General features: G+C 69.1%; 106 protein-coding genes, 1 tRNA gene and 1 pseudogene (2 of these 108 running past the window's edge). 47 read left to right on the top strand and 61 right to left on the bottom strand.

Annotated elements, in window-relative coordinates; genetic code table 11:
* Together V5F66_RS09075 and V5F66_RS09070 are read left to right on the top strand one after the other, a co-directional pair.
* Positions 1–718, top strand: partial view of an ABC transporter substrate-binding protein gene (locus V5F66_RS09075; RefSeq protein ID WP_394051527.1) — the 3' portion only. 521 nt of this gene lie to the left of the window's left edge; the window shows 718 of its 1239 coding nt (coding positions 522–1239); its start codon lies beyond the left edge, outside the window; its stop codon occupies positions 716–718.
* A gap of 162 nt (positions 719–880) precedes the next feature.
* Positions 881–1957, top strand: a complete 1077-nt coding sequence (locus tag V5F66_RS09070) for a DUF3616 domain-containing protein (protein WP_394051529.1) — start codon at positions 881–883, stop codon at positions 1955–1957.
* Between the two features lie 127 nt (positions 1958–2084).
* Here V5F66_RS09070 and V5F66_RS09065 read toward each other — a convergent pair whose 3' ends face one another.
* A complete protein-coding gene (locus V5F66_RS09065) occupies positions 2085–3521 on the bottom strand; it encodes a class II 3-deoxy-7-phosphoheptulonate synthase (RefSeq protein WP_012115203.1) in 1437 nt (478 codons plus the stop codon).
* 291 nt (positions 3522–3812) lie between these two features.
* Here V5F66_RS09065 and V5F66_RS09060 point away from each other — a divergent pair, with 291 nt between their 5' ends.
* Both V5F66_RS09060 and V5F66_RS09055 read left to right on the top strand, forming a co-directional pair.
* The gene (locus tag V5F66_RS09060; protein ID WP_157048119.1) at positions 3813–5084 is read left to right on the top strand and encodes a multidrug effflux MFS transporter; all 1272 of its coding nucleotides are present in this window, start codon (positions 3813–3815) and stop codon (positions 5082–5084) included.
* A gap of 173 nt (positions 5085–5257) precedes the next feature.
* On the top strand, positions 5258–6148 hold the full coding sequence (locus tag V5F66_RS09055) for an SHOCT domain-containing protein (RefSeq protein WP_393998989.1): 891 nt from the start codon (positions 5258–5260) through the stop codon (positions 6146–6148).
* Positions 6149–6425: 277 nt separating this feature from the next.
* On the opposite strand, the gene gor is transcribed toward V5F66_RS09055, so the two are convergent.
* Positions 6426–7793 (bottom strand): glutathione-disulfide reductase, encoded by a 1368-nt coding sequence (gene gor, locus V5F66_RS09050; protein ID WP_012115200.1) that lies wholly within the window; start codon positions 7791–7793, stop codon positions 6426–6428.
* A 163-nt stretch (positions 7794–7956) separates the two neighbouring features.
* Between gor and V5F66_RS09045 the strand changes: the two genes are divergently transcribed.
* Complete coding sequence (locus V5F66_RS09045; RefSeq protein WP_394093683.1) at positions 7957–10146, top strand: glycosyltransferase family 2 protein; 2190 nt, start codon at positions 7957–7959, stop codon at positions 10144–10146.
* Between the two features lie 71 nt (positions 10147–10217).
* Here the strand turns inward: V5F66_RS09045 and V5F66_RS09040 are convergent, their stop codons facing one another.
* From V5F66_RS09040 to V5F66_RS09030, 3 genes are all read right to left on the bottom strand, one after another.
* Positions 10218–10763, bottom strand: a complete 546-nt coding sequence (locus V5F66_RS09040) for a DUF2059 domain-containing protein (protein ID WP_393998993.1) — start codon at positions 10761–10763, stop codon at positions 10218–10220.
* A 23-nt stretch (positions 10764–10786) separates the two neighbouring features.
* On the bottom strand, positions 10787–11494 hold the full coding sequence (gene rpiA, locus V5F66_RS09035; RefSeq protein ID WP_394008052.1) for a ribose-5-phosphate isomerase RpiA: 708 nt from the start codon (positions 11492–11494) through the stop codon (positions 10787–10789).
* Between the two features lie 156 nt (positions 11495–11650).
* Entirely contained in the window at positions 11651–12133 is a 483-nt protein-coding gene (locus V5F66_RS09030; protein ID WP_394093682.1) for a hypothetical protein, read from the bottom strand.
* 192 nt (positions 12134–12325) lie between these two features.
* On the opposite strand from V5F66_RS09030, the gene gph reads away from it, so the two are divergent.
* Positions 12326–13024 (top strand): phosphoglycolate phosphatase, encoded by a 699-nt coding sequence (gene gph / locus V5F66_RS09025; RefSeq protein WP_394051539.1) that lies wholly within the window; start codon positions 12326–12328, stop codon positions 13022–13024.
* A gap of 193 nt (positions 13025–13217) precedes the next feature.
* Positions 13218–13292, top strand: a tRNA-Val gene (locus V5F66_RS09020).
* A gap of 197 nt (positions 13293–13489) precedes the next feature.
* On the opposite strand, the gene V5F66_RS09015 is transcribed toward V5F66_RS09020, so the two are convergent.
* From V5F66_RS09015 to V5F66_RS09005, 3 genes are all read right to left on the bottom strand, one after another.
* The gene (locus tag V5F66_RS09015) at positions 13490–13993 is read right to left on the bottom strand and encodes a YciE/YciF ferroxidase family protein (RefSeq protein WP_394051541.1); all 504 of its coding nucleotides are present in this window, start codon (positions 13991–13993) and stop codon (positions 13490–13492) included.
* A gap of 77 nt (positions 13994–14070) precedes the next feature.
* Positions 14071–14313 (bottom strand): hypothetical protein, encoded by a 243-nt coding sequence (locus tag V5F66_RS09010; RefSeq protein WP_394093681.1) that lies wholly within the window; start codon positions 14311–14313, stop codon positions 14071–14073.
* 222 nt (positions 14314–14535) lie between these two features.
* Positions 14536–15822, bottom strand: coding sequence for a hypothetical protein (locus V5F66_RS09005; RefSeq protein ID WP_394093680.1), 1287 nt, complete (start codon positions 15820–15822; stop codon positions 14536–14538).
* Positions 15823–15987: 165 nt separating this feature from the next.
* Here V5F66_RS09005 and V5F66_RS09000 point away from each other — a divergent pair, with 165 nt between their 5' ends.
* Complete coding sequence (locus V5F66_RS09000) at positions 15988–16833, top strand: alpha/beta fold hydrolase (protein ID WP_394093679.1); 846 nt, start codon at positions 15988–15990, stop codon at positions 16831–16833.
* Between the two features lie 174 nt (positions 16834–17007).
* The gene (locus V5F66_RS08995; protein ID WP_012115191.1) at positions 17008–17601 is read left to right on the top strand and encodes a L,D-transpeptidase; all 594 of its coding nucleotides are present in this window, start codon (positions 17008–17010) and stop codon (positions 17599–17601) included.
* Between the two features lie 87 nt (positions 17602–17688).
* On the opposite strand, the gene V5F66_RS08990 is transcribed toward V5F66_RS08995, so the two are convergent.
* From V5F66_RS08990 to V5F66_RS08975, 4 genes are all read right to left on the bottom strand, one after another.
* Positions 17689–17895 (bottom strand): cold-shock protein, encoded by a 207-nt coding sequence (locus V5F66_RS08990; RefSeq protein ID WP_012115190.1) that lies wholly within the window; start codon positions 17893–17895, stop codon positions 17689–17691.
* Between the two features lie 378 nt (positions 17896–18273).
* Positions 18274–19290, bottom strand: a complete 1017-nt coding sequence (locus V5F66_RS08985) for an ABC transporter substrate-binding protein (protein WP_394093678.1) — start codon at positions 19288–19290, stop codon at positions 18274–18276.
* A 34-nt stretch (positions 19291–19324) separates the two neighbouring features.
* Positions 19325–20140, bottom strand: a complete 816-nt coding sequence (locus V5F66_RS08980) for an ABC transporter permease (protein ID WP_394093677.1) — start codon at positions 20138–20140, stop codon at positions 19325–19327.
* Positions 20137–20985, bottom strand: a complete 849-nt coding sequence (locus tag V5F66_RS08975) for an ABC transporter ATP-binding protein (RefSeq protein WP_394093676.1) — start codon at positions 20983–20985, stop codon at positions 20137–20139. The genes V5F66_RS08980 and V5F66_RS08975 overlap by 4 nt, the downstream gene beginning before the upstream one ends.
* A 191-nt stretch (positions 20986–21176) precedes the next feature.
* On the opposite strand from V5F66_RS08975, the gene V5F66_RS08970 reads away from it, so the two are divergent.
* The 4 genes from V5F66_RS08970 (at position 21177) to V5F66_RS08955 (ending at position 24497) form a co-directional block, all read left to right on the top strand.
* Positions 21177–22553, top strand: a complete 1377-nt coding sequence (locus V5F66_RS08970; protein WP_394093675.1) for a hypothetical protein — start codon at positions 21177–21179, stop codon at positions 22551–22553.
* Entirely contained in the window at positions 22481–23233 is a 753-nt protein-coding gene (locus V5F66_RS08965) for an alpha/beta fold hydrolase (protein WP_394093674.1), read from the top strand. Before V5F66_RS08970 ends, V5F66_RS08965 begins: the two co-directional genes overlap by 73 nt.
* Positions 23234–23312: 79 nt before the next feature.
* Positions 23313–24209, top strand: a complete 897-nt coding sequence (cysE, locus tag V5F66_RS08960; RefSeq protein WP_394093673.1) for a serine O-acetyltransferase — start codon at positions 23313–23315, stop codon at positions 24207–24209.
* A 78-nt stretch (positions 24210–24287) separates the two neighbouring features.
* The gene (locus V5F66_RS08955; RefSeq protein WP_012115183.1) at positions 24288–24497 is read left to right on the top strand and encodes a DUF3126 family protein; all 210 of its coding nucleotides are present in this window, start codon (positions 24288–24290) and stop codon (positions 24495–24497) included.
* A 92-nt stretch (positions 24498–24589) separates the two neighbouring features.
* On the opposite strand, the gene V5F66_RS08950 is transcribed toward V5F66_RS08955, so the two are convergent.
* The 3 genes from V5F66_RS08950 to V5F66_RS08940 all read right to left on the bottom strand — a co-directional run bounded on the left by V5F66_RS08950 (position 24590) and on the right by V5F66_RS08940 (position 27398).
* On the bottom strand, positions 24590–25111 hold the full coding sequence (locus tag V5F66_RS08950) for a DUF2165 family protein (RefSeq protein WP_394093672.1): 522 nt from the start codon (positions 25109–25111) through the stop codon (positions 24590–24592).
* A 226-nt stretch (positions 25112–25337) separates the two neighbouring features.
* The gene (gene infA, locus V5F66_RS08945; protein ID WP_012115181.1) at positions 25338–25613 is read right to left on the bottom strand and encodes a translation initiation factor IF-1; all 276 of its coding nucleotides are present in this window, start codon (positions 25611–25613) and stop codon (positions 25338–25340) included.
* A 138-nt stretch (positions 25614–25751) separates the two neighbouring features.
* Entirely contained in the window at positions 25752–27398 is a 1647-nt protein-coding gene (locus V5F66_RS08940) for a DEAD/DEAH box helicase (RefSeq protein WP_445329422.1), read from the bottom strand.
* A 298-nt stretch (positions 27399–27696) separates the two neighbouring features.
* Here V5F66_RS08940 and V5F66_RS08935 point away from each other — a divergent pair, with 298 nt between their 5' ends.
* The 4 genes from V5F66_RS08935 to modC all read left to right on the top strand — a co-directional run bounded on the left by V5F66_RS08935 (position 27697) and on the right by modC (position 31352).
* Positions 27697–28221 (top strand): DedA family protein, encoded by a 525-nt coding sequence (locus V5F66_RS08935; RefSeq protein ID WP_012115179.1) that lies wholly within the window; start codon positions 27697–27699, stop codon positions 28219–28221.
* Positions 28222–28447: 226 nt separating this feature from the next.
* Positions 28448–29260, top strand: a complete 813-nt coding sequence (gene modA, locus V5F66_RS08930) for a molybdate ABC transporter substrate-binding protein (protein WP_012115178.1) — start codon at positions 28448–28450, stop codon at positions 29258–29260.
* A gap of 200 nt (positions 29261–29460) precedes the next feature.
* On the top strand, positions 29461–30150 hold the full coding sequence (modB, locus tag V5F66_RS08925; RefSeq protein WP_012115177.1) for a molybdate ABC transporter permease subunit: 690 nt from the start codon (positions 29461–29463) through the stop codon (positions 30148–30150).
* Complete coding sequence (gene modC / locus V5F66_RS08920) at positions 30147–31352, top strand: molybdenum ABC transporter ATP-binding protein (protein ID WP_081437071.1); 1206 nt, start codon at positions 30147–30149, stop codon at positions 31350–31352. The genes modB and modC overlap by 4 nt, the downstream gene beginning before the upstream one ends.
* Here modC and V5F66_RS08915 read toward each other — a convergent pair.
* Both V5F66_RS08915 and V5F66_RS08910 read right to left on the bottom strand, forming a co-directional pair.
* Complete coding sequence (locus V5F66_RS08915) at positions 31252–31680, bottom strand: winged helix-turn-helix domain-containing protein (protein ID WP_041575698.1); 429 nt, start codon at positions 31678–31680, stop codon at positions 31252–31254. The genes modC and V5F66_RS08915 overlap by 101 nt on opposite strands.
* A 177-nt stretch (positions 31681–31857) precedes the next feature.
* Positions 31858–32700, bottom strand: coding sequence for an FTR1 family iron permease (locus V5F66_RS08910; RefSeq protein ID WP_012115175.1), 843 nt, complete (start codon positions 32698–32700; stop codon positions 31858–31860).
* A gap of 561 nt (positions 32701–33261) precedes the next feature.
* Between V5F66_RS08910 and V5F66_RS08905 the strand changes: the two genes are divergently transcribed.
* The 6 genes from V5F66_RS08905 (at position 33262) to V5F66_RS08880 (ending at position 40200) form a co-directional block, all read left to right on the top strand.
* Positions 33262–34548 carry an imelysin family protein gene (locus V5F66_RS08905; protein WP_394093670.1) on the top strand — a complete coding sequence of 429 codons (1287 nt, stop codon included), beginning with the start codon at positions 33262–33264 and terminating at the stop codon, positions 34546–34548.
* A gap of 7 nt (positions 34549–34555) precedes the next feature.
* Positions 34556–36028: a multicopper oxidase family protein gene (locus tag V5F66_RS08900; RefSeq protein WP_393999006.1), complete on the top strand. Its 1473-nt coding sequence runs from the start codon at positions 34556–34558 to the stop codon at positions 36026–36028.
* Between the two features lie 8 nt (positions 36029–36036).
* Positions 36037–37293 carry a di-heme oxidoredictase family protein gene (locus tag V5F66_RS08895; protein ID WP_394093669.1) on the top strand — a complete coding sequence of 419 codons (1257 nt, stop codon included), beginning with the start codon at positions 36037–36039 and terminating at the stop codon, positions 37291–37293.
* Positions 37294–37310: 17 nt separating this feature from the next.
* On the top strand, positions 37311–38417 hold the full coding sequence (locus V5F66_RS08890; RefSeq protein WP_394051565.1) for an imelysin family protein: 1107 nt from the start codon (positions 37311–37313) through the stop codon (positions 38415–38417).
* Positions 38418–38419: 2 nt separating this feature from the next.
* Positions 38420–39556 carry a DUF1513 domain-containing protein gene (locus V5F66_RS08885; RefSeq protein ID WP_394093668.1) on the top strand — a complete coding sequence of 379 codons (1137 nt, stop codon included), beginning with the start codon at positions 38420–38422 and terminating at the stop codon, positions 39554–39556.
* Between the two features lie 92 nt (positions 39557–39648).
* Entirely contained in the window at positions 39649–40200 is a 552-nt protein-coding gene (locus V5F66_RS08880) for an NADPH-dependent FMN reductase (RefSeq protein WP_012115169.1), read from the top strand.
* A gap of 6 nt (positions 40201–40206) precedes the next feature.
* Here V5F66_RS08880 and queD read toward each other — a convergent pair whose 3' ends face one another.
* From queD to V5F66_RS08865, 3 genes and pseudogenes are all read right to left on the bottom strand, one after another.
* The gene (gene queD, locus V5F66_RS08875; protein ID WP_012115168.1) at positions 40207–40596 is read right to left on the bottom strand and encodes a 6-carboxytetrahydropterin synthase QueD; all 390 of its coding nucleotides are present in this window, start codon (positions 40594–40596) and stop codon (positions 40207–40209) included.
* A complete protein-coding gene (gene queE / locus V5F66_RS08870) occupies positions 40593–41228 on the bottom strand; it encodes a 7-carboxy-7-deazaguanine synthase (protein WP_394093667.1) in 636 nt (211 codons plus the stop codon). Before queE ends, queD begins: the two co-directional genes overlap by 4 nt.
* A 436-nt stretch (positions 41229–41664) precedes the next feature.
* Positions 41665–42123, bottom strand: a pseudogene (locus tag V5F66_RS08865) (alpha/beta hydrolase); the annotation flags it as partial.
* Positions 42124–42839: 716 nt separating this feature from the next.
* Between V5F66_RS08865 and V5F66_RS08860 the strand changes: the two are divergent.
* Positions 42840–43781, top strand: a complete 942-nt coding sequence (locus V5F66_RS08860; protein ID WP_394093666.1) for a ring-cleaving dioxygenase — start codon at positions 42840–42842, stop codon at positions 43779–43781.
* Positions 43782–43828: 47 nt separating this feature from the next.
* Here V5F66_RS08860 and V5F66_RS08855 read toward each other — a convergent pair whose 3' ends face one another.
* Positions 43829–44959 carry an aminomethyltransferase family protein gene (locus V5F66_RS08855; RefSeq protein WP_012115164.1) on the bottom strand — a complete coding sequence of 377 codons (1131 nt, stop codon included), beginning with the start codon at positions 44957–44959 and terminating at the stop codon, positions 43829–43831.
* 385 nt (positions 44960–45344) lie between these two features.
* On the opposite strand from V5F66_RS08855, the gene V5F66_RS08850 reads away from it, so the two are divergent.
* From V5F66_RS08850 to V5F66_RS08815, 8 genes are all read left to right on the top strand, one after another.
* Positions 45345–46748, top strand: coding sequence for an acyl-CoA dehydrogenase family protein (locus V5F66_RS08850; RefSeq protein WP_041575696.1), 1404 nt, complete (start codon positions 45345–45347; stop codon positions 46746–46748).
* Between the two features lie 142 nt (positions 46749–46890).
* Positions 46891–47403 (top strand): flavin reductase family protein, encoded by a 513-nt coding sequence (locus V5F66_RS08845; RefSeq protein WP_394051574.1) that lies wholly within the window; start codon positions 46891–46893, stop codon positions 47401–47403.
* Between the two features lie 13 nt (positions 47404–47416).
* Positions 47417–49735, top strand: coding sequence for a DUF1989 domain-containing protein (locus V5F66_RS08840; RefSeq protein ID WP_394093665.1), 2319 nt, complete (start codon positions 47417–47419; stop codon positions 49733–49735).
* 240 nt (positions 49736–49975) lie between these two features.
* On the top strand, positions 49976–51658 hold the full coding sequence (locus tag V5F66_RS08835; protein WP_012115160.1) for an APC family permease: 1683 nt from the start codon (positions 49976–49978) through the stop codon (positions 51656–51658).
* Between the two features lie 11 nt (positions 51659–51669).
* A complete protein-coding gene (locus tag V5F66_RS08830) occupies positions 51670–52257 on the top strand; it encodes a dimethylamine monooxygenase subunit DmmA family protein (protein ID WP_012115159.1) in 588 nt (195 codons plus the stop codon).
* A complete protein-coding gene (locus tag V5F66_RS08825) occupies positions 52254–53210 on the top strand; it encodes a PDR/VanB family oxidoreductase (RefSeq protein ID WP_394093664.1) in 957 nt (318 codons plus the stop codon). The genes V5F66_RS08830 and V5F66_RS08825 overlap by 4 nt, the downstream gene beginning before the upstream one ends.
* 20 nt (positions 53211–53230) lie before the next feature.
* Entirely contained in the window at positions 53231–54292 is a 1062-nt protein-coding gene (locus V5F66_RS08820; RefSeq protein WP_394093663.1) for a heme-dependent oxidative N-demethylase family protein, read from the top strand.
* 101 nt (positions 54293–54393) lie between these two features.
* Entirely contained in the window at positions 54394–55233 is an 840-nt protein-coding gene (locus V5F66_RS08815; RefSeq protein WP_012115156.1) for a universal stress protein, read from the top strand.
* A 79-nt stretch (positions 55234–55312) separates the two neighbouring features.
* Here the strand turns inward: V5F66_RS08815 and V5F66_RS08810 are convergent, their stop codons facing one another.
* The 13 genes from V5F66_RS08810 to V5F66_RS08750 all read right to left on the bottom strand — a co-directional run bounded on the left by V5F66_RS08810 (position 55313) and on the right by V5F66_RS08750 (position 68284).
* Positions 55313–55750 (bottom strand): LipA a lipoprotein, encoded by a 438-nt coding sequence (locus tag V5F66_RS08810; protein ID WP_012115155.1) that lies wholly within the window; start codon positions 55748–55750, stop codon positions 55313–55315.
* A 156-nt stretch (positions 55751–55906) separates the two neighbouring features.
* Entirely contained in the window at positions 55907–57334 is a 1428-nt protein-coding gene (locus V5F66_RS08805) for a sensor histidine kinase (RefSeq protein WP_394093662.1), read from the bottom strand.
* Between the two features lie 14 nt (positions 57335–57348).
* Complete coding sequence (locus tag V5F66_RS08800; RefSeq protein ID WP_012115153.1) at positions 57349–58020, bottom strand: response regulator transcription factor; 672 nt, start codon at positions 58018–58020, stop codon at positions 57349–57351.
* A gap of 293 nt (positions 58021–58313) precedes the next feature.
* On the bottom strand, positions 58314–58622 hold the full coding sequence (locus V5F66_RS08795) for a hypothetical protein (protein WP_081437070.1): 309 nt from the start codon (positions 58620–58622) through the stop codon (positions 58314–58316).
* A complete protein-coding gene (locus tag V5F66_RS08790; protein WP_394093661.1) occupies positions 58619–59491 on the bottom strand; it encodes a glycoside hydrolase family 108 protein in 873 nt (290 codons plus the stop codon). Before V5F66_RS08790 ends, V5F66_RS08795 begins: the two co-directional genes overlap by 4 nt.
* Before the next feature lie 38 nt (positions 59492–59529).
* On the bottom strand, positions 59530–60780 hold the full coding sequence (locus tag V5F66_RS08785) for an SGNH/GDSL hydrolase family protein (RefSeq protein WP_394093660.1): 1251 nt from the start codon (positions 60778–60780) through the stop codon (positions 59530–59532).
* On the bottom strand, positions 60780–60938 hold the full coding sequence (locus V5F66_RS08780; RefSeq protein ID WP_393999024.1) for a hypothetical protein: 159 nt from the start codon (positions 60936–60938) through the stop codon (positions 60780–60782). Before V5F66_RS08780 ends, V5F66_RS08785 begins: the two co-directional genes overlap by 1 nt.
* A gap of 21 nt (positions 60939–60959) precedes the next feature.
* Positions 60960–61280, bottom strand: a complete 321-nt coding sequence (locus V5F66_RS08775) for a spike base protein, RCAP_Rcc01079 family (RefSeq protein ID WP_012115150.1) — start codon at positions 61278–61280, stop codon at positions 60960–60962.
* Positions 61281–61313: 33 nt separating this feature from the next.
* Positions 61314–62015, bottom strand: a complete 702-nt coding sequence (locus tag V5F66_RS08770) for a DUF2793 domain-containing protein (protein ID WP_394093659.1) — start codon at positions 62013–62015, stop codon at positions 61314–61316.
* A 362-nt stretch (positions 62016–62377) separates the two neighbouring features.
* Positions 62378–66277, bottom strand: a complete 3900-nt coding sequence (locus V5F66_RS08765) for a baseplate multidomain protein megatron (protein ID WP_394093658.1) — start codon at positions 66275–66277, stop codon at positions 62378–62380.
* A 31-nt stretch (positions 66278–66308) separates the two neighbouring features.
* On the bottom strand, positions 66309–66749 hold the full coding sequence (locus V5F66_RS08760; RefSeq protein WP_394093657.1) for an NlpC/P60 family protein: 441 nt from the start codon (positions 66747–66749) through the stop codon (positions 66309–66311).
* The gene (locus tag V5F66_RS08755) at positions 66746–67636 is read right to left on the bottom strand and encodes a DUF2163 domain-containing protein (protein WP_393999028.1); all 891 of its coding nucleotides are present in this window, start codon (positions 67634–67636) and stop codon (positions 66746–66748) included. Before V5F66_RS08755 ends, V5F66_RS08760 begins: the two co-directional genes overlap by 4 nt.
* A gap of 6 nt (positions 67637–67642) precedes the next feature.
* Positions 67643–68284, bottom strand: coding sequence for a phage distal tail protein, Rcc01695 family (locus V5F66_RS08750; protein ID WP_394093656.1), 642 nt, complete (start codon positions 68282–68284; stop codon positions 67643–67645).
* A gap of 109 nt (positions 68285–68393) precedes the next feature.
* Between V5F66_RS08750 and V5F66_RS08745 the strand changes: the two genes are divergently transcribed.
* Together V5F66_RS08745 and V5F66_RS08740 are read left to right on the top strand one after the other, a co-directional pair.
* Positions 68394–69086, top strand: a complete 693-nt coding sequence (locus tag V5F66_RS08745; RefSeq protein ID WP_394093655.1) for a hypothetical protein — start codon at positions 68394–68396, stop codon at positions 69084–69086.
* 781 nt (positions 69087–69867) lie between these two features.
* The gene (locus tag V5F66_RS08740; RefSeq protein WP_394093654.1) at positions 69868–70248 is read left to right on the top strand and encodes a hypothetical protein; all 381 of its coding nucleotides are present in this window, start codon (positions 69868–69870) and stop codon (positions 70246–70248) included.
* A 28-nt stretch (positions 70249–70276) separates the two neighbouring features.
* On the opposite strand, the gene V5F66_RS08735 is transcribed toward V5F66_RS08740, so the two are convergent.
* The 8 genes from V5F66_RS08735 to V5F66_RS08700 are packed head-to-tail and all read right to left on the bottom strand — an operon-like array spanning position 70277 to position 73468.
* Positions 70277–70849, bottom strand: coding sequence for a phage tail tape measure protein (locus V5F66_RS08735; protein ID WP_394093653.1), 573 nt, complete (start codon positions 70847–70849; stop codon positions 70277–70279).
* A 9-nt stretch (positions 70850–70858) separates the two neighbouring features.
* Entirely contained in the window at positions 70859–71068 is a 210-nt protein-coding gene (locus V5F66_RS08730) for a rcc01693 family protein (RefSeq protein ID WP_012115140.1), read from the bottom strand.
* Positions 71068–71424, bottom strand: a complete 357-nt coding sequence (locus tag V5F66_RS08725; protein ID WP_394008115.1) for a gene transfer agent family protein — start codon at positions 71422–71424, stop codon at positions 71068–71070. The genes V5F66_RS08730 and V5F66_RS08725 overlap by 1 nt, the downstream gene beginning before the upstream one ends.
* 28 nt (positions 71425–71452) lie before the next feature.
* A complete protein-coding gene (locus V5F66_RS08720) occupies positions 71453–71860 on the bottom strand; it encodes a phage major tail protein, TP901-1 family (RefSeq protein WP_012115138.1) in 408 nt (135 codons plus the stop codon).
* A gap of 15 nt (positions 71861–71875) precedes the next feature.
* The gene (locus tag V5F66_RS08715) at positions 71876–72295 is read right to left on the bottom strand and encodes a DUF3168 domain-containing protein (RefSeq protein ID WP_394008117.1); all 420 of its coding nucleotides are present in this window, start codon (positions 72293–72295) and stop codon (positions 71876–71878) included.
* On the bottom strand, positions 72292–72591 hold the full coding sequence (locus tag V5F66_RS08710; protein ID WP_394093652.1) for a hypothetical protein: 300 nt from the start codon (positions 72589–72591) through the stop codon (positions 72292–72294). Before V5F66_RS08710 ends, V5F66_RS08715 begins: the two co-directional genes overlap by 4 nt.
* On the bottom strand, positions 72588–72908 hold the full coding sequence (locus tag V5F66_RS08705) for a phage head closure protein (RefSeq protein ID WP_394093651.1): 321 nt from the start codon (positions 72906–72908) through the stop codon (positions 72588–72590). The genes V5F66_RS08710 and V5F66_RS08705 overlap by 4 nt, the downstream gene beginning before the upstream one ends.
* A complete protein-coding gene (locus tag V5F66_RS08700; protein WP_393999035.1) occupies positions 72905–73468 on the bottom strand; it encodes a head-tail connector protein in 564 nt (187 codons plus the stop codon). Before V5F66_RS08700 ends, V5F66_RS08705 begins: the two co-directional genes overlap by 4 nt.
* A gap of 263 nt (positions 73469–73731) precedes the next feature.
* Between V5F66_RS08700 and V5F66_RS08695 the strand changes: the two genes are divergently transcribed.
* Positions 73732–74481, top strand: coding sequence for a S1 family peptidase (locus tag V5F66_RS08695; protein WP_393999036.1), 750 nt, complete (start codon positions 73732–73734; stop codon positions 74479–74481).
* A 2-nt stretch (positions 74482–74483) separates the two neighbouring features.
* Positions 74484–75449: a lytic transglycosylase domain-containing protein gene (locus V5F66_RS08690; RefSeq protein WP_394093650.1), complete on the top strand. Its 966-nt coding sequence runs from the start codon at positions 74484–74486 to the stop codon at positions 75447–75449.
* Positions 75450–75736: 287 nt separating this feature from the next.
* On the opposite strand, the gene V5F66_RS08685 is transcribed toward V5F66_RS08690, so the two are convergent.
* From V5F66_RS08685 to V5F66_RS08655, 7 genes are all read right to left on the bottom strand, one after another.
* Positions 75737–77023: a phage major capsid protein gene (locus V5F66_RS08685; protein ID WP_394093649.1), complete on the bottom strand. Its 1287-nt coding sequence runs from the start codon at positions 77021–77023 to the stop codon at positions 75737–75739.
* Between the two features lie 27 nt (positions 77024–77050).
* Positions 77051–77530 carry an HK97 family phage prohead protease gene (locus tag V5F66_RS08680; RefSeq protein WP_012115131.1) on the bottom strand — a complete coding sequence of 160 codons (480 nt, stop codon included), beginning with the start codon at positions 77528–77530 and terminating at the stop codon, positions 77051–77053.
* A 3-nt stretch (positions 77531–77533) separates the two neighbouring features.
* Positions 77534–77731, bottom strand: a complete 198-nt coding sequence (locus tag V5F66_RS08675) for a hypothetical protein (RefSeq protein WP_012115130.1) — start codon at positions 77729–77731, stop codon at positions 77534–77536.
* Positions 77732–77755: 24 nt separating this feature from the next.
* A complete protein-coding gene (locus V5F66_RS08670) occupies positions 77756–77944 on the bottom strand; it encodes a hypothetical protein (protein WP_041575689.1) in 189 nt (62 codons plus the stop codon).
* Between the two features lie 251 nt (positions 77945–78195).
* Positions 78196–78486: a GIY-YIG nuclease family protein gene (locus V5F66_RS08665; protein WP_394093753.1), complete on the bottom strand. Its 291-nt coding sequence runs from the start codon at positions 78484–78486 to the stop codon at positions 78196–78198.
* 82 nt (positions 78487–78568) lie between these two features.
* The gene (locus V5F66_RS08660) at positions 78569–79750 is read right to left on the bottom strand and encodes a phage portal protein (protein WP_394093648.1); all 1182 of its coding nucleotides are present in this window, start codon (positions 79748–79750) and stop codon (positions 78569–78571) included.
* A gap of 73 nt (positions 79751–79823) precedes the next feature.
* Positions 79824–80321, bottom strand: a complete 498-nt coding sequence (locus V5F66_RS08655) for an HPP family protein (protein WP_394008123.1) — start codon at positions 80319–80321, stop codon at positions 79824–79826.
* A 418-nt stretch (positions 80322–80739) separates the two neighbouring features.
* Here V5F66_RS08655 and V5F66_RS08650 point away from each other — a divergent pair, with 418 nt between their 5' ends.
* Entirely contained in the window at positions 80740–81018 is a 279-nt protein-coding gene (locus V5F66_RS08650) for a hypothetical protein (protein WP_393999041.1), read from the top strand.
* Positions 81019–81306: 288 nt separating this feature from the next.
* On the opposite strand, the gene V5F66_RS08645 is transcribed toward V5F66_RS08650, so the two are convergent.
* The 3 genes from V5F66_RS08645 to V5F66_RS08635 all read right to left on the bottom strand — a co-directional run bounded on the left by V5F66_RS08645 (position 81307) and on the right by V5F66_RS08635 (position 84231).
* Positions 81307–82557 (bottom strand): DNA-packaging protein, encoded by a 1251-nt coding sequence (locus tag V5F66_RS08645; RefSeq protein WP_394093752.1) that lies wholly within the window; start codon positions 82555–82557, stop codon positions 81307–81309.
* A gap of 22 nt (positions 82558–82579) precedes the next feature.
* A complete protein-coding gene (locus V5F66_RS08640; protein WP_394093647.1) occupies positions 82580–83137 on the bottom strand; it encodes a helix-turn-helix domain-containing protein in 558 nt (185 codons plus the stop codon).
* Positions 83138–83304: 167 nt separating this feature from the next.
* Positions 83305–84231 carry a sensor domain-containing diguanylate cyclase gene (locus V5F66_RS08635; protein ID WP_394093646.1) on the bottom strand — a complete coding sequence of 309 codons (927 nt, stop codon included), beginning with the start codon at positions 84229–84231 and terminating at the stop codon, positions 83305–83307.
* A 194-nt stretch (positions 84232–84425) separates the two neighbouring features.
* Between V5F66_RS08635 and V5F66_RS08630 the strand changes: the two genes are divergently transcribed.
* On the top strand, positions 84426–85157 hold the full coding sequence (locus V5F66_RS08630; RefSeq protein WP_394093645.1) for a hypothetical protein: 732 nt from the start codon (positions 84426–84428) through the stop codon (positions 85155–85157).
* Between the two features lie 262 nt (positions 85158–85419).
* Here the strand turns inward: V5F66_RS08630 and V5F66_RS08625 are convergent, their stop codons facing one another.
* On the bottom strand, positions 85420–87702 hold the full coding sequence (locus tag V5F66_RS08625; RefSeq protein ID WP_012115120.1) for an NADP-dependent malic enzyme: 2283 nt from the start codon (positions 87700–87702) through the stop codon (positions 85420–85422).
* A 150-nt stretch (positions 87703–87852) separates the two neighbouring features.
* Between V5F66_RS08625 and V5F66_RS08620 the strand changes: the two genes are divergently transcribed.
* A complete protein-coding gene (locus tag V5F66_RS08620) occupies positions 87853–89916 on the top strand; it encodes a hypothetical protein (RefSeq protein ID WP_394093644.1) in 2064 nt (687 codons plus the stop codon).
* 164 nt (positions 89917–90080) lie between these two features.
* Here V5F66_RS08620 and V5F66_RS08615 read toward each other — a convergent pair whose 3' ends face one another.
* Both V5F66_RS08615 and aspS read right to left on the bottom strand, forming a co-directional pair.
* Entirely contained in the window at positions 90081–90509 is a 429-nt protein-coding gene (locus V5F66_RS08615; protein ID WP_394051617.1) for a DUF2059 domain-containing protein, read from the bottom strand.
* A 129-nt stretch (positions 90510–90638) separates the two neighbouring features.
* Complete coding sequence (gene aspS / locus V5F66_RS08610; RefSeq protein WP_394008135.1) at positions 90639–92411, bottom strand: aspartate--tRNA ligase; 1773 nt, start codon at positions 92409–92411, stop codon at positions 90639–90641.
* A 296-nt stretch (positions 92412–92707) separates the two neighbouring features.
* On the opposite strand from aspS, the gene V5F66_RS08605 reads away from it, so the two are divergent.
* Both V5F66_RS08605 and rnd read left to right on the top strand, forming a co-directional pair.
* On the top strand, positions 92708–95002 hold the full coding sequence (locus V5F66_RS08605) for a putative bifunctional diguanylate cyclase/phosphodiesterase (RefSeq protein ID WP_394093643.1): 2295 nt from the start codon (positions 92708–92710) through the stop codon (positions 95000–95002).
* Between the two features lie 55 nt (positions 95003–95057).
* Positions 95058–96206, top strand: coding sequence for a ribonuclease D (gene rnd / locus V5F66_RS08600; RefSeq protein ID WP_394093642.1), 1149 nt, complete (start codon positions 95058–95060; stop codon positions 96204–96206).
* Positions 96207–96289: 83 nt separating this feature from the next.
* Here rnd and V5F66_RS08595 read toward each other — a convergent pair whose 3' ends face one another.
* The 6 genes from V5F66_RS08595 to V5F66_RS08570 all read right to left on the bottom strand — a co-directional run bounded on the left by V5F66_RS08595 (position 96290) and on the right by V5F66_RS08570 (position 104675).
* Positions 96290–99313: a DNA translocase FtsK gene (locus tag V5F66_RS08595; protein ID WP_394093641.1), complete on the bottom strand. Its 3024-nt coding sequence runs from the start codon at positions 99311–99313 to the stop codon at positions 96290–96292.
* 373 nt (positions 99314–99686) lie between these two features.
* Positions 99687–100382 carry a guanylate kinase gene (gene gmk / locus V5F66_RS08590; RefSeq protein WP_012115113.1) on the bottom strand — a complete coding sequence of 232 codons (696 nt, stop codon included), beginning with the start codon at positions 100380–100382 and terminating at the stop codon, positions 99687–99689.
* Between the two features lie 11 nt (positions 100383–100393).
* Positions 100394–101326: a YicC/YloC family endoribonuclease gene (locus V5F66_RS08585; protein WP_012115112.1), complete on the bottom strand. Its 933-nt coding sequence runs from the start codon at positions 101324–101326 to the stop codon at positions 100394–100396.
* Positions 101327–101509: 183 nt separating this feature from the next.
* Positions 101510–102544: an endolytic transglycosylase MltG gene (gene mltG / locus V5F66_RS08580; RefSeq protein WP_394093640.1), complete on the bottom strand. Its 1035-nt coding sequence runs from the start codon at positions 102542–102544 to the stop codon at positions 101510–101512.
* Positions 102545–103066: 522 nt separating this feature from the next.
* Positions 103067–104329 carry a beta-ketoacyl-ACP synthase II gene (fabF, locus tag V5F66_RS08575; protein ID WP_012115110.1) on the bottom strand — a complete coding sequence of 421 codons (1263 nt, stop codon included), beginning with the start codon at positions 104327–104329 and terminating at the stop codon, positions 103067–103069.
* A 109-nt stretch (positions 104330–104438) separates the two neighbouring features.
* Positions 104439–104675 carry an acyl carrier protein gene (locus V5F66_RS08570; protein ID WP_012115109.1) on the bottom strand — a complete coding sequence of 79 codons (237 nt, stop codon included), beginning with the start codon at positions 104673–104675 and terminating at the stop codon, positions 104439–104441.
* A 716-nt stretch (positions 104676–105391) separates the two neighbouring features.
* Here V5F66_RS08570 and murA point away from each other — a divergent pair.
* The 6 genes from murA to ppx all read left to right on the top strand — a co-directional run.
* Positions 105392–106681, top strand: coding sequence for a UDP-N-acetylglucosamine 1-carboxyvinyltransferase (murA, locus tag V5F66_RS08565; protein WP_393999051.1), 1290 nt, complete (start codon positions 105392–105394; stop codon positions 106679–106681).
* Positions 106682–106782: 101 nt separating this feature from the next.
* The gene (locus V5F66_RS08560; protein ID WP_012115107.1) at positions 106783–107313 is read left to right on the top strand and encodes a CDP-alcohol phosphatidyltransferase family protein; all 531 of its coding nucleotides are present in this window, start codon (positions 106783–106785) and stop codon (positions 107311–107313) included.
* Between the two features lie 58 nt (positions 107314–107371).
* On the top strand, positions 107372–108628 hold the full coding sequence (locus tag V5F66_RS08555; RefSeq protein WP_012115106.1) for an AI-2E family transporter: 1257 nt from the start codon (positions 107372–107374) through the stop codon (positions 108626–108628).
* Between the two features lie 2 nt (positions 108629–108630).
* Positions 108631–109365, top strand: a complete 735-nt coding sequence (locus tag V5F66_RS08550; protein WP_012115105.1) for an HdaA/DnaA family protein — start codon at positions 108631–108633, stop codon at positions 109363–109365.
* A 75-nt stretch (positions 109366–109440) separates the two neighbouring features.
* Positions 109441–111621 carry an RNA degradosome polyphosphate kinase gene (locus V5F66_RS08545; RefSeq protein WP_012115104.1) on the top strand — a complete coding sequence of 727 codons (2181 nt, stop codon included), beginning with the start codon at positions 109441–109443 and terminating at the stop codon, positions 111619–111621.
* A gap of 10 nt (positions 111622–111631) precedes the next feature.
* Positions 111632–112536, top strand: the 5' portion of a protein-coding gene (gene ppx, locus V5F66_RS08540; RefSeq protein WP_394051627.1) for an exopolyphosphatase. Its footprint extends 607 nt past the window's final position; 905 of the gene's 1512 nt are visible here — the first part of the coding sequence; the start codon lies at positions 111632–111634; the stop codon falls past the right edge of the window.

Below are 112536 nucleotides of genomic sequence, written 5' to 3'. Positions count from 1 at the left end.
CTCGCCCTGGTTCTTCATCACCGCCGACTATGCCTTCGGCGCGGCGCTGGAGCGTGACGCGGCCGCCGCCGTGAAGGCCGCGGGCGGCAAGGTCGCCGGCAGCGTGAAGCACCCGCTCTCCGCCACCGACTTCTCGTCCTTCCTGGTGCAGGCGCAGTCCTCCGGCGCCAAGGTGATCGGCCTCGCCAATGCCGGCGGCGACCTCATCAACGCCATCAAGCAGGCTTCCGAGTTCGGCATCACCCAGGGCGGCCAGTCGCTGGCCGGGCTGCTGATCTTCTCCTCCGACGTGAAGGCGATGGGGCTGACCGCCGCGCAGGGCCTGCTGCTCACCGAGGCCTTCTACTGGGACCTCAACGACGACACCCGCGCCTTCTCCAAGCGGTTCGCCGAGAAGTTCGGCGGCAAGATGCCGACGAGCGCGCAGGCCGGCGTGTATTCCAGCGCGCTGCACTATCTCAACGCCATCAAGGACGCCAAGACCAAGGACGCGCCCAAGGTGATGGAGCAGATGCGCGCCACCCCCATCGACGACCCGCTGTTCGGCAAGGGCGAAGTGCGCATCGACGGCCGCGCCACCCACCCCATGTACCTCTTCAAGGTGAAGAAACCGGCCGACTCCAAGGGCCCGTGGGACCTCTACGAGGTAGTCGCCACCATCCCCGCCGCCGACGCCTTCCGCCCGCTCAAGGACGGCGGCTGCCCGCTGGTGAAGTGAGGCCGGGGCGCTCTTAAACCACCTACCGCGGGCCGCGCGCCGGCCCCTCGCGATGCAGATCGGCCCTCCCCACTGGGAGGGCCTTTCTTTTGGGCCGACGCTGGCGTGACCACACGATAAAGTATAGTTTATGTCTATGTTCTATTTATGCGGGAGGCCACCATGCGCTTCGCGGCATCGGTCGGGCTGTTGTTGTTCTCGACCCAGTTCGCCTCTGCGGACATCGTCAGCCCGCCGCAGCAGACATGGCAAGTCAAGCCGCCGCCCTTCCGCCAGGAAGACGGCAACGACAACACAGCCAACGAGGCCCTGAGCGGCGCGGCCTGCGTGCCCGACACCAACCGCTGCCTGGTGGTGAATGACGAGGGGCGCTTCGCCCAGTTCTTCGAGATCGACGGCACCACCATCGTCCCGAAGGAGGTCATCGGCCTGCTGCCATCGCGCGACGGCGACAAGAAGATGAAGGAACTGGACGCCGAGGGCGTCGCCTATGTGGCGCCACGCGCGGTAGGCGCCCCCGGCTATTTCTACATCACCGGCTCCCATGGACTGTCGCGCAAGGGCAAGCTTCAGCCCTCGCGTTACCATGTGCTGCGCTTTCCGGTGGATTCGGCCACCGGCCGGCCAACGTTCCCATTCGATGCCGAGACGGTGGCGCCGCAGATCGAGTCCGCGGCGACCCTTGGCCCGGCCATCGCTAACCTGCCGGACATCGGGCAGTTTGCCCCAAAGAAACTCGACGAGAACGGCGTGACGGTGGAGGGCCTCGCCATCCTCGACGACGAGGCCCTGTTCGGCCTGCGCGGGCCTTGCATCGCTGGCAACGCCTTCGTGGTCCGCGCAAAGGTGGAGGCGTTGTTCTCCGGGAAGCCCTTCACTGCGAAGGCAAGCCCGCTGGCCCTGGGCGACAATGTGGGCATCCGCGATCTGGCGCGGGTCAAGGACGGCGTGCTCGTTCTCAGCGGGCGGAGCAATGATGCCCGCGGGACGGCTGCCTACAATTGCGAGAAGCCCGGCCCCGCCCCGATCCCGGACGCGCAGGTGTGGCTGTGGAGCGGCAAGGACGGCGATACGGCCCGCCCGCTCGGCACCCTGCCCGGCGTTTCCAACAGCGAGAAAGCCGAAACCCTGCTGGTGCTGGCGGAAGACGACAACCACTACCGGGTGCTGGTCTGGTTCGACGGCAAGGCCGACGGCGGCGCCACGGAATTCGTCATCGACAAGCCGAAGCGCCAGTAAACCAGTAACAACGCAGAGGCCCGGCCAGGTCTCCCCCGCCACCCCACAAAAAAGCGCCCCCGGGAGATCCTCCCGGGGGCGCCGATCGTCATGGCCGTCGCCGGCCGCTACCTTGCAGTAAAGCGGATCACTCCGCCGCCACCACCTCCGGGCGGCCGCGGGCGAGGCGCTCGCGCTTCAGCAGCTCGGCCACCAGGAAGGCGGTCTCGATGGCCTGCTCGGCGTTGAGGCGCGGATCGCAATAGGTGTGGTAGCGATCGCGCAGGTCCTCGTCCGAGATGGCGCGGGCGCCGCCGGTGCACTCGGTGACGTTCTTGCCCGTCATCTCCAGGTGCACGCCGCCGGCGAAGGTGCCTTCGGCCGCATGGATGTCGAAGAACGAGCGGATCTCCGACTGGATGCGCTCGAACGGCCGGGTCTTGTAGCCCGACGCCGCCTTGATGGTGTTGCCGTGCATGGGATCGCACGACCACGCCACCACGCGCCCCTCCTTCTCCACCGCGCGGATCAGGCCCGGCAGGTAGTCGCCCACCTTGTCGGCGCCGAAGCGGCAGATGAGGGTGATGCGGCCCGGCTCATTGTCGGGCTGCAGCATGTCCAAGAGGCGGATGAGGCCGTCCCCGGTGATGGAGGGGCCGCACTTGATGCCGATCGGATTGCGGATGCCGCGGAAATACTCGACATGCGCATGGTCCGGCTGGCGGGTGCGGTCGCCGATCCACAACAGGTGGCCGGAGGTGGCGTACCAGTCGCCGGAGGTGGAATCCACCCGCGTCAGCGCCTGCTCGTAGCCGAGCAGCAGCGCCTCGTGGCTGGTGAAGAAGTCCGTGGTCCGCATTTCCGGGTGGCTCTGCGGATTGATCCCGCAGGCGCGCATGAAGTCGAGCGCCTCGGTGATGCGGTTCGCGAGTTCCTGGTAGCGCGAGGACTGGGGGCTGTCCTTCACGAAGCCCAGCATCCACTGGTGGGCGTTCTCAAGGTTGGCATAGCCGCCGTTGGCGAAGGCGCGCAGCAGGTTGAGGGTGGCCGCCGACTGGCGGTACGCCTCGATCTGCCGGCGCGGATCCGGCACGCGGGCCGCTTCCGTGAAGGCGATGTCGTTGACGATGTCGCCGCGGTAGCTGGGCAGGGTCACGCCATTCTCGGTCTCGGTATCCGAAGACCTCGGCTTGGCGAACTGGCCGGCGATGCGGCCCACCTTCACCACCGGCGAGCCGCCGGCGAACGTGAGCACCACCGCCATCTGCAGGAAGACGCGGAAGAAATCGCGGATGTTGTCGGCCGAATGCTCGTCGAAGCTCTCGGCGCAGTCGCCGCCCTGCAACAGGAAGGCTTCGCCGCGGGCGACCTTGGCGATCTCCGCCTTCAGGCGGCGCGCCTCGCCGGCGAAGACGAGGGGCGGGTAGGAGGCAAGCTTGGCTTCCACCTCGGCGAGTTCTGCCTTGTCCGGATAATTGGGCATCTGCACGCCGGGATAAAATCGCCAGCTATCCGGACGCCAGCCTTCGGCGCGGCGAGAAGCCTCGGCGCCAGGGACGGGAGCGGATTGCGGGCGGGTCACCATTTCACTCTCCATGTTCTCAAAAACCGGGCCGGCTCGTCCGACACCGGGTCCAGCCCTTGCGTTCCTCTTGTGTTCGCGGGGCCGGAAGGCGGGCTTATACACGAACCCGCGCCGCGCCGAAAGGACGCGCCGCAAACACGGTTCGGTGTCATCGGACGGCGGCCCTTCTCCTTGCCGGCGCCATCGCCTATGTGTCCTTGGCCCATCCGCCCCCTTGCCGGTCGCCCCTCCCCGCGCGCCGCGCCTCACAACCGTGTCTGTTGCGGGACACGTCCAATGCCAGAGCGTTCCATGTCCCATCCCGAGCGCGCCCCCGCGCCCCGCAACGCGTCCATCCCGGCGAAGGCGACGGCGCCCACCCGGCCGCCGTTCCTCGAATTCGTCGCCCTCATCGCCCTGCTCATCGGCATGACGGCCTTCTCCATCGACAACCTCTTGCCCGCCTTCGGCGCCATCCGGGAGGACTTCGCCCTCGCCAACGCCAATGACGTGCAGGTGATGGTCTATGCCTACCTGCTCGGCATCGGCTCCGCGCAGTTCCTTTACGGCCCCATCTCCGACGTGGTGGGCCGCCGGCCGATCCTGTTCGCGGGCCTCGCCATCTATGCGGTGGGCACGCTGATTGCCCTGTTCACACGGGATTTCAACGTGCTGATCGCCGCGCGCGTGATCCAGGGCGTGGGCGCGGCCTCGGGCCGGGTGCTGGCCATCGCCATCGTGCGCGACCGGTTCGAGGGGCGCGAGATGGCGCGCATCATGTCACTGGCCATGATGGTGTTCCTCACCGTGCCCATCCTGGCGCCGGCGCTGGGCAGCCTGATCCTGGCCTTCGGCTCCTGGCACCTCATCTTCATCGCCATGCTCACGCTGGCGGTGGCACTGCTGGTCTGGTTCGGCCTGCGCATGCCGGAGACGCTGCATCCGGAATATCGCATCCCCTTCTCGTTCCGGGCCATCGGCAAGGCCGTGGTGCTCACCCTCACCACCCGCCGCGCGGCGGGCTATGCGGTGGCCATCGGCCTGATGATGGGATCGCTGATGGCCTATGTGGGCTCCGCCTCCCAGGTGTTCCAGACCGATGTCTACAAGCTGGGCAACCTGTTCCCGGTGGCGTTCGCCGCGGTGGCGGGCATCATGGCGGTGGCCTCCTTCACCAACGCGGCGCTGGTGCGGCGGATCGGCATGCGGCGGCTGTCCCATGGCGGCATCTGCGGCTTCATCACCGTGGGGGCCCTGATGGTGGCAGCCAGCCTCGCCTATGGCGGCAAGCCGCCGCTGATCCTGTTCTGCGGCCTCGTCGGGGCGGGACAGTTCCTGTTCGCGCTCACGGTGCCGAACTTCAACTCCATGGCCATGGAGCCGCTGGGCGCGGTGGCCGGAACCGCCTCCTCCTTCATCGGCGGCTTCACCACCCTGATGGCGTCCGTGCTCGGCTATTTCGTGGGCCGCGCCTTCGACGGCACGGTGCTGCCGCTGAGCCTGGGCTACATGGTGCTCGGGGCCATCGCGCTGGTGTTCGTGCTGTGGGCCGAGAAGGGTCGGCTGTTCGGGCACAATCAATAGGCGGCTAATCATAGCGCCGGAGCGGTTCCCCGCTCCGTGCCTGCTGCATGGGTGCCCCGCCCGCCGTGGCGGATTCTGTCGGCGAACTGTCCGCAAGCCGTGGTAGAAGAAATGCTTGCGCCTACACGCTTGCGCGATCTTGCGCCCGCAGTTCGAACGACAACAGGAGCCTCATGCCTCAACTTTCGCCCGAAGGCCAGGCGGCCATCAACGCCATCTCCCAGCGCACCGGCTTCAGCCCGGATGCCGTCACCTCCATGCTGTTCTCGGTGATCGCCGGCAACGGTTCGATGGCCCAGTTCAGCCATCCCGAGTTCGGCGGATCCGGCCAGTGGATGCGCGGCGGGATGACCATGGTCTCGGACATGTTCAACAATTACCTGAAGGGCCGCGTGGACGGCCTGTGCAGCGAATTGTCGAACCTCGTCGCCAACCAGCCCGGCCTCACCCAGAGCGGCAGCTTCCAGTCCCAGAGTCAGGGCGGCGGCTATTCCGGGAGCGGGCAGTGGCAGTCGAGCGGCGGCGGGATGGGGATGGGAGGCAACCAGTCCAGCCTGTTCATTCCGGACGCCTCGGGCAATTTCAACTGGTGGCCGGCCGATCTTGGCCAGCCGGCCAGCACCGGCGCGCAGAACTCGGTGCGCTACGCCTATTTCCCGGAATCGCATCGCCTCGCCATCGACCTCAACGGTCAGGTGACGGTCTATGACAGCCTCGACCACCAGATCGGCGGCTTCTCCCAGCAGCAGGGCGGCTCGGGCTCCCTCACCTTCACCAGCCAGTACGGCACGGTGTTCGTCTCGAACCTGCCCATCGTGAGCGGCGCGCCCCAGGCCCCGGCTCAGGCCTACGCCCCGCCGCCGCCGGTCTACGATCCGCCGCCGCCACCCCCGCAGCAGCAGACCTATGCGCCGCAGCCCCAGACCTTCGGCAATCCCCTGCCGCCGCTGGGCCAGAACGAGGTGATCTCCGCCATCGAGAAGCTGGCCGACCTCCACGCCAAGGGCATCCTGAGCGACCAGGAGTTCAGCACCAAGAAGGCCGAGCTGCTCAGCCGGCTCTGAGCGCCCGTTTGGACATTCGAGAGGGCATCCCGCCATCACCCTCGTCATGCCCGGGCTTGACCCGGACATCCACGCCGAGCCGCTTGTGCTCCGCTCGGAGCTGAGTTCCCTGCCCGTCACCGTGGATGGCCGGGTTAAGTCCGGCCATGACGGTGGTAAAGCCCGGTGAGGGCTGCAAGCGCCAATTGGCGTGAATTTCAACCGGCTCTTAGCGCGCCGCACCACATCCGTTCCGGTCCCAGAGGGATCGGAACGGCGGCGACACCCCGATCCCCGGTCAGACGCTGCGCGTAGGCGTGCGCAGGGTCACCAGTTCCTCGGCGGAGGTGGGGTGCACGGCGACGGTGCGGTCGAAATCCGCCTTCTTCGCCTTCAGCCCCAGCGCCACGCCGGCGAGCTGGATCATCTCGGAGGCGGCATCGCCCATGATGTGGCAGCCGAGCACCACGTCGCTCTCCTTGTCCACCACCAGCTTCATGAAGGTGCGCGTCTCGCGGCCCGAGAGCGTCGCCTTCAGCGGGCGGAACGAGGTGCTGTAGATGTCGATGGGCCGGCCGAGGGCGCGGGCCGCCTCTTCCGAGAGGCCCACGGTGCCGATCTCCGGCTCGGAGAACACGGCGGTGGCCACCAGGGAGTGGTCCACGGTCCAGGGCTTGTTGCCGAACACCGTGTCGGCGAAGGCATGGCCCTCGCGGATGGCGACCGGGGTCAGGTTGATGCGGTTGGTCACGTCGCCCACCGCATAGATGGACGGCACGTTGGTCGCGCCCGTCTCATCCACCACCACGGCGCCCACCTCGTCGAGCTTCACCCCGACCGTGTCGAGGCCCAGATGGGCCGTGTTGGGAATGCGGCCGAGGGCGAGCATCACGTCGTCCACCTCGACCACCGAGCCATCCGACAGGGTGACCCGCTTGCCGCCGTTGATCACCTCGATGGAGGTCAGGGTTCGCCCCGGCTTGAGGTGGATGCCGGCGCGGGTCATCTCGGCTTCCAGATGGTCGCGGATCTCCCCGTCGAAGCCGCGCAGCACCTTGTCGGCGCGATAGACCAGGGTGACATCGGCCCCCAGCGCGCGGAACAGGCCGGCGAATTCCACCGCGATATAGCCGGCGCCCTGCACCAGGATGCGGTTGGGGAAATGGGTGAGGTTGAACGCCTCGTTGGAGGTGATGGCGAGCTCGCAGCCCGGAATGGCCGGGCCCAGCGCCGGCCGGGCGCCGGTGGCGAGAAGGATGTAGCGGGCCCCGATCTCCTCCCCGGTGGCGAGGAGACGGACCGAGTTGGGGCCCACCACCACGGCGCGGGAGGCCACCACCTCCACCCCGGCATTCTCCGCATTGCGGCGGTAGATGGCCTCGAGGCGGGCGATCTCCTTGTCCTTGTTGGCGACGAGGGTCAGCCAGTCGAACTCCGGCTCGGTCACCCGCCAGCCGAAGCCAGCCATGTCCTCGATATCGTGGGCGAAACGGCCGGCATAAACGAACAGCTTCTTGGGCACGCAGCCACGGATGACACAGGTGCCGCCGACGCGGTATTCCTCCGCCATCATCACCCGGGCGCCGTGCTGGGCCGCGATGCGCGCCGCGCGCACCCCGCCCGAGCCCGCGCCGATGACAAACAGGTCGACTTCTCGCCGTGACATTCCAAACCGTCCTTCGCGCCGCGCAACGGCCGCCACAAAACGGCCGGCGCTCCCATCCGTCAAGGGAAAGCCACGGTCGTGCCCCATGCGCCGGGGCCAAGGCCGGACGGATCGCCCGGCGGCCTGAGCCGGAACAAGCCGCGAAGGGGCGGGACCACATCCCATGCTGAACGACGTGATCCCGCCCCGGCCCCTGCGCGCCACGACCTCGGCACCGGGCACCGCGGCCTTTCTCCCGCCCCTCCTGCTGCGCCTGCCGGGTGCCGGGGGGGCGGTGGCGGTGCTGGTCGCCACGGGTGTCCCCGGTCCGCTGGTGGTGCGCATGGATGACGGGCGCGGGACGCCCCTCGCCAGCTTCCCGGCGGAGGCGGACACGCCGGTGGCGGCGGATCTGCCGGCCGGTACGGCGCGGATCGTCGTCACCGGAGCGGGCGTATCGGAAGGCGCGGTGGGGCTCGGCTACTATCCCGTGCGCGGGCAGTTTCCTGCCGGGCGGCTGCTGCTGAAGCTCCATGCCTTCCGGAACGGGTCCTTCTCCACCCCCGAAGGCGGGCTGAAGGGCCTTCAGAGCCGCTGGCGTCAGGCGGAGGGCGCGGCGCGCCATCTGGGCCTGAGCCTCATCGCCCTGAGCCAGACCGCACAGGCCCGCCTGTCCCTGAAGCGGGCGCAGTACCAGCGCTTCCGCGACGCCTTCGTGGAGGACTTCACCGAGGTTCCGGCAGAAGGGGCGGCGCCGGCCCTCGTGTTCCTGTCGGCGGCCGGGGACGGGCGCACACTCAAGGAGATCGCCGCCTGCGCGCTGGCCCTGACGGCGCAGACCGACCGGAACTTCAGCTGGATCATCGCCGCAAGCGCGGACCGCCTTGTCCGCGACGACGACAAGCTGGCGGAGGCGGTGGGCGATACCGGCCGCATCGTGCCCGCGCAGGGGACGGACGACGCCAGCTTGCTCAAGGCCGCCCTCGCCGCCAGCGCTGCGCCGGACGACGGCCTCATCTGCCTGCTGGACCTCGACGGCCGCCCCACGCGGGACGCCGTGGCCCTCATCCGCGCAGCGTTTGCGGCCCATCCCGACTGCCAGTTGCTCTATACCGACGAGGAGCGCTGCGACGCCTCCGGCACGCCACTGGCGGGCGTGTTCAAGCCGGCCTTCAATCGCCACCTGCTGGAAGCCTCGCCCTATATGGGCGCGCTCACCGTGCTGCGGGCGGGGCGGAGCCGAACGCTGGGGATCGATCCCGGCTTCGGCGCCGCCGCCCCCTATCACCTCATCGTGCGCACGGTGGCCGAGGTCAGCGCCGGTACGGTGCGGCACCTGCCGCGCATCGCCTATTCCGGCCCGGAGAAGGCGCCGGGCTTCGTCGCGCCTGAAACCGCCCGGCTGGCCGCGCAGGCGCTCGAAGGCGTGCTCAACGTGCCGGTCAGCGTGGTGCCGGAGGCCGGGACCCATTTCCTGCGGCCGGATTTCCCCCTGCCGGCGGTGCCGCCCAAGGTGTCCATCGTCATCCCCACCCGCGACCGCGCCGGCCTTCTGGGCATGGCGCTCGATTCGCTGATCGGGAAGACGGCCTATCGCAATTTCGAGATCATCATCGTGGACAACGGCTCGGTGGAGCCGGAGACCTTCGCCCTGTTCGCGGAGATGAAGGCCACATGGCCCGACACGACCATCGTGCGGGACGATGGCGACTTCAATTACCCGCGCATCTGCAACAACGGGGTCGCGGCCGCCACCGGCGACCTGATCCTGTTCCTCAACAACGACATCGAGGTGATCGAGGCGGGCTGGCTCGGCGAGATGGTGGCGCTCGCCTTACGGCCGGGCGTCGGCATCGTGGGGGCCAAGCTGCTCTATCCCGATCGTACCATCCAGCATGCGGGGGTGATGGTCGGCCTGTTCGGCTATGCCTCCCACTGGTTCGCCCATGCCCTGCCGGACACGCCCGGCCCCGAGGGCCGGCTGCTGGCGCGGCAGGACGTGTCGGCGGTCACCGGCGCCTGCCAGCTCATCCGCAGGGACGTGTGGGAGGCCATCGGCCCGCTGGACGCGGAGCGGTTCCAGGAGGATTGCAACGACATCGACCTGTGCCTGCGCGCCCGCCGCGCCGGCTACGAGGTGGTGACCACGCCTTACGCGCTGCTCATCCACCACGAATCGGCCTCGCGGGGGAAGGCCCGCAACAAGCTCCACCGCGAGCGGCTGAAGGCCCAGCACGCGCGTTTCGACGCGCTGTGGCACGCTACCACGCTGGTGGACCCTCACTCCAACCCCAACCTCGACCGCAAGAACCTGTTCGCCGCCTTGGCCGACGCGCCGCAGGGCTCGCGCGACGCCCGCACCGACGCGATCTGAGGCCGGCCCTCAACGAAAAAAGGCTCCCGGCATGGCGCCGGGAGCCTTTTGAGCCCGAGCCAGAGCGAAACCTACAGATCCACGCCGCGCTTGCGCATCTCGGCGCGCACCCGCTCCACCGCCTGGGCGTTCACCTGCGCGCCCCACGCCTGGATGCCCTGCACCGCCTCCTGGACGATGACCGGACGGTCCTGCACCAGCTTGGCGCCGGTGGGAGAGCGATAGAAGGTGATGGCCTCCTTCAGCTCGGCTTCCGTGAAGTGGCGGGCGTAGGAGCTGGCGAGAATGTCGATGATCTCGTTCTGCCGCGCCTCGAACTCCGGCCGCACGATGATGGCGACCTCGCGCAGCTGCTTGGCAAGATCGGGATTGGTCTGGAGGAACGACAGCGCCGCGCCATCGACGATGTTGGGGATGATCCCCTCGAAGGCGCGGGCCTCGCCGTTCACCGCCACCAGATCGCGGGCGAGCTGGAGATGAGGTGCGCTCACCTTCGCCGCCGGCTGGGCGGGCTGCGCCTGCTGGGCCAGGGCGAAGGGAACCGGAAGGGCCGGCACCGCAAAGGCGGCGGCGAGAAGGAGCCGCACGCCGAAGCGGCCGCTATGGGACATGAACATGGGTCTCTCTCCGGGAAGAGGAATCAGAAGCTGCCGGGCTCCAGCACGGTGATGCCGTCCGCGCCCGCGAGGACGACCCGGCGGGCGAGGCCGAGGAACAGCCCGTGCTCGACCACACCGGCGACTTCCTCCACCGCGCGGGCGAGCGCGGCCGGATCCGGGATGCGGCCGAGATGGGCGTCGAGGATGAGGTGGCCCTGATCGGTGACGAAAGGATGACCATCGCCGTCGCGGCGCAGCTTCACCGGGCCTTCGCAGCCGGCCTTGCGCACCGCCTCGGCCACATGGCGCTCGATGGAGGCGACGCCGAAATCCACCACCTCGATGGGCAGCGGGAAGCGGCCGAGCATCGCCACCTTCTTGCTCGAGTCGGCGATCACCACCATCTCGCGCGCGGCGCTGGCGACGATCTTCTCCCGCAGCAGCGCTCCGCCGCCGCCCTTGATCAGGGCAAGGCCGGGGCCGACCTCGTCCGCCCCGTCGATGCACAAGTCGAGCGGACCGGCCTCGTCGAGCGTCGCGATCGGAACGCCGAGGGAGACCGCCTGCGACAAAGTCTGCTCGGAAGTGGGCACGCCGAGAATGTTGAGGCCGGCATGGACCTTCTCGGCCAGCAGCTCCACGAAATGGCGGGCGGTGGAGCCGGTGCCGAGGCCGAGGCGCATGCCGTCGGTCACGTAGGTGAGGGCGTGAGCGGCCGCGCGGCGCTTCGGATCTTCGGCGTGCACCATGGGAGTTTCCGTTCCGGTGCCCCTCGCGCGGCCAACCGGCGCGGCGTGGGGCATTGGCGTTTCGTTGCTGCGGGACGGGTCGCCCCGCCGCGTTCCGGCTCTAGCCCCGATCCGGCCCGCCGACAAGCGGCGCGACGGCTCGATGGGCCCCAAGCCTCAACGCGCCGCCGGGGTACAGACCAGGCTGGAATCGGCTCCGCCCTGGGGCCGGGCGGTTTCGCGTACGTAGCAGATGCTCATCTCCCCGGTGTCGCGGTTGACCCGGAAGATGCCGGTCTCGCCCTCGTAATGGGTGGGGGCCAGAGCATAGCTGCCGGCCTTCTGGGGGCCGGCCCCCTCCCCTTGCGCAAAGCAATGGGTGATGCCCACGGCGCTGCCTTCGGGCCGCTCGAACTGGCACACGTTCATCTCACCGGTCTGGCGGTTGAGGCCATAGACGCGGTTTGCCTGGGCCGAGGGCGGGGCGGCGAACTCGTAAGCCCCCTGGGCGGGCGCGGCCGGCTGGGCCAGCACGCCGCCGGCGCCGGCGACGGTACCAAGGCCCGCGAAGGCCAGCGCCGCCAGCGTACTGCGCCCTCCCGGCATCAGATTCCGCAGGCGGGTCCGCGATCGCGCCACGGAAAGAACAATCCCCTGCATTCAAGTCTCCCTGGTGTTCCGGGCCCGCCAAGTTCACGTCCGATCCCGGCGGGTCCTGCGCCCGAGGCTGCGCCATGCCGCCGCAGCCGTGTGATCGACGCGGACGCTCGCGCGAAAAAGCGGCAGGATTTAAGGCAGGTGGTGGGGTCGGCGCCCCCCATCCCCGTCTGTCCCCGATGAAAAGGCCCGAACATGACTGCCCCACCCGCTTCCACCCGTCCCGTCGTCGCCTTCGATCTCGACGGCACCCTGGTCGATACCGCGCCCGATCTGCTGGACGCCCTCGACCTGGTCCTTGCCCCGCACAACATCCCGCCGGTGAACCGCGACGAGGCCCGCAACATGATCGGCGGCGGCGCGCGCCTGCTCATCGTCCGCGCCCTGAAGAGCGAGGGCGTCGCCCTGCCCGACGTGGAGGTGGAGGCGATGACCAAGCGCTTCATCGCCCATTATGCCGACAACATCGCCGTGGGCTCGCGCCCCTTCCCCGGCCTGCTCGAGGCCCTCGACCGCCTCTCGGCCAAGGGCGTGAGCCTCGCCGTGTGCACCAACAAGCTGGAGCACCTCGCCCGGCTGCTGCTGGACGCGCTGGACCTCACCGAGCGTTTTTCGGTGATCACCGGTGCCGACACCTATCCGCGCTCCAAGCCGGACCCGCTGCCGCTGGTATCCACCATCGCGGCGGCCGGCGGCTCGGCGGCGCAGGCGATCATGGTGGGCGACAGCATCACCGACGTGCTCACCGCCCGCGCCACCGGCGTGCCCGTGGTCGCCGTCTCCTTCGGCTATACGGAAACCCCGGCCGCGGAACTCGGCGCGGACGCGTTGATCCACCATTTCGACGAGCTGGAGCGGGCGGTGGATGCCCTTCTGGCGCGTCCTGCTGCGTAGAGCCCGCGCCGCCGGGATCGCACCGCGATCTGAGCGGATAGCGCGGCGTCCCGGCTCCAGGCGGAGCGTGACCGACCGGGCCGTTTGAGCCGATTTCCATGGGTCGTACCCCGGCGTCATCCACAGGCCGGAGCGACCGGCACTTGACAGGGAGGGGCGCGCCGGCCTAAACGGCGCTCCTCGCAAATGGCGCGGGCGATTAGCTCAGCGGGAGAGCACTCCCTTCACACGGGAGGGGTCGCAGGTTCAATCCCTGCATCGCCCACCATTCTCTTTTCCGCACCCTTCCAGATACTTGACCGGCTTCTTGGCCGCGCATTCAGCGCGTCGGTGCGTCGCATGCCGCCCCCTCAACGCAAAAAATGCCCCCGCCGCGGGTGCGACGGGGGCGAGTGGGATTCTCCCCGCGGGAGGGAGAGATGCGGTGCCTGCCCGGGGGGACGGAAGGCGCCGGCCGCGGTCTTGTCAGGCCGCGCGCATGTTGACCTGGGTCTCGGCGAGGCCGGTGAGCTTGGCGTCGGTCGCCTTCTCCTCGTCGAGGGTGCGCTGGAGCAGGGTGGCGCAGTCATTGCGGCCGAGACGCTTGGCCCAGGCGACGAGGGTGCCGTAGCGGGTGATCTCGTAATGCTCGACCGCCTGCGCCGCGGCAGCCAGCGCCGCATCCAGCACCTCGGGATCGGCCACCTCGGACGCCACCTCCTCGGCCTCGGCGATGATGCCGTCGATGGCCGGGCATTTCACCGGGCTGGCCTCGACGCCATGCATGCGGAACACCTCCTCCAGGCGCATCACATGCCCCTGGGTCTCGCCCAGGTGGGACTGGAATGCCTGGCGCAGGGTCGCGCTCGAGGCTTTCTCCACCATGGTGGGCAGCGCCTTCAGAATGCGCTTTTCGGCGTAATAGATGTCGCGCAGCGTGTGCACGAAGAGATCGTCGAGCGAATGGATGTCTTTGGAAAAGAAGCCCATGTCTGTCTCCTGATGTCTGTGGATGGCCGCGGACTTCAGGCGGCGCGCGCCGCCCGAATTCTCAACGCGGACAGGCGTCAGCGCGCGCCCGGCTTGCGGCCGGCATCCGACGGCTGACCACGATCCTGCGAAGGGGAGCGCTTCTCCTCCTGGCTGGCTTTGCGGCTGGCTTCGCGATCGCGTTCCGGGTCGCCGCCGCCCTGCTGGCCACGGCCATGATCCTGCTGGTGCTGCTGACGGTTTTCCGCCGCCTTGCGAGCCGCATCCTTGGCCTGATCCGTCTCGGGAGCGGTGAAACCGCCCTGCTGACGATTGGTCATGGGAATGTCTCCTCTTGTTTAGCCCCTGGTCATGCAACGGAGGGGAGAGAGGATGGTTCCTTCGATTTTTTGGAGCGCACAGCCACGCTCTATCTAAAATGAAAGCGCGGCCGCCACCGTATTTCCGGAGAAAATAAGGTGGCGGCCGCGCTGTTAACCGTTCGTGAAATCGGGCATTTCTGTGCCAAATCTACACCTGGCTCGGCCAGACCGGCTTCACCCTCAATTCTCGTCAGGGTGGCTCACGTCATCGATCGCGATGTTGGTGCAGGAGAGTGCGCCATCGGGCTCGTCGAACGCGGTCTGGGTGAGGAAGGCGCAGCGCGTGCCCTCGGCCGCGGCGATGAAGGAGACGATGCGCTGGGTGATGCCGGCCACCTGGCTGGAATCGTCCGCCGGGCGGAAGGCGGCGTCGGCGGGCGGCTGCGGACCTGCCTTCCGGGCGCTCTTCAGGTCGGTGACGGTGGGGATGAGCGAGAGGGTGTCGGCCGCATCGTCCGGCGTCACCACCGGCTCAAGGGTCAGGGTGAACTGGTCGACGCTGCCCTTGCCGAGGCGCGTCGCCTCCGCCTCCCCGGTCACGGTCGCCTTGAAGGCGGGGCCGGACACGCCGGGCACCACGGCGCCGGCGAGCTTGAACTTGCGCGGCCCAGCGGCCGACGCCTCCGGCGCCGCGCCGGACAAAAGGCGCGACAGCATGGCTTCGGCATAGGATTTCAGCTTCGCCTCGGACACCGTGCTCCCTTCCGCGACGCGGGCGCGGGGAATGGTGGCGAGGGCCATCTCGCCGCACAGCGCCGGCAGCGTCACGGCAGAGACCTGAGGCAGGCGGCGCAGGTCCTCGGCATGCTTCGCCTCGCTGCCCACCGGCACGGCGATGTCCACGGACACGTCGTCGCCGCCCCGCGCCGCAAGGCGCAGGCGGCTCCAGGCGTCCTTCAGCTTCTGCGTTGCCGTGCCGCCCTGCTGCGGCACCACCACGAGGTCGAGGTCGGCCACCGCTGCGGGCGCCTCGGCGGTCGCCGCCAGGTCCTTGGCGCGGAACTGGACGGAAAGCCCGCCGTAGACGCGTCCGCACCAGTCCTCCGGATCATGCTGCAGCGCCAGCGCCGGCTCGGAGAAGCCCGCCGGGGGGCGGAACAGGGTGACCGAATCGATGCCGGGGATGCTGGTCGTCTCCTCGAAGATGCGGTGGAGGCCCCGCTCGTTCTCGCTGAAGACGAAGCGGTAGGCCTCCGCCCCCTGCCCCGCGGTGAGGGTGAGCACCCCGTTGGCCAGCGTGCCGGAGAGCGGCAGCGCCGGGCGCGGATCGCCCGCGGGGGCGGCGAGGGTGCCCGTGACCTTGCCGTCGGCCACGTCGATGCTGGCGATGGCCACGTGGTAGGGATCGAAGAAGGGCAGCCCTGTCGCCATGTAGCGGTCGGCGGCTCGCGCGGTGGCGGGCGCAAGCAGCCCGAGGGTGGCAACGAGGGCGAGACGCCCGGCTCGGGACAAAGGAAGGTTGCGCATGATTCGCCGCCTCTGTGGCACTGCCGCGTTCGGCCCGCTCTATATCATCGGCAAAGCGGCGGACCCAAGGCGGCAGACCCAGGGGGCAATGCCTGGCGTGAACGGCTTCACGCTCCGGCCACGCCCGCGCTTAAAGCCGGCGCCCCGGAATGCTATTGAGGACCCATGAGCGCTCCCAAGCCCCCTGCCCGCCGCACCGCCCGCATCACCACCCCGGATGGCGTCGGCATCGCCGCCGAGGCCTTCGGCGCGGAAACCGGGCCGGGCGTCGTCTTCATCCACGGCTTTTCCCAGTCGAGCCTGTGCTGGTCGCGGCAGACCGCAAGCCCGCTTCTCTCCGACTTGCGAATGGTCACCTACGATTTCCGCGGCCACGGCGCCTCGGACAAGCCGGAAGACCCGGCGCGCTACAAGGGAGCGGAGCTGTGGGCCGGCGAGGTGGACGCGGTGGTCCACGCCCTCGGCCTGGAGCGGCCGGTGCTGGTGGGCTGGTCCTACGCCGGGCGCATCATCGGTGATTATGTCGCCACCTTCGGCACCAAAGGCATTTCCGGCATCGTGTTCGTGGATGCGGTGACCGCCAACGAGCGGCGCTTCTATGGCAGCTGCAACCGCCTCATGCGGCAGATGTGCAGCCCGGACGTGGCGGAGAACATCACCGCCACCCGCGCCTTCCTGCGCCGCTGCTTCGCCAATCCCGTCCCCCAGCCGCTGTTCGAGCTCATGTTCGGCGTGAACATGCTGGTGCCGCACCACATCCGCGCAGCCCTGTTCGACCGGGTGGCGGATTATGATGCCCTGAACCGCACCCTCGACGTGCCGGTCCTGGTGGTCCAGGGCGCCCTCGACGAGGTGGTGGCGCCGGCCATGGCGGAACATATTACCGAAATCGTGCCAAACGCCCGGCTGGATCTCTTTGAAGGCGTGGGCCACGCGCCGTTCCTGGAGGCGCCGGAGCGCTTCAATGCGGCGCTGGCGACCTTCGTCCGGGAGGTAACCGGCAAGGCTTGAGCGTTACCGCAAGGCCCCACCGTTGGAAAATCCGCATCACACTCCCGTGCGGGTGGAACCGCCGTGCCACAAAGCGGTTGCAGTCATGTCCATTTTACGGCGACAAAATGGACGGCCGGAGCACAATTCGCTCCCCGTGTGTCCCCTTCGTTCCTCAGCCGAGACGTAAGACCCATGACGCACTTCAGATCCCTCGCCCTGGCCGCCGTCGCGGCCGCGATCGTGGCGGCGGGGCCGGCGCGAGCCGACGACCGCTACGACATCTTCAACTTCAACAAGCTGTTCAGCGGCGCCAACGTCAATGACGGCTACGTGGGCACCTCCTCGCCCATTGGCCGGCAGATGGTCTCCATCGATCCGAAATATGCGCCGGGCACCATCGTGATCCGCACATCCGAGCGACGGCTTTATTACGTTACCTCCCGAGGCGAGGCCCTGCGCTACGGCGTCGGGGTGGGCCGCGAAGGCTTCCAGTGGTCCGGCGTGAAGACCGTGAGCGCGAAGAAGGAATGGCCGGGCTGGACGCCGCCCGCGCAGATGCTGAGGCGCCGGCCCGATCTGCCGCGCTACATGCCTGGGGGCATTGAAAATCCGCTGGGCGCCCGCGCCATGTATCTCGGCTCCAGCCTCTACCGCATCCACGGCTCCAACGAGCCGGAGACCATCGGCCAGGCGGTCTCTTCCGGCTGCTTCCGCATGACCAACGACGATGTGGTGGACCTCTACAACCGCGTCCGCGTGGGCACCACGGTCTACGTGCTGCGCTGAGCGCGGCGATCGATCGAGCCCGGCTCCAGACGCAAAAAACCCCGGCCACCTTGCGGTGACCGGGGTTTCTCAATTCAGAGCGTCAGCTCAGAGAGCGGCGAGGTTCGACGCCTTGCTCTTACCGCGGTTGTCCGCGACGATGTCGAAGGACACCTTCTGGCCATCGTTCAGGCCATAGAGGCCGGAGCGCTCCACGTCCGAGATGTGCACGAAGACGTCGGGGCCACCCTCATCCTGCTGGATGAAGCCGAAACCCTTCTGGGAATTGAAAAACTTGACGGTACCTGTGGCCATGGTGGCCTCCTGTGCGCGCAGGTCGCTTATCGCTGTGCCTGCGCCAGTCACCCCCGCGCACGACCAACGTCGCGGCGCAGCGGGGCGTAGTTCTAGACGAGTTCGAATTGGAAGGCTTTTGTGTCGCGGCCCGAAGGAAACGATGAAGCAGGCCGATGACGAACTGTCCGCTCAGCTCGCCCCTCCGCACATCCATGATCATGGAAAGCGGAGGAACGAACACCCAGTACCGCGGCGGGATCGGAGTACATCCGTCCGTCTCCCGAATGCGTTCGCGCTTTGGAGCGCGCCGCGTCCGGCGGCTTGGGTTGAGTGAGAGATAGGGACCAATAACGGCCTTTCAAGGGCAGGGCGCAAAATAATGCGCACCGCCTCCGCTTATTTTCCGCCCGCCGCCGCCTTCGCGACGAAACGATCGTCGAAGGTCTTCGGCAGATCGATGGTGGCAGCCTTCAGCTCCGGATCAAATTCGACCAGCATGGCGAGCGCGTTTTTCATGCCCTGGGCAGGAATGACGCCAGTGCGCGAATAGATGGGCAGGGAATTCTTCACTGCCGAGAGATAAAGCGCGCGATCCCCCAGCAGGTATTCTTCCGGCACCACGGCGGCCACGTCCTCGGGGGTGGCCGTCTTCAGCCACATCAGGGTGCGGTAGAAGGCATTCACCAGCTTCTGGGTGGTCACCGGGTTCGCCGCGACGAAATCGCGCTTCATGTAGAGCACGGCGGCCGGGTTGGCGCCGCCGAAGATCTTGTCGTTGCCCGCCTCGGTGCGGCTGTCGGCCAGCACCTTCACGTCGCCGTCGTCCTCCAGCTTGGTGATGACGGGGTCGAGGTTGGACATGGCATCGATCTCGCCGCGCTTCATCTGCGCCACGGCGGAGGCCCCGCCGCCGACGCCGATGAAGGCCACGTCCTCCGGCTTCAGCCCCTCCTTCGCCAGCAGGAAGTTGACGAAGAAATTGGTGGAGGAGCCCGGCGCGGTCACCCCGATCTTGGCGCCCTTCAGGTCCTTCACCGAAGTGATGGGCCGGTCCTTGCGCGCCACCAGCACGATGCCGGGAAAGCGCCCCAGCTCGATGACGGAGACGATGTCCTGCCCCTTGGCCTGCATGCGGATGGTATGCTCATAGGCGCCGGTGACCACGTCGATGGAGCCGCCGATCAGCGCCTGGAGCGATTTCGCCCCGCCGCCGAAATCGTTGATGGTGACGTCGAGCCCCTCGTCCTTGAAGAAGCCCTTCCGCTCGGCGATGGTCAGCGGCAGGTAATAGAGCAGCGGCTTGCCACCGACGCCCAGCGTCAGCTTGGGCTTTTCCGCCTGCTGGGCCGAAGCCGGCGAGACTGCGAGCATGAGGGCCGCGCCGAGCGCAGCCGCCAGCGTTCCGATGCGCATGGTGTCCTCCCTTTCGTTCTGTTTTTCTTCCAGTTCACCCCTGCCCCGCCGGCGACGGGCGCCAGACCAGGAGGCGGTTCTCGATGGCGCTGACGCCGGTGTCGATGACGATGACGAACAGGGCCAGCACCAGCATGCCGGAGAACACCCCGGTCACGTCGAAAACCCCTTCCGCCTGGTGGATGCGATAGCCGAGCCCGGCCGCCGAGCCGAGATATTCGCCCACCACCGCCCCCACCAGCGCGAAGCCCACCGCCGTATGCAGGGAGGAGAACATCCAGGTGAGGGCCGACGGCCAGAACACGTGCCGCATGAGCTGGCGCTCGCTCATGCCGAGCATGCGGGCGTTGGAAAGCAGCGTCGGGCTCACCTCCTTCACGCCCTGGTAGACGTTGAAGAAGACGATGAAAAACACCAGCGTCACCCCCAGCGCCACCTTCGACCAGATGCCGAGCCCCAGCCACAAGGCGAAGATGGGCGCCAGCACCACCCGCGGCAGCGCGTTCGCCATCTTCACATACGGGTCGAACACCGCCGCGAGCAGCGCCTTGCGGGCGAACCAGAAGCCCACCAGAACGCCACCGGCGGCGCCGATGATGAAGGCCAGCGTCGTCTCCAGCAGGGTGACGCCCAGGTGATACCAGATGACGCCGGTCGCGAAGTCGCGCCAGGTGCGCTCGAACACGGCCAGCGGCGTCGAGAAGAAGAAGGGATCGAGGGGATAGAAGGGTTTTGGCGAGAGCGCCGGAATGGACAGCTTCACCGTCGAGCCGAAATGCCAGAGGCCAATGATCAACATGGCCACCAGCACCTGCAAGGCCAGCAGCACGAGACGGGAGCGCACGATCATCCCACCGCCTCCGACTGGCGATAGCCTTTCACCACCTCGTCCTTGAGCATGGCCCAGATCTCGCGATGGAGCTGGTGGAAGGCCGGTTCCAGCCGCACATCCATGCCGCGCGGCCGGGCCAGCGACACCCGCCACTCGCCGATGATACGCGAGGCCGGCCCCGCCCCCATGATCACCACCCGGTCGGCGAGAGAGATGGCCTCTTCCAGGTCGTGGGTGACGAACAGCACCGCCTTGCGGTCGGCGCTCCACAGGTCCAGCAGCAGGTTGCCCATGATCTGGCGGGTCTGGGCGTCCAGCGGGCCGAACGGCTCGTCCATGAGCAGGATCTTGGGATCGCGGATCAGCACCTGCGCAAGGCCCACGCGCTTACGCTGCCCGCCGGAGAGCATGTGCGGATAGCGATCGGCGAAGGCGGAAAGACCCACCCGGCCGAGCCAGCGCCGGGCCTGCTCGCGCGCCTCGCCCTGCGGGGTGCCGGCGACTTCGAGGCCGATGGCCACGTTCTCCAGCGCGCTCTTCCAGGGAAACAGCGCCTCCGCCTGAAACAGGTAGCCGGCCTTGCGGTTGAGGCCCGCCAGCGGATCGCCGAAGATGGAGACGGTGCCGGTGGCCGGCTTCAGCAGCCCGGCGGTGGCATTGAGCAGGGTGGACTTGCCGCAGCCGGTGGGGCCGACGATGGCGACGAACTCGCCGTCCGCCACGTCCAGGTTCACCCCCTCGACGGCCACGAAAGGCGCCGCGCTGCCCGCCTGGGCGGGAAAGGCGATGGAGAGGCCGCGCAGGGCGACGGCGCGGCTCGCGGCATCGCGACCGCCCGCGACCACGCTGAAAGGTGGCGACACGCAACTCCTCCCGCTTCCTCGGCGCCCGTTCGAGGGCACCCGTCCGGTTGGCCGGATCACGGGCAAAGGTAGCGGCGGAGGCGAAAGAGGCAAGGCGAGAAAAGGCCCGGTGTGGCCCCGCGACGACGGCCGGCGCCCCGCCCCTTCACCTTCGCCATGATCGGATGCGAGAATGCCGTTCAGGAAACACCATGGCCCGCATTCTCGCCGCCCTCGCCTTGTTCGCTACGCTCCTCGCCGGCACGCCGTGGCTGCTGCCGGTGGCGAAGGAGAGCCTCAAGCTTGTCGCGGCGCGGGACGATCCCGCCGCCCTCGCCGACCTGGGCCTTGCCGGCTTCACGGCGGACGACGCCCGCCGCTCCATCGCGGCGGCGCTGGCCGAGGACGATGCCGCGCTCGCCGCCTCCTTCCTCGCGCTGGCCGATGCACGCGGCCTCCCCATCCCGCCGGAGCTGCGCGCGCAGGTGACGGAGGCCACCGGCGCCCTGTCCGAGACCCTGCGGTCGGCCAAGGCGTTCGGCCTCGGCTTCATCACCGGCGAGCCGCGCGACCTTTCGGGCCTTGCCGGCGCCGCCACCAGCGACCTCATGGTGTGGGGCGACATCCGCGACGCCGGCCGCGAGGGCCTGAAGCTGGCACGCGGCGAGGAGGCGGACGAGCTGATTTTAGGCCTCTCCGCCGTGGGCATCGCCGTCACCGCCGGCACCTATGCCACGGTGGGCGCGAGCCTGCCGGTGCGCATCGGCATCTCGCTGGTGAAGGTGGCCAAGCGCACCGGGCACCTCTCCGCCGCGCTCGCCCGCAGCCTGACCCGCGCGGTGCGCGAGAGCGTGGACTTTGCCACCCTGCGCCGGCTCGCGGCGGCGCCCGCAAGCGTGGATGCCGCCTCGGTAAAGGGCGCGGTGCGCACCCAGCGCCTCACCGATCTGACCCGCATGCTGGACGACGCCGCCCGCATCGAGGCGAAGGCCGGCACCCGGGCAGCCCTCGAAGGCCTGAAGGTGGCGGACAGCGGACGGGACCTCTCCCGCGTCGCCCGCCTCGCCGAGGCCAAGGGCGCCCAGACGCTGGCCATCGTCAAGACATTGGGGCGCGGGGCCATCGCCATCACCAGCGCGCTGTTCCACCTGATCTGGTGGGCGTTCGCGGCGGCGCTCTACGCCTTCGCCCTCGTCTCATCCTTCAACTCCCTCTGCGTCGCCTGTGCACGTCGCTGCTGGCGCGGCAAGCGTCCCAAGACGGCCCGCCACAGGCACAGGACGCCGGACCCGGCGCAGGCGTTGGCCCCGCCATCGGCGCCCGTTGCCGACTTGGACATTGCGGCCGCCCGCGTGATGGCGGCCATCGAGGCCGCTCGGGACCTCGCCCGAAATCCGTCGCCTCCACTCCAATCGCCTGAAGACTTGGCACAACGGGAGCGAGCTTCTAGTTTCCCGCCCCGTCATCCGCCGAGATCCGAGGCGCCCGCCGTGGCGGTGCCCCGCGAAGGTTCCCCATGCCCCATTTCTCTTCCGCAGGCGTCGATATCGCCTATTTCGACATCGGCGCCGGCGATCCGGTCCTCCTGATCCACGGCTTCGCCTCCTCCAAGGAGATCAACTGGGTCGGCCCATCCTGGACGAAAACCCTCACCGAGGCCGGCTACCGCGCCATCGGCTTCGACCATCGCGGCCACGGCGAGTCGGACAAGCTCTACGATCCCGCCCTCTACGACACCCGCATCATGGCGGAGGATGCCCAGCGCCTGCTTACCCATCTCGGGCTGGAGCGGGCCGACGTGGTGGGCTATTCCATGGGCGCGCGGGTGGGGGCGCAGATGGCGCTGCATTTCCCGCAGGCGGTGCGCTCGCTGATCCTGGGCGGGCTGGGCATCCATCTGGTGGACGGGGTGGGCCTGCCCCAGACGGTCGCCGATGCGTTGGAGGCGCCGAGCCTCGACGATGTCGCCGACCCCATGGGCCGCATGTTCCGCGCCTTCGCCGACGCCAACAAGGCTGACCTGAAGGCGCTGGCGGCCTGCATCCGCGGCTCGCGCCAGGTTCTCACCCGCGAGGAGGTGGGGCGCATCTTCCAGCCGGTGCTGGTGGCCATCGGCACCCGCGACCTCGTCTCCGGACCCGGCCAGCCTCTGGTGGATCTGCTGCCGGACGGTACCATGCTGGATATCCCCAACCGCGACCACAACCCCGCCGTGGGCGACAAGGTGTTCAAGGCCGGCGCTCTCGAATTCCTGAAACGCCGGCCCTGAAGCGACCGATGGGGAACCTCTCCCCTTCCCGCCGCTTGTGCTAGAACAGGCGCCAAGTTGCATCGTCGAGGAGGCAGGAATGCCCCAATCTCCCACGCCTGCCCCCATGCCCGCGCCCGTTGCCGACGCGTTCGCTCCGAAGCTCACCAAGGCAGGCACGGAACGCTGGCACGACGTGGTCGATCCGGTCTGGGCGCGCCTGCGCAACGAGGCGGAGGAAGCCGCCGAGCGCGAGCCGCTGCTCGCCGCCTTCCTCATCGGCGCCGTGCTGGGCCAGCCGAGCTTGGAGGCGGTGATTGGCGAACGCATCGCCGCCCGCCTCGACCATGCGGACGTTCCGGCCAGCGCCATCCGCGCCGCCTGGCTTGAGGCCGCCACCCGCGACAAGACCATTCCCCAGGCCCTGCGCGCCGACATCATGGCGGTGGTGGACCGCGACCCCGCAGCCACCCGCACGCTTGAGCCGGTGCTGTATTTCAAGGGCTTCCACGCCATCCAGACCCACCGCCTGTCCCACTTCCTGTGGGCCAGCGGCCAGCGCGACTTCGCCCTCTATCTCCAGAGCCGGGCCTCCTCCGTGTTCGCCGTGGATATCCACCCGCAGGTGCCCATGGGCCGGGGCATCTTCCTCGACCACGCCACCGGCGTCGTCATCGGCGCCACGGCGGTGATCGAGGACGACGTGTCCATCCTGCAGGGGGTGACGCTGGGCGGCACCGGCAAGGAGACCGGCGACCGCCATCCCAAGATCCGCCGGGGCGTGCTCATCGGCGCTGGCGCCAAGGTGCTCGGCAACATCGAGGTCGGCCGCTGCGCCCGCATCGCCGCCGGCTCGGTGGTGCTGAAGCCGGTGCCGCGCAATACCACGGTGGCGGGCATCCCGGCCAAGGTAGTGGGCGAAGCCGGCTGCGCCGAACCCTCGCGCTCCATGGACCAGATGTTCGAGGACAACATCTGGTCTGGCGCCGATATCTGAGGGCTGTTGCCCGCCGCGACTTGAACGCGCGCGCCTTGGCCGCCATAACGCGGCCACCCGTTCGCAAGGAGAACACCGTTGGAAAAAACCGAGCTCGAGCGCGTGCAGCGCTATTTGCGGACTCTGTTCGGCAACCCGCAGATCAAGGTGACTGCCCGCACGAAGAAGAAGGACTCGGCCGAGGTCTATCTGGGCGAGGAGTTCATCGGCGTCCTCTACCGGGACGACGAGGACGACGACCTCTCCTACAATTTCCAGATGGCGATCCTCGATTCCGACCTTGAGTGAGAGCGGGAAGGCGCGGGCCCTGAATGGGGCCTCTCGCCACTGCGAGGGGGGAGCGGCCTGCGCTCCCGCCCCTCAGGATCAGGCCCGATGGCTCAGCCCGGCGGCGGCGGGGGCTCAGTGTCCACGATCTCGCTGTCCGGCAGCGCCACCAGAATCAGCACCCCGAGGATAGTCATGGAGAAGCGGAAGGCCGCGGCCTGTCCGTTCCAGTCCTTGGACTGCCACATGGCGAAATACTCGCCAGCAACCACCATGAAGCCGAAGAACCAGACCAGGAAGGCCAGCGCGCCGCCCAGATAAACGAAGCGCTTGGCACGTTCGAAACGGGCGGCGGGTGCGCCCAGCCGCGCCAGCATGGCGACGGCCCCGAGGGCGAGGAACAGCCCGCTGGTCGCCTCGCCTGCGATGATGGCGGCATAGGCCATGCGCCATCCCCGCTCGTCGGTGATGGCGCGATGCATCAGGGCATTGCCGGGAAAGGTGGTGTCCATGCTCAGCACATGGCGCACGAACGCGTAATTGGTCTCATAGTCCACGAGATTGTCGTAGGCGACCAGGAGGCAGAAGGCCGCGAGGGCGGCCGTCATCATCGCTTTCGCCAGACGCAGCTCCATCCCGCCCTCCGCTTCTGCCCGACGCAGTCTTAAAGCGTTGGCAGGCGAAGTGAATACCGGCTCACGTCAAGAAAACGCGTCAACACCGCGTTTCCGGAGCGATCGCCGTAAGCTGCGGCGAGCCTCGAGCCAATCCGGACATAAACGCTCCGACCACCGCGCGACACTCCCCGCCGACGAGATCGGACGGAGCGCGCGGCGGGACAAGAGCGCTGCTGGCGCGCACTCAGCGGCGGCGGAAATTCTGCTGGCGGCGGGCGCCGGGCGGCGGGGCGTTGCCCTCGGCCTTGTGGCGGAAGTTGATGCGGCCGCGATCGAGGTCGTAAGGGGACATCTCCACCACCACGCGGTCACCCTCGATGGTGCGGATGCGGTTCTTCTTCATCTTGCCGGCCGCATAGGCCAGAATCTGATGATCGTTATCGAGCCGCACACGGAAGTTGCCGTCCGGGAGCACCTCGGTCACCGTTCCTTCGAACTCCAGCAGTTCTTCCTTCGCCATATAGTCGTCTCCAGATGCCCCGATGAGGGGGCGCAATTGCCGGGCTTATCTCACGAAATCACCCGTCCGCCCATAGGTAGATGCGCGCGGCGGCGTATTTTCGCCATCCGCGCGCATCCATGATCCAATCAATGCGTCTCAGCGCACCGGCCGCTTGGCCCCGCCCGGACGGGAGTCCGAGCGCTGGCCGCGGTTCGGCACCGACTGCATGAAGCCGAGGCCGCCGATGTCGCCGGCGGGACGCTGGCCCCGCTCGGTCCGCTGGCCACGACCCTCGGCCCGGGCCGGCTGGCCGGCGCGATGGCCCGCGCCCTGGGCGCCACCGGCATCGGGACGCCCTTCCGGACGGCCGCCGGCCGGACGACCCTCGCCGCGCGGCTGGTGGGCACGCGCCGCCTGGGGACGGCCCTCTTCCGAACGCGGCGCCCGCGACCGGCCTTCGCCGGACCGCTCGTCACCGTGGCGGGGACGCTGGCCGCGCGGGTTCTGCCGGCCGGAGCGGCCGATATAGTCCGAACGCTCGGAGGTCTCGTCCCGCTCGTCGAGGATGATGGGCTCAAGCTCCGGCACCGCGAAGCGGGTGCCCGCGCCACGGCGGTCGCTTGAGGGAAGCTGCATCTTGATGAGCTTCTCGATGGACCGCAGGAACGCGCGCTCCTCGTGATCGCAGAAGGAGATGGCGATGCCTTCCCGGCCGGCGCGCGCGGTGCGGCCGATGCGGTGGACGTAGCTCTCCGGCACGTTGGGCAGGTCGAAGTTGATGACGTGGCTCACCCCGGTCACGTCGATGCCGCGGGCGGCGATGTCGGTGGCGATGAGGGTGCGGATCTTGCCTTCGCGGAAGGCCGCGAGCACGCGGTCGCGCTGGTTCTGCGACTTGTTGCCGTGGATCGCCTCGGCGGCGATGCCGGCCTTGGCGAGCACGCGCACCACCTTGTCCGCGCCATGCTTGGTGCGGGAGAAGACGAGGGCGCGGTCGATGTCCTCGGTGGAGAGCACCTCGGCGAGGAGCTGGCCCTTGTTGGCCTTGTCCACCAGGATCACGCGCTGCTCGACCCGGTCGGCGGTCTTGGCGACCGGGGTCACCGCGACGCGCACCGGATCCCGCAGCATGGAGCCCGCGAGCTCGGCGATGGCGTGGGGCATGGTGGCGGAGAAGAACAGGGAATGGCGCTTGTGCGGCAGCCGGCGCACGATGGCGCGGATGGCATGCACGAAGCCCATGTCCAGCATCTGGTCGGCTTCGTCGAGGACGAGAACCTCGACCTGGTCGAGCTTCACCGCATGGTTCTCGACGAGGTCGATCAGGCGGCCGGGAGTGGCGACCAGCACGTCCACGCCGCGGGACAGCGCACGGATCTGCCGGCCCATGGGCACGCCACCGATGGCGAGCGACACCGAGATGTTGGCGTGACGGCCGAACTTCTCGAAGTTCTCGACGATCTGGCCGGACAGCTCACGGGTGGGAGAGAGCACCAGGGCCCGCACCGACTTGGGCTCGGGGCGGTGGGGATGACGGACCAGGCGGTCCAGGATGGGAAGGGCGAAGGCGGCGGTCTTGCCGGTGCCGGTCTGGGCGATGCCGATCAGATCGCGACCCGCGAGAATCTGCGGGATGGCTTCGGCCTGGATGGGGGTGGGAGTGACGTGCTGCGCTTCAGTAAGGGCGCGAACGATAGGCTCGGCGAGGCCGAGGTTCGTAAAAGAGGTCAAGCTCTGACTTTCATATGCGAACGACACCGGCGCACGCAGGGGCGCAGCGCGGTTCGCGGGGACATTCGACATCCCGCGTGGCCTGGGGTGTCCAAAGGCAATCATTGAAGTCGGGCAAAGCCGCTCGCGACGCTTCTCAAGATGGAAGCTCCGGCGGTCTCCGCTACGCGGCCCGAGCGCGCTGCAAGGGGGATTTGAAATCCCTCCGGGGCGCTACGGCAGGGTGTATGACCCATCCCCATGACAATTTCAAGGCGGGAGCAGCTTTTTCGCCCAAATCCTGCGCCATGACCATCCCACCGCAGGGTGACACCGGGACCGCCCCTTGCGCGAGGAGGCCGGCCTTCCGATCTCTGCGGCTGGAGGAGACATGATCGACGTTCAGGCCATTATTGCTGCGACCACCGCGTTTGTTCAGAACAACCACGCCCTCGCTGCTCCGATCGTGTTCGGCCTCGCCTTTGGCGAATCGCTCGCCCTCGTATCCTTCTTCATTCCGGCGACCGTGCTTCTGCTCGCCATCGGCGCGCTGATCGAGGCGAGCGGGCTGCACTTCTTCCCCATCTGGCTGGCCGCCGCCACCGGCGCGGCGCTGGGGGACGCCATCTCCTACTGGTTCGGTTTCCACTACAAGGAGCGGGCGAAGACCTTCTGGCCGCTGTCGAAACGGCCCGACCTGGTGGCCCGCGCGGAGGACTTCTTCCATCGCTTCGGCGTCTGGGGCGTGGCCATCGGCCGCTTCTTCGGGCCCGTGCGCGCGGTGGTGCCGCTGGTGGCCGGCGTGCTTGCCATGCGCCAGACCCATTTCCAGATGGCCAACGTCGCCAGCGCGGCGGTCTGGGCCTTCGCCATGCTTGCCCCTGGTGCGGCCGCCTTCAAGCTGTTCGGCTTCTGAGGTCGATCGGGTCGGGCCTTCGCGGCCTGGCCCGGCCGCCGGAAGATGCCTGAAGGGTTGACCGGACCGCCCGCCGGCAGCGCCGCGGCGCCATGCCGCAACGCAGCACAAAAGCAGCCTTTCTGATCCCTCGCGGCACTCGCCCCACCGCGCGGTACCTTCCCGTGCCTATTGTTTCCCTGCGGCATGCTGTATATGAACGAGCATACCAAAGGGGACCTTTTCCATGTCCAGCTTCATACTGCGCCGTGGCCTCATCGTCGGCCTTCTGCTTGCCACCGCGGGCCTTGCTCCCGTCCGAGCCGAGGAGCCGGCCAAGGCGTCCGCCACCGGGGCTGAGACCACGGTGACCGTGTTCGCCGCCGCCAGCCTCACCAACGCCTTCGAGGACATTGCCAAGGCCTATGCCGCCAAGGGTGAGAAGGCGCCGGTGAAGTTCTCCTTCGCCGCCTCCTCCGCGCTGGCCAAGCAGTTGGAAGCCGGCGCGCCGGCCAACATCTTCGCCTCCGCCGACCTCAAGTGGATGGATTATACCGACGGCAAGGGCCTCACCCTGCCCGCCACCCGCGCCACCGTGCTCGGCAATGCCCTCGTGCTGGTCGCGCCCGCCGACAAGGCGAAGCCCGTGACCATCACCAAGGGCATGGACATCGACGCCCTGCTCGGCGCCAACGGTCGCATCGCCACCGGCCTCGTGGATAGCGTGCCCGTGGGCGTCTACGCCAAGACCGCCTTCACCAACCTCGGCCTGTGGGACAAGGTGGCTCCGCGCATCGTCGGGTCCGAGAGCGTGCGCGCGGCGCTCGCCCTGGTGGAACGGGGCGAGGTGCCCTACGGCGTCGTCTATGCGACCGACGCCGCTGTCGCCAAGAACGTGAAGGTGGTCGCCATCTTCCCGGCCGACAGCCACCCCCCGGTGGAATATCCCTTCGCCCTGGTGAAGGGCCAGGACACGCCCGCGGCCAAGTCCTTCTTCGCCTTCCTGCAGGGGCCGGAAGCCAAGGAGATCTACAAGAAATACGGCTTCACGGTGAAGTGAGCCTGACCCGAGGCACCGTTCCCGCCCCCGCTGCGGCCGGGCGGGAACAAGACTTGCTTCGCGACTTGCGCGGCTTCGGCTTAAGCTCACGAGACGCGTGATTTTTGCCGAAACGAGAGGGCGATGAGCCGGGCGAATTTAACTAATTTGTCCGGATCGCGCTCCGAGCCCAGCACTGCCCCTATCCGGAAGACTGCCCCATGCTTACCCCTGAAGAATGGACGGCCGTCAGGCTCAGCCTGGAGGTCGCCTTCTGGGCCACCATCTGGAGCCTGCCACCCGCAATCCTCATCGGCTGGGTGCTGGCGCGCTTCGACTTTCCAGGCAAGGGCGTCTTCGACGGCATCGTCCACCTGCCCCTGGTGCTACCCAAGGTGGTGGTCGGCTATCTGCTGCTCATCACGTTGGGCAACCGGGGGTATCTCGGCCAATACCTCCACGATTGGTTCGGCATATCGCTGATCTTCTCCACCGCCGGCGCCACCGTGGCAGCCGCTGTGGTCAGCTTTCCCCTCACCGTCAACGCCATCCGCCTCGCCATCGGCGGCATCGACCAGGGCATCGAGACCGCGGCGCGCACCCTGGGCGCAACCAAGCTCGATGCCTTTTTTACGGTCACCCTGCCGCTGATGATGCCCGGCGTGCTGTCCGGCTGCCTCATCTCGCTGGCCTCGGCGCTGGGCGAATTCGGCGCCACGATCACCTTCGTCTCGAACGTCGAGGGGCAGACGCGGACCATTCCGCTGGCCATCTACAGCGCCACCCACATGCCGGACGGCGACGCCATGGCGCTGCGCCTCACGGTTGTGTCGGTGATCCTGGCCCTCGGCGCGCTCGTTCTCGCCGAGCTGGCGGACCGGCGCATCAAGCTGGCGCTGGGGCAGATATGATCGAGATCGACGTTTCCCTCGCCCGCAGCACGGGCTTCTGCCTGGAGGCCCATTTCGCGGCCCCGGACATGGGCGTCACCGCGCTTTTCGGCCGGTCGGGATCGGGCAAGACCACCATCATCCAGGTGGTCGCCGGCTCGGTGCGGCCCGATCGCGGGCGCATCCAGGTGGGCGACGAGGTGTATTTCGACAGCGAGAAGGGCATCGACCTGCCCATGGAACGGCGCGGCGCCGGCTATGTGTTCCAGGATGCACGCCTGTTCCCGCACATGAGCGTGGACAACAATTTGCGCTATGGCCAGCGCCGGGCCAAGCGGGAGATCACCATTCGCTTCGACGCGGTGGTGGAGATGCTGGGCATCGGCCACCTGCTGAAGCGCCGGCCCCACACCCTGTCCGGCGGCGAGAAGCAGCGCGTCGCCATCGGCCGCGCGCTGCTCTCCCAGCCGCGCCTGCTGCTCATGGACGAGCCGCTCGCCTCCCTCGACGAGATGCGCAAGGGCGAGATCCTGCCCTATCTCGAACGCCTGAGGGATGAGCTTCGGCTGCCCATCCTGTATGTGAGCCATTCGGTGGAGGAGGTGCTGCGCCTGTCGGACGCGGTGGCGGCCGTGGCCGACGGCAAGGTGATCGCCTGCGGCCCCCTCGCCGAGGTGCTGTCCCGGCCGGAGCTCCTGCCGGTGCTCGGCCGCTTCGACCTCGGCACCATCTTCGACTGCACCATTTCCGCGCATAATGAGGAATTCGGCCTCTCCACCGTATCCTTCCCCGACGGCGAGCTCCGGGTGCCACTGGTGGGCCGGCCGGTCGGCGCCCCGGCACGGGCCCGCGTGCGGTCGCGCGACGTGTCGCTGTCCCTATCGCGGCCCATCGACGTGTCAGTGACGAATCGCCTCTCCGGCACCATCGCCAGCATCACCCGGGCGGAAGGCCCGTTCGCGGACGTGGAGGTGGCGCTCGCCCATGGCAAGCTTCATTCGCTGGTGACGCAGGAGAGCGTGCAGCGCCTGGCGCTGGAACCAGGCATGGCGGTGTGGGCCATGATCAAGGCGGTGACCGTGGACAGCCGCCCGGCCGGCTTCAATTCGCCGGGTGCGGAGATCAGATCGCCTTCGCCGGTTTCCCAGCCGCGGCAGCCGTCTCCGGCTCCTCCGGCTCTGCGTGTGATTGCGGGCGGAACTCCGCCGAAAGCGCCTTCGTAAGCTCGTCCACGGAGGCGTTGGTCGCCTTCGCCGCCTGACGCTCCATGGCACGATAAAGGGCGATGATGCGCTCGCCGAAGGCGGTCACTTCCGTACCGGCGCCGCGGCGGCCGGGAAAGGTCACGATCACCCGCTGCTCGAACATGCGGTCCAGCTCATCCACCAGGAGCCAGGCCCGGCGGTAGCTCATGCCGATGGCCTTGGCGGCGGAGAGGATGGAGCGATGCTCGCGGATCGCCTCCAGCAGCATGATCTTGCCAGGACCAAGGCGGCGACCGTCGGGAAAATCCACACGCAGAAACAGGCGGGTACCGACCTTTTTTGTCACTACGTCCCTCCTCGCGCGCCCGGCGCGGCATGGCGGAGGGTGATCATACCGGAAGAGCACCCGGCCGGGAACGCTTTCCCGCGGGAAAGATGCGGTGCCCGGAGGGGCCGACGCCGCGCCGGATCAGTCCAGGCGAGCGGACCTGCCGTCCCGCCTGGACCCTCCAAAACCCGAGGGTCAGGCCCGCGCCTGGCGGGGGGCGCTGGCGGTGGGGGACATGCGGCCATTCACCACTGCCGACAGCAGGACGATGGTGGCCACCGTCCCGAGATAGGCGATCAACTGCATGCCCGTGGGCTCGGCGCGATAGCCGACGAGGGTCCGCAGCACACGCCCCAGGGCGCTGTCGTTGGCAAGCAGCCAGCTGGTGTTCCACAGCGGGTCCGCCAGGGACTGGATGAAGCCGGAATCCTGGAGAATGCCCACCACCTGCGCGGCAAGGCCCGCAGCCAGCAGGGTGATGATGATGGCCGTGACCTTGAACATGTGCTTGAGCGGAATGGCGACCAGCCCGCGATAGAGCACCAGCGAGACCACCGCACCACTGGCAAGGCCCGCGAGGCCGCCGAGGGCCACCGCGCCCGCCGTCTCGTCGCCGGTGGTGGCGATGCCATAGAGGAAGAGCACGATCTCCACGCCCTCGCGCAGCACCGCCATGCCCACCACGATGGCGAGCGCCGCCAGCGGCCGGCGGCCTTCCTTCACATCGCGGCCCACATTCTTCATCTCGACGACCATCTGCCGGCCGTGGCTCGCCATCCACACCACGGTCCACACCAGCATGACCACGGCGATGGACAGAATGGCGGCGTTGAGGATGTCCTGGCCCGAACCGTCGAAGGTGGAGGCGATCTGGTCCGCAAAAAGCGCCAGCAACGCGGAGCCGGACAGGCCGCCCAGGATGCCGAGGCAGATCCACAGGCCGCGATGTCGGATACCCTCCGAAGCCGCAAGAACAACGCCGGTGACGATGCCCGCCTCCAGCACTTCGCGGAAGACGATGAGCAGGGCGGCAATCATGGCAACCGGTCCTTCCTGGCCAGCAACTGAGCAAGCATCCGGCCGGCTTCCGACTTGCGGGCCGCAATGCCCGTTCGGATACGACGAAAGACGAAGGGACGCGAAGATTTGAACATTTCCAAAACCGTCAGAAGCGGACGTAACGTAAAGAGAAAATCTGCGAATGACTGGCGAGAGCTTACCACCTCCGTGACCGCACTGTCATCCAGGGCGCCCTTGTTTTGAATTGTTCAAATCACAAGAAGCAAATATCGCCACGCCGACTCGCTGCGTTGTCCGGAACAGCCGAAACGCGCGGCAGCTCAGGAGACGAGATCTCGGCGCGACATCACGCACTAACCGGGAGCATTGAGGGAGCGGGCGGATTGGCGTAGCGTCACTCTACTGCCATCCGCGTCATTTTGACTTGGGTCTTCAAGTCTTCGGGACACGGCGAAACAATGGAACAATTCCATTGTCTCGGCCGGCACTTGCCGCCCCATGGCCGGATCCCTAAGGTCGGACGGAAGGGAGCCATCCCCCATCCCTTTTGCGAACATTCATTTCAAGGAGAGAAGGTCGATGCGCGCGCATGTTCTTGGCGCAGTCGTCGCCGCAGTTGCAGCCTTCGCGAGCCCGGCCTTCGCCGAAGCTCCCAAGGATGCCCCCAAGCCGCGCGATGTGATCGTCCATTATGCCGACCTGGCGCAGGCGATGTACGGGTCCTCCGCCGCCACCGCCAAGGACATGCAGAAGGTCATCCTCTCCTTCCTCGATGCCCCTAGCGCCGACACGCTGGCGAAGGCCCGCGATGCCTGGAAGGCCGCCCGCGTGTTCTACATGCAGACCGAAGGCTTCCGCTTTGGCAACAAGGCGGTGGACAAGATCGAGGGCGACGTGAACGCTTGGCCGCTGGATGAAGGCCTCATCGATTACGTGGACAAGAAGAGCTACGGTGAGAAGTCGGACGAAAATCCGCTCTACACCGCCAATGTGATCAGCTCCAAGTCCATCCGCATCGGCAAGAAGACCATCGACACCACCAAGATCACGCCGGAGCTGCTGCACAGCCTCAACACCGCCGGCGGCGTCGAGGCCAATGTGGGCTCGGGCTGGCACGCCATCGAATTCCTGCTCTGGGGCCAGAACCTGCATGATCCCAAGATCAATGCCGGCAACCGTCCCTATACGGACTTCGACCTGAAGAATTGCACCAACGCCAATTGCGACCGCCGCGCCGAATATCTGAAGGTCGCCACCGCCACGCTGGTGGCGGACCTCGAAGACATGGCGGCGCTGTGGGGACCGCAGGGTGCCGGCCGCACCACCCTTCTCAAGATGAAGGACAAGCCGGCGCTGGCGGTCATCTTCACCGGCCTCGGCTCGCTGTCCTATGGCGAACTCGCCGGCGAGCGCATGAAGCTGGGCCTGATCCTGCACGACACCGAAGAGGCACAGGACTGCTTCTCCAACAATACCCACAACTCTCATTATTATGACGAAGTGGGCATCCGCGACATTTATTACGGGCGCTACACCAAGCCTGATGGCACCGTCTTCTCCGGCCCCTCGGTGGCGGATCTCATCCGCGCGGCGGACCCCAAGATCGCCGACGAGATCGACCAGAAGTCGGATGCGGCGCTGGCCGCCTTGAAAAAGATCAAGGACACGGCCGATTCCGGTGAGATCTACTACGACCAGATGCTCGCCGAAGGAAACGTGAAGGGTGGCCAGCTGATCCAGGATGGCGTGGATGCCCTCGTCGCCCAGGCCCATGCCATCGAGCGCGGGGTCTCGGCCCTCAAGCTGCAGATCAAGGTGGAAGGCTCGGCCAGTCTCGACAACCCGAAGGCCGTGAAGAAGAAATGAGGCTGAGGTGAAAATCTCGCGACGGGCGGTCCTGCTCGGTGCCACGGCGGCGGGGGCGGCAAGCTTTGCCCCCTCCGCCCTCGGGCGCATGCCCCTCTCGCGCGACACGCTCCCCAAGAGCGCGCCGGTGCGGCGCCTCACCCTCTCCGCAGCGGAGATGGAGGTGCCGCTCCTCGGCCCCGACAAGCCGAAGACGCCAGGCTTCTGCGCCTATAACGGCACGCCCTTTCTGACCTGGCGCGCGCCGGTGGGCACAAGGCTGCTGGTGGATTTCGAGAACCGCCTGCCGAACCCCACCACGGTGCACTGGCACGGCATCCGTGTGCCCTATCTCTCCGACGGCGTCGCGCCCCTCACCCAGCAGCCGATCCCGGCCGGCGGGCGCTTCAGCTACGACGTGCCCCTGCCCGATCCGGGCTTCTATTTCTTCCATCCCCATTGCGACGAAACCGGCCAGGTGGGACGTGGCCTCTTCGCCCTGCTGCTGGTGGACGATCCGGCCGAGGCCAGGCTCGGCTTCGACCTTGAGCATATCATCGCGGTCAAGGACTGGCGGCTGGATGCGGACGGCCGCTGGCTGCCCATCTTCACCGACGAAGGCGCCTCCACCGCCGGCACCTTCGGCACGGTGCGCGCCACCAACGGGTCGGTCACCCCGCCGCGGGTCGAGGCCCCGGCCTATGGCGACGTGCGGCTGCGGGTGATCGTCGCCGATTCCACCCGCACCATTGAATTCGGCTGCGAGACCGGCGACGCCGCCATCATTGCCGTGGACGGGCAGGCGCTCACCCCGCTCCCCCTGTCCAAGCTGCCGGATGAGGTCTGGCGCATGGGCCCGGCCATGCGGCTCGACGTGCATGTCCGCATGCCTGGCCCCGGCGAGGAGGTGAAGATCTTCGACTATCGCACCGCCGAGCCCTATCTGCTCACCACCCTGGTGGCGGTGGACAAGGGAAAGAAGCAGACGCCCTTCAAGCCCATCGCGCTGCCCGCCGCGAAGGTGCCGCTGCCCGACGTTCGCCGCGCGAAGAAACTCGATTTCATCGTGCAGACCTCCGCCGGCGCCACCGCCATCGCGCCGCCCCTGCCCCCGGACGATCCACTGGCGAAGGCGCTGATCGATTCCTTCTGCGTGGGCGACAAGACCTTCTGGGCCATCAACCGCACGTCGTGGGGCGCCGGCGCCGACCTGCGTCTGCCGCCGCCGCTCGATATATTGAAGGATGGCGACAGCTACCGGCTCACCATCACCAACGTCACCAAGCATGTGCATCCCATGCACCTGCACGGCCATGTCTTCCGCGTGCTGTCCTCCACCCGCAAGACCAGCATCCCGCCCTATCTCGCCGACACCGTGATGACCGAGCCCAACGAGACGGTGGAGATCGCCTTCAAGGCCAACAGCGGTGACTGGGTGTTCCATTGCCACATTCTGGAGCACATGGATGCCGGACTGATGGGCTGGTTCCGGGTGGCATGATGGGACGGATGGGACTTCGTGCGGTCCTCGCGCTTGCCCTGCTGGCGACACCGGTCGCGGCGCAGAACCCGCCGGCGCAGCCGCTGGACAAGCTCGACATCGCCATCGGCAAGGCGCTGTTCAAGCGGCCGTGGGTGCCGGCCCCCGCCTCCACCCGCGGCGACGACGGGCTCGGCCCTCTGTTCGACGCCCGCTCCTGCATCACCTGCCACCCGCGCGACGGTCGGGCCCCGGCGAAGATCGAGGACGGCACGGCGGGGCGCGGCTTCGTGCTCATGATCGCCCGGCCGGACGGGACCGGCGACCCGGTCTATGGCCGGCGCTTTCAGATCGACGCCGTGCCCGGCATTCCGCCGGAAGGGGTGATCGGGGTGAACGACACGGCGCTGCCCGACGGCCGCACCACCCGCGCACCCCATCCGCAGGCGCTGGGCTATGGCCCGCTCGATCCGGCGAGCGGTCTCTCCCTGCGGGTGGCGCCGGACCTGAAGGGGCGCGGAGCGCTGGCGCAGGTGCCGGACGCGGCCATCCTCGCCATCGAGAAGGAGCAGGCCGAAGCCAAGGACGGGATCTCCGGACGCGCCCGGCGCATCACCCGCCCGGACGGCACCACCGCCATCGGCCGCTTCGGCTGGAAGGCGGCACAACCGGACCTCGCCAGCCAGTCGGCGGACGCCTTCTTCCTCGATCTGGGCCTTTCCAACCCCTACCATCCCGAGCCGTGGGGCGACTGCACCCCCACCCAGGCCGCCTGCCGCGATGCCCCCCACGGCACCGCCAACCGCACCGAGGGCACGGCGGACGACGCGCTGGAAATCGGCCGGCCGCTGCTGGACCGGGTGGTGGCCTACGTGGCCTCCCTGCCGCCGCCGGAGCCCGAGCCCCTGCCGGAGCCGGAGCGCCGCGCGGGCGCGCGCCTGTTCGCCGCCACCGGGTGCGCCGCCTGCCACCGCCCGTCCCTGCCCACACGGGATGGCGGGCAGGCCGACATGTTCACCGATCTGTTGCTGCACGAGATGGGCCCCGGCCTCGGCGACACCATGCCGGAGCCCGGCGCCGGCGCGTCCCAATGGCGCACTGCGCCGCTGGCCGGCCTGTCGGAGGCGCTCGCGGACGACACGGGCTTGCTGCATGACGGGCGGGCGCGCACCATTAACGAGGCCATCGCCTGGCACGGCGGAGAGGCGGCGGAAGCCGCGCGGCGCTTCGACACCCTCTCCGCGCCGGACCAGACGGCCTTGGTGCGTTACGTGTCCTCGCTGTAGTTATGAGAGACGGTCGGATGTTTTACCGCTTTTCAGCCCCCAGCCGCCGTGCCGTTCTCGGCCTCGTGCGTGGCTTGGCGCTCGGCCTTGCACTTGCCCCGGTCGCTGCTCCGGTCCAAGCCGCCAGCCCCGCGCTCGACCCGGTGCCGCTCATCGAGACCTGGCTGTTGCCACGCTACGACGCCTTCGTCGGCGTCACCAAGGCGCAGGCCACCGCCTGGGCGACCTTCTGCGCCAAGCCGGACGCCGCTGGCGTGCCTGCGCTGAAGGAGGCCTACGGCAAGACGGCGGACGCCTGGAACGCGGTGGAATTCGTCACCTTCGGCCCCATCAGCCTGTCACTGCGGGCCGATCGCATCTCCTTCTTCCCGGACCGGCGTAACGCCATCACCCGCGGCCTGGCCGAGATCATTGGCGATTCCGACGCAGGCCGACTGGAACCAACCCGCTTCGCCCAGTCCAGCGCATCGGTGCAGGGCCTGCCGGCGCTGGAGCGCCTGCTGTATGAGGAGGGCGCCGCCGATGCCCTCCTCGCCGGCCCGGAAGCGGCGCGGCGCTGCGCCCTCGGTACTGCCATCGCCACCAATCTCGCCGCCATCGCCAGCGAGATCCGCACCGCCTGGGGCGACAAGGCCTCGGGCGTGCTCGGCGCCATCGTCTCCGGCAAGGGCGACCCGGCCCTGTTCCCGGACGTGGGCGCCCTGCCCGGCATGATCCTCACCGACCTGTCCGGCGCCTACCAGCGGGTGACCGACACCAAGATCCTGCCCGTGCTCGGCACCGGCCCCGCCGAGGCCAAGCCCACCCTCGCCGACAACTGGCGCTCGGGCCGTTCCGGGCGGGTGGCCGCGAACATGATCAGGAGCGCCGACGCCCTGTTGGTGGCGGTTGGCGCGCAGATGCCGAGCCGGCCGCAATATGTGGTCAACAAGGCCGCCACCGGCGCGGATGCCGCCGCCGACAAGCTGCCCGCCGATATCGGCGCCGCCGCTGGCACGGCCCCGGGCGCCAGCGCGCTGCAGGCCGCCATCAAGACGTTCAAGGTGGCGCAGGCGAGCGTCTACAAGCCTGTGGCCTCCTATTTCGGCATCTCGCTGGGCTTCAATGCCCTCGACGGGGACTGAGCATGCGCCTGCGCCTCGACCACGCCGGGATTTTGGACCGGCGGGGCTTCCTTATGGGCGCGGCGGCGCTGCTCGCTGCCGGTCCGCTGGGCGCCTCCAGCCTGCGCGCCGATCCCCTCGCCGAGGGATGGCTGGCAACGGCCGGCATGGGCGAGGGCTTCGCCGCCGTGGGCCTCGACAGCACCTTCGCGGCCACCACCCAAGCAGAAACCGCTACGCGCCTGCACGGCATCGAAGCGAGCCCCACCGGCCCGCTCGCGGTGGCGGTGGGCCGGCGGCCGGGGCAAATCGCCCTCGTCTTCGACCGGCGCAAGGGCGGCATCTTGGCCACCCTCGCCCCCGGCGCCGGCCGGGTGTTCTCCGGCCACGGCCGCTTCACGGCGGACGGCAAGTTCTTGCTCACCAACGAGATCGAGCGCCCCGGCGAGGGCGCCCATGTCATGGGGCGGGGCGTGGTGGCGGTGCGCGCCGTCGACGACGGCTTCGCCATCGTCTCGGAATGGCCGAGCGGCGGCGATGGCCCGCACGACCTGATGCAGTCGGGCGCGGCGCTTGTGGTGGCGAATGGCGGCATCGAGCCCAACACGCCAGAGGCCCGCGACGCCGAGGTCACCGGCTCGGGCATCGCCCTGCTCGACCCGACTTCCGGCGCCGTGCACGGCGCGGGGCGGCTGCCGCCGGACCTCGCCAGCCTGTCCCTGCGCCACCTCGCCCGTGACGGGAGGGGCGGCACGGTGGTGGCGGCGCAGGACCTGCTGAAGGATGGCGAGGCGCGCCCCCTGCTGTTCCGCATCGCCAGTGACGGAGCGCTCTCTGCCTTCGACGCGCCGGATGCGGAATGGCGGGCGCTGCGCGGCTATGTGGGCTCCGTGGCCTACGACCCCTCCGGCCGCTACGTGGCCTGCGCCTCGCCGCGCGGCAATCGCGTGGCGGTGTGGCAGGCGGACGGGCGCTTCGTGGGCGCTGTCCCCCTCACCGACGGCTGCGGCCTCGCGGCAGGACGGGAAGCTGGCACCTTCGTCGCCGCTTCCGGCTATGGCGAGGTGATCCTGGTTTCGGCAGGTCCCGAGGGCGTCGGCATCGCCGCACGGCACACCGGCGGGCCGCGCTTCGACAATCACATGGTGCGGATCGGGTAATACGTCAGCCCGACTTGTGAAACCCAAACGCGGGCTTCACCGTTGTCTTCTGTGATTCCGCCGCGGGCGGACAAGAGAAGAAGAGGCAAGCCATGAACTGGGTGGTCCTGGTGGGCAGCGTGCGCAAAGGCTCCCTCAACGCGGCGCTCGCCCGCGCGCTCCCCGATCTCGCCCCCGACGGGGTGAAGATCGATCTTTTGCCCTCGGTGGCGGACATGCCCATCTATGACGGCGACATCGAGACCGCCGGCTTCCCCGGCCAGGTCAGCGCCGTGGGCGACCGGGTGAAGGCAGCCGATGCCCTGGTCATCGTGACCCCGGAATACAATTACTCCGTCCCCGGCGGGCTCAAGAACGCGCTGGACTGGCTGTCCCGCCTGAAGACACAGCCGCTGAAGGGCAAGCCCACCCTCATCATGTCCGCCTCGCCCAGCACCATGGGCGGCGCGCGGGCGCAGTATCACCTGCGCCAGGTGCTGGTGGCGGTGGACGCCCATGTAATGAACGTGCCGGAGGTGATGGTGGCGCAGGCGCATACCAAGATCACCGACGGCGTGCTCACCGACCAGGGCACGCGCGACTTCGTCGGCAAGCAGCTCTCAGCCTTCCATGGCTTCGTGAAGCAGGCCCAGGCGACGGCCTGAGCCTCATCAATCCCCGTCGAATTCCGCAAAGGAGAACGGGGTCTCATAGACCCGCACGGACGACAGCAACGGCAGGACCGGCTTCACCCGGTCCCAGATCCAGGCGGCGATGATCTCGGCGGTGGGGTTTTCCAGCCCCTCCACCTCGTTGAGGCAGTAATGGTCGAGCTGCTTCAGCACCGGCCCGAAGGCGGCTTCCACGTCGAAGAAATCCACCACGAAGCCCGTCACGGCATCCACCGGGCCTTCCAGCGTCAGGTCCACGCGGTAGGAATGGCCGTGCATGCGCCGGCAGCGGTGGGTTTCCGGCACGTGCGGCAGGAAATGGGCGGCCTCGAAGGTGAAGCCCTGGGTGATGCGCGCGCGCCGCGGCACCGGGGTGGCGCTCGAACTCATGGAATACCAATCATCTTGTGGGTCTGGAGGGACAGCCGCCAGCGCGGGTGCGAGAGGCAATAGGCCACCGCCGCCTCGGTATTGCGCAGGCGGTCCGGTCCGTCCATGGGCTGCAGGAAGAAATGGGTGAAATCGAGCCCCGCCAGGGCCTCGGGGGCAAGTCCCGGCTGCGGGAAGACCAGCTTCAGCTCATGGCCGCGCGTGAGCTTGAGGTCTGTACCGGCCTTGGGGCTCATGCAGATCCAGTCGATGCCGTCCGGCGCGTCCACGGTGCCGTTGGTCTCCACCGCGATCTCGAAGCCGAGGGCGTGGACTGCATCCACCAGCGCCGTGTCGAGCTGGAGCAGCGGCTCGCCGCCGGTGAAGACCACGAAGCGGCGCTCGGGCGCGGCAGAACCCCAGGTGGCGGCGATGGCGGCGGCCAGCGTGGCGGCGTCAACGAAGCGGCCGCCGCCTTCCCCATCCATGCCGACGAAGTCGGTGTCGCAGAAGCGGCATTGGGCTTCCGCGCGGTCGTCCTCCCGGCCGGACCACAGATTGCAGCCCGCAAACCGGCAGAACACCGCCGCGCGCCCCGCCTGGGCGCCCTCGCCCTGGAGGGTGAGGAACATTTCTTTGACAGCATAGGCCATGGGCCGATGCCTTTAGCCCGAAGGCGCGCGGGGGGGAAGCCGCCGCGGCGCCCGGCAGGCCCGCGCCTATTGCGCGGCGGGAGCCGGCGCGGCCGCGTCGTCGTCCACCGCGACCGCCGCCTGCTGCGTCGTCGGCTGCTGCGTCGTCGGCTGCGGGCGCAGCCGGTCGAGTCCGGTGATGCGCACGCCGTCCATGGACAGCGAGGGCGCCGGCTTTCCGCCGGCCGCCTCCCCGCGCAACACCGAGCCGCGCAGCTGCGGCGCCATTTCCGCGAGCTGAGCGAACTTGCCGTGGTTGAAACTGTCGAGGGCCTTCACGTCGGTCATGTCGACCACCACCGCGCCGAGGTCCACCAGTTCCGCGTCGTTGGAATATTAGCCGCTGCTTCTTGCCGGCGAGGAATTCGGAGATGCCCAGCGCCTTGTCATCGCGCGAGACGATGACGACGAAGGGCTTCGCCGGCTTGCCGAAGCGCTTGAGCTGGCTCTTGAACACGTCCACGTCGATGTCCGGGGCGGCGAGGATGATGTTGCCCACCTTGTTCTGCGGCACCGGCTTGCCGGAAATCCGGATCTGCCGCAGGGCCTCCACCGTCACCCAGTTGCCCATGGAGTGGGCCATGATGCTCACCTCGTCCGCGCCGCTACCGAAGGCGAGGCGGATGGTCTCTTCCAGGTTGTCGCGGGCGGCGGTGGCGCTGTTGTTGTCGTAGACATAGGCCTCGGTGGTCGCCCGGGACGCCCAGGTGAACAGCACCGGCACCGCCGGCGCGTCGGCGTCATGCGCCATCTGGGCGAGGCGATAGAGCGCCTCGGAAAACTGCGTGTTGTAGCCGTGGACGAAGATGAACACCTTCTTCTGGCCCGCAGGACGGCGCGCCAGCTCGCTCTTCATGTCGCGCAGGAAGTCCTGCTCGGTATCGCGATAGATGGCCTCGTGCACCACCATGTCGGTGGCGGGATCGCCGGCGCCCTTCTTGGGCCATTCGATCTCGCCCGCCTTGTGGGCGGGGGGAACGGAGAGGTCCACCTTCGCGAAATTGAGGCTGGTGGAGCGCTCGCCGTTGAAGATGACGCCGGGGCGCGGGTCCCGCTCACGGGTCGAGGCGACGAGAATGACGTGCTCGCGGGCGCCGGGCGCCTTGGCGGTGGTGGGCGTCAGCGCCTCGGGGCCGGGGCGGTCGGAGCAGCCGGCGAGCAAAGTGAGGCACAAAGCCGTGGCGGCAAGGCGCATCCCGGCGCGCCGCATGCCGGCCACACCCATGCCGGATACCAACCCCACCCGCTCGAAAATCAGCACGTCGTCCCCTCCACGCGCACCTGTGGCTGAGTCTTCATGGCACATCAGACCGGAGGATGCGCGGTAATTTGGGTCCAATGCTGAACGCCAGCTTGGCGGGAGGTATCAAGTTGAGGCGTGCCGCAAAGTCAGATAGGGCCGCGCGAGAAGACATCATGCGCCGCAGCACACTCAGTACGCCATTTTCAGCCCCGTTACTTGCACTTTGGCAAACTGGCTTTGCGGCTTCGAGTCTCGCTTAACGGCGGCGGCGGTCCTATCTCCGACCCAACATCACGAACGGAGGCCTGTCCCTCCCCGGAGACACCGCCATGGACCTCACCGGTCTGCATCACGTCACCGCCGTCTCGGCGGACGCGCCCTACAACCACCGTTTCTACACCCAGACGCTGGGCATGCGCCTCGTGAAGAAGACGGTGAATCAGGACGACACCTCGGCCTATCACCTGTTCTATGCCGACGGCGAAGCCAGCCCCGGCACGGATCTCACCTTCTTCGACTGGCCGGTGCCCCGCGAGCAGCGCGGCAGCCACGCGGCGGTGCGCACTTTCCTGCGGGTACGGGATGACGCGGCGCTGGACTACTGGGCCGGCCGCCTCGCCGATTCCGGCGTTGCCCACAGCGGCATCGAAACCCGCGACGGCCGCGACATGCTGCCGTTGGAGGACCGGGAGGGCCAGCGCCTGGGCCTGATCGTGGATGGCGGCCGCGGTCCCGGCGTGCCCTGGGCCAGGAGCCCGGTGCCGACCGAGCACCAGATCCGCGGCCTTGGCCCTATCGTGCTGTCGGTGCCGGATCTTGCCCCCACGGCCGTGGTGTTGACGCAGGTGATGGGGATGCGGGAGGTGCGCACCTACGCCAGCGAGGAAGGCCGTGCCATCCACGTGTTCGAGATGGGAGAAGGCGGGCCCGCCGCCGAAGTGCATGTGAAGGTGGAGCCCGGCCTTGCCCCCGCCGTGCAGGGCGCGGGCGCGGTGCATCACGTGGCATTCCGCGTCACCACCTTCGATGAATATGACGAGTGGGCGCGGCGGCTGAAGGACCTGCGCATTCCCAACAGCGGCAAGGTGGACCGCTTCTATTTCCGCTCGCTCTATTTCCGCGAGCCCAACGGCATCCTGTTCGAGCTGGCCACCGACGGGCCGGGCTTCGCCGCGGACGAGGACGCCGCCCATCTGGGTGAGAAGCTGGCGCTGCCGCCATTCCTGGAAGGCCGGCGGGCCGCCATCGAGGCCGGCCTCGAGCCGCTCTGAACCGAGGACGCGAAAGGAAGGGGCCGGTTCTGCCGGCCCCTTCTGATTCAGGCCCGCTCGTCCAGCGGGTGCGTGCGCAGGCGCATGGGATCGTAGAAGGGCGTGCGGACCACATTGGCCTCGAAGCTCTCCTCGCCATCCACCACGCTCACGCCGGTACCGAGGGCGGTCACGTCCGGCCGCAGCGAGACCAGGGCCAGCGACTTCATGAGGTGTCGGCTGTAGGTGGTGGAATTCACCACGCCCACCTCTTCCCCATCCTTGAAGATCTTCGCGCCGGGGGTGATGGCCTTGGCGGCGAGCACTTCCAGCCCGGCCTGGTGGGTGCGCTCGGTGCCCTTGCGGGCGAGGAGGGCCGCCTTGCCGCGGAAGTCCGGCTTGGAGAGGTCCACCGACCAATCCATCAGCACCTCGAACGGGGTGGTGTCCTTGTGGGGCATGTCGAAGGGGAAGAACAGCAAGGCGCCTTCCACCCGCACGATGTCCAGGCAATCCCACGATACCGGCATGGCGCCGAACGGCTTGCCCGCCTCCAGGATCTTGTCCCACAGGGCGACGGCGTCCTTGGCGGCGCAGAACACCTCATAGCCCCGCTCGGCCGAATAGCCGCCGCGCGCCAGCGACACCGGCACGCCGAACAGGGTGGTCCTGCCGTGCCCGAAATAGGGCAGGCCTTTCAGGTCCATGGGGGTGTGGGGGGCGAGGATGTCGAGGGCCTTGGGGCCCTGCAGCGACAGGATGTGCACGTCGTTGTCACGGGAGAAGGTGACGTCGAAGCCCTCGGCCACGAGGGGCAGCGCGTCTTCCAGCGCGCCGCCGCCGTGGGAGAGGCGGAACGCGCCGTCACCATCCACATAGATCAGCACGTCATCGATCAGCCCGCCGTCGTCGCCCACGATGGAGGCGATCGCGGAGCGGCCGGCCGGCACCTTGGTGATGTCGGCGGTGACCAGTTGGTTCAGGAAGGCCAGCGCGTCCTTGCCGCCCACGTTGATGATCTTGAGGGCGGACACGTCGAACAGGCCCGCGCGGGTGCGCACCGCCTCCGTCTCCTCATAGGGATCGGTGGCGTAGTGCTGCGGGATCGCCATGTCGTTCCACGAGTCCTCGAGCTTCGACCCCAGTTCCCGGTGACGCTCGTTGAGGATCGATTGGCGCCAGATGGGTGCGCTCGTCATTCTGTCCCCTCTCTCTTTTCAGCTGTCGGACAGCATTGAATGGGAAGGCGACGGGGTGCGATGCGCCGCACGCCCGCCGCGACGGGGCGCATCCTGTGCGGCACGGCACTTCAGTGTCAATTGATTTTCCTGAGAAGAAATAATTTCTGCCCCATGCGCAATATCGAGGCAGGGCAAAGGCCCATCGCCGCTAAGCGCGGCCATATCCGGCTGAAAATTGAGCGCCATGACGCCTAACGAATGGGCTTGCACAAGCCGCAATCATCGGCACAGTGTTTCTACGGCGTCAAAAAAGTTCACTGAGGGGAACAGACTGCCGCCTTCGCGAAGATCGCAACTGCGGGACGGCCCGGTCGGGGCGCCGGCCCAGGCGGAGCTTGAAATCATGTCCGATGTGAAGATGTGGGGCAAGGAAGAATTCTGGGGTCTCGGCTTCGAGTGGGATCCCCAATGGCTGCTCACGCCGGCGCAGAAGGAACTGCAGAAGAAGCTCATCGCCCTGTGCGAGACCACGCTTCGCGCCAACGCCGTCGAGAGCGACGCCAACTACGTCTACCCCCGCAAGAATTTCGAGGCTCTCGCCTCCCTCGGCCTGCTCGCGCTGAACGTGCCGAAGGAGCTGGGCGGACTGGGCGAGAATCACCTGTGCGCCGCCATGGTGGTGGAGACCATCGCCCGCTACGGCTGCCCCTCCACCGCCATGTGCTACACCATGCACCTGGGTGCCACGGCGGCCGCGCTCCTGCGCCACCACGACAACCCCATCCTCACCGACATCCTCAAGCGGCTGGACAAGGACGTGCTGATCGGCACCCTGTCCTATTCGGACCCCGAGACCGGCTCCCATTTCTGGTATCCCATCTCGTCCAAGGCGGAAGCCTATGGCGACGGCTGGAAGGTGACCAAGAAGGCCTCCTGGACCACCTCCGGCGGCTTTGCCGACTGGTACATCGTGCAGACCACCAGCCCCGGCTTTGCCGGGGACTATTCGGACCTGTCCTGCTTCCTCGTCACCAAGGACGAGGTGAAGGCGAACCCCTCCGAATGGGATGGCCTGGGCCTGCGCGGCAACCAGTCCGGCCCGATCGTGGTGGAAAACGCCATCCTGCCGAAGGACGCCCTGGTCGGCCCCATCGGCGACGGCGCCAAGTCCAACGACGAGGTGGTGGACCCGTTCTTCCTCACCTGCTCGTCGGCCTGCTGGAACGGCATTTCGCTGGCGGTCATCGACATCGCCAAGCGCCACACCACCCGCAAGACCCACAATGACGTGGGCATGCGCGTCGCCGACTATCCCACCATCCAGGACTATGTGGGCGAGGCGATCATGGACACCAATGCCTGCCGGGCGCTGGACTTCCAGATGGCGCAGGCGCTCGACAGCGTGACCAACAATTGCGACTGGTCCATCCACGCCGACGTGGACGCCCTGCCCCGCTCCGCCTTGCTGCACTGGCTGTGGCAGGTGAAGTTCGAGGCGGCCAAGAACGTGGCCCATGTGGTGGACAAGATGCTGCACGCCACCGGCGGCACCGGCTTCCGCCCGGCGCTCCAGATCGAGCGCTACCTGCGCGACGGCAAGGCCGGCTGGGTGATGGGCCCCACCAACGAGGTACTGCGCCAGTTCGTGGGCAAGGCCTCGCTGCTCGGCTTCGGCTCGCTGGACTACTGGAACAAGTCCATCAACGAGCGCGTGCTCAACAACGAGATCAAGAAGATGGACGACGCCGAGAAGCGGGCGCTGGCCGAAAAGCTGCTGGCCGAGATCCAGCCCGCGAAGGTGGCGTGAACGAGAAGGCTTGAAAAAGCGGGAGGGCGGCACGCGCTCACCCTCCCGCACCCGTCCTGCGGCTTTGCGCCATCCCTCCGAGCGCCTGCCATCAAGAGGGATTATCATGGATGCAGTGACCCATTTCAGAGAGTTCCGTTCGATGACTGCCATTGATCTCGACGCCCGTCTCGATCCGCGCGAATTGCGCAATGCCCTCGGCCGCTTCGCCACCGGCATCGCCGTGGTGATGGCGAAGGATTCCGAAGGACCCATGGGCGTCACGGTGAATTCCTTTTCCGCCGTTTCGCTGGATCCGCCGCTGATCCTGTTCTGCATGGCGCGCTCGCTCCATTCGCTGGAGCGGCTGGAGAAGGCAAAGGCCTACTCGGTCAACATCCTGCTGGAGCACCAGAAGGAAATCTCCAACCGCTTCGCCCGCGCCGGCGAGGACAAGTTCGCGGACACGCCGTGCGCCGACGGGCGGCTCGGCGCGCCGCGGCTGGAATCCGCCCATGCGGTCTTCGAGTGCGTGCCCTATGCCCATTATGACGGGGGCGACCATGTGATCTTCGTCGGCCGGGTGGTGCACATGCACACCGACGGCGAGGGCGATCCTCTTCTTTATTACCGCGGCAGTTACCGGCTGCTCGCGAGCCTCATGCAAGACAGCTGAACCAGAGGGCTGAATGGACGCTTCCCTCCTCCCGCCCGGCCCGTCGCGCAGCGCGCCCGCCACCCGCCCCCGCGAATGCGTGGTGGTGCGCGGCGGCGGTGTGGCCGCGATCGTGCTCGGTGCCGGCGACGCCATCGCGATCCACGACGGCGAAGGGCTACAGCCGGCCCTCGTGTTCGCCATCGATGGCGAAGGGCGGGCGGACAGCACCGTGCTCGGCCTCGAAGGCCCGGCCGATGCGGGCCTCGCGGAGGTGTTGGCTCTGGGGGGAGAGGGGAGCGCGCAGGTGGCGCATGCGCTGGCGGCGCGGGGGATCGCGCCGGCGGCCGTGACCGGGCACATAGTGCTCGCCGGCGATCATTCGGCACAGACGCAGGTCGTGCTCACGGCGCGGCGCGAGGTTCTGGTGGTGGTGGCGGCCCCCGGCGGCCCCATGGCGCCCGATGGGCAGGACGCGCCGACCGACATCGAAGTCACCGTCACCCGCGCCCCCGGCAACGAACGCCCGCTGCCGGAGCCTTTGGCCGAGCCGACGCTCGACCTCAGGGTCCCGGCTGCAGAGGCCCGCGCCTTCCGGGTGAAGGCCGGTGACTATATCCAGATCATCGACGTGGACGGACGCCAGTGCTCGGATTTCCTCGCCTTCGACGCGGCGGCGCTGGAGCAGGGCGCGGAATTCGGCCTCGACGCCACCACCACCCGCACCCTCATGGGCGCCGCCTATCCGGGGCCGGGGCTGCACTCGAAATATTATGACGAGCGCCAGATCCCGCTGGTGGAGGTGATCCGCGACACGGTGGGCCGGCACGACACCTTCGCGCTCGCCTGCTCCGCCAAATATTACGAGGACATGGGCTATCCGGGTCACGCCAATTGCTCGGACAATTTCAACGCGGTGCTTGCGCCCTACGGCATCCGCACGCGCGCCGGCTGGCCGGCCATCAACTTCTTCTACAATACCGCCGTGGACCACACCAACGCGCTCACCATGGACGAGCCCTGGTCGCGGCCCGGCGACTATGTGCTGATGAAGGCGCTCACCGACCTCGTTTGCGCCACCTCGTCCTGCGCCGACGACATCGACCCGGCCAACGGCTGGGTGCCCACCGACATCCATGTGCGCGTCTATGACGGCGCCGAGAGCTTCTCCAAGGGGACCGCATTCCGCATGAATGCCGCAGCCGAGCCGCGCCTGACGCGCGAGAGCGCCTTTCATCCGCGCCTGGCGCAGATGACCCGCAGCTTCGTGGAGTATCGCGGCTTCTGGCTGCCCACCTGCTTCACCGGCGAGGGTCCCATCGCCGAATACTGGGCCTGCCGCGAGACGGCGGCGGTGATGGACCTCTCCCCTTTGCGCAAGTTCGAGGTGACCGGGCCGGACGCCGAGCTGCTGCTCCAGCGCACGGTGACGCGCGACATGCGCAAGCTGGCGGTGGGACAGGTGGTCTACACGGCGCTGACCTACGACCATGGCGGCATGATCGACGACGCCACCATCTTCCGCCTCGCGCCGTCCAACTTCCGGGTGGTGTGCGGGGAGGAATTCACCGGCGCCTGGCTGCGGGACAAGGCGAACGAATGGGGGCTGAACGCCTTCGTGCGCTCCTCCACCGACCAGTTGCACAATATCGCGGTGCAGGGGCCGCTCTCCCGCGAGATCCTCGCCGAGGTGATCTGGACCGGCCCGACGCAGCCCGCCATTGCCGAGCTGAAATGGTTCCGTTTCGCCGTGGCCCGGCTCAGCGGCCCCATGGGGCCGGCGCTGGTGGTCTCGCGCACCGGCTATACGGGGGAGCTCGGCTACGAGATCTGGTGCCACCCGAAGGATGCGGGCGCGGTCTTCGACGCCGTGTGGGCGGCGGGTGTGCCGAAAGGCATGAAGCCGCTGGGCCTTGCCGCCCTCGACATGCTGCGCATCGAGGCGGGGCTGGTGTTCGCCGGATATGATTTCTGCGACCAGACCGACCCGTTCGAGGCCGGCATCGGATTCGCAGTGGCGGAGAAGGAGGAGGATTTCGTGGGCAAGGCGGCGCTCATGCGGCGCAAGGCCAGTCCGGCCCGCAAGATGGTGGGCTTGAGGATCGAGGGCAATGACGCGGTCGGCCACGGCGACCCGCTCTACATGGGCCGCGCGCAGGTGGGTGTCGTCACCAGCGCCACCCATTCGCCCATCCTGAAAGGCCAGATCGCGCTGGCGCGGATCGATGTCGCCCATGGGGCCACGGGCACGCAGGTGGAGATCGGCAAGCTGGACGGCCTGAAAAAACGCATCGGCGCCGAGATCGTGCCCTTCCCGCACTTCGACCCGCAGAAGACCCGGGTGCGTGCCTGACGGGCGATGCACGGCGGCCGATCGAGCTTTCGGCCGCTAATGCCATGTATTGCTTTGAAGACCTCCAGACGACATTTCGTCTGGAGGTATTTTCGCGTGCGTAATTCGCAAGTTATTGAAATTCAAGCACAATCAAAATTCAAAAAACCACTCAAACTAACCTTGCGTCATCCGCACATCTTGATTGACAAATTTTTTTCTTGCCGAGAAACTCCCTCGCATAAAAATGAGGGGAACCACATGAGCATTGCAGCAACCACCGGGGCCGCCGCCCCCCCAGAGGCCGGCACACTTCAACGCAAGATCAGCTGGACCGGAGCGTTCTGGATCGCGAGCGGGGTGCCCGCGCTCGTGCTGTTCTCCATCGGCGCCATCGGCGCCACGGTGGGCGCGCCGGCCTGGTTCGTGTGGATCCTGTCCATCATCTTCGGCTTCATCCAGGCCTTCTCCTATGCGGAGATCGCCGGCCTGTTCCCGCACAAGTCAGGCGGCGCCTCGGTCTATGGCGCCATCGCCTGGGTGCGCTACGGCAAGCTGCTCGCACCCTTCTCGGTATGGTGCAACTGGCTGGCCTGGTCGCCGGTGCTATCCATCGGCTCCGGCCTCGCGGCGGGCTATGTGCTGTCCATCCTGTTCCCGGCGGATGCCGCCATCAACACCTGGCAGCTCACCCTCGTGGATCTCGGCTGGCTGAAGACGGGCCTTGCCCTGCGCCTCAACGCCACCTTCTTCCTCGGCGCCGCGCTGCTGCTCGTCGCCTTCGCCATCCAGCACCGCGGCATCAGCCAGACCGCGCGGGTGCAGGTGATCCTGGGCGTGGTGGCGCTGCTGCCGCTGGTGCTCATCGGCGTCGTGCCCCTCATCACCGGCGACGTGCTGGCGGCCCATCTCGGCCCGTTCGCGCCGCTCGCCAAGGACGAGGCGGGCAAGGTCATCGCCGGGTCGTGGGACATGGCCGGCATCACCCTAATGGCCGGCGGCCTGTTCATCGCCGCCTGGTCCACCTACGGCTTCGAGACCGCAGTCTGCTACACGCGCGAGTTCAAGGACCCCAAGACCGACACCTTCAAGGCCATCCTCTATTCGGGCCTCCTGTGCATCTTCGTCTTCACCATCGTGCCCATCTCGTTCCAGGGCGTGCTCGGCCTCGGCCAGCTGGTGACGCCGGCGGTGGTGGACGCCTCCGGCACGGTGACGACGCCTGCGGTCTATGACGGCATCCTGTCCGCCGACATCTATTCCGGCATGGGCGTCGCCAGTGCCATGGCGGACATGATCAAGGGCGGGCCCATCGTCCACCATGTCATCGTGGTGATGCTGATCCTCGCCCTCATGCTCGCCATCATCACCTCCATGGCAGGCTCCTCGCGCACCCTCTACCAGGCGTCCGTGGATGGCTGGCTGCCCAAGTACCTCAGCCACGTGAACGAGAATGGCGCGCCCACCAAGGCCATGTGGACCGACCTCGGCTTCAACCTCATCCTGCTGATGATGTCGGACTACGTGTTCATCCTCGCCATCTCCAACGTCTGCTACATCCTGTTCAACTTCCTCAACCTCAACGCCGCCTGGATGCATCGCATCGACCGGCCGAACTGGGAACGCCCGTTCAAGGCGCCCACCTGGCTCATCGCCATGGGCACGGTGCTGGCCTACGTGAACCTGTTCCTGCTCGGCATGGGCGCGGACATCTGGGGTGCCGGCACGCTGGTGACGGGGCTCGTGGTCTCGGCCGCCATCATCCCGGTCTTCCTGTTCCGCCATTATGTGACGGACAAGGGTCAGTTCCCGGCGGCGATGATGGAGGACATGCACCTGAAATCCGAAACCGGCGCCGGCACCAGGGCGGGCCTCCTGCCCTACCTCGCCCTCGCCTTGGGTGCCGGTGTGATCATCGTGGCGCGCACCCTCGCGGTCTACTGAGCGGAGACAAGATGAGCGATCAAGGCATCAAGAGCCGGCCCAAGTACCAGCCGATCGCGCCGGATCCGCAGGGCCGGCACCATCTGCTGGTCGTGGACGGACCCGACGTCCCGGTCGAGGCTTTGGCGGAGGGGGTCACCCCCTCCGCCTTCGAGGTGTGGACGGTGGCGCGCAAAAGCGCCGTGCCCGGCAGCGCGGCCATGGACGAGGAAGCCGGCGCGGTGCGCGTGTTCCGTGCCGTGCCCCACCTGTTCTCGGCGCTTGAGGAGCGGCTCGCCCGCGAGACCATGGGCCTGCGCCTCTACGCCGCCGGGACCGAGCCGTTCCTGTGGGACGCCAACGGCATCGGCGCGCGCGCCGGGCTCAGCCCGCAGGAAATGGCCTTCGCCCATGTGGGGACGCAGGCGCGGCGCATCTTCTGCGTCCATTGCCGCACGGTGATGGAAGGCGTCACCACCTCCATCACCACCTGCGCGGGATGCGGGGCGCCCCTGTTCGTGCGCGATCATTTCTCGCGGCGGCTCGCCGCCTTCATGGCCGTGCAGGTCGATGCGGAAGTGCCGGGCGAGGTGCCGCAGGCCGAGGAGCTGTATTCATGACCGCCGGAGATCCGTTGCAAGTGCGCGTGCGCGACATCGTCGAGCTGGCGCCGAGCCTCAAGCGCTTCTCGTTCGAGCCGGCCCATGGCGGCCTGTTCCCCACCCCGCCGGCGGGCGGCCATGTGATGCTCACCCTGCGCGACGGTGCCCGGGTGATGAAGAACGCCTATTCCCTGGTTTCGGCCCCCATGGACCGCGCGCGCTACGACATCATCGTGCGCCTCGTGGCCCAGTCGCGCGGCGGCTCTGCCTTCCTCCACCGCAAGGTTGCGCCCGGCGACGTGCTGGAGATGGCGCGCCCGGTGAGCCTGTTCCCGCTGGCCTCCAGCGCGAAGAAGCACCTGCTCATCGGCGGCGGCATCGGCATCACCCCCCTGCTCTCGTTTCTGCCGGAGCTGAAGGCGCGCGGCGCCCGCTTCGAGCTGCACCAGCTGTCCGGCGGCGAGGAGGCCCCCGTGTTCGAGCGCCTGCTCACGCCTTATGCCGCGGGCGAGGAAATCCGCGTCCATGGCGGCGGCCGCGCCGCCTTCGACCTCGCCGGCCTGCTGTCGCGCCAGCCTTTGGGCACCCATGTCTATGTCTGCGGGCCGCACGCCCTGATGGATGCGGTGACGACCACCGCCGCCGCCTTGGGCTGGCCCAAGGGCAAGGTCCACAAGGAGAGCTTCGGCGGCGGCGGTGGCGGCTTGCCGTTCCGCGCCCTCCTCAAGCGCTCCGGCATCGAGGTGGAGGTCGGCGAGAGCCAGAGCCTGCTGGAAGCCATCGAGGCGGCAGGCGTCGAGGCGCCCTGCCTGTGCCGGGGCGGCGCCTGCGGCGAATGCCGGACCGAGGTCATCGAGGGCGAGGTGGACCACCGCGACGACTTCCTCTCCGAACAGGAGAAGGCGAGCGGCAAGCTGGTCCTGACCTGCGTCTCCCGCGCCCGCGGCCCGCGCCTCGTGCTCGATCTCTAGAATCCCGGAAGGATCATCCCATGACCGTCCAGTTCAAGCCCGCCGAGACCTTCCGCGACACCTTCACCTACCGGAAGTCGCCGGAGGACATCCTGCGCTTTCCCTTCCCGTTCCCCGAAGACGAATACATGTATTCGGTGAACATCGAGCCCCATGTGAAGGGCGGCCCCTCGCCGGCGTTCCAGGCGACGTTCGACATCGACGAGCACTATATCGCCGAGTGCCGCGAGCGCGAGCGGGTGCTGAAGGAGGATCCCAAGCGCTGCCAGGTGCTGCCGCACATGCTGGCGGCGGAGTGGGACAGCCTGGAGCTCATCATGGAGAGCCTGGCGCAGGACTATCCCGAGCACTTCTCCCTGACCAAGGCCGGCGACCTGTGGACCTGGGTGAACCGGCCGCTCGGCATCCACCAGAGCTTCACCTTCGGCAAGGTTGAGACCCTGCCCTGCGGGCCGTTCGAATACATCACCCGGCAGGCGCAGGGCGACTTCACCCTGCAGGACCAGCGCGACGACAATTTGTTCGTGGACGGCGGCATGGTCACCACCCAGGCCGACTGGTCGCTTGAATTCGACATCGGCATGAGCTTCCACGAATGGCACGGCCCGGTGCCGGTGGCCCATGAGAAAGGCGTGTTCGACCGCGCCCTGAAATACCTGCTGCGCCTGCAATACGGCCAGCCGGTGCGCCGCCTCAACTGGACCATGACGGTCAATCCGCGCCTCGACACCTCGCCGGAGAATTATCCGGTGTGGGGGCCGGACAAGGCCAGCGTCACGCCGGAGAACGTGGCCGACAAGGTGCACCTGCGGGTGGAGTTGCAGACCCTCTATCGCCTGCCGCGCTCCAACGCGATCCTGTTCGGCATCCGCTGCTACCTCACCAGCGTGGCCGACATCGCCCGGGTACCGAAATGGCGCCGCCGCCTGCACCGGGTGCTGCGGGACCTCCACCCCGACATCGCCGCCTACAAGGGCCTGCCCCGCTTCCGCCAGATGGTAGTGGACCATCTCGCCCCGCTGGACGACGGCACCCCCACCTCCAAGGGCATCGCGCCGGACACGGACGCGCTGGCGGGGTGACGACGGGGCGCCGGCTTCAGACTGGAGCTTTGCGGCGGTTGACTTGACGCAACGACACCACGACCGTGCTAGGTAAGGTGTCGTGCGTGGAGGAAACCAAAATGCTCCAGAATATGAAGAGCGTTCTTATCGGGATGACGGAAGAAGGCATCGACGAGCCCTCTTCCGCCCTCGCCTACGGCCTGTCCCTGGCGCAGAAGGCCGGCGCCCATGCCACCATCCAGGCCGCCTCGCTGAAGGTGGTCATGGGCAATACCTTCGTGAGCAACGTGGCCTCCGGCCTCGTGGCTGCCCACAACCGCCGCCTGCGCCACCTCGCCGACGCCGTCGCAGAAAAGGCGCGGGGCGATGCGGCAGCGGCCGGGGTTGCCGCCTCGGTGGAAACGCCGCAGCTGTCCTACCCCCAGTTGGTGGAAACCTTCATCGCCCAGGCCCGCGTCCACGACATTTCGGTTCTGGACGCGGAAACCGCGACGGTGAACGCCGACCGGGGCCTGATCGAGGGCCTACTGTTCGAGAGCGGACGCCCGTTGCTCGTCGTCCCGCCCGGCTTCGACAGCTTCCGGCACCATCGCGTGCTGGTGGCATGGGATGCCAGCGCCCGCGCGGTGCGGGCGGTGAACGACGCCATGGACATCCTCAAGGCGGCCGCCTCGGTGGAGCTGCTCGCCATCGGCACGGAAAAGGAGCTGGCGCACGAAGTGCCCGGCGCCGAGCTTGCCCCCCACCTCGTCCGCCACGGCGTGAACGTGAGCGTGAAGAACCTGGTCGCGGGGCCGGAGGGCATCGCCGGCACGCTGCGCGAGCAGGCCTCCCTCATCGACGCGGACCTGATCGTCATGGGCGCGTTCAACCATTCCCGCGTGCGCGAATGGGTGCTGGGCGGGGTCACCCAGTCGCTGCTGGAGGACTGCAAGGTCCCCCTGTTCATGTCCTACTGATCGTCCCGCGCCGCTTAAAAGGAGCGCTCGCATCGCCTCAGGCGGCGGGCGCCTTCCCTGCCGGGCTTGGACCCTTACCTCAGCTCACCGGCTGCCAGTGCCCGTCCGCCGCGCGGCAGGCGGCACCGCGCGCGATCTGCGGGCGGTTGTCGATGTAGATGGTGTGGGAATAGTCGCGGCAGCTCTGGAAGCCTGCGCGATTATAGGGCGGCCCGGCCACGACCGTACCGTGGGTGCCGTTCTCGCCCTTCCAGCCGATGGGATAGCCGGGGCCGCCGGTTTCCAGGGCCGAGATTTCCGCGTCATAAGCGCGGCGCCGGTCGCCCTCGTCGAGGCCATTGCCGATGCCGCCGCTGATCAGCCCGCCCGAGACCGCCCCGCTCATGACCGGGGCCGTGGGCAGCGCCGCCTGGGCCGCGATGGAACGCCCCGGCCCGGTCTCCGTCGCACAGCCGCCCAGGGCGGCAGCGAGGACGGCGAGGGCACAGAAGCGGACGCAAACCATGCGGGCGGGCATCGGATGGGGTCTCACGCGCGGGGACAATGGGGCGACACCAAGGCTCCCCTTCCTCTTAAGCGGTCGCGGGCCGCCTGAAAACAGCCTTCGCGACACGGCCGCCACGGGCGCGTCACTGGAGCGCAGCGGGGCGCAGCTGTGGCGCGGCAGCACCCTTCACGAGGCGGCGGCCGGCGGTGGCGGCGCGGCGGCCGGCAGCACCAGTTCAGTGCGCAGGCCGCCGATGGGCGCGGAACTCAGCTCGAAGCGGCCGCCGTAGAGCAGCGCCAGTTCGTGCACGATGGACAGGCCGAGCCCGGAACCCGGCTTCGATTCGTCGAGCCGCCGCCCGCGCCGGCCCACGTCCACCCGACGCGCCGGGTCGAGCCCCGGCCCGTCGTCGTCGATGATGACGTGGAAGAACACCCGGTCGCCGGGGGACTTGGGCTGGCCGACGCAGACCTCCAGCTCGACCCGGGACGAGGCCCACTTGCAGGCATTGTCCACGAGGTTGCCCACCATCTCCTCCAGGTCCTGCTGCTCGCCGCGGAAGTGAACGTCGTCGCGGATGTGGACCTCGATGGCGAGGTCCTTGGTGCGGTGGATCTTCTCCATGGTGCGGGCCAGCGCGGTCATGACGGGGGTCACCTCGCACACGCTCGCCACCATGGAGACGCGGGCAGCCATGCGCGCGCGCTCCAGGTGGTGGGCCACCTGGTCGCGCATGACCCCGGCCTGGTCGCGCACCCGGACGGCGAGGGGATCGTCCCTGGTGCCGGCCTCGTTCATCAGCACCGAGAGCGGCGTCTTGAGGGCGTGGGCCAGGTTGCCCACATGGGTGCGGGCACGCTCCACGATCTCCTTGTTGGCATCGATGAGGGCGTTGACCTCCCGCACCAGCGGCACGATCTCGTCCGGATAGGGGCCATCCAGCCGCTCCGCCTTGCCGGAGCGCACGTCGGCGAGCACCTTCGAGATGCGTGTCAGCGGCATGAGGCCGAACCGCACCTGCACCATCACCACCAGCAGGAAGGCGCAGGCGAGCACCACCAGCGTGCCGGCCAGCGCCAGGTTGAAGGCGGAAATCTCCTCGTCCAGCTCGGAGGCCACCGCCGCCACCGACACCACGTAGCGCTCGTTGGCGCCGAGATCCACGTCGCGCTCGGCAAGGCGCAGCGCTTCCCCGCGCGGGCCCTTCACATAGCCCTGGCGCATGAGGCCGGGCCGGCCGGTGATGCCCTGGGCGGCGAGCAGCGGCAGCGTGCCCTGCACCAGCGAGCGCGAGCTGCGCCGCCGGGGCTCGCCATTGGAAACGAGGGTGATCTGCCAGTACCAGCCGGAATTGGGAAAGGCGAACAGGGGATCGCCGAGGGCCACCGGCTCGGGGAGCGCATCGTCGGTGGCGTTGGCGACCTCGGCCACGATGGTCTTGAGATACACGTCGAGCCGCCGGTCGAAGGCGCGCTCGGCGGCGGTGCGGTAGAGCGAGGACAGCACGAATCCCACCACCAGCAGCACCACCAAGGTGATGCCCATAGCCGACAGCACCAGCCGGAAGGCGAGTGAGCCGGGGGCGTATTCGGAAGGCCGCGACGCTGTTTCCATGATTGTTGCGCGCCTTAGCGCTGCCCCTCCGGCGCGGCCAGCAGATAGCCGAGGCCGCGCACGGTCTGGATCACGTCGCAGTCGAGCTTCTTCCGCAGGCGCCCGACGAACACCTCGATGGTGTTGGAATCGCGATCGAAATCCTGATCGTAGAGGTGCTCCACCAGCTCCCCGCGCGACACCACGCGCCCGGCATGGTGCATGAGATAGCTCAGCAGCCGGTATTCATGGGAGGTGAGCTTGACCGCAGTGCCCTCCACCGTGACCCGGCCGGAGCGGGTGTCGAGCCGCACCGGCCCGCAGGTCATCTCGCTGGAAGCGTGGCCGGAGGCGCGGCGCAGCAGGGCGCGGAGGCGGGCCAGAACCTCCTCCATGTGGAACGGCTTGGCCACATAGTCGTCGGCGCCGGCATCGAAGCCCTGCACCTTGTCGCTCCAGCGATCGCGGGCGGTGAGGATCAGCACCGGCGTGACCTTGCCGGCGCGGCGCCAGCTCTCCAGCACAGAGATGCCGTCGAGCTTGGGCAGGCCGATGTCGAGGACGATGGCATCGTAGGGCTCGGTCTCGCCCAGATACTGCCCCTCCTCGCCGTCATAGGCGCGATCCACCGCATAGCCCGCGTCGGACAGGGCCTCGACCAGCTGTCGGTTCAGTTCGGGATCGTCCTCGACCACCAAAAGACGCACAGGTTTCCTCCGGCTTCGGCTTCCACCTCTTAGATCACGCGCCAGCCGGCCGGCATCCCCCTTTTGGAGGGATAACGTTTTCATCCGCGCCGCCCGGCCGGTCGAGAATGACAGAGGAGCGCGGCGGAGCAAGCGTGAACGGCGCCGCAGGCCGCCGCGCGCCGGAAATCGCGACGGTTCATGTCCAGCCGCACAGGCGGCGGCCCACGGCATTATGGGCCTTCGCCTGGCGGATGGTCTCGTCGCTGTCGGCCGCCGACCAGCGGATGGGCTGGGCGGCGCCGCAATAGACCTTACTCGCGCCGGAACCCGTCGTCGTCGCGCAGCCGGCGAGCATCGCCATCGCGCCGATCAGCGCCAGAGCGCGCAGCACGGGCCGTATCGAGGATGCGCTCGGCATCGCGTTCTCCTTCCTTGATGGCGTGGGAATAGCCCTGCTGCGCCCCCTTCCGGTGCGCAATGGCGAAGGCGAGCACGGCCGCCGCCGCGAGCGCCGCGCGCGGTCCGGCAAGCCATGCCAGCGCCGCGACGGCGAGAAGACCCGCCATGCCCCAGAGCCACCAGGGCACGCCATAGCCGAGAAGATGGGCAAGGCCGCTCACGACGCCGGCCCCGCGGGCAGGAGGTCGAGGATTGCCGCCCGGCGGGCCCCGGCGCGGGCGCTCCACCACACATAGGCGATGCCGCCCAGCGTGAGGGCGAGGCCCAGCAGCGTGAGCCCCGTGAAGACCAGCGCCAGCGTCGAGGACGCCTGCGCGTGGGGGGCGATCTGGCGCGCCGCCTCGGACACGGCGGACGCGGCGATGCCGCCCGCCGCCGCTCCGGCGCCGGCCTGCGGCCTCGGCGCCGCGCGGGCGCTGGCGACCGGCGCCTTGCCGGACGCTCCGCCCTGCGCGGCGGTGCGATGGCCCTCCAGCACCGGGATGCGGCGGGCCGGTGCGCTACCCGCAACCCACGCCTTGCCGGCCTTGCGCACGTCCTCCACCCGCCGGCCCCAGCCGCGGCCGAACACCGGCCAGGTGCGAAGCGCCTTGAGCATGGCGAGGCGGCGGTCGCAGATGTCGTCCACGAGCCGCGCCGGCGCGGTCTCCGCCGCCGCGCGGGCGGCGGCCAGGGTCACCGCCCCCATCTCGGCGTCCGCCGGCAGGCCCAGCGCCCGCTGCAGCCATTTGACCGACTGGCCCGGACCGGAATTCACCGCCCCGTCGAACACCACATAGTCGATGCCCTCCGGCAGTTCGTCGGCGCGGATGGCGTCCCAATACTGGCGGCGGTAGATCTCCTGGAGCTCCTCCTCCTCGATCTCGCGCACCGGGCGCACCGCAAGCCCCTTGCCGCGCCGGTAGCCGTCATAGACCCGCTGGATGATGCCCTTCATGGTCGGGCCGCCGGGGTCGTCGGGATGGTTGGAATAGCCGCCCTCGTGGCGCAGCACGGCGGTGAGCGCCGGCGCGAAGCTGGTCTTGGCCATGGATGTCCCCTGATGGGTTGAAAAGAGGCGGCGGCGGATCAGCCCTGCTGACGCCAGACGCCGAAGCGGCGCGCCTTCACGGTCGCGCTGCCGGCGGCCGAGAAGTAGAAGACCAGCCAGGCCGAGAGCCAGCCGCGGCTGCCGGTCGGGATGGTGAGCCGCTCGGTCTCGCAGACGAAGCTGTAGGCGCCGGACGGCAGGTTGCCGGCGGAGGTGCCCACGAAGCCGTCCTCGGTGGTGGTGGTGGCGCCGGCGCGGTTGCATTCCAGGTGCACGCCGCAGGACTGGAAATTGGTGGCACCCGAGGCCACGTCCAGCTCGGCATTGGCGTAATAGGTCTCGCCGACGATCTCCAGCTCGGAGACGAAGTCGCACTTGACCTTGAAGACGCCCGCCGCCCCCGCCGTGAGGGCGAGCTGGAGATCATTGCCATAGGCCCCCGCCGCCACCGAGCCGACGATGGACGAGCTGGCCGGCGCCGAAATGCCGGTGATGCCGGCCGGCACCGTGCCGGTCATGATGCCGCTGCCGGTACCGCCGGTGGTGGTGAGCCACAGCGGGTTGGAAAACAGCTGCATGCCGCCATTGGCGAACACCTGGCCCGCCGAATAGACCAGGCCGTCGCACGGCGGGGCGATCTGCTTGATGAGGTCGGCGAACGCCTTGCCCAACACATAGGCCCCGGCGGTGAGGCCGATGTGAAGGCCGTCCCCCGAATAGGCGGGGTTGAGGGTCATGGGCTGGGACGGGTCCATGACGACGGCGGCCGCGTCGAACAGGATGGCGCCGCGGTTGGCACGGCAATAGTCGCGGACCTGCCGGTTGTAGCGGAACACGGCGCCGCGCGCCTCGGGCGTCGTGAAGCTGTTGCCCCCAGTCTCGGTGATCAGGATGACGCCGCGGCCGGTGGCGGTCCAGGCATCGGCCACCGGCTTGATGTTGACCGTGAAGTGATCGACCGTGTTGGACAGCTGGCCGATGTCGTTGGCGACGCCGTAGAGCACCAGCCAGTGGCTCTTGCAGGCCAGCGCCTGCGTCACGTTGGCGGCCGCCAGATACTGGTCGGAGCGCTGGCCGGACACCGCGAACGATTTCTCCACCCGCATCCGCTGCCCCGAGAGGGCAAGGCCGCAGCGCAGGAAATTGGCGCCCTGGCGCATCAGCTTGGTGCTGGGATCGTTGAAGAAGCCGGCGAGGCGGCTGTCGCCGATCAGCACCAGCGTGGAACGGTTGTAGCCCTGCGCGGCCTGCCGGGCGGCGGCGAAATCGGGATCGTCGGTGAGGAACATCAGGCAATCCTTCCATAAAGGGCCTGGCCGGCGCGGGACGACAGGACGCTGCCGCCGCGCCCCTTGAGGCGGCCATAGGCGATGCCGCCCACCACCCTGCGCAACGGCAGGCCGGCGCGCCGCCGGAGCGTGGTGAGCGAAAGCGAAAGCGAGAGCATGGGAAGCTCCTTCAGCAGGCGTCAGCGATCGGCGAGGGCGTAGATGGCAAGGCCCGTGCTGGTGCCGGTGGCCCACACCCGCCGCACCTGGCAGGGCGGCAGCGGCTGGAGGCCGGGGAGCGCCAGCACGTCCACCGTCTCCGCATCGCCCCCGGCCACCGGGGTGATGCGGATGGTGGCGACGCCGCCGGCCACGTCCTCGGGCACATAGACCCACAGGGCCTTGGCATAGGTGGCGAGGTCGGCGCCGTCGGCGGGGGTGATGCGCGTGAGCTGGCGCGCCGGCGACGACAGGGAGGACGCAAGCCCCTTCAGGGGATCGCGGGTGGGATCGTAGGGCATGGGGATCTCCGATGGGTGGAAAGGCGCACGGGCTCAGGCCTGCGGCGCGGAGCACAGAAGAAGGTGGAGGGCGACCCGCACGGTGCCGCCGGTGAAGCTGCCGCCGTTGGCGGTGAGGCGCACCGGCGTCGCGGCATAGAAGGCGGTGGGGCCGATGACCCCCACATTGGCGGAACCCGCCGCCGCCCCGAGGCTGCCGCCAAACTTGGCGGCCTCGCCGGAAATGCCGCAATCATAAGAAGTTGCGCCGGTCACGGCGGTGAGCGTGCGGGTGGAGACGGCCAGCACGATGGCGCGGTCCGGGATCGTCATGGTGGTGGCAACGAAGCTGCCGGACAACGCCACATCCTCCTCCATCACCTGGCCGGCGATGGCCCCGCGATGGGCGCTGGCGGCGAAGGGCGAGACGAAGGCGCCGCCGTCAAAAACCGCGAGCCGGCCCTCGTCGCGGATGAAGGCGAGGAAGCCCTGCGCCACCGGCAGGAAGTCGAACGCGCCCTGCTCATAGGCGGCGATGGTGCCGGCGTGTCCCGCGAAGGCGCCGCTCGCGCCGGCCGGCACGAACCAGCGCGCCCCCTCGGCGGGGGTGGCCGGCGGGGCGGCGGCGGTGGCGCTCTCCAGCACCAACTGCACGAAGGCATCGAGGCGGCGGATGGCCTCGTTATGGGTGACATGCTTCTGCGCCTGCGCCGCCGCGATATAGGGCAGCGCCAGGTTCGCCGACTGGTCGGTCATGGGGGCCTCGGGAGGGTTGGGAAGAGGAGGCGGAGGCGCCGGCGTGCCCCGCCGACTGGGGCGCAGCGGAAGGAGAGCCGGGGCTTAAGATGCTGTTCGGAAATCAAAAAGGAGGAATTGCCGCAATCACCCCCGCCATGCCCGGGCTTGTCCCGGGTATCCACGCCGAACCGCTTGCAACAACCTACGAAAAATCGTTTCCAGCCTGGCCGCGTGGATGGCCGGAACCTGCATGTTTGCGGGGTCCGCTCCCGGAGGCGGGCGTCGGCAACAGCCGACGTCCAGGACAAGCCCGGCCATGACAGTGGCAAAGCCCCGGCGAGGGCTGCGGGCGCCATCCGGCGCCGTTTCCAACCGGCCGGCTAAGGCACCACCACCGCCGTCACCGCCGCGCCAAGGCCGACGCTGGCGGAGCGCTGGGCGACGCGCACGGTGAGGGTGGCTTGCGGCGTGCCGAAATCGGCCAGTTCGTCGGCGACCCCATAGAGCAACTGCGGCGCGCTCACCTCGAAGGCACGCACCACGCTGGCGCCGGAGAGGATCTCCACCCGATAGGCCTCGCTCGCCTCGCCCAGGGGCACCTCCAGCGCGTCCCAGCCATCGCCGGCGATGCGGGTGCGACGGATGAAGGAGAGGGCCACGCCCTCCGCCGTGCGCCGCCCGCGCACATGCACCGGCGACAGCGGACGCAGGGCGAGGCCGGAGGCGGTGGCGGTCACTTCGGTGACATCCTCCGATCCCTGGTCGTCCCGCGCCAGGCCGACCCGGTAGATGGAGCTGCGCCCCAGCGCCGAGAGGCCGCTCGCCACGCTCACCAGCGTGCCGTCGATGCGCACGAGGCGCGTGCCCGCAGGCCAGATCGAAGCGCCGGCCGCCTCGGTGCCGGCAAGGCCGCGCAACAGGCCGGAGAGGCGGTAGGTGTCGGTGTCGATCAGTTCGGCGCCGGCGAAGGCGATGAGTTCCAGCGCCCGCCCTTCCACGACCAAAGCAGCGAGATTGGCTCCGGCCAGCACCTCGCTCTCGCGCGCCGGAATGACGAGCGAGGATTGCAGCAGGACATCCACGCTGCCGGAGCGATCGAAGCGCCAGACCGGCCCCGGCGGCAGGTCCGTGATCAGCGTGCCGAAGGTGGCGGAGGCGGTGACCGGCGCCACCGCCTCGAAGCTCTCGCCATCGCTGGAGCGCCAGATGGCCAGCGTCCCCGGCCAGGGCGTGGCGGCGGCAGCAAGATGTTGCAGCGGCACGGGCTCCGCCTCCGACAAGGCGGGCAGGTCCAGCACCATCACCTCCGGCGGGCCGGACACGGCGGGCAGCGCCACGCTGCCTCCCGAAGCCTGCGCCAGCGCCGCGTCGAACACCTCCGGCTCGATGCTGCGGGCGGTGACGGCCAGCGCCTCCCCTTCCTCCACGCGGGTGATTTCCAAGAGCCGCGCCCGCCCGTCGAGCGTGAGGCGCACCAGGTCGCCGGGCGTTAGCGCACGCAGCGAGGGCGGCAGCGAAAAGGTGAAGGTCTCCCGCCCCGCCCACAGGTCCTGCAGCCAGATGTCTGCGGCCCGCACGATCGTCGCGTCGGAGGCCACCACGGCAAGGTCTGCATGGCTCACATGGCGGCTGCCCCCCTTGAGCCGGCGGGAGGCGACGGTGGCGCGGCGATAATCCTTCAGGCTGTCCACGAAGCCGATGGAAACCTGAAGCGGCAGTTCGCTCTCCTGCGCGCGGGTGGAGGAGACGAGCGGGTCGTCGGCGCTGCGCACCAGATCGTCGGTGCCGATCTCCCTCACTGTCCCGACACCATGGGCGCGGAAGGCGATGCGCCCCTCCGCCTCCCCGGCCTCGAAGGCGAAGGCGCGGGCGAGCGGCTCCAGCGCGTCGCGGCCGGCCATGGGCTGGTCCACCACATAGCCGTCCACTCCGCCGGAGAGGCTCGCGGCGTCCACATCGCTCACGCCGAAATCGGCGCAGAGCGTCGCCACCAGCCCGTCCAGCGGCGCACCGCCGAGGCGGCCGGTGAGCCAGTGGCCGGTGGCCCAGTTGGCGCCGTCCGCCCACACGCTCTCGGCGAGGGGGAATTGCGGGAAGGGCCGCGCGTCCCAGGTCCAGGCGAAGGCCTCTTCCACCATGCGCCCGCCATAGAGCGGTGCGAGCGGATTGTCGGCTTCGTCTGCGTCGGGGGCGAAAGTGCCGAGCACCGCCTCCAGGAAGCGGCGCTGGATGAGGTCGTCCCGCGCGCCGGTGGAGAAGGGCGGCAGGGCATTCTCGGACGACTTGGCGTCGGGGAAGACGCTCGGCCGGTTGGCGCCCTTGTCCACGGCGGGGCAGCCGGTCTCCATCAGGCGGATGGGCTTGGCGCCGGGGGCGAACGCGGTGGGCGTCGCCAGGCGGGTGCCGGCGATGCGCTCGTGATGGGCATTGGCCCACCACGATTTCAGGTCCTTCTGGCGATACAGCCACGGCTCGCCATAAGCGCCGTCGGTGATGGGCGTGCGCACCTGCGCGGCGCGAGCGGCGTCATCCGCATAGAACCAGTCGAACCCCTCGCCCGCGCTGAGGTTGGCCTTCAGATAGGCGCGGTCGTGGATGTCGGCGGCAAGCGTCGCGTCGAGATGGCCGGCTCCGTCGCGCCAGTCGGAAAGCGGCGGGTAGAAATCGATGCCGATGAAGTCCACCGCCGGAGCGCTCCACACCTGATCCAGCGGAAAGCGCACGTCGCCGTTGGCCATCACCTGCGCGCCGTATTCCGTCCAGTCGGCGGCATAGGAGACGCGGGTCTCGGCGCCCACCACCGCCTTCACATCGGCAGCGAGGGCGGCCAGCGCGGCGGCGGCGGGAAACGCACCGGTGTCGTCGGTGAGGCGGGTGAGCGCCACCATCTCCGAGCCGATGAGGATGGCCTCCACGCCCCCCGCCGCCACCGCGAGATGCGCGTAGTGCAGCACCATGCGCCGCAGGCTCCATTCGGCCGGACCGTGATAGAGCACGGTCGAACCAGTGCGGGTGAAATCCCCCGGCCCGGCGCTGCCGAACAGGGCCGCCACCTGCGCCCGGCAGGCGGTGGTGCCATCCACCGTACCCGGCCGGCCCGGCGCCGGATCGCACACGATGCGCCCGCGCCAGGGATAGGCCGGCTGGGCGCTCGCGCCGCTCCAGGGATCGGGACGGGTGTTGGCGACGGGAATGTCCATCATCACGAACGGGTTCAGCGTCACCTTCAGGCCGGCCGCCTTGAGCCGAGCGACGGCCCGCACCACGCTGTCGTCGGAGGGCGTGCCGCCATAGGCGGAGCGGCCTTCATACTGGGAGACGGCGAGGGCGCTGAAGCGGGTCTCGCCGCCCACCGTCCAGTCGATGGAGGTGGACTTGTCGGTGCGCTCGGTGCGCGGGCGCACGGTGCAGGCCCCGGCCCTGAGGTCGTCACCGAACCAGGCCACCACCAGGGACACCCGCTCCACGTTCGGGCAGGTGCCGGTGAGCTGGTCGATGGCCACCTCGAAGTCGCTCGCCGCAGTGCTCACATGGCGGTTCTCACGGCTGAAGCGCGCCGGCCCGTGCAGCTGGCGCACGGTGCGCGGATCGTAGGCGAACTCGCTGGCGCCGGGGATGAGGGTCACCGCCCGCACCTGCCGTTCCAGCGCGCCCACCGCGCGCTCCACCTCCACCGTGATCTGGGGCAGGCGATTGCCGTAGTCGGTCAGTTCCAGATTCTCAAACACCACATAGGCGACGCCGCGATAGGAGGGCGTCGCGCCGGCTCCCTGCCGCGCCTCGATGAGGGGATCGGGCACCTGCGCCTCGTCGCCCAGATGCAGGCGCACGGTGAGGCGGCGGGTGTCCATGAGCTTGCCGTCGGCCCAGATACGGCCAATGCGCGACAGCGGCCCTTCGCAGACCGCCACGGCGAAATTGCCGTAATAGGTGTAGGTCGTGGTGGTGGGCTGGGACGCGCCGAGGCTGCCACCCTTGCCTCCGGTGGACTGGGTGGCGGTGGTGGCCACCTCCTTCAGCTTCGTCGCCCAGATCACCTGCCCGGCGAGGCGCGCGCGGCCATAGACGCGGGGCAGCGGCGTGCCCTCGGTGGAGCCCATCACGTCGAGGTCGGTGAGGCGCGGGCCTTGGGTGTTGCGCGAGCGGTTGCCGCCGAACAGGGCGCCATCGATCACCGCGCCACCGAGGGCGCCCAGCGCCCGCCCGGCGATGGCGCCGACAGGGCCGAACAGCGCGCCGCCGACAAGGCTGCCGGCCGCGCCGAGAAGCAGGGTCGCCATAAGGTGTCCTCAAGGGTTTGGAATGGGGCGCCTATTCGATCCCCGGAAAGGCGAAGGCGAAGGCGAGGCGCCGCCGCCACCAGGGCGCCAGATAGCCTTCGCAGACGTGCGCGCCGTCATAGGCGTGGATCATGCTCCCACCCTCGGCGAGGATCGCGGCGTGCTTGGCCGGAAGATGGGCGCGGAAGCGGAACAGCAGCACGTCGCCGGGCTGCGCCGCCTCCACCGGAATGGCGACAAGGCAACGCCCGGCCGCCTCCGCCAGGGTCTCGCGGCGGCCGGCCTCAGCCCAGTCGGGCGCGTAGGAGGGCATGGCCTCCGGCTCGGGGCCGACCAGCTCCCGCCACACCCCGCGCACGAGGCCGAGGCAGTCCGTCCCCTGCCCCTTCAGCGAGGCGCGATGAAGATAGGGCGTGCCGATCCAGCTTCGCGCCTCTTTGAGGATGGCGGCGCGGGTGAGGGACGCGGTCATTCCAGGAGGCTCCCGTCGTATCCGCCCTCGCCGGCAATAGCGACGGCGATGACGAAATCGTTGCCGGGCATGTGGGGGAAGCCACGGAAATTGAGTGCGTTTGAGAAGCGGTCGCGACAGGTGGCGAACTGCTTGTCGCAGCCTGCGGTAAGCGTGATGCCATCCCCCTCCGCCACCGCGAAGGGCGGGCGCTGCCAAAGCCGCAGCAGCACCCCTTCGGCATCCACGAGATGCGCCTTCACCTCGGTGACGAAGCCCGCATTGGCGCCGCTGGAAAGCCGTGCACGGCCGCGGGCGAAAGCCCCCTGCGCGAAGGCTGAAAGACCGGTGACGCGCAGGCTCAGCGCGCCTTCCACCGCCACCACAGTGGCGCTTGCCGCATGGGCCGGGAGGGTGAGATCCACCCCGCAGCGCGCGTCGCCGAGATCGGCATCACAGCTGCTCGACAAGAGCCGCCCGCGGGTCTGGTTGAGGCCATCGGAGAGGCTGCGGATCTCGGCGGTGAAGACGCCGTCCTGGGCCCGCACCTCGCCGATGGTGCCGCGCCTCAGCAGCAGGACCTGCGCGGGGTCCTGCCAGTTCACCAGCAGGTGGTCGATGGCGGCGCCATCATAGAGGCCGGCGGCAAGATCGTCCTCCGACAACGCATCGTGGGAGAGCGCGCCGGACACCTCTGCACCCGTCACGGACAGGCCCGAGGCCAGCGTGCTCTGCGAGCCGGAAATGCCCGACGCCGCCTTGCAGGTGACGCCATCGACCACGAGGTCGCGGTCATGGTCGGTGAAGCCGGTGACGAGGCCGTCGCGCCGGGTCACGCGCCAGGCAAAGCACAGGGTGGTGGCGCCCGATGCAAGATGGGCCGCCAGCACGGAAGGAAGGGTGCGCATTTCGCCTCACACGCGGATCTCGATGACGGGGATGCGCGGGATGTCGCCCGCGGCGAAGGCGGTGAGATTCACCTCGAGGAAATCGGTGTCGAAACGCACCGGGACATCGAAGGAAAAGCCGGCCGACACGACAGCGGCGGCGGGTGGGATGAAGGCCATCGCGAAGGTGATTTCTCCGCGCGTCGCATCGAGTGAAAAGTGCGTGCCTTCAATGCGTTCCACCCCGTTCACGGCGACGCGCACGCTGCCTGGCACCGGCTTGGTGATGGCCCGTGCATAGGGCGCGTGAAGGCTGCCGTAGGTCTTCGCTAGGGCGAAGGTTACGCGCGTGCCGTCGCCGGTTCCGATCACCTGGTCGAGGGGGGTCACCGCGTGTCCCGGCGGTGCCGAGGAATGGTCGAGCCGATCGCGCCAGCGGAAGCCGTAGAGGCGCCCGCGCCGCTCCTCGAAAAAGCTCACCACATCGGCGAGCGCGGTGAGGCTTTTCACCCCGTATCCAGCGTCCCAGCGCCGACGCGAATCAGCTTGTCGCGTGTTGCGCTCCTCGCGTCCGGATGCGGTGGTGATCACCTCGGTGACGCGCTCGGGGCCGCCGGAAGCGCCCAATGCGACCTCCAGCGGGAACAAAATCTCATGGAAGGCGGCCATATGATGCCCCTATTCCCCAATTCTTAGGCGAAAACAGTAGAGATGGCCTTGACATAGTTGAACGTGACGCCTTGACTTTGCTCCGCCCCGTTGAGCATGGAGCGAAAGCATGGCCACCAAGCCCGCAAAAAAGCCGGCCGCCGCCGCAGAGAAACCCGCCGAAAAGGCGCCCGCCCCGAAGGCTGCGGCGAAGGCCGCTCCCAAGGCGGCTGCCGCCAAAGTCGCCGCACCGAAGAGCACAGCACCCAAGTCCGCAGCTGCACCCGCCGCTGCCCCGAAGGCCGCCGCACCGAAGGCCCCCGCGAAAGCCGCGGCGCCCAAGGCCGCCGCTCCCAAGGCGGCTGCAAAGCCCGCCGCTGCCCCGAAGGCTGCTGCGAAGCCCGCCGCCGCCAAGAAGGCCGCGGCACCCAAGGCTGCGGCTGAGAAGCCTGCTGCCGAGAAGCCCGCGCCGAAGGCCGTCGCGGCCAAGTCGCCGGCACCGAAGGCTGCGTCCGCCAAGGCGGCCAAGCCCGCCGCCGAGAAGCCTGCGAAGGCCCCGGCCAAAGCCGCAGCAAAGCCGGCCGCCAAGTCCGCCGCCAAGCCCGCCGAGGTGAAAGCCCCCGCGAAGGCGGCCACTCCCAAGCCCGCGGCCAAGGCTGCCAAGCCCGCTGCTGCGAAGCCTGCACCGGCACCTGCGCCGGAAGCCAAGGCTGCTGCCCCTAAGGCTGCCGCTCCCAAGGCTGCTGCGAAGCCGGCCGCCAAGAAGGCCGCGGCTCCGAAGCCTGCTGCTGCGAAAGCCCCCAAGGCCGCCGCCAAGAAGTGAGTTCGCTTCCCCGATGACCGGCGCTCGGCGTACTGCCGGGGCGCCCCATCGGAGCGAGACAGGCCTGTCGCCCACGGGCGGCGGATGAACAGGGCCCGCATCCGGATCGGCAGGACGGATGCGGCCTGTGTTTGCGTTTCCAAAGGCTGGCGACGCGTTCGCATGGCCCGTCTTCATTGCGCGGTTCCGGGATCGGCAGATTCCAGATCGAGCGGATGACGAGATCGCCTATTCGAAGCTCCGGCTGTTTCGAGGCTCCGGCTATCGGCCCGCATCCCTTGCCGGCCCAAGCCGGTGTTGCGACGCTCCGGTCCGGAGCCGTCGCGCTTGAGCCCGGCGTCGGTGAGGCGGGTCGCGGCCGGCGCCTCGTCACCGGCATCGGGTCATCCAAGAGCTTTATGCGCTGAGAGGCCCTGAAGGGCACTTGCGCGCGACGCGTCCGCACGGGCTCCGGTCACCGTCCCGCGCAGGCTGCTCGCGCAGCCTCCCCGCGCATCGTCACCCGGATGGACCACGCGCGGATCGACCTGCGTCTCGACTTGGTCGGATGCTGCCTTCACCTGAATCGAGAGCGCGACACACCCATCAGCGTGAGCGCATCCGACCGGGTGGTGCGCCGCGCCGGAGGACGTCGGCACGGCAACCGCACTACGGTTTTTCCAATGCCGCCTTGACGTTAAGGCATCCACCCGCCCGCGCGGTGGGGATTTTCGTGTGGCCACCGGCGCGCTATGGTCGGCTGTCCCGCCTTGACGCGGCGGGCACAATCTGGACCCGCACCATGCCTGACGCCGCTTCCTTCCCGCCCTGCCCCGCGCCGCGCTCGCTGCGTCCTGCGCCCGTGGGCCGACGCCCGTCGCGGGTGGTCGGCGGCCTGGCCGCAGGCCTCGCCGCGCTCCTCCTGGCCGCAGTCCCTCTGGCGGGGAGCGCGCAGGCCCAGTCGGCGGCCGCGAAGAAAGAGGACACCAGTTGCGCCCAGTACGGCGCCGGCTTCCAAAAGGTGCCCGGCGGCACCTCCTGCGTGCGCACCGGCGCCACCGTGCGGGCGGAAGGCTTCAGCGGCACCGCCCTCACCGGCGCACCGAACCAGTTCGGCGGCACCCCGTCGGGCGGCGGCACCACCACCACCGAGACTGTCGATCCGTGGAAGAGCGCGCGCTGAAGTTTAGGAAAGAGTATATCCCCTCCCCTCACGCCCCGCGCTGGCCGCGCGCCACCGCCCGCGCCACGAGGCCCGACAGATAGGCCTCCGAGCGGCGGAAGCCGGCCACGTCCGGCGTGGAGACATTCACCGTCACCGCCGCGCGTCCCGCCCCTTCGGCCGAGCGCACGCCGAGCCTGCCATCGGCGCCGCGCGCCAAAGGCAGGATGGCCTCCGCCCCCTTCTCGCCCATGAGGCCGAGGCTGGAACCGCCAAGCGGAAAATAGGTGGGTGCCGCCACCACCCCGCCGCGCGCGAACGGCATCACCCGCCCCTCCGAGATCACCCCGCCCTGGGCGAATCCGAGCCCGCCGGCCGCGCCCGACAGCAGCGAGGAGAGCCCGCTTTCCAGCGGCTTCAGGGCCGCCGTGAGGGCGAGATTGGAAAGCCGCGCGGCCAGTTGCTCCAGCACGCCGCCGAGGTCCTTGCCCTGCACGGCGATGCCGGTGAAGGCGGAGGCCAGCGCCGAGGCAAAACCCTTCGCCGACACCTCCACGTCCCCCAGCGCCGCCTTGGCGTTGCGGGTGTCCACCTCGATGGCGATATCGACGGTCTCGGTCATGGCAGAACCTCAGGACGGATCGGGGAAGCGCTTCATCAGCGCGGAAAGATCGGGGCGCGACAGGTGGTCCGGCGCGGGTGGCAGCAGGGCCGAGACGGCGGCGGCGAGTTCGCGCGGCGTCATGCGCCAGAAAGCATCGGGGGCAAGCCGCAGCAGGCCGAAGCCGGCGCCCATGGCCGCCGCCCAGGGAAAGGGACGGTCGGCGTCGGGCTCCGGCATCAGGCCCGCTGCGGCGGCGGAGGGGACGCCGGCACCTGCCCCGCCCCGTCGGCCGCGAAGGTGATGGCCAGCAGGTCGGCGACGATGCGGGCAAATCCGGCCGCGCCGCCATCGGCACGCATGCGCTCCACCTCGGCGAGGGTCACGCTCTCCCCCGCCCCGTTGAGGCCGGCGGCGATGATGCGGGCGGCATCGCGGGCCGAGAGCCGGCCGGTCTCGAAGCGGGTGGCCAGCGCCATCAGATCGTCGGCGCCGAACGCGCTCTCCAGTTCCGCGAGGGCGCCGAGGGTGAGCACCAGGACGCGCGCGCGTCCATCGAGCACGGCCGCGATCTCGCCACGTCGGGCATTGGGCATGGGATGTCCTTTCTCGAAGGCGCTCGCCTCACAATGCCGCGAAGGCGAGCTCCCCGGCGCTTTCCAGCGTCAGGTCAAAGGTGACCTCGCGGTCGTGCTCGGCGGCGATCTCCAGCGCGGTGATCTGGAACGGCCCGGTGATGGTGCCGAAATCCGGGATCACCACCTGGCAGGAGGCCAGCGCGCCGGAGAAGAAGGTCTGCCGCACCAGCGCGTCGGAGGCGGCATCCTTGAACACGCCGGAGCCGGAGACCGACGCCCGCTTCACTCCCGCCCCGTCCAGCAGCTCGCGCCAGCGCCCGGCGCTCTCGGAGTGGGTCACGTCCACGCTCTGGGCGTTGAAGGCGAGGGTGCGCGAGCGCAGCCCCGCCACGGTGGTGAACTGGGTGCCGTCATGCATCTTCAAAAGCAGGTCCTTGCCCTTCTGCGCGGCCATCGTCTTCTCCGAAAATCAAAGGGGCTCGGTGACGGCGCGAAACCGCACCAGAGCATGGAAGGTGCGCCCGTCACTCTCGCGGCGGACCTCGGCGGTGGTGGCGCGCAGATTGGCGAGCTTGTGCCCGGCGAGCGCCAGCGGCGCGTCATGCAGAGCGTGGGCGACGGCCTCCGCCACCGCATAGGCCTCAGCCCTCCCGCCGGAGCGGGAGAAGACGTGGAGCGTCAGCGCCTGCTCGGTTCCGGCCTCGGTGGCGGTGGACCAGTCGGCCACCACCGCCTCGCCGAGCGCCACGAACGGGAAGTCCGCTTCCGCCGGCGGCACGTCATGGATGCGCGGGCCGCCCAGGAGCGCGAGAAGCGCCGCATCGGCGACGAGGGCGGCGTGGAGCGCCGCGCGCAAGGCGAGCGCCGGGCTGTCGAGGGGGATGCTCACGGGCGCCTCCGGGCGAAGGCGAGGCGGATGCGGTCGAGCACCGGATCGCCGGGCCGCCCCAGACCGCCGCGAATACGCGCCAGCAGCGTGGGATCGGCGACGCGCACCACCGGCCGCTGCGGCGATCCCGCGATGGCGGCGGGGACGCCGCCTTGCGGGGGGATCTCGGCATCGATCTCGGCTGCAAGCTCGTGCGCGGCGCGGCCGGCGGCTTGCGCCTCCGCCACAGGCAGGTGGCGGGCGGCGAGGCGCTGGGCGAGGCCCTGAAGGCCGCGGGTTCCGATGGTCGCCTTCATGTCTCCTCCTCCCGGCAGCGGATGTGGTGGAAGCGGCCGCGCCCGTCCGCGTCCACCACCGCCTCCACATGGAAGCGGCGGCCGGCATGGAGCAGGCGGTCGCCGGCCGCGATGGTGTTGGGCGCGCGCACAGTGAGGCGCAGCAGGCGGTTCGCGCGCGGACGCTCCTCGGCGAGGCCGTAGTCGGTGGAGAGCGGTTCGATGGCGCCCCACAGCACGTCCACGGTGAGGAAGGTGCGCGCGATGCCGCCGGCCCCGTCGGGCAGGTCCACGGCGGTCTGGTGCGTCAGGCGGTGACGCAGCGCCCCGACGCTCACAGACGCACCACGCGATAGGGCGCCAGCAGCGCCCGCGCGGCGGCGGGCAGCGCGGAGGTGTCTCCCGGCCCGTCGCGATGCTCGTAGAAATGCGCCACCAGAAGACGCACCGCCTGCACCAGGTCCGCCGGCACATCGGCCGCGGCGGGGCCATAGCCGGCAGTGAAGGTGATGACGATGCCGCCATGGCGCACCAGCGGCGCGCTCACCCGCGCGGGCTCCACGCGGAACAAGGCGGGGGCACGATCGCCCACCAGCGTCAACGCGCCGGCGGGCAGCGCCACCGGCGTGCCGTCCGCCGCCGCCACGGTGGCGCTGAGGATCTGGCGCACCGGCGACAGCGGCGCCGGGATGATGCCGCGCAGGGGCCAGGCATCGAGGCTGAAGCGCCAGGTCTGCTCCATGAGCGCGCGGCCGGTCTCCACTTCCACCCGGCGCCGGGCGGCGGTGACGAGGGCGTCGAGAAGCGCGTCCTCGTCGGTATGGTCGATGCGCAGATAGGCCTTCGCCTCGGCGCGCGTGAGCGGCTCGGCGGCGGGGCCGGCAACAAGGTCTGCCATGGGAGGCTCCGGTGGATGTTGGGGGTGGGCGGACGACGGCGGGAGCGGCGATCATCACCCGCGCGATGCGCTCCCTCCCCCGCCTGGGGGAGAGGGCTCTGCGACGCGCGGGGGCCTGTCGCCCCGCAGAAATACGGCGTGCGGCCAAGCCCAAGACGCCCCGTCCGACGCGCTGTGACACAGGCGCATCGCCCCGCGCGGAAAGGAAATTCCCGGCCCTGCCCGCCATTGACGCACCGGGCGGCGGGCGGCAGAAACGGGAGATGATCGCCCCACGCCTTCCCGTCCTCGCGCTGGTCGCGACCCTTCTTGCGCCAGGTGCGGCACAGGCCATCATGGGCGGCGGGCCGGCGGCGGCGGAGGTGGCGGCGCAGACGGTGCTCATCGTCTCCACCCGCGGCGCCTCCTGCACCGGCGCGGTGCTGGCGCCCGATCTCGTGCTCACCGCCGCCCATTGCGTGGCGCCGGCGTCGGACTATGCGGTGGCCATCATCGGCGACGGACCGCCGAAGCTCGTGCCGGCCAAGCGCATCGCCGTGCATCCGCGCTTCGATGCCGGCCAGTTCCAGATCCACCGGCCGACCCCCGACCTCGCCCTCGTGAAGCTTGCAGAACCCCTGCCCGGCCGCTTCCGCACCGCGCGGCTCGCCAGCGCCGACGGCCTGCCCGAGAAGGGCACCCCCTTCCTGCTCGCCGGCTATGGCGTCGTTGCCGACGGCCAGGGCAAGAGCGCCGGCACGCTGCGCACGGTAGCGCTGTCCTCCATCGGCATCACCGGCGGCATCATGGTGCGCCTCTCGGCGCCGGAGGGCGCGGCCGGCGCCTGCACCGGAGATTCAGGCGGCCCCGCCTTCCGTGACGGGGCGGTGGCGGGCGTCACTGGCTGGGCCACCGGGCCGGGGGGCAGCCGCGGCTGCGGCGGCGTCACCGGCGTGACCCTGGTGTCGCTTCATCGCGACTGGATCGAGGCCACCGCGAAAAGCCTCGGCAGCCCGCTCGGCAGCGGGAGGTAGGAATGGCCCCGGCCGCATCGCCCCGTTTTAGGCGCGCCGGCCGGATCATCGCTGCTGCCGTGCTCGCCCTTCTCGGCGTCGGGCCGGCCTTCGGCCAGAGCACGGGCGAAGCCGCCCCGGAGAAGCCGGCCGCAGCATCGCCCACCCCGCCCGATCCCACGCCCCGCGCGGGGGGCGAAACGGTGGACCAGGCCATCTGCCGCCTCATCGACGCGGCGGCGGCCAAAGAGGGCCTGCCGGCCGCCTTTCTCACCCGCCTCATCTGGCGCGAAAGCTCGTTCCGGCCCCACGTGGTGAGCAACAAGGGGGCGCAGGGCATCGCCCAGTTCATGCCCGGCACGGCGAAGGAGCGCGGGCTTCAAAATCCGTTCGATCCGGAGGCGGCGATCCCGGCCTCAGCGGCGCTGCTCGCCGACCTCAACCGCCGCTTCGGCAATCTGGGGCTGGCGGCGGCGGCCTACAATGCCGGTCCCGGGCGCGTCTCCGGCTTCCTCAACGGCGGCGGACTGCCGGAAGAGACGCGCGCCTATGTGCGCATCATCACCGGCCGCCCGGCGGAGGACTGGGCGGCGCTGCGGCGGCAGGGTGCGGACAAGGGAGCCGACAAGGCAAGCGAGGCCCCGGCGCTGCCGCAGGAGGCCTGCCTTGCCACCGTCGCCGCCCTGCGCAAGGGCGCGCCGGCGCCGCTGGCGGGCGAGCCGGCCAACCCACTGTTCGCCCCCTGGGGGGTGCAGATCTCCGGCAATTACTCACGCGACATCGCCCTCGCCTCATTCCGCCGGGAGGCGACCCGGCATCCCGCCGAATTCGGCGACCTGACGCCGGTGATCGTGGCGACGCGGGTGGGCGGGCGCGGCCCGCGCACCTTCTATCGCGTGCGCCTGCCGGCCCAGACCAAGGCCGAGGGCATGAAAATCTGCGACCGCCTGCGCAAGGCCGGCGGCGCCTGCCTGGTGCTGCCGAACTGAGGAGGCGGGCGGGGATATCCCTCGACCGGTCGTAATGCGGCTCCCACCCGACCCTCACCCGAACGGGGAGGGTTCACCGCCGCCATCGCCCCTCCCACCGTCGCCGTCCGGCTTGACCGGACGGCCCATGGCCCCGCCAGGGAAGATGCAGCCGTAACACCGTGGAGGCTGGGACACGCGGAGAGATGGACCCTCCGGTCAATCCGGAGGGCGACGGGGGTGAGAAGCGGACCCCACCCCGCACCCGGGAGAGGGTTTTGCGGCGGTCCCGGGCGAACGCTCCCCCCTCAGCTCGCCGCGAACTTCAGCAGCTTGGCGGCGTCGAAATCCTGCACCCCGCCGCCCACGCGCTTGGTGGTGTAGAACAGCACGTAGGGCTTGGCCGAATAGGGATCGCGCAGCACCCGCACCCCGGCGCGGTCCACCACCAGGTAGAAGCGGCGGAAGTCGCCGAAGGCGATGGCATAGGCGTCGGCCGCCACATCCGGCATGGCCTCGCTCTCCACCACCGGGAAGCCCATCAGGCTCGCGGCCTGGCCCACCCCGGCGGGCGGCGCCCACAGGTAATTGCCGTTCTCGTCCTTCAGCTTGCGCACGGCGCCCTGCGTCTGCCGGTTCATGACGAAGGTGGCGTTCTGCCGGTAGCCGGCCTTCAGCGCATAGACCAGATCCAGCAGCGGATCGGCCGGCGTCGCGGACGGGAAGGCGCCCGCAGCCCCGGTGGCCACATAGCCCACCTTATCCCAGGCCCAGGCGCTCTCGGCCACCTTGGTGTAGGCGAGGAAGCCCTTGGGCTTGGCAACGCCATCGCCGGTGACGAAGGCCACCCCCTCCTGGGTCGCGAAGGCGGTGTCCACCTCGGTGGCCAGCCACTCCTCCACATTCACCTGCGCATCGTCCAGCAGCGACTGGGTGGCGGCGGGCATGGCGTAGAGCTCCATGGCCGGGAAGGCCAGTTCCGCCAGCACCGGGCTCGCGGTTTCCGGCCGGGCCGCCGTCTCCGCCGCCCAGCCGGAGACCGGGCCGGAGGTCATGAACGGCTTGCGATAGGTGCCGCCGCCGATGGTCCGCACCGAGGCCAGCGCGCGGATGGGCGAGAGCACCGCAAGGCGCCGGCCGATCTCGGTCTCGGTCTCCGAGGGCACGAGGTAGCCGCCGGCCTCGCCCGAGGCGGAGGACAGGGCCTTCGCCTCCAGCGCCTTCAGGCCGCCGGCCTCGCCGTGGCGCACATAGGTGGCGAAGGCATCGGTGTGCTCGCGGGTGGCGGCGGGCGCCTCGGTGCGCTCCGGCGCGGCGCCGAGCGCGGGCCGGCGCGCCTTGGTGGCGAGGGCGTCGAGCCGCGCCTTGTGGGTATCGAGGGCGGCATCGATGCGGGCCAGCTGCTCGGTGGTGAGCACGTCGGCGCTGCGCCGCTCCATCTGCGCCAGGCGGGTGTCGTTCACCTGCTTGTAGGTCTCGAAGGCGGCAAGGAAATCGGCCACGGCGGAGCTGGCCTCGGCGGAAGTGGCCTCGGCGCCGGCCACCTTGGTCTCAGGCGCGCCGGCGGCGGTGCGGGCGATGTCGGGATGGGACATGAAAACCTCTTTTGCGGTGAACGAAAATCAGATGCGGGAGCCCGCGCGCAGGCGGGCCGCGGCGGCGGACAGCAGTGCCGCGGGGGCGGCCGGCGGGCGGGCGATGCGCGCCCCCGGCTGCATGGGGAAGGTGACGATGGACACCTCCCACAGGTCGATGCGCGACAGCCGGCGCAGGCGGGTGCGCGGATCGGTCCGCGCCTCCACCGCCTTGAAGCCGATGGAGAGGCCGTCGAGCGCGCCCTCTGCGATCAGCGCCGCGCATTCACGGGCGCGCACCACGTCGGGGGAGAGGCGGCCGCGCACATAAAGGCCGCGCGTGTCCTCGAATGCCTCGGTCCACACTCCGATGGGCTCGGCCGGATCGTGCTGGTAGAGCAGCCGCACGCCGCCCGCGCCCTGCCGCGCGAGGCTCGCGGCGAAGGCGCCGGGCAGCACCAGGTCACGGCCGAGGTCGGCCACGTCGAACAGGCAGGCATAGCCCTCGATGGGAAAGCCGTCCGCCATGGGTCAGCTCCGCTCGGTTGGGGCGGCCGGGGCCTTCTTGCGGCGCCGGCTCTTCTCGAGCCGCTCCAGGGTGGCGACGAACTCGCGGAACACGGTGCCGGCGGCCTGGGGAGCGGCGGTCGCGGGCGCCTTGAGGCGGGAGGGGGCACCGGTGAGCGCGCGGATGCGCGGCCCCGGCCCCTTCTGAAAGGGTGAGCGCATGAAGATCTCCGGATGAGGGAAAAGTCAGGGAAGCTCGTCGAAACGGGCGTTGAAGCGGGCCAGCTCGCGCACGAAATCATCCATGCGTGCGCTGGCGCGGGAGACCTCGCCCAGCGCACGCCACAGCCCGGCGGACGCGGCGAGCGCCCACAGCAGCAGCGCCAGATGCGCAAGATCGCCCCGCTCCGCGAAAGTGCGGATGAGGATGTCCATGGGGGTGGTCCGGATTGGGGGGATGCGGGGCGCGCTGCCACGCAACAGTTGTCACGGCTGGTCAGACGGCGGGGAAGAGCGCGGAAGCTCTTTTCGTCCCCCGCCGCTCTAACCCCTGCCGCGCGAACCCGAAGCGCCCGTCATGGCCGGGCTTGTCCCGGCCATCCACGCGGCGGGGCCGGGAGCGACCTCAGGCAATTGTGCGAACGGCACCGCGTGGATGCCCGGGACAAGCCCGGGCATGACGGTGGTTAGGTGATCATATCTTCGTACAGATCACGCCATTGCGGATTCGTATCCAGAATAAGCCGCGCCTTCCAGGCACGCGACCAATGCTTGATCGCCTTCTCCCGCTGAATAGCCAGCGCAATTTCGGTGTGATCTTCGAAATACACCAGTTTGGTCAGGCCATAGCGTTTCGTAAAGCCATCTGCGAAGCCCTGCCGATGCTCCCAAACCCTGCGAACGAGATCATTCGTCACGCCGACATAGAGCGTACCGTTCGGCCTGTTCGTCAGGATATAGACCCAGCCGCCGCGCATTCGGCGAGAGTTAGCCAAGGAGCCCAGGCTTCACAAGGCCTTCACCCCTCACACTCGTCATGGCCCGCTGCACCTTCGGCCCTCACCCCCGCCGCCGTCCCCCCTCGCCATAGCCCGTCGCGGCGCGCTTCTCTTCATCGGTGAGGAAGTCGGCGGCGCCGATGCGGGCCCACAATTCGGTGCGCTCGGCGGAGAGGGCTTCGGCCTGGTCGAGGTCGGGCACCAGCGACAGGCCGCCGCCATAGGCCGGGCCGAGCCACAGGGCGAGCGCGTCGCACACCCGGCGCACCAGCGGCACCACGCTCTGGCGCCATAGGGCACGGTTGGCTTCGGCGTAATTGGCATAGGTGTTGTCGCCGGGAATGCCCAGCAGCAGCGGCGGCACGCCGATGGCGAGTGCGATCTCGCGGGCGGCAGAATTGCGCGCGGCCTCGAAATCCATGTCCTTGGGCGAGAGCGACAGCGGCCGCCAGTCGAGCCCGCCCTCCAGCAGCAGCGGGCGGCCGGCGTTCACAGCGCCCTGGAACGAGGCTTCCAGCTCGCCCTTCAGCCGCTCGAACTGCTCGTCGGAGAGCGCGCCCGAGCCGCTGTAGACCAGCGCGCCGGAGGGGCGGGCGGCATTGTCGATGAGCGCCTTGTTCCAGGCACTGGCCGCATTGTGCAGGTCGAGGGCCTGGGCGGCCGCCTCCAGCGGGGCGAAGCCGTAATGGTCGTCCAGCGGGTTGAAGGCGGTGAGGTGCAGGATGGCCGGCACGTCCTCGCCCGCCACCAGCGTGTCCTGCGGGATGCGCACAGTGCGCGCGCCGAGGGTGTAGTCATAGGCCTCGGGCCAGCCGTCGGAGCCGGGCACCACCTTCACCCGGTCGGGGCGTAGCAGGTGCAGCTCGCGGATCTCGCCCTCCACCGCCACCGCTTCCACATAGGCGTTGCCGGCCACCATGAGGTGGCTGCAGATGGCCTCCATGAGGGAGGAGCCGGTGAGGCGCGGGTTGGGCCGGCGCATGAGGTCCAGCAGCGGATGGACCTCCAGCTCCTCCCGCCCGGCCATGAGCAGCAGCGGCAGGGCGGAAGCGGATTCGCCGATGAGCCGCACCGCGCGATAGGCGATGGCATTCTTGGAAAAGCCCTCGCGGGCCAGCGATGCATAATCGCGCGGGGTCCAGCGCGGCCGCCCGGCGGAGAACAGGGCGATGAGGGGGGCGGCGCGGCTCGCCTTCTCCTCGGGCGGACGGCGGCGGAAGGTGCTGAGAAGCTCGGCCAGCATGAAGGGCTCCGGAAACGAAAAAGGCCGCCCGGAGGGGCGGCCTTGATGCAGGTGGCGGACGCGCGACGATGCGTCAGGCGATGCGGCGCGGATAATCGTGGCGCGGCGGCAGCCGGTGATAAAGGCTCGCGATCAGCACCAAAGCGATGGAGCCGGCGAAGACGATGCCGGCCAGCTCGAACGGATCGATGGCCGCCACCACCATGAGGATAGGCACCGCCCCGGCCGGCGGGTGGGACACGCGCAGGAGCAGCATGGCGAGGATGGCGAGCCCCACGCCGAGGGCCGCGGCCCACCACGCGCCGGGAAACACCACCGCCACCAAGAGGCCGATGGTGGCGGAGACCGCATAGCCGCCGATGACATTGGCCGGCTGCGCCAGCGGCGTCGCCGGATGGCCGAACAGCAGCACCGCGCTGGCGCCGAACGGCGCGATGAGCAGCGGCAGCTGGGTGAAGGCAGCGGCGCCGCCCACGAGGCCCATGCCGAGCATACCCCCGGCGCCGGACTTCAGGCCGACGAGGACCGATCCGCAATGGGGCTCATGGCGTGCGAAGAAGGCTTTCCACATGGACTCATGACACCGGAGTGAGCAGCGAGATGCGATGGAAGGCAAATGTCTGCACACGCCGTTGTCATGCAGCCTCATTTGTAGGCACAATGATGCATGTATTTTGAATATGCGCAATGGGGGCGGCCGGAAGGCCCGATCGGAAGCACCGCGCTGGAGCGGCCCAGGCACAGGCGCTCGGCCGAACCCGCCGTCGCCCCTCCAGCTTGACCGGACGGCCCATACCGCCACGAGGGCAGGCGGAAGGGCACCGCCACGGGATGCCGCCGAAGGGACCAGCGGAGAGATGGGCCCTTCGGTCAAGCCGGTGGGCGACGAGCCTTCGCGTCTCCATTCCGCCGGCGCCCGCATCGGCGTATAATGGCGCGGCGTGATGGCTCCGAAGCCCGGGGTCTGGGGGACGCGAAGGGAGGGCGCCATGCTCTATGCCCTGGTCCTCATTGTCACCACCACCACGTTCCAGCCCGCCGTTTCCGGCGCCTACGGCTATGCGCCTGACCCCTACGGTGCCGGGCCGGGCGTGGTCGCCACCACCTCGCAGAAGCTGGTGGGCTATTATCGCACCGAGCGCGGGTGCCTGAGCGCCAGTCTCAAGCGCAACCAGAACTGGCCGGACTTCGCGCCGGGCCAGAGCGTCACCGGCCTGTGCGTGCAGGTGGAGATCCCGGTGGGAGCGGACATGGTCGGCGGTAGCTGAACGCCGGCGGTGAACCGGGGCCGGTGAAGCCGGCCAGACGCGCGGAGCGAAAAACCACCGTCGCCGTCCGGCTTGACCGGACGGCCCATGCCGCCGCAACGGCGGGTGGAAGGGCAACGCCGCCGCAGGATGATATGGTCGGGACGACCGGAGAGATGGGCCCTCCGGTCAAGCCGGAGGGCGACGGGATGCCCGATGGCGATGAGGCGCGGAAGGCGCATGCGCCAAGCCCTGCCGGCGCCGGGTTCAGACCGGAGCCGTTGACGTGGTCCCAGCCTTAGCGCCCCCTCACAGCCCGCGCACCCTTGGTGCGCCGGCCTTCGGTCCGAGCGCCAAGGCGGTGACCGCCCACACCAGCGCGTCGAGCCGGTCCGGCGAGCGGCCGGAGGAGAGGCCATCCGTGCCGAAATCGCACATCTCGTCCTCAAGGGCCGGGAAGGCGCCGGCGTGGCGCACCCGGCCCTGCTCGTAGAGCGCGGCCACGGGCTCGGCGCGCAGGAACTTGCCGCGCGTGGCCCGCACCTGTTCCACCGGAACGCCGTCATCCACCTCGGCGATGACGGCGCGCACCATCTCGCCGCCCTGGTTCACCTCGGCGACGATGAGATCGGCCTCGAAGCGGCGGAACAGCGCCACCGCCTTCGCCGCCCACTGGGCAGGCCGCAGGCCGGCGGCGCTCTCATCCGCCAGCACATGCACGAGGCCCGCCGCATCGATGCCGGCGCAGACGATGCCGCAGGCATCCGCCCCGGCCCGCGAGGAGGCCGGCGGGTCCACCGCCACCACGATGCGGGTGAGCGGCGGCGCCTCCGCCTCGCGCAGCGCTTCCAGCGCCGGGCGGGAGAACAAAGCGTCGGCGCGATCCTCGATCAGCTCGCCGTCCAGTTCCTGGCGGCCGAGGCGGGTGCCGCCATAGCGGGTCAGCACCTGGCCGAGGAAGCTCGGGGCGAGGTGGAAGGCATTGTCGGCGGTGCGCGCCCGCGTCACCGCGGTGGAGGGGTCGGCCAGAAGCCGCCGCAGCAGCACGGTGGGGCGCGGCGTGGTGGTCACCATCTGGCGCGGCTGGGCGCCGAGCCGCAGGCCAAATTGCAGCATGTCGAAGGTGGCCTCGGCCCGCTTCCACTTGGCCAGTTCGTCGAGCCAGGCGGCGGCGAATTGCGGGCCGCGCAGGCTTTCGGGGTCCTCCGCGGAAAAGCCCTGCGCCACCGCGCCATTGGCCCATTCGAGCCGGCGCCGGGTGGGCTCCCAGCGCGGCCGCTCGGCGCGGGGATGGACAGCGAGAAGGCCGGAAACCCCCTCCACCATCACCTCGCGCACATCGGCCATGGTCTCAGCCACCAGCGCGATACGCCCCACCGGATGCCCGGCGAAGGGCGGTCGGCCGAGGGCGAGGCCGCGCACCCATTCGGCGCCGGCCCGGGTCTTGCCGGCGCCGCGCCCGCCCAGCACCAGCCAGGTGCTCCAGGGATCGCCGGAGGGCGCGGTGTCGGGGGGCAACTGGTCGGGGCGCGCCCACAGGGCCCAGTCGGCGAGGAGCATCTCGGCCTCGGCCTCGGGCAATTCATTCAGCAGGCTCTGCGCCTGCCCCGTCCGCGCGCAGGCGCTCAAGGCGGCGCGCAAGCTCGCGGCGGAAGGTGTCGAGATCGCGGACGGCGTCATCTTCGGCTTTCACCTTGCGGCTTTTGTGCGCCTCCGCCTCCAGGGCCGAGAGTTCGCGCAGGGTGCGGGCGAGCACGGCGAGGGCGCGGGCGTCCTTCTCCGCATCGGCGGCGGGGCGCGGCGGGACGGCGGGCGCATCGGCCTCGGGCGGGACGGCGGCGGCGAGGCGCTGCTCGATCTCGTCGAGCTGGCGCTCGGCGGCGCGCCACAGCCGGGACAACAGATGCCCCCGCGCCGGCGAGGCGCTGCGGGTGCCCGGCGCCAGGGTCACCCGCCGGGCCGCCGGCTTCAGGGTGACGGTGCCGTCGGACGCCACCTCCCGGTCGATCCAGTAATAGACCTGGGAAGGCTTCAGGGCGGTGCGACGGGCGATCTCGGCCAGGGGCGCGCCATCCAGATAGAGCTGGCGCGCAAGCTGTGCCATGGCTGGCACCCGGCGGGGCGGCAACGCTTTGCGCATGGGCATGTCCGAAAAAAGGGGCAGAAGCCAAAGAGGCCGGCAAAACCGGCGGCGAGAGCGGCGCGGGGTGAAGGCCCGTCAGGCACACGTCTCGAACATGACCAAAACCTAGCCGGGCAGCGTCACGCTGTCAAGGACTAAAATCCGCATAAAGGATAGAAAGCCGATTATTCCGCCGAGGCCACCGCGGCCGGGGGCCGGTCCTGTTCCACCTCCACCCGGCTGCGCCCGGCCATTTTGGCGGCGTAGAGCGCGCGGTCGGCACGGCTGTAGAGGTCGGCAAAGGTATCGCCCGGCCGGCTTTCCGCGATCCCGGCGGAGAAGGAATAAGCAAAGTCCGGCTGCGCCGTCAGCGCTCGGGCCTGCCGCACCACGTCCAGCGCCTGCTCCACGATGCCCCGCGCGGCGCGGGCGGAGGTCGCCGGCAGCACCAGCACGAACTCTTCCCCGCCCACCCGGCCGAAGCAGTCGGAGCGGCGCACCTCGCGCACCATCCGGGCGGCGAAATCGCGCAGGATCAGGTCGCCGGCCTGGTGGCCGAAGCGGTCGTTGATGGCCTTGAACTGGTCGAGGTCGATGAGGCAGAAGGCGCCGCCCGGTCCGTCCGGCTCCAGCATGTCGGCCACCCGGGCGCCGACGAACCGGCGATTGGCGACGCCGGTCAGGTCGTCCGTGTAGGAGGCATAGAGGGCGCGGTCCCGGGCCAGCCGCATGGCCCGCTCGTCGGGGCGGAAGGCGGTGACATCCACGGCGTGGGCCAGCATCCAGCCGTCGTCCGACACCACCTGGGTCACCAGCAGCCAGCGGCCGTCGTGAAAATCGACCTCGAACACCTTGTGGCGCTGCTTGCCGCGCCGCGAGCGGTGAACGATGACCCACTCGTCGATGTCCGAGGTATTGATGACGGTGCCGCGCCCGGCGTGGTAATTGCGCCGCACCATCTCTTCCCAGGTGATGTCCTCGCCCTCGGCGATGAACATGGTGGTGCGGAAGGCGGCATTGGCATAGCGCAGGCGATCGGAAGCATCGAAGAGCGCCACCAGCACTGGCGTGCTCTGCTCCAGCTGACGCAGGCGCTCAAGAATATCGTTCATTTGTCCCAATGATATAGCGCGAGTCGCCGGTTGCGGAGTGTTGTTTTCGCGCCAGAGCCGGTCCGGGGGCCGATCGGGCGGCATGTCGCGGCCCGCAGGGCGCGGCACGTGCACGGGCGCCATGGCAAGGGCCGACCGCCTGCGCTATGGAAGACGGGCCGGCACGCCGGCGCTGCCGTGGGCCTGATGCCACCATGTTCCTGCTGCCGGTGATGCTGCCGCTGGTCTTCCTAGTCTGTCTCCTCGCGCCGGCCCGCGCGCTGGAGACCGGCGCCCCGCAGCCCGGCTCCCATCAGCCCGAGATGCCGCCCCCCGCGATGCCGTCCCAAGCGATGCCCTCCCCCGCGATTGTCTGGCCCGACACCGCCGCCACGCGCCGCGCCGCGCAGGATTTCATCGAGACCCTGAACCGCGCGTTGCTGGCCCAGCCCAGCGCCACCCTGACGCTGGAGCGCTGGTGCGGCGCCCATGGCATCGGCGATCCGGCCCTGGTGCGGGCCGAACGCGAGCGCGCCGGCGAGGACCTGGCCCCCGAGGAGGTGCGCGCCCTGCTCGGCGCCGATGCGCAGACCCCGGTGCGCCACCGCCGGGTCCGCCTCACCTGCGGCGCCATCGTCTTGTCGGAGGCGGACAATTATTACCGGCCCGACCGCCTGACGGCGGAGATGAACGCCATCCTCGATGCCACTGACACGCCCTTCGGCAAGGTGGTGCGCCCGCTCGATTTCCGCCGGCGCACGCTGGAAACGCGCCTGCTGTGGCAGCCGGCGGACGAGCCCCGGCCTTCCGGCGCTGCCGGCCCGCTGGTGATGCCGCGCTTCGTGCTGGCCCACCGCGCGGTGCTGAGCCTGCCCGACGGCACCCCCTTCAGCGCCCTGATCGAGCGCTACACCTCCGGCGTGCTGTCGTTTCCCGCGCCGAAGTGAGGGGGAGAGACGGAGACGGGACGTGCCGGCGCGTCCCCTCCTCCGCGTGCGGGGAAGGGTTCACCGCCGGTGCAACACACCCATCCCACCGCCGCCGTCCGGCTTGACCGGACAGCCCATGGCCCGGCCGGGATACGGCGACGGGGACTCGGCGACAGGAGCTTGGAAAGCGGCAAGATGGGCCCTCCGGTCAAGCCGGAGGGCGACGGGATCAGGAGGTGCAACGCTCCGGAAGGCTCGCCTTCAGCAGCGCAGCCCCCACTCAAGCTTCGGTCTGGGCCTCGGCCACCGCGACGGCGGTCATGTTGACGATGCCGCGGGCGGTGACCGACGGGCCGAGGATGTGGGCGGGCTTGGCCGTGCCCATCAGGATCGGACCCACCGGCAGCGCGTCGCCCAGCACCTTCAGCATGTTGAAGGCAATGTCGGCGGCGTCGAGGTCGGGCATCACCAGCACGTTGGCCGCGCCGGTGAGGGTCGAGTTGGGCAGCACCCGCTTGCGGATGTCCTCCAGCAGCGCGGAGTCCGCCTGCATCTCGCCATCCACCTCCAGGTTCGGCTCACGCTCGCGGATGATGGAGAGCGCCGAGCGCACCCTTTTGGCCGACAGGGTCTCGTGGCTGCCGAAATTGGAGTGCGACAGCAGCGCCACCCGCGGCTCCAGGCCGAAGCGGCGGACATGGGCGGCGGCCAGCACGGTCATCTCGGCGAGGTCGGCGGCGGTGGGCTCGGTCTGGATCTGGGTGTCGCAGATGAAGAAGTTGCCGTGGGAGGTGATGAGCAGCGACAGCGCCGCCAGCTCCTTCACCCCCGGCGCGAGGCCGATGATGTCGCGCACCTGCCGCAGGTGGCGGGTGAAGCGGCCCTCGATGCCGCACAGCATGGCATCCGCCTCGCCGCGCTTCACGGCCAGCGCCGCGATCACGGTGGGATGGGTGCGCACCAGGGTGCGGGCGGCGTCCGGCGTCACGCCGCGGCGGCCGGCGATCTCCACATAGTCGCGCACATAGTCGCGATAACGCGGATCGTCTTCCGGGTTGATGAGATCGAAGTCATGGCCCGGCCGCACCGAAAGGCCGAAGCGCTTCAGGCGGGTCTCCAGCACATTGGGACGGGCGACGATGATGGGACGGGCGATACCCTCCTCCACCACCGCCTGCACCGCGCGCAGCACCCGCTCGTCCTCGCCCTCGGCATAGACCACGCGCTTGATGTTGCGCTTCGCCTGGGCAAACAGCGGCCGCATGATGAAGCCGGAGCGGAACACGAAATGGTCCAGCCGCTCGATATAGGCGTCCATGTCAGCGATGGGCCGGGTGGCGATGCCGGTGTCCATGGCCGCCTTCGCCACCGCCGGCGCGATGCGCAGGATGAGGCGCGGGTCGAACGGCGAGGGAATGAGCGAATCGGCGCCGAAGGCGCGGGTCTCACCGCCATAGGCGCGGGCCACCACGTCGGAGGGGGTCTCGCGGGCCAGCGCCGCGATGGCCTCCACCGCCGCCATCTTCATCTCGGGGTTGATGTCGGTCGCCCCCACGTCCAGCGCCCCGCGGAAGATGTAGGGGAAGCACAGGACGTTGTTGACCTGGTTGGGGAAGTCTGAGCGGCCGGTGCAGATCATGGCATCGGGGCGCGCCTCCCGGGCGACCTCGGGCATGATCTCCGGCACCGGATTGGCGAGGGCGAGGATGAGCGGGTGGTCCGCCATCTTCTTCACCATCTCCGGCTTCAGCACGCCGCCGGCGGAGAGGCCGAGGAAGATGTGGGCGCCCTCGATCACCTCGTCCAGAGTCCGCTTGTCGGTCTTCTGGGCGAACTTCTCCTTGTAGGGATCCATCAGGGTGTTGCGGCCGTCATAGACCACGCCCTCGATGTCGCAGACCCAGATGTTCTCCTTCTTGGCGCCCAGCGTGAGCAACAGGTTGAGGGAGGCGAGGGCCGCCGCGCCGGCGCCCGAGGCGACGATCTTCAACTCCTCGATCTTGCGCTTGCCCACCTCCATGGCGTTGCGCACCGCCGCGCCGACGATGATGGCGGTGCCGTGCTGGTCGTCATGGAAGACCGGGATCTTCATGCGCTCGCGCAGTTGGGCTTCCACCTCGAAGCACTCGGGAGCCTTGATGTCTTCCAGGTTGATGCCACCGAAGGTGGGCTCCAGCGCGCTGACCACGTCGACCATGCGCTCGACGGTCTTGGCGTCGATTTCGATGTCGAACACGTCGATGCCGGAGAACTTCTTGAACAGGACGGCCTTGCCCTCCATCACCGGCTTGCCGGCGAGCGGGCCGATGTCGCCGAGGCCAAGCACGGCGGTTCCGTTGGAGACGACGGCGACAAGATTGGCGCGGATGGTCAGTTCCGCCGCCAGCAGCGGATCGGCGGCGATGGCTTCACAGGCGGCGGCGACGCCGGGGGAATAGGCGAGCGCGAGGTCGCGCTGGTTGCCGAGGGGCTTGGTGGCCTGGATCTCCAGTTTCCCGGGCTTCGGCAGGCGATGATAGACGAGCGCCCCGGAACGCAGATCCTCGGAAATGTTGGACGCCATATCCCCTCCCCCTCCTCGAGCCCGCCGGCTCGGCAAAACGGGCTGCAACCTAGCCGCCGCGCTCTCTCATGTCACGGGCCGGGATGAAAATTGAGGTATGTTGCGGGGGCGTAATGCGACTCGGCCGGACGGCGGGGGAAAGGACGGGACATGAGCAGGAAATTCGGCCTTCGGATCGCCGGCGCGGTCGGCCTTGTGGCGGTGCTCTGCGTCGCCGGCTGGTATGGCTTCCTCGCCTGGTCGCGCACCAAGGTCCGGACGGAGGTGGACGCCGTGTTCGCCGGCATCCGGGAGACCGGGGCGAAGGCCTCCTTCGCTGAAGCCAGCTTTGATCCCAGGGAGATGGGCGTCACCGTCACCGGCATTTCCATCCTCTCCCCGGACGGGTCGGCGCAGGTGAAGGTGGGTCGGCTCTCCGCCCGCGGCGGCGAACGGCCCACCGACCGGCGCGTGGCGGTGGACGCCCTCGACCTCGACGACGTGGAGATCGCCCTCACCGGCGAGGCCGCCGCCGGCGGCACCATCACCTATTCCCTGCCGCAGGTGATGATCGACCGCTACAACGGCCCGATGACGCTGGTCGCCGCCGGCGAGGGCAACGGCCCGTTCGGGGCGCTCAGGGTGGCGCTGCGCCAGCTCGCGGCCACCACCGCCGCCAAGGTGACCATTCCCGAGGCTCGCGGGCGCATCACGCCGGCCGGCGCCGCCCCCACCGAGATCGCCTATCGCAACCTCGCTGCGGAAGGCGTGAACGCGGGAGCCATCCGCAGCATGGTGGTGGATTCCATCACCTTCGCCTTTACCCTTCCGCCGCTGCCCGCCACCGGCGGCGACGCCAAGAGCACGCAGCCCGGCCCCGGTGCCGCGCCGGACAAGACCGCTCCCAGCCGTGCCACCGGGCAGATCGACGGCACCGTTGCCGCGCAGATCGACACCGCCCCGCTCCTGCTCATGACCCAGCCCGGCGGGCCGGCCGGCAAGGCCGCGGAGACCTATGGCCGCATCGTCGGGAAGGTGGTGACCGGACCCTACAAGCTGACCCAGGACAATGGTCTGTCCCAGGGCGCCCAGTCCATCCTGATGGAGAACGTGGCCATCAAGCCTGTGGCCTTCAGCGCCGAGCGCATCGCAACCTTCAACGCCCTGGCGCGCAAAGCACCGGACCTGTCGCGCGAGGACGGCCGACGCTTCATGGAGGTGTTCCGCGATCTCATCGGCGGCATTGCCTTCACCACCTATGCCGCCACCAACGTCACCAGCGCGGAGCAAGGTGCGACAGGCAAGGTCGCAGCCATGCGGCTCGAAGGTCTCACCAACGGGGTGCTGGACGGCGCCACCGTCGAGGGGGTGGAGGGCGTCACCCCCGGTGGCGGTGCCGCGAAGATGGCACGGCTCGCAGTGCGCCAGCTCGATTTCAACCAGCTGACCAAGCTCGCAGCGGAGGCGGACGCACCTTCGCCCCTGTCGGCGCTGGTGCTGTTCAAGGTCTTCTCCGGGATGGAGATGAAGGACCTCGAAGTGCCCTATGGCGAGGGCCCGCAAAGCAGCGAGCCGGTGAAGATCGGTACGTTCGCCCTGTCCTGGGGCGGCTCGCTCGGGGCGCTGCCTTCCTATTTCGACTTCACCCTCGCCGACGTGTCCGGGCCCATCAATGCCGACGACGGCGAGCCCTTCACCTATCTGGTGCAGGCCGGCATCAGCCGCGCCACCATCTCCATGGGCTTGAAGGCGGCCTATGACATCAATGACCGCACCCTCACCATCGCCCCGGTGACCACCGAAGTGAAGGACGCCTTCCGGGTGAACCTGGAATCGGCGCTGGTGGACGTGCCCGACGCCGCCTTCACCGATCCCGCGGGCTTCCTCGCCGCCCTGCCGGTGGTGACGGCGGGGCCGGTGAAGGTGACCCTGACCGATCTCGGCCTCGCCAAGCTCATGTTCGCCCAGCTCGCCGCAGCGGCTGGCGTGAGTGAGGAGGAGTATCGCAACGAGGTGGTGGCACTGGCCGAAGGCTTCGCCGACGAGCTCAAGGCGGTCTCGCCCGATGCCGCATCCGTAGGCGCGGCGGTGGTGGCCTTCCTGCGCAAGCCCGGCACGCTGACGGTGACCGCGACTCCGAAGGGCCGCGTGCCGCTGCTGGCGCTGGCGGGCTCTGACGACCCCTCGGTGGTGCTGGAGGCGTTCAGCTTCTCCGCGACGGCGACGGCGCCCTGAGGCTACTGGCTGCAAACGCCAAGACGGCCCCTGGAAGCCCTGTCCCGCCCGAGGCCGGAAAGTCCGGCCTCGGCTGTCGCGAACAGAATGCGGCAACAGCCGGGTAACGGCGGGGGAGTGGGGAGCTCGCCCGGCCCATCACCTGCGCGGTGCGGACCGTCAGATCATTTCCCCGTGCCGGACATATTCAGGAGCATCACCAGCTTCATGATCTGCTGCTGGATGGCGGCGTTCACCTCCGCCGGCTTGTTCTCCTCCACCTGCACCGCCTTGAGGCCGAGCGGGCTCTGGTAGAAGGCGACGAGGCCCTTGAGTTCCGCAGGCGTGAAGGCCTTCGCATAATAAGCCGCGAAGGTGGCCATGAGATCCTCGCGGATACCGGCGGAGGCCTTCAGGAGCTCGGCGCGCACCTCGGCCTGCCTGTCGGCGGGCTGCTTCTCCACCGCCTGGGCGATCATGCGGTCGATCCGGCTTTCCATGCCGGGGGCGACGGCCAGATTCACCATCTGGCGCGCCAGTGCCGCCGCATCGGCCCCCTCCTGCGCCACGGCCGTGACCGGAGACAGCAGAGCCGCGACCACGAGCCAAGACATTACCAGCGACGACACTGCGAGCGACGACACAGCAAGCCCTGAAAACACAGTGCGCATCGGCGTTCCTCCCCGGGAATGGCCGATGCGTCGCGTGCGCCCGGTCCTGCGTTCCCGCAGGACAGGCTATACCTATTTCGCCTGCGGTGCCGGGCGAATGTGAAGCTCGCGCAGCTGCTTGGGGGCGGCCTCCGCCGGGGCGCCCATGAGCAGGTCGAGGGCCTGCTGGTTCATGGGGAAGAGCGAGATTTCGCGCAGGTTGGTCACGCCGCACAGCAGCATGACGATGCGGTCGACGCCCGCCGCCATGCCGCCATGGGGCGGGGCGCCATACTGGAACGCACGGTACATGCCGCCGAAGCGCTCCTCCACCGTCTGGGCGTCATAGCCGGCGATCTCGAACGCCTTCACCATGGCCTCGGGGCGATGGTTGCGGATGCCGCCGGACGCGATCTCGTAGCCGTTGCAGGCGATGTCGTATTGGAACGCCTTGATCGACAGCGGGTCCTGCGTGTTCAGCGCGTCCAGCCCGCCCTGGGGCATGGAGAAGGGATTGTGCGAGAAATCGACCTTCTTCTCTTCTTCCGAATATTCGTAGAAGGGGAAGTCGACGATCCAGGCCAGCTCGAAGCGGTCCTTGTCGACGAGGTTCAGCTCCTCGCCCACGCGGGTGCGGGCAAGGCCGGCGAACTTCACGAACTTGTCCGGGTCGCCGGCGACGAAGAAGGCGGCATCGCCCGCCTTGAGGTCGAGCTGGGCGCGGATCGCCTCGGTGCGCTCGGGACCGATGTTGTTGGCGAGCGGGCCGGCCCCCTCGCCGCCCTCGCGCCACATGATGTAGCCGAGGCCCGGCTGGCCTTCGCCCTGCGCCCAGGAATTCATGCGGTCGCAGAAGGCTCTAGAGCCGCCGCCGGGGGCGGGGATGGCCCACACCTCGTTCTTCTCCACCTCCAGCATGCGGGCGAACACCTTGAAGCCCGAGCCGCGGAAATGCTCCGACACGTTCTGCATCACCAGCGGGTTGCGCAGGTCCGGCTTGTCGGTGCCGTACTTGCGCAGGGACTCCGCATAGGGGATGCGCGGCCACTTCTGGGTCACCGGCTTGCCTTCGGCAAACTGCTCGAACACCCCGGTGATGACCGGCTCCACCGCCGCGAAGATATCCTCCTGCTCGACGAAGCTCATCTCCAGGTCGAGCTGGTAGAACTCGCCGGGCAGGCGGTCGGCGCGGGGGTCCTCGTCGCGGAAGCAGGGGGCGATCTGGAAGTAGCGGTCGAAGCCGCTCATCATGATCAGCTGCTTGTACTGCTGCGGCGCCTGGGGCAGCGCATAGAACTTGCCGGGGTGCAGGCGGCTCGGCACCAGGAAGTCGCGCGCGCCCTCCGGCGAGGAGGCGGTGAGGATGGGGGTTTGGAATTCGAAGAAGCCCTGCCCCTTCATGCGCGAGCGCATGGCATCGATGATCGCGCCCCGCGTCATGATGTTGCGGTGGAGCTTCTCCCGCCGCAGGTCGAGGAAGCGGTAGCGAAGGCGCGTCTCTTCCGGATATTCCACGTCGCCGAACACAGGCAGCGGCAGCTCGGCCGAGGGGCCCAGCACTTCCAGTTCCGTGGCGTAGACCTCCACGGCGCCGGTGGCGAGGTCGGGGTTCTCGGTACCCTCGGGGCGCAGGCGCACCTTGCCGTCGATGCGGATCACCCATTCGGCACGCACCTTCTCGGCATCCTTGAAGGCGGCGCTGTCGGGGTCCACCACCACCTGGGTCAGGCCGTAATGGTCGCGCAGGTCGATGAAGAGCACGCCGCCGTGGTCGCGGATGCGGTGGCACCAGCCGGAGAGGCGCACGATCTCGCCCACCTGGGCGGTCGAAAGCGCGCCGCAAGTATGGGAGCGGTAACGGTGCATGGGTCGCCCTTTCAAGGCTGAAGGGATAGGACGCGGGCCGCGGGCCCGGTGTCCGGACGCCCCGCGCGCAGCCAGATGGGCGCGCGCCGGACGCCTGAGGCCCCGTCCGTCCCGGGCGCGGCGTCTCCGCGCGCCACGGCACGACAGTCCGCGTCTGAGGCGGGGCGAAGGTGCATGCGCCCCGCCCCTTGTCAAGCGCGCTGTCGGTTTAGGCCGGTTTCAAGCCATGTTGAAAAACCCTGAAATCGTGCGTTAATGCTGCAGTGCAGCGCAGGGCGAGCGGGGGCGTAGCCAGCATGGACACGCCAGGGGGCGAACAACGAACACCGGGCCGGCCGGGCCGGCGCAACCCGGTGCCGCTGGTCATTCTCGCGGCGCTGCTGATCCTGAGCATCGTCGTCGCCACCGGCCTTTTCGTCCGGTCAGCGCGGCGCGACGGCATCAACGACCGCCGCCGCGAGCTGGCCAACCTCGCCCTGACCCTGGCGGAGCAGACCGCGCGGGTGTTCCAGGGCCTGGAATTCATCCAGGACGACCTGATCGGCCACATGCGTGAGCAGGGGATCGAAAGCCCCGGCCAGCTGCGCGCGATGATGGGCACGCAGGCCGTGCACATCCTGCTGCGGGCGCGGATCTCCGCATTGGTCCAGGTGGGCTGGTTCTCCATTGTCGACGACACCGGGCAGCTTGTGAACTCGTCGCGGGCATGGCCGGCCCCGGACGTCAACATTTCAGATCGCCCCGTCTTCCGGGAGCTTTCCGCCCCGCACGGGCCGCGCCATTTCGTCGGGGAGCCGGCGGCCAGCCCCAGGACGACCAGCATATCAATCACCCTCGCCACCCGCTTCACCACCAGCGACGGTCACTTCCTCGGCCTGGTGCAGGGCGCGCTGGAGCAGTCATACCTGGAGCGCTTCTACGAGGCCATCCGGCTCGGCCGCGACGGCATGATCGCCCTGGTGCGCACCGACGGGACGCTGCTCGCGCGGCACCCCGGCAGCGCCGGTCTCGCCGATCGCGACCCGGCGCTGCGGGCGCGGACCATCGGCGCCGTCCTTGCCGCCGCAACGGATGGCGTTCTGCCCGCCGGCGCCCTCGACGAAAAGGGACGCATCGCCGCGCTCCAGCCCCTGCCCAACCTGCCGCTGGCCATCGTGGTGAGCGACAGCCGCTCGGCCATCGAAACCGTGCTGTGGCAGCGCGCCATGCCGCTGATCATCGCCTCGGGGCTGCTGTGCTGCGCCATCGCCCTCATCACCTACGGCGTCGCGCGGCTGATCAGGGGCGAGCGCGCCTTTGCAGCAGCCGAGCACGCCCTGGCGCGGGTCGACCCTCTGACCGGCCTTGCCAACCGGCTCGCCTTCACCGAGAGCCTCGAAGCCCTGCTCGCGATGCCCGGCGCCACGCCGCGCTTCTCCCTGCACTGCGTCGATCTCGACGACTTCAAGGCCGTGAACGACACGCTTGGCCACGAGGCTGGCGACCTGCTCCTGACCAGGTTCGCCCAACGCATCATTGGCCGGCTGGCGCCGGGAGACACCGCCGCCCGGCTCGGGGGCGACGAGTTCGGCATCCTGCGGCTCGGCGCCAGCGGTGACCGGGAGGCGCTGGCGTTTGCCCAGGGCATCATCGATGCCTTTCAGGAACCCTTCGACATCGGCCACCACCGGGTCACCGGCGGATGCAGCATCGGCGTTGCCCTGTCCCCGGTGGACGGGACCACGGCGACGCAACTGCTGCACAATGCGGACCTCGCGCTCTACCGCGCCAAGAGCGACGGGCGCGGCATCGCGCGGGCGTTCGCGACGGAGATGGAAGCGAGCGCCAGCGCGCGCCGCACTCTGGAGGCCGACCTGCACGCCGCCTGGCGGGAGCGGCATTTCGTCCTCGCCTACCAACCCATCTTCGAGGCCGCCAGCGGCCGGCTGGCCGGCTTCGAGGCGCTCGCGCGCTGGCCCCATTCCGAGCGCGGGCTGGTCCCGCCGGAAACCTTCATCTCCGTCGCCGAGGAGACCGGCCTCATCGTGCCGCTCGGCGCCTGGGTGCTGCGGGAGGCCTGCCGGGTGGCCGCGGAATGGCCGCCGAACCTGTTCGTGTCGGTGAACCTCTCGCCCCTCCAGTTCCTTGGCGCCCAGACCCATCAGCAGGTGCGCGCGGCCCTCGAGGAATCCGGCCTCCCGGCCCGGCGCCTCGAGCTGGAGATCACCGAATCGAGCCTGCTCAAGCAGGGGCCCGCGGTGCGGACTACCCTTGAGCAGCTCGCCGACGAGGGAATCACCGTCGCCCTCGACGATTTCGGCACCGGCTATTCCTCCCTCGCCTATCTGCGCACGCTCAACATCGGCCGCATCAAGGTGGACCGCTCATTCGTGCATGACGTGGCGCAAAGCCCCCACAGCCTCGCCATCGTGCGGGCCATCGTCGGCCTCGCGCGCACCCTGTCCCTGAGCTGCACGGCCGAGGGCATTGAAACCGAGGCCCAGCGCCGCATCCTGGCGGACGAAGGCTGCACCCACCTCCAGGGCTTTTTCCTGGGCCGCCCGACCACCGCCGAGGCCGCCCTCGCCATGGCCCGTTCCGCCGCAGCCTGACAAAATCGCGCCACATTCCCTTTTCGGGACGGCCCGGCATGGGTATGGTCTGCGGATGGATCCGATCTCCTCGACCGAGGCGCTGGCAGCGGCCTGCGAACGCCTCGCCCGCCACCCTTTCGTCACCGTCGACACGGAATTCCTAAGGGAAACCACGTTCTGGCCGAAGCTCTGCGTCGTGCAGGTCGCCTCGCCGGAAGAAGCCGTGCTCATCGACGCGCTGGCGGACGGGCTCGATCTCGCCCCCTTCTACCGGCTCATGGCCAATGAGCGGGTGATGAAGGTGTTCCACGCCGGCCGGCAGGACATCGAGATCATCTGGCACCAGGCCCGACTCATCCCGCATCCGGTGTTCGACACCCAGGTGGCGGCGATGGTGCTCGGCTATGGTGACAGCATCTCCTATGACCAGCTGGTTCAGCGCGTCACGGGCCACACCCTCGACAAGTCGTCGCGCTTCACCGACTGGTCGCGCCGGCCGCTGAGCCAGGCGCAGATCGTCTATGCCGTGGCCGACGTCACCCATCTGCGCGACATCTACATCAAGCTGACAACGGACCTGGAGACGCGGGGCCGCGCGGAGTGGGTGGGCGAGGAAATGCACGTCCTCACCTCCCCCGCCACCTACGAGCAGCACCCGGACAGCGCCTGGGAGCGGCTGAAGTCCCGCGTGCGCAAGCCGCGCGAGCTGGCCGTGCTGGTGGAGGTGGCCGCCTGGCGCGAGCGCGAGGCCCAGACCCGCGACCTGCCGCGCGGCCGCGTGATCAAGGACGAGGTGATCGGCGAGATCGCGGTGCAGCAGCCGCAGACGCCGGAGAAGCTGGCCGAGCTGCGCTCCCTGCCCAAGGGCTTCGAACGCTCGCGCTACGGCGAGGCGGTGCTGGAGGCGGTGCGTCGGGGCGTCGCCCGAGACCCCAAGACCCTGCCGCGCATCGAGCGCGACAAGCCCTTGCCCAACGGCGCCAGCGCCACGGTGGAACTGCTGAAGGTGCTGCTGCGCATGACGGCGGAGCAGAATGCGGTGGCCGCCAAGGTGATCGCCACCACGGAGGACCTGGAGCGCATCGCGGTCAGCGACGAAGCCGACGTGCAGGCGCTGAAGGGCTGGCGCCGCGAGTTGTTCGGCGAGCGCGCCCTGGCCCTGAAGGCCGGCCGCCTGGCGCTGGCGGTGAACCACGGCCGCGTCATTGCGGTGGAGAAATAAGCGAACGGCCGGCGCGAAGCCCGCACCGGCCGCTGGAAAGACCTGCTCGAATATCTGAAGCGTGCGGGGATCTCCCCCGCACTTCACCCCGGCCGGGAGAAGGTCAGGATCTCGCGCTTGCCGGCGTGGTTGGCGGGGCCGACGATGCCCTCGGTCTCCATGCGCTCCATGAGGCTTGCGGCCTTGTTGTAGCCCACCTGGAGCCGCCGCTGGATGTAGGACGTGGACGCCTTGCGGTCGCGCATCACGATGGCCACCGCCTGGTCGTAGAGATCGCCCCCGGCCTCGCCGAGGCTGGAACGGTCGAACACGGCGTCATCCTCGTCGTCCACTTCCGCATCCTCGTCGAGGATCACGGCGTCCAGATAGTCCGGACCGCCCTGGGCCTTGAGGAAGGCCACCACCTTCTCCACCTCGCCGTCGGACACGAATGGCCCGTGGACACGGGTGATGCGCCCGCCGCCGGCCATGAACAGCATGTCGCCCTGCCCCAGCAGCGTCTCGGCGCCCATCTCTCCGAGGATGGTGCGGCTGTCGATCTTGCTCGTGACCTGGAACGAGATGCGGGTGGGGAAATTGGCCTTGATCGTGCCGGTGATCACATCCACCGAGGGGCGCTGGGTGGCCATCACGAGGTGGATACCGGCGGCCCGGGCCATCTGGGCGAGGCGCTGGATGGCGCCCTCGATCTCCTTGCCCGCCACCATCATCAGGTCGGCCATCTCGTCCACGATGACAACGATGTAGGGCAACGGGGTGAGGTCCATCTCCTGTTCCTCGAACAGGCTTTCCCCGGTCTCCTTGTCGAAGCCCACCTGCACGTTGCGGGTGATGACCTCGCCCTTCTCCGCCGCCTCCTTCACGCGGGCGTTGAAGCCGTCGATGTTGCGCACCGCGAGGCGGCTCATCTTCTTGTAGCGCTCCTCCATCTCCTTCACCGCCCACTTCAGCGCGATGATCGCCTTCTTGGGGTCGGTGACGACGGGGGTGAGCAGGTGCGGGATGCCCTCGTAGACGGACAATTCCAGCATCTTGGGGTCGATCATGATGAGCCGGCAGGCATCCGGCGTGTGCCGGTAGAGCAGGCTCAGGATCATGGTGTTGATGGCCACCGACTTGCCCGAACCGGTGGTGCCGGCCACCAGCAGGTGGGGCATGCGGGCCAGGTCCGCGATCACCGGCACGCCGCCGATGGTCTTGCCGAGGCACAGGCCGAGCTTGGGATGGGTCTCCACGAATTCGTGGCTGGAGAGAAGCTCGCGCAGCCACACGGTCTCGCGCCGCCGATTGGGCAGCTCGATGCCGATGACGTTGCGCCCCTCCACCACCGCCACGCGGGCGGACACCGCGCTCATGGAGCGGGCGATATCCGCCGACAGGCCGATGACGCGGGAGGACTTCACCCCCGGCGCCGGCTCGAACTCATAGAGAGTGACCACCGGGCCGGGATTGGCGTCGATGACCTCGCCGCGCACGCCGAAATCGCGCAGCACCTGCTGAAGCATGGTGGAAGACTGGTCGAGGAACTCCTCGGACATTTCATAGTCCGGCTCCACCACCGGCGGCTCGCGCAGCAGGTCGAGGGGCGGCAGATCATAGAAATTACCGTCACGCGCCTGGTCATCGTCCAGGCCCGCAAGAACCGGGGCGGCGAGAACCGGGGCCGGAAGGATCGCGGGCGATGAGTCCATCGCGCTGGCCGCAGGCACGGGTGCCGCAAGGGCAGTCGGCGCGAACCCGAGCGGCGCTACCGCGCCCAGGAAATGGGCGGTGATGCTCGTCTGGTAAGGCTGCCAGAGCGAAGGCCCCGGCTCCGTCAGGATCGGCAGGCCGGAGAAAGCGGAAGCCGCGGCGAGAGGTTCGCCGTCGTCGCCGGCGTCGGCTTCATCGGCCAGTTCCGCGTCGTCGGCGAGGAGCAGATCTTCGTCCCCGCCGTCCTCATCGTCTTCGTCCTCATCCTCGGCTTCGGCGGCGTCCTCGTAAGTGTCTCCGTCGCCTTCAGACGCGTCGGCCATTTCGTCTTCAGCTTCAACGTCGGCATCGTCCGAGGCGAGGAGCAGGGCGTCCTCCTCGGCGTCGAAGTCGACCTCTTCATCGGCCTCCTCGGCGTCAACCTCTGGCTCCCCGGCCTCCGCCTCGGCGGCGTCCGACTCAGCATCTATGGCGAGGTCTTCTTCGACCTCCACTTCGGCCATGAGGTCGGCATCGTCGATCATTTCGTCTTCGACACGCTCGTCCTCAGCGTCCGAATCAGCCTCCGTCTCACCCGCCACCGGCGCGTCGCAGATGGCCGCGTCCTCGATTGAAGCAGCATCCAGCGGCTGGGCCTGATCATCGCGGTCGGAGGGAGCAAGATCCTGCTCCTCGGCATGGGCGGGGGGCACGGCGGAGCGGCCAAGGACCAGAAGACGCGACAGGGCCTCGAAATGGGGCGGCAGATCCTCATCCGGCTCCGGAACCGCGACTTCGAGTGCAGCGGCCTCAACGGACGCGTCGGACGGGTCGTCCATGAACGCGACCTGCGCTTCGACCACCTCTTGCAGGGCGAGGGCCTCCTGAACAGCGAAGGCTTCTTGTGGCTCATGTTCCGCGAGAGCCGCAGGCGCATCCGCGCCCCAAGCCTCGGCCGTGCCGGGGGCGAGGAGCGGCCCGTCGTCCACGAGCGCTTCCGCCGGCATGGCATCAACCGCGAGGACTGCGACCTCGTCGGAAACCTCGGCCGCGAGTTCGATATCGACCGGCGCGGGCGGGTCGATGGCGGCGGCAACCGCCGCCCCCGGCACCACCGCCGCGTCGTCCGCAGGGTCGAGCACGAAATGCCAGCTCCGGCTCGAAATCTCCGGCACCGGGGCGGTCTGCGCCTCGCTCAGCGCCCCGACATGCTCCTCGATGCCGGGCAGGCCCGACGGCTCATGCAGGGCCTCCGCCTCGCGCGGACGCAGGAAATGGTCCGGCGTGCGGGTGAAGCGGGTATTGGCGTCGAGGGTGAAGGGCCGCAGCCAGCTCGGAATCAGCTCCAGGTCGATCCAGCTGTGGGTAAGCGTGGCCGCGGGCGTCTCCACCGGAGCGCGGTACTCCGGCGCGAAGGCGCCGAGTGACGGCGTCACCCTGCCGCTGCCGCCATAGGCAGCCGGCGGCGCATAGTCCGCTTCCTCGTTGAAAGCAGGATATCCAAAGGATCTGGGAGGACGGTTGAAGGAAGACATACTGATCCGTAGCCCGCAGCACCGGCGCCGTTCCCCAAGGCTTAGAGCCCCCGCGTTAAGGGGAGGTTTGCACCCCCGGCGCAACGGTTCTTAATTACCGTCGCCTGTGGATGGCGGGGACCCCCTCCCGAAGGGGAATGGCAGGCGGGGATATGCGGCACGCCCACGCGTCCGGGCTGCCGGGCACGGGGCGTTCATTGCTCAAATGTGTGGGGGAATTGGCGCAGGCGCGACTGCCTGTCGCGGACAAGCGGGCATCTCGCGATGGAACGCCTCACAGGGCGTCGCGCAGGCCCTTCACGAAGCTCGACAGGCCGGTCAGGCGCCGGCGCTTCAGCCGTTCCGCCTGCAGGATGGCGGTGAGCTTGACGAGGCTGTCGTCCACCTCGTGGTTGATGATGATGTAGTCGTATTCGGTATAGTGGCTGATCTCGTCGGAGGCCTTGGCCATGCGCTGGTGCACCACCTCTTCCGAATCCTGAGCGCGGGAGCGCAGGCGCTGCTCAAGGTCCGCGGCGGTGGGCGGCAACAGGAAGACTTTCACCAGGTCCTGCTGGGCGGTCTCGCCCAACTGCTGGGTGCCCTGCCAGTCGATGTCGAACAGCACGTCCCGGCCGGCGGATAGGGCCAGTTCCACGGCGGGGCGCGGCGTGCCGTAGAGATTGTCGAACACCACCGCGTGCTCCAGCAGTTCGCCCTCGTCCCGCATGCGGTGGAAGGTGGGCACGTCCACGAAATAATAGTCCTTGCCCTCCACCTCGCCCGGCCGGGGCGGCCGCGTGGTGACGGACACGGACATGGTGATTCGATCGTCGCTCGCCAGCAGCTTGCGCGACAGGGTGGTCTTGCCTGCGCCCGATGGCGAGGACAGCACCAGCATCAGCCCGCGCCGCGCGAGGATGCCCGCGCCCGGCTTCCAGCCCGGCAGCGCGAAGTGCGACGACACGGAGGAAGAGGCGGATTGCGGCATGGGTTCGGGCTTCACTCGAGGTTCTGGATCTGCTCGCGGAACTGGTCCACCAGCAGCTTCAGGTCAAGCCCGATCTGCGTCAGCGCCACGGAATTGGACTTGGAGCACAGGGTGTTCGCCTCGCGGTTGAACTCCTGGGCCAGGAAATCGAGCCGCCGGCCGGCCGGGCCGCCGGTGTGCAGCAGGTCGCGCGCGGCGGCGATATGGGCGCTGAGCCGGTCCAGTTCCTCACGCACGTCGGCCTTGGTGACGGCGAGCACCGCCTCCTGGTGCAGGCGGTCGGGATCCAGGGTGGCGGCCTCCATCAGCACCCGCACCTGCTCGGCGATGCGGGCCTTGATGGCCTCGACGCCGCGCTCGGGCAGGCGCTCGGCCCGCACCAGCAGGGCGGCAATGGCATCGAGCCGCTCGGAGAGGATGGCATTGAGCGCCTCGCCCTCGCGGGCGCGCATGGCGCCGAGTTCCCCCAACGCCCGGTCGAAGGCCGAGAGCATGGCGGACATGAGCGCGCGGCGCTCCTCCTCGCCCTCATCGGCCTCGGCGATCTCCACCATGCCCTTCACCGCCACCAGGGCGTCGAGGGTGGGCTCCGGCGCGCCGAGGCGGCGAGCGCTCTCGGACACCGTCCGGTACAGCGCCTCCAGCGCCCCCTGGTTGACCCGAACCGTGCTGGTCTCCCCCTCGCGGGTGGCGGCGAGGGTGGCGGAGACCGAGCCGCGGGTCAGGACCTGCCCGGTGCGGGTGCGCACGTCCGCCTCCAGCACCTCGAAGCCCGGCGGCAGGCGCAGCCGCAGGTCCAGCCCCTTGCCGTTGACCGAACGCACCTCCCAGCCGAACCGCCACGGCCCATGGGAGCCGGCAACGCGGGCAAAGCCAGTCATGCTGGCGAGGGGGGCCCGGGCCGAAGCCGGAACGCGGTTGGTGGTCACGGCGGCACGCTTCATGTTCGATCCTGCGGCGACGCCGCGCTCAAGGGGTCAAGGGCGTTTCGGAAGACGGGCCAACGGTCCTGCGTCCTGAAACCGCTTAACACAATAACCTGAGGCCGGGACATTGTGATCCGGCTTCAGGCCTGCCTTGAAGACATATCCGACCATAATCGCCATGCGATCGGATCAGAGCATGCCCTAGTTGCCCGAATTCGGCGCCGCCGTCGGGGCCGGCGTGCCCGCGGCAGCCGGGGCGGCTGGGGCGTTGCCCTGCTCGATGGCGCGCCAGCGGGCGACATTCTTGTTGTGGTCGGCCAGCGTCTCGGCGAAGGCGTGGCCACCCGTGCCGTCCGCGACGAAGAACAGATCCTTCGTTTTGGGCGGATTGGCCACTGCCGCCAGCGCGTCGCGCCCCGGATTGCAGATGGGGCCGGGCGGCAGGCCGTCGATGGCGTAGGTATTATATGCCGTCGCGGTGGCGATGTCAGTGCGGCTGATGGGCCGCCCCAGGGAGCCGCGTCCACCGACGATGCCGTAGATGATGGTCGGATCCGACTGGAGCCGCATCTTCTTGTTGATCCGGTTGACGAACACCGCGGCCACCTTGGGCCGCTCGGCGGCAAGGCCGGTCTCCTTCTCCACGATGGAGGCGAGGGTGACCAGTTCCTGCGGGCTTTTGACCGGCACGTCGGGCGCGCGCTTGGCCCAGAGGGTGGCGAGCAGCTTGCGCTGCTCCTCGGCCATCTTCTTCAGAACCTCCTCGCGGGTCTGGCCGCGGGTGATCTGGTAAGTCTCGGGCAGCAGCGTCCCCTCGGCCGGCACGGCGGGGGTGCCGGTGAGCAGCTCGTTGTCCATCAGGCGCTTGACCACCTGCTGGCTGGTCAGGCCCTCGGGAATGGTGATCTGGTGCACCACCATCTTGCCGGCGGCCAGGGTGTCGATGACGCTCGCCAGCGACTGGCCGGGCTTGAAGACGAATTCGCCGGCCTTGAAGCTGGCATCGGGCCGGGCAATGCGCTGGCCGACCAGGAACAGCAGGGCGTTGGTGATCACCCCCTCGCGCTCGAGAATGTCGCCCATGTCGCGCACGCCGGACCCGCGCGGGATGTTCACCACCTTCTCGGTGGCGAGGGGGCCGGGGGCATAGAAGGCGCGCTCGGCGTACCAGGCCCCGAGGCCACCGCCGACCGCGAGGAACAGCAGGAAGGTGAAGAGGCCGCTGAGAACGGTCACCGCCGGATGCCGCGCCGCGCGCGAGGGGCGCGCCGCCTTGGTCTGCCGGGCATCGCGGCCGGATCGCGCCGATCCCCTGGGCGCGGGCTTAGGCGCCGGGGGCTTGGGCGCAAGGGGCTTGGGCGCAGGTTTGGCGCTGGCGGACGCGGGCGCGGACGGGGCGGACCCTGCGGCGGGGCCGGCCGCCGCTGCGGTGCTGGCGGTCGCGGTCACATCGGCCGGGGGCACAATCGACCCGTCGGGTCCGGTGGCGTCCGGTACTACGGCCTTTGGTGATCCGTCGTTGGATTCGGCCATCCAAGGGCTCCCTTGTCGTCGGCGAAGGCGCGCGGTCAAACGTTTGGGCCGGAACGCCGCCGCATGGGAGGCTTGCTAAAGGCACATTCAGGCGCAACGGCGGCATAGTGCCGTGCGTCCTCTGGCCCTTCGACCGGGCGGCGGCGTCCGGCGGCGAGCCCGAAGCTGAGGCAGGAGACAACCGGGGCAAGGACCGGTCGGGGCAAGGCCCCGGCCGGCGCAGCATCAGGCGTCGAAGCGCTGGAAGATGAGGGATGCGTTGGTCCCGCCGAACCCGAAGGAGTTGGAGAGCACGGCGTCGATCTTGCGCGGCTTCGCCTTGAGCGGAACCAGATCGATGGGAGTCTCCACCGACGGATTGTCGAGATTGAGCGTCGCCGGGGCGATCTGGTCGCGGATGGCGAGGACGGAGAAGATCGCCTCCACCGCGCCGGCGGCCCCGAGCAGGTGACCGATGGACGACTTGGTGGACGACATGGAGGTGGTCGCCGCGGCATTGCCGAGCAGCCGTTCCACCGCCTTCAGCTCGATCTCGTCTGCCATGGTGGAGGTGCCATGGGCGTTGATGTAGTCGATGTCACCCGCCGTCAGGCCCGCCCGCTTCAGAGCCGCCTGCATGCAGCGGAAGGCGCCGTCGCCGTCCGGCGAGGGGGCGGTGATGTGGAAGGCGTCGCCCGACAGGCCGTAGCCCACCAGTTCCGCATAGATGCGCGCGCCGCGCGCCTTGGCATGCTCGAGCTCCTCAAGCACCACCACGCCGGCGCCCTCACCCATCACGAAGCCGTCGCGGTCCTTGTCATAGGGGCGCGAGGCGCGGGTGGGGTCGTCGTTGAAGGCGGTGCAGAGCGCCTTGCAGGCGGCAAAGCCGGCCAGCGCCAGGCGGTTGACCGTCGATTCGGTGCCGCCGGCCACCATCACGTCCGCATCCCCCAGCGCGATGAGCCGCCCGGCATCGCCGATGGCATGGGCGCCGGTGGAGCAGGCCGTAACCACGGCGTGGTTCGGCCCCTTCAGCCCGTGGGTGATGGAGACGTAGCCGCCGGCCAGATTGATGAGACGGCCGGGAATGAAGAAGGGCGAGATGCGTCTCGGCCCGCGCTCCTTGAGCAGCAGGGCTGATTCGGCGATGCCTTCGATGCCGCCGATGCCGGAGCCGATGAGCACGCCGGTGTTGATCTGGTCCTCGTAGGAGGATGGGTGCCAGCCGGCGTCATCCAGCGCCTGAGTCGCGGCAGCCATGGCATAGACGATGAACTCGTCCACCTTGCGCTGCTCTTTCGGCTCCATCCACTGGTCGGGATTGAAGGTCCCGTCGGAACCATCACCGCGCGGAACATTCGCGGCGATCTTGCAGGCGAGGTCTGCCACTTCGAAATGGCTGACCGCCTTCACGCCGCTCTCGCCGGCGATGAGCCGCCGCCAGGTCGGCTCGACGCCGCAGCCGAGCGGCGTCACCATGCCGAGGCCGGTGACGACAACACGTCTCATGGGAAAAACTCCGGCAGGCGGGCCATTGGCGCGGCTTGCGCGCGACCCGGTGCGACAACGGCCGCGGGCGCCAAGCGCCGCGCGACCGTCGAATGAACAGGCGTGAGAATCAAGCCGCGTTCTTTTCCAGGAACTTGATCGCGTCACCCACGGTCAGGATCGTCTCGGCGGCATCGTCCGGGATCTCGCAGTTGAAAGCCTCCTCGAAGGCCATCACGAGTTCCACGGTGTCGAGGCTGTCGGCGCCGAGATCGTCGATGAAGGAGGCGCTCTCCGTGACCTTCTCGGGTTCCACCCCCAGATGCTCCGCGACAATCTTCTTCACCCGCTCGGCGATGTCACTCATAGATGCAACCCTCGTTGTTCGGATAATCCCGTTGCCGTTCGGCGGCTGGTGGAGGGCATAATGCCTTTTTTCCGCCGTGCCCAGCCCCCTCCGCCGCAAGGAACGTTCCTCGCGGGCGGCACGTGGATCGGGCCGGACAGCTCCCACCGCCGCGCACGGATGAGTAGAGCCCTTTGAAGGCGCCCTTTCCCGGCCCAGCAATGCGGCTCGTTAGCACACTCCCCGCGGCAAGGCCAGCCAAGCTCCGCAAGGCCGGCAAGGGAATGGCTCACGTAACGGCGATCATGTCGGCGATTGGTCTTCTTGCGCCGCCCGTATGCGCCGGCTACTTACCTTCCATGCCCGGGAGCAAGGACCGATCGGAACGCCTCGCCGCCGCCCTGCGTGCGAACCTGTCGCGGCGCAAGGCGCAATCCCGCGCGCGGCGCGCGGGTGAAGCCGAAACGTCCCCCGCGCGCCGCGCGCGGGCCGCGGGCACCCCTCCGCAGGCCGCCTCCCTTGCCGGATCCGGGCCGGACCAGGGTCTCCCCCCTGCTGCCGAAAAACCCCCGGACGGCACGAATAGCGGTGAAAACCCTGCGCGCGGCGGTAGCACGGCGCTGGCTGTGGGTGCCGCCAAGATTGTGCCGGACGGCGAGCCGGGCTAGAGCTTTTCCCTTGAATTTGATGGTCGGCCGGCTTTGGGGGGGCCAGCCGGCAGGAGGCACAGGTAGCGCATGGACAAGATTCGCATCGTCGGCGGAAACGAGCTCAAGGGCACCATTCCCATTTCCGGTGCGAAGAACGCAGCCCTGCCGCTGATGATCGCCAGCCTCCTGACCGAGGAGAAGCTGATTCTCGAGAACGTGCCGCGCCTCGCGGACGTGGCGCTGCTGCAACGCATCCTCGGCAATCACGGCGTGGACATCACCACCAACGGCAAGCGCAACGGCGACGATCCCTATGCCGGCCAGACGCTGGAGATCGACGCGCGGGTGATCGTGGACACCACGGCGCCCTACGACCTCGTTTCGCGCATGCGCGCCTCGTTCTGGGTGCTGGGGCCGCTCCTGGCCCGCATCGGCGTGGCCAAGGTGTCGCTGCCCGGCGGCTGCGCCATCGGCACCCGGCCGGTGGATTTCCATCTCGATGCCCTGCGCGCCCTCGGCGCCGAGATCGAGATCGATGCCGGCTATGTGGTGGCGAAGGCGCCCCAGGGCCTCAAGGGCGCGCGCATCGTGTTCCCCAAGGTGTCCGTGGGCGCCACCCACACTGCCCTGATGGCCGCCACCCTCGCCCGCGGCGACAGCATCATCGAGAATGCCGCCCGCGAGCCGGAGGTGGTGGATCTCGCCGACTGCCTCATCAAGATGGGCGCCCGCATTACCGGTGCCGGCAGCTCCACCATCCATGTGGAGGGCGTGGCCCGCCTGAAGGCCGCCCGCCACGCGGTGCTGCCCGACCGCATCGAGACCGGCACCTATGCCATGGCCACAGCCATGACCGGCGGCGACGTGATGCTCGCCGGCGCCCGGCCCGACCTGCTGGAAAGCGCGCTGGACGCCCTGCGCCAGGCCGGCGCCGAGATCGACGCCACCAACGAGGGCATCCGGGTGCGCCGCAACGGCGCCGGCATCCTGCCGGTGGACGTGACCACCGCCCCCTACCCCGGCTTCCCCACCGATCTCCAGGCCCAGTTCATGGCGCTCATGACCAAGGCCAAGGGCAATTCCCGCATCACCGAGACCATTTTCGAGAACCGCTTCATGCATGTGCAGGAGCTGGCCCGGCTCGGCGCCCGCATTCACCTCGATGGCGACACCGCCGTGGTGGAGGGGGTGGAGCGACTGACCGGCGCGCCGGTGATGGCCACCGATCTTCGCGCCTCGGTCTCCCTGGTCATCGCCGGCCTCGCGGCGGAGGGCGAAACCATGGTCCAGCGCGTCTACCACCTCGACCGCGGCTTCGAGAAGCTGGAGGAGAAGCTGTCGCGGTGCGGCGCGCAGATCGAGCGCATCAGCGGATGATCCGGGGCGTGGACAGCGCCTAGCATCAAGACAGGGAACGCGATATCCGGCCGGCTTGCGATCGAGGCGGCCGGCATCCTCCCGGCGGCGCGGAGGACGAGGTGAGCCTGCCGAACATCATCACCCTCATGCGCATCCTGCTGGTGCCGGCGGTGGTCTGGTCGATCGCCTCCAGCGAATATGCGCTGGCGTTCTGGCTGTTCCTCGCGGCCGGCATCTCCGATGCGCTCGACGGCTTCATCGCCAAGCGGTTCGATATGCAGACGGAGCTCGGCTCCTATCTCGATCCGGTGGCCGACAAGGCCCTGCTCATCTCCATCTACGTGGCGCTGGCGGTCTGCGGCCTGATCCCGCGCTGGGTGGCCATCGCCGTGGTGTCGCGCGACGTGATGATCATCGGGGCGGTGGTGCTGTCCCTGGTCATGGCCAAGCCCGTGGCCATCAGCCCGCTGCTGGTCTCCAAGGTGAACACGGCGGTGCAGATCGTGTTCGCAGCCTTCGTGCTGGCCGCGTCCGGCTTCGGTCTGGACCTGCCGGGGCTGTTCCAGGTGGGGCTGGTGATGGTCGGGCTCTTGACGGGACTTTCGGCCGCTGCCTATCTCGCCGCATGGACGCGCCACGTTGCGAATTGACGCACAGTCAGTTGAAACTGGCGAACCGACGAATGGCGCACTCACGAACGGCAAGCTGATGGATCGTGAGTTGATCGGCGAACGCGACCCCCGCAACTCCGCAGCCGCCGTCAGCCCGGCGCACGGCGGCCGGGTTCGTGCGCCCGGCGTGCCGGACGATCCTGCGCCAAGCCGCCCCGCGTCGGACCGCCGCCCGCTTGACTTGGAGCCTGAGGAAAGCACCCTGCCGGTCCGCTTCCAGATGCGCTTCTGGGTGACCGCCCTCATCCTCACCGCCATCGCGCTGTGGCTGTTGAGCGGCATCCTGCTGCCGTTCGTGGCGGGCATCGTGCTGGCTTATTTCCTCAATCCCGTGGTGGCGCGCCTGGAACGCATCGGCGTCGCCCGCACCCTCTCCGCCCTGGTGGTGGTGGGGATCATGCTGCTGCTGGTGGTGCTGTTCTTCCTGCTCGCCCTGCCGCTGCTGTCCTCGCAGATGTTCGAGTTCATCCAGCGGCTGCCCGCCTATGTGGCCCGGCTGCAGGGGCTCTTGACCGAGGAAAACCGCGAGTGGCTGAGCGGCATCGTCGGCGACCGCCTGCCCGACATGCAGCGCTCCATCTCCGATCTCATGACGCAGGGGGTCAGCCACCTGGTGGGCCTGCTCTCCTCCGTGTGGTCCGGGGGGCAGGCGCTGATCGCGCTGTTCGCGCTGCTGGTGGTGACGCCGGTGGTGGTCTTCTACATCCTGTGCGACTGGAACAACATGGTCGCCTACGTGGACCAGCTGGTGCCGCTGCCCCATCGCACGGAAGTGCGGGGCCTTGCCCGCGCCATGGACATGGCGGTGGCGGGCTTCGTGCGCGGGCAGGCCATGGTGTGCCTGCTGCTCGGGACCTTCTATGCGGTGGCCCTGACCATGGCGGGGCTGAATTTCGGCCTGCTCATCGGCATCGTCTCCGGCGTCATCACCTTCATTCCCTATGTGGGCTCGCTCACCGGCTTCGTGCTGGCCATGGGCGTCGCCATCGTCCAGTTCTTTCCCGACTGGGGCATGATCGGCACGGTGCTGGCCATCTTCGTCACCGGCCAGACCATCGAGGGCTACGTGCTCTCGCCCAAGCTGGTGGGCGACAGCATCGGGGTGCATCCGGTCTGGCTCATGTTCGCCCTGTTCGCCTTCGGCTACCTGTTCGGCTTCGTTGGCCTGCTGCTCGCGGTGCCGCTCACGGCGGTGACGGGGGTGCTGGTGCGCTTCGTGATCACCCGCTACATGCAGTCGGCGCTGTACCAGGGCACCCCGGACGACGCCCTGCCACCACCGGGGACACCCTGAGCATGGCAGAGCGCGACGGACGTCCGCGCCAGCTTCCCCTCGACCTGCCGGCCTACCCGGCGCTCCGGCGCGAGGATTTCCTCGCGGCGCCCGGCAACGCGGCCGCCCTCGCCCTCATCGACGCCTTTCCCGAATGGCCGGCCCGGGTGGTGTGCATCGTGGGGCCGGAGGGCGCTGGAAAGAGCCACCTTTCGGCGATCTTCGCCGAGCGCTCCGGCGCGCGGACCCTCGACGCCCGCGCCCTGACCCGCGAAGGCGTGCCCGAGGCCCTCGCTAGCGGCGCCCTGGTGCTGGAGGACCTTTCGGCCGGCACCTTCAGCGAGGCCGCCCTGTTCCACCTGCTCAACCTCGCCCGCGAGCAGCAGGCCTACCTGCTGATGACGGCGCGCACGCCGCCCTCAAGCTTCAGTCTCGCCACCGCCGACCTCGCCTCGCGGCTGCGCGCCGTGCCGGTGTTCGAGATCGCGCCTGCGGACGACGCCCTGCTGGCGGCGGTGCTGGTGAAGCTGTTCGCGGATCGCCAGCTTTCGGTGGATGAAGCCACGGTCCAGTACCTCCTCATGCGCATGCAGCGCACCGTGGCCGGCGCCAAGCGCATCGTCGATGCGCTGGATACGGCCGCCCTCGCAGCCCGGCGCCCGGTGACGCGGGCGCTGGCGGCCCAGGTGTTGAAGGAGCTCGGCGAGGAACTGGGCGAAGACCCGCCCTTCCCCGACGTCCACGGGGAAGAAGACTGATACCGCCGGGGCGTCATAGAGTAGTCATGTAACGCGGCCATGGTCCGGCCGAAACGCGGGGGACCGAGCATGGGTATGAACGAGGCTGCAGCTCTCGCGGAGGTCGAGATCCCGGCGGGCGCAGCGGAGGTGCTGGCGCTGGCGCAATCGCCGCAGCGTTTCATCAACCGCGAGATTTCCTGGCTGCACTTCAACCGGCGGGTGCTGGAGGAGGCGGAGAACCGCAACCACCCCCTGCTGGAGCAGCTGCGCTTCCTCTCCATCTCGGCCAACAACCTCGACGAGTTCTTCATGGTTCGCGTGGCGGGCCTGAAGGAGCAGGTTCGCGAGGGCGTGCAGACCCCGAGCCCCGACGGCCTTACCCCCTCGGAGCAGCTGGCCACCATCCTCGCCAGCGCCGCCCAGCTCATCTCCGACCAGCAGGGCCGCTGGCTGGAGCTGCGTCACGACCTCGCCGGCGTCGGCATCGTGCTGGTGGATGGCGTCGAGGTCACGGCCGAAGACCTGGTGGTGCTGGACCGGCATTTCCTCAACCACGTCTTCCCGGTGCTGACCCCGCTGGCCATCGACCCGGCGCACCCCTTCCCCTTCATCCCCAATCTCGGCTTCTCGCTTGCGCTCCAGCTGGTGCGGCAGGCGGACGGGCGGGGCATGAACGCGCTGATCCGCATCCCCGCCAAGGTGGAGCGCTTCATCCGCCTGCCGGACCTTGGCACCGGGGCCCTGCGCTTCATCACCCTGGAGCAGATGATCGGCCTGTTCATCTCCCGCCTCTTCCCCGGTTATGCGGTGAAGGGCCAGGGCGTGTTCCGGGTGGTCCGCGACAGCGACCTTGAAATCGAGGAGGAGGCGGAGGATCTCGTCCGCCTGTTCGAGACCGCGCTGAAGCAGCGCCGCTACGGCGAGGTGATCCGCATGGAGGCGGATGCCGCCATGCCGGCGGAGCTGCGCAATTTCGTCGCCCGCGAGCTGGGCGTGAACGACGACGAGATCTTCGTGGTGGGCGGCGTGCTCGCCCTGAACGAATTCTCCCAGCTGGTCTCGGTGGACCGGCCGGACCTGAAGTTTCAGGCCTACAACGCCCGATTTCCCGAACGCATCCGCGACCACGGCGGAGACTGCTTTCTCGCTATTCGCGAGAAGGACATACTGGTTCACCACCCTTATGAATCCTTTGACGTGGTGGTTCAGTTTCTCCGCCAGGCCGCCCGCGACCCCAACGTCGTCGCCATCAAGCAGACCCTCTACCGCACCTCCTCCGACAGCCCCATCGTGAAGGCCCTGGCCGAGGCGGCGGAGGCCGGCAAGTCGGTGACAGCGCTGGTGGAACTGAAGGCCCGCTTCGACGAGGAAGCCAACATCCGCTGGGCCCGCGACCTGGAGCGTGCCGGCGTGCAGGTGGTGTTCGGCTTCATCGAGCTGAAGACCCACGGCAAGCTCTCCATGGCGGTGCGGCGCGAGGGCGCGCAGCTGGCCACCTACGTCCATGTGGGCACCGGCAACTATCATCCCATTACCGCCCGGATCTATACGGACCTCAGCTTCTTCACCGCCGATCCGGTGATCGCCCAGGACGTGGCCCGCATCTTCAACTTCATCACCGGCTATGCCACCCCCGGTGAGCTGGACGCCATGGCGGTCTCGCCCACGGGCCTGAAGCCCCGGCTGCTCAACCACATCGCCGACGAGATCGAGTTCGCCAAGGCCGGCCGCCCGGCTGCCATCTGGCTGAAGTGCAACTCGCTGGTGGATCCGGAGATCATCGACGCGCTGTACGAGGCGAGCGCCGCCGGCGTGCAGGTGGACTGCATCATCCGCGGCATCTGCTGCCTGCGCCCCGGCATTCCCGGGCTCTCCGAGAACATCCGGGTGAAGTCCATCGTCGGGCGCTTCCTGGAGCACTCGCGCGTGTATTGCTTCGGCGCCGGCCACGGCCTGCCGAGCCCCAATGCGGTGGTCTACATCTCCTCGGCGGACCTGATGCCGCGCAACCTCGACCGCCGGGTCGAGACCCTGTGCCCCATCACCAATCCGACGGTGCACGAACAGGTGCTCGACCAGATCATGGTCGCCAACCTTATCGACAACCAGCAGAGCTGGCGTGTCTTGCCCGACGGCTCCTCCGAACGCATAGTCCCCGCGCCGGGCGAAGAGCCGTTCAACGCCCATCAATATTTCATGACCAACCCGAGCTTGTCCGGACGTGGAAAGTCTCTCAAAGATTCTTCGCCGCGTAGCCTCTTCGTCCGTCGCTGACGGTAATGAGGTGACCCGCGCGCCCGGCCGGCTGTTCACGGGAGCGCCGGTCGCGGTCATCGATATCGGCTCCAACTCGGTCCGCCTCGTGGTCTATGAGGGGCTGAGCCGCGCGCTCACGCCCATCTTCAACGAGAAGGCCCTGTGCGGGCTCGGCCGCGAGGTGCTCTCCACCGGGCGCCTGCCGCAGGATGCGGTGGACCGTGCCCTGGCCGCGCTGAAGCGGTTCCGCGCCCTGTGCGACGCAATGGAGGTGGGCGAGGTCCATGCCCTCGCCACCGCCGCCGCGCGCGACGCGGAGAACGGCCCGGCCTTCATCGCCGAGTGCGAGGCCATCTGCGGCCGCAAGATCGAGCTGCTCACCGGCAAGCGCGAGGCGGAGCTCGCCGCCGCCGGCGTGGTGGCCGGCGTCCATGCGCCGGACGGCATCGTGGGCGATCTCGGCGGCGGCTCGCTGGAGCTGGTGGACGTGAAGGGCCGCGCCATCGGCACCGGCGTCACCCTGCCGCTCGGCGGGCTCGCCCTGCAGGACCGCTCGGCCCGCTCGCCGCGCAAGGCGGAGAAGATCGTCCGCGAAACCATCCCCGAGGCCGAGGTCCTGGGGGCGCTGGCCGGCCGCACCTTCTATGCCGTGGGCGGAACGTGGCGGGCGCTGGCGCGCCTCCACATGTACACCAAGGGCTATCCGCTCCACGTGATGCACGGCTATGTGATTCCCGCCCGCGAGGCGCTGGACTTCACCCGCATCGTGCACCGCGCCGACGCCGAGGCCCTCGCCCATATCGACGTGGTCTCCGACGCCCGCCGTCCTCTGCTCGCCTACGGCGCGCTGGTGCTGGAGAACATCGTGCGGCAGGGCCGCCCGTCCGAGGTGGTCATCTCCGCCCTCGGCGTGCGCGAGGGCCTGCTGCATTC

Origin of the sequence: Xanthobacter versatilis, from assembly GCF_043193975.1 — a bacterium.
GTDB classification, from domain to species: domain Bacteria; phylum Pseudomonadota; class Alphaproteobacteria; order Rhizobiales; family Xanthobacteraceae; genus Xanthobacter; species Xanthobacter autotrophicus_E.
Note: the sequence above shows the minus strand (reverse complement) of the source record. Positions and strands in the feature narration are given on the sequence as shown.

Coding starts and splice junctions, on each gene's coding strand:
- V5F66_RS08785 (WP_394093660.1), bottom strand. CDS start 60,780: ATGTTCCTCACCGACGATCCCGATTTCGCCGCCGCCCGGCAGGCCGCG.
- gmk (WP_012115113.1), bottom strand. CDS start 100,382: ATGCCGCAATCCGCCTCTTCCTCCGTGTCGTCGCACTTCGCGCTGCCG.
- V5F66_RS08885 (WP_394093668.1), top strand. CDS start 38,420: ATGCGCCTGCGCCTCGACCACGCCGGGATTTTGGACCGGCGGGGCTTC.
- V5F66_RS08895 (WP_394093669.1), top strand. CDS start 36,037: ATGGGACTTCGTGCGGTCCTCGCGCTTGCCCTGCTGGCGACACCGGTC.
- V5F66_RS08730 (WP_012115140.1), bottom strand. CDS start 71,068: ATGCCGGAGCCCGACGCCGACCGTCCCTTTCCCTGGGCGGCGGCCATG.
- V5F66_RS08970 (WP_394093675.1), top strand. CDS start 21,177: ATGGCCCGCATTCTCGCCGCCCTCGCCTTGTTCGCTACGCTCCTCGCC.
- V5F66_RS08720 (WP_012115138.1), bottom strand. CDS start 71,860: ATGGCCGCGCAGAAGGGCAAGGACCTGCTTTTGAAGATGCATGACGGC.
- V5F66_RS08985 (WP_394093678.1), bottom strand. CDS start 19,290: ATGCGCATCGGAACGCTGGCGGCTGCGCTCGGCGCGGCCCTCATGCTC.
- V5F66_RS08755 (WP_393999028.1), bottom strand. CDS start 67,636: ATGCGCACCCTTCCTTCCGTGCTGGCGGCCCATCTTGCATCGGGCGCC.
- V5F66_RS08545 (WP_012115104.1), top strand. CDS start 109,441: ATGAACGAGGCTGCAGCTCTCGCGGAGGTCGAGATCCCGGCGGGCGCA.
- V5F66_RS08760 (WP_394093657.1), bottom strand. CDS start 66,749: ATGACCGCGTCCCTCACCCGCGCCGCCATCCTCAAAGAGGCGCGAAGC.
- V5F66_RS08990 (WP_012115190.1), bottom strand. CDS start 17,895: ATGGCCACAGGTACCGTCAAGTTTTTCAATTCCCAGAAGGGTTTCGGC.
- V5F66_RS08735 (WP_394093653.1), bottom strand. CDS start 70,849: ATGACCGAGACCGTCGATATCGCCATCGAGGTGGACACCCGCAACGCC.
- V5F66_RS09000 (WP_394093679.1), top strand. CDS start 15,988: ATGAGCGCTCCCAAGCCCCCTGCCCGCCGCACCGCCCGCATCACCACC.
- V5F66_RS08775 (WP_012115150.1), bottom strand. CDS start 61,280: ATGCCCTACGATCCCACCCGCGATCCCCTGAAGGGGCTTGCGTCCTCC.
- V5F66_RS09040 (WP_393998993.1), bottom strand. CDS start 10,763: ATGTTCATGTCCCATAGCGGCCGCTTCGGCGTGCGGCTCCTTCTCGCC.
- V5F66_RS08710 (WP_394093652.1), bottom strand. CDS start 72,591: ATGAAGGCGACCATCGGAACCCGCGGCCTTCAGGGCCTCGCCCAGCGC.
- cysE (WP_394093673.1), top strand. CDS start 23,313: ATGCCCCAATCTCCCACGCCTGCCCCCATGCCCGCGCCCGTTGCCGAC.
- V5F66_RS08805 (WP_394093662.1), bottom strand. CDS start 57,334: ATGGAAACAGCGTCGCGGCCTTCCGAATACGCCCCCGGCTCACTCGCC.
- V5F66_RS08965 (WP_394093674.1), top strand. CDS start 22,481: ATGCCCCATTTCTCTTCCGCAGGCGTCGATATCGCCTATTTCGACATC.
- V5F66_RS09045 (WP_394093683.1), top strand. CDS start 7,957: ATGCTGAACGACGTGATCCCGCCCCGGCCCCTGCGCGCCACGACCTCG.
- queE (WP_394093667.1), bottom strand. CDS start 41,228: ATGGCCTATGCTGTCAAAGAAATGTTCCTCACCCTCCAGGGCGAGGGC.
- rnd (WP_394093642.1), top strand. CDS start 95,058: ATGGATCCGATCTCCTCGACCGAGGCGCTGGCAGCGGCCTGCGAACGC.
- V5F66_RS08620 (WP_394093644.1), top strand. CDS start 87,853: ATGAGCAGGAAATTCGGCCTTCGGATCGCCGGCGCGGTCGGCCTTGTG.
- V5F66_RS08725 (WP_394008115.1), bottom strand. CDS start 71,424: ATGCCCAATGCCCGACGTGGCGAGATCGCGGCCGTGCTCGATGGACGC.
- V5F66_RS08905 (WP_394093670.1), top strand. CDS start 33,262: ATGCGCGCGCATGTTCTTGGCGCAGTCGTCGCCGCAGTTGCAGCCTTC.
- modB (WP_012115177.1), top strand. CDS start 29,461: ATGCTTACCCCTGAAGAATGGACGGCCGTCAGGCTCAGCCTGGAGGTC.
- V5F66_RS08685 (WP_394093649.1), bottom strand. CDS start 77,023: ATGTCCCATCCCGACATCGCCCGCACCGCCGCCGGCGCGCCTGAGACC.
- V5F66_RS08845 (WP_394051574.1), top strand. CDS start 46,891: ATGACTGCCATTGATCTCGACGCCCGTCTCGATCCGCGCGAATTGCGC.
- V5F66_RS08660 (WP_394093648.1), bottom strand. CDS start 79,750: ATGCTGGCCGAGCTTCTCAGCACCTTCCGCCGCCGTCCGCCCGAGGAG.
- murA (WP_393999051.1), top strand. CDS start 105,392: ATGGACAAGATTCGCATCGTCGGCGGAAACGAGCTCAAGGGCACCATT.
- V5F66_RS08980 (WP_394093677.1), bottom strand. CDS start 20,140: ATGATCGTGCGCTCCCGTCTCGTGCTGCTGGCCTTGCAGGTGCTGGTG.
- gor (WP_012115200.1), bottom strand. CDS start 7,793: ATGTCACGGCGAGAAGTCGACCTGTTTGTCATCGGCGCGGGCTCGGGC.
- V5F66_RS08615 (WP_394051617.1), bottom strand. CDS start 90,509: ATGTCTTGGCTCGTGGTCGCGGCTCTGCTGTCTCCGGTCACGGCCGTG.
- V5F66_RS08555 (WP_012115106.1), top strand. CDS start 107,372: ATGGATCGTGAGTTGATCGGCGAACGCGACCCCCGCAACTCCGCAGCC.
- V5F66_RS08690 (WP_394093650.1), top strand. CDS start 74,484: ATGGCCCCGGCCGCATCGCCCCGTTTTAGGCGCGCCGGCCGGATCATC.
- V5F66_RS08650 (WP_393999041.1), top strand. CDS start 80,740: ATGCTCTATGCCCTGGTCCTCATTGTCACCACCACCACGTTCCAGCCC.
- V5F66_RS08880 (WP_012115169.1), top strand. CDS start 39,649: ATGAACTGGGTGGTCCTGGTGGGCAGCGTGCGCAAAGGCTCCCTCAAC.
- V5F66_RS08890 (WP_394051565.1), top strand. CDS start 37,311: ATGTTTTACCGCTTTTCAGCCCCCAGCCGCCGTGCCGTTCTCGGCCTC.
- V5F66_RS08995 (WP_012115191.1), top strand. CDS start 17,008: ATGACGCACTTCAGATCCCTCGCCCTGGCCGCCGTCGCGGCCGCGATC.
- V5F66_RS08910 (WP_012115175.1), bottom strand. CDS start 32,700: ATGATTGCCGCCCTGCTCATCGTCTTCCGCGAAGTGCTGGAGGCGGGC.
- V5F66_RS08745 (WP_394093655.1), top strand. CDS start 68,394: ATGGCCACCAAGCCCGCAAAAAAGCCGGCCGCCGCCGCAGAGAAACCC.
- V5F66_RS08635 (WP_394093646.1), bottom strand. CDS start 84,231: ATGAACGATATTCTTGAGCGCCTGCGTCAGCTGGAGCAGAGCACGCCA.
- infA (WP_012115181.1), bottom strand. CDS start 25,613: ATGGCGAAGGAAGAACTGCTGGAGTTCGAAGGAACGGTGACCGAGGTG.
- V5F66_RS08750 (WP_394093656.1), bottom strand. CDS start 68,284: ATGGCCGCCTTCCATGAGATTTTGTTCCCGCTGGAGGTCGCATTGGGC.
- V5F66_RS08855 (WP_012115164.1), bottom strand. CDS start 44,959: ATGACGAGCGCACCCATCTGGCGCCAATCGATCCTCAACGAGCGTCAC.
- V5F66_RS09005 (WP_394093680.1), bottom strand. CDS start 15,822: ATGCGCAACCTTCCTTTGTCCCGAGCCGGGCGTCTCGCCCTCGTTGCC.
- V5F66_RS08835 (WP_012115160.1), top strand. CDS start 49,976: ATGAGCATTGCAGCAACCACCGGGGCCGCCGCCCCCCCAGAGGCCGGC.
- V5F66_RS08675 (WP_012115130.1), bottom strand. CDS start 77,731: ATGCGCTCACCCTTTCAGAAGGGGCCGGGGCCGCGCATCCGCGCGCTC.
- V5F66_RS08935 (WP_012115179.1), top strand. CDS start 27,697: ATGATCGACGTTCAGGCCATTATTGCTGCGACCACCGCGTTTGTTCAG.
- V5F66_RS08815 (WP_012115156.1), top strand. CDS start 54,394: ATGCTCCAGAATATGAAGAGCGTTCTTATCGGGATGACGGAAGAAGGC.
- rpiA (WP_394008052.1), bottom strand. CDS start 11,494: ATGGTGCACGCCGAAGATCCGAAGCGCCGCGCGGCCGCTCACGCCCTC.
- modC (WP_081437071.1), top strand. CDS start 30,147: ATGATCGAGATCGACGTTTCCCTCGCCCGCAGCACGGGCTTCTGCCTG.
- V5F66_RS08625 (WP_012115120.1), bottom strand. CDS start 87,702: ATGGCGTCCAACATTTCCGAGGATCTGCGTTCCGGGGCGCTCGTCTAT.
- V5F66_RS08655 (WP_394008123.1), bottom strand. CDS start 80,321: ATGTGGAAAGCCTTCTTCGCACGCCATGAGCCCCATTGCGGATCGGTC.
- V5F66_RS08950 (WP_394093672.1), bottom strand. CDS start 25,111: ATGGAGCTGCGTCTGGCGAAAGCGATGATGACGGCCGCCCTCGCGGCC.
- V5F66_RS08550 (WP_012115105.1), top strand. CDS start 108,631: ATGGCAGAGCGCGACGGACGTCCGCGCCAGCTTCCCCTCGACCTGCCG.
- V5F66_RS09065 (WP_012115203.1), bottom strand. CDS start 3,521: ATGGTGACCCGCCCGCAATCCGCTCCCGTCCCTGGCGCCGAGGCTTCT.
- V5F66_RS09060 (WP_157048119.1), top strand. CDS start 3,813: ATGTCCCATCCCGAGCGCGCCCCCGCGCCCCGCAACGCGTCCATCCCG.
- V5F66_RS08850 (WP_041575696.1), top strand. CDS start 45,345: ATGTCCGATGTGAAGATGTGGGGCAAGGAAGAATTCTGGGGTCTCGGC.
- V5F66_RS08830 (WP_012115159.1), top strand. CDS start 51,670: ATGAGCGATCAAGGCATCAAGAGCCGGCCCAAGTACCAGCCGATCGCG.
- V5F66_RS08665 (WP_394093753.1), bottom strand. CDS start 78,486: ATGCGCGGCGGCTGGGTCTATATCCTGACGAACAGGCCGAACGGTACG.
- V5F66_RS08630 (WP_394093645.1), top strand. CDS start 84,426: ATGTTCCTGCTGCCGGTGATGCTGCCGCTGGTCTTCCTAGTCTGTCTC.
- V5F66_RS08570 (WP_012115109.1), bottom strand. CDS start 104,675: ATGAGTGACATCGCCGAGCGGGTGAAGAAGATTGTCGCGGAGCATCTG.
- V5F66_RS09015 (WP_394051541.1), bottom strand. CDS start 13,993: ATGGGCTTCTTTTCCAAAGACATCCATTCGCTCGACGATCTCTTCGTG.
- V5F66_RS08585 (WP_012115112.1), bottom strand. CDS start 101,326: ATGAAGCGTGCCGCCGTGACCACCAACCGCGTTCCGGCTTCGGCCCGG.
- V5F66_RS08840 (WP_394093665.1), top strand. CDS start 47,417: ATGGACGCTTCCCTCCTCCCGCCCGGCCCGTCGCGCAGCGCGCCCGCC.
- V5F66_RS08770 (WP_394093659.1), bottom strand. CDS start 62,015: ATGACCGACCAGTCGGCGAACCTGGCGCTGCCCTATATCGCGGCGGCG.
- V5F66_RS08765 (WP_394093658.1), bottom strand. CDS start 66,277: ATGGCGACCCTGCTTCTCGGCGCGGCCGGCAGCCTTGTCGGCGGCGCG.
- V5F66_RS08645 (WP_394093752.1), bottom strand. CDS start 82,557: ATGCTCCTCGCCGACTGGGCCCTGTGGGCGCGCCCCGACCAGTTGCCC.
- V5F66_RS09070 (WP_394051529.1), top strand. CDS start 881: ATGCGCTTCGCGGCATCGGTCGGGCTGTTGTTGTTCTCGACCCAGTTC.
- queD (WP_012115168.1), bottom strand. CDS start 40,596: ATGAGTTCGAGCGCCACCCCGGTGCCGCGGCGCGCGCGCATCACCCAG.
- V5F66_RS08695 (WP_393999036.1), top strand. CDS start 73,732: ATGATCGCCCCACGCCTTCCCGTCCTCGCGCTGGTCGCGACCCTTCTT.
- V5F66_RS08670 (WP_041575689.1), bottom strand. CDS start 77,944: ATGGACATCCTCATCCGCACTTTCGCGGAGCGGGGCGATCTTGCGCAT.
- V5F66_RS08680 (WP_012115131.1), bottom strand. CDS start 77,530: ATGGCGGACGGCTTTCCCATCGAGGGCTATGCCTGCCTGTTCGACGTG.
- V5F66_RS08825 (WP_394093664.1), top strand. CDS start 52,254: ATGACCGCCGGAGATCCGTTGCAAGTGCGCGTGCGCGACATCGTCGAG.
- V5F66_RS09010 (WP_394093681.1), bottom strand. CDS start 14,313: ATGACCAATCGTCAGCAGGGCGGTTTCACCGCTCCCGAGACGGATCAG.
- fabF (WP_012115110.1), bottom strand. CDS start 104,329: ATGAGACGTGTTGTCGTCACCGGCCTCGGCATGGTGACGCCGCTCGGC.
- V5F66_RS09055 (WP_393998989.1), top strand. CDS start 5,258: ATGCCTCAACTTTCGCCCGAAGGCCAGGCGGCCATCAACGCCATCTCC.
- V5F66_RS08605 (WP_394093643.1), top strand. CDS start 92,708: ATGGACACGCCAGGGGGCGAACAACGAACACCGGGCCGGCCGGGCCGG.
- modA (WP_012115178.1), top strand. CDS start 28,448: ATGTCCAGCTTCATACTGCGCCGTGGCCTCATCGTCGGCCTTCTGCTT.
- V5F66_RS08700 (WP_393999035.1), bottom strand. CDS start 73,468: ATGGCAGACCTTGTTGCCGGCCCCGCCGCCGAGCCGCTCACGCGCGCC.
- V5F66_RS08780 (WP_393999024.1), bottom strand. CDS start 60,938: ATGCTCTCGCTTTCGCTTTCGCTCACCACGCTCCGGCGGCGCGCCGGC.
- V5F66_RS08810 (WP_012115155.1), bottom strand. CDS start 55,750: ATGCCCGCCCGCATGGTTTGCGTCCGCTTCTGTGCCCTCGCCGTCCTC.
- gph (WP_394051539.1), top strand. CDS start 12,326: ATGACTGCCCCACCCGCTTCCACCCGTCCCGTCGTCGCCTTCGATCTC.
- V5F66_RS08860 (WP_394093666.1), top strand. CDS start 42,840: ATGGACCTCACCGGTCTGCATCACGTCACCGCCGTCTCGGCGGACGCG.
- V5F66_RS08940 (WP_445329422.1), bottom strand. CDS start 27,398: ATGTCGAATGTCCCCGCGAACCGCGCTGCGCCCCTGCGTGCGCCGGTG.
- V5F66_RS08640 (WP_394093647.1), bottom strand. CDS start 83,137: ATGCGCAAAGCGTTGCCGCCCCGCCGGGTGCCAGCCATGGCACAGCTT.
- V5F66_RS08740 (WP_394093654.1), top strand. CDS start 69,868: ATGCCTGACGCCGCTTCCTTCCCGCCCTGCCCCGCGCCGCGCTCGCTG.
- V5F66_RS09030 (WP_394093682.1), bottom strand. CDS start 12,133: ATGCAGGGGATTGTTCTTTCCGTGGCGCGATCGCGGACCCGCCTGCGG.
- V5F66_RS08790 (WP_394093661.1), bottom strand. CDS start 59,491: ATGGCCAAGACCAGCTTCGCGCCGGCGCTCACCGCCGTGCTGCGCCAC.
- aspS (WP_394008135.1), bottom strand. CDS start 92,411: ATGCACCGTTACCGCTCCCATACTTGCGGCGCGCTTTCGACCGCCCAG.
- V5F66_RS08820 (WP_394093663.1), top strand. CDS start 53,231: ATGACCGTCCAGTTCAAGCCCGCCGAGACCTTCCGCGACACCTTCACC.